Raw genomic sequence first — 112339 nt, 5'->3', positions numbered from 1 at the left:
CCGAATGCGGCAGCGCCAGGCCCAGCGCTTCGGCCACCACCTGGGAGGTGCCTGCGGTGCCGAGGAACTGGCAGCCGCCGCCCGGCGAAGCGCAGGCACGGCAGCCCAGCTCGGCGGCCTCCTGCAAGGAGAGTTCATGGTTGGCGTAACGCGCCCCGATGGTCTGCACCTTCCCGGCATCTTCGCCGAAGGTGGGCGGCAGCGTGGCCCCGCCCGGCACCAGAATGGTCGGCAGGTTGTGCATAGACGCCAGCGCAATCATGGTGGCGGGCAGGCCTTTGTCGCAGGTGGCGACGCCAATCACCGCCCGCCGCGTGGGCAGGGAGCGGATCAGCCGACGAAACACAATCGCCGCATCGTTTCGGTACGGCAGGGAGTCAAACATGCCGTGCGTGCCCTGGGAGCGCCCGTCGCAGGGGTCGCTGACAAAGGCGGCAAAGGGGATCCCGCCGTTGCGGGTGATCTCTTTTGCCGCGGCCTGCATCTGCAGGCCAATCTCCCAGTGCCCGGTGTGGTAGCCCAGCGCCACCGGGCGGCCATCCCCCGCGCGGATCCCGCCCTGGGTGCCGATAATCAGCACCTCTTTGCCGGTGAGCTTATTGGCATCCCAGCCCATTCCGGCGTTCTGGGTCATGCCAAACAGGTTGCCGCTCGGGGATTCCATCAGCATCTGCGGGGTCAGGGGCAATGCCCCCTGCGGCCCGGCCGCGTGGGTGATCACCGAATAGAAGGCGTCATCCTGCGGGGTAAAAATCTTCTCTATCGACATCGTGACCTTCCGGTTCAGCAGAGCTTGAGCTGTTGCAGCAGCGCTTTCAGCTGCGCCTTGCGCGATTCATCCAGCGGCCCGGCAGGCGGCAGCACGTGGGTGGAGACCGGGCCCACGCAGAGCGCAATCGCCTCTTTAATCACGTTCACGAACGGGGCATCCAGCTGATACATCTGCGGGATTTGCAGCATCGTCTGATGATAGTGCGCGGCCTGCGCCAGATCGCCGTCGCGGAAGGCCTGCAGCAGGTTGACCGAAACCTGCGGGGCAAAGTTGCCGCTGGCCGAAATCGCCCCATCGCCGCCCAGCAGCAGGGTATTGAACAGGTGATCGTCATAGCCGCACAGCACCACAAAGTCCGGGTGCGCCGCCTTAACGGTGAGGATCATGCTGCGCACATGGGCCACGGAGTCGATGGTGTCTTTGATCCCGACGATATTGCGGCGGGCGTCCACCAGGGTTTTGACCAGCTGCGGGGTCAGATCCTGCCCGGTCAGGGCCGGGAAGTTATAGAGGATCACCGGCAGGGTGACGCTGTCGGCCACCTGCTCGAAGTAGCGGATCAGGTTCGCTTCAGAGACTTTCCAGTAGTAGGGGTTGATCACCACAATGCCATCTGCGCCAATCTGCTGCGCGTGCTGGCTCAGCGCGATGGTCTCCCGGGCGTTGGTGCCGCCAGTGCCGATCAGCACCGGCACCCGGCGATCCACATGGGCGACGGCAAACTCGGCGATCGCCTTGCGTTCGTCGGTGCTGAGCTGGGAAAACTCCCCACCGCTGCCGAGGAAAAACAGGCCATTAACGCCGGCGTCGATCATGCTGTCGATTAACGCGGCGGTACCGGCTTTATCCAGTGTGCCCTCGGCGGTGAAAATAGTGGAGACGGGGGGAATAATCCCCGAGAACTGTACAGTCTGCTGCATGCGATCTCCTTGCTGACTCATTTTGTTCTACATTATAGAACAGCGTTCGTTTATTTAACGATCATACTATGACGCAGAAAAAGCGCAGGACAATGGGAGGAGGAGAAGGAGTGCGGGAAATTTAAGCTGGATCACATTCTATAAGAGTGCGGCTTGATGCCCTCACCCTAACCCTCTCCCACAGGGAGAGGGAACTTTGACTCCCTCTCCCCTGGGGAGAGGGCTGGGGTGAGGGGAAATTACCCCACCAACATCTTAACAACCACCTTGCGCACCTGCGCCGGGTTGCCCACCGCGCACAGCGGTTTGTGGACTTCGCCCGGGTAGAAGACCACGAAGTCGCCTTCGTTCAGCACCACAGTCTTCTCCTGCTCGCCTTCCGGCAGAAACGCGATGTCTTTATCCGCCAGCCAGTCGGTGTCCGGCGTGCCGTTTGGCAGGGTGCTGAAGGTCATCCCTTCCTGGCCTTTCAGCACGATCTGGATATCCAGATAGCGGGCGTGATACTCCGCGCGACGCTCGGCGAACGGCTGGGTCATGTCTTCGGAGACCAGATAGAACAGGTTGTTGCCGTCAATATCGTGCTTGCCGGTTGGGGTCGCGTCAGTCACGTTTGCTTTGACGTGTTCGATCGCCTGACGCAGCGGTAGCGGCAGCCAGGACTGGAGGTTGTGAATGTTGCCAACGATCATGGTGAAATCCTCAATATAAAACATCGTTTCATTTTCAACTTTTATACGAGAATTTCAGCTGCCATACCACCCCTTTTTGTCCGGGATTTGCTCTTGCGCATAACCATGCATGCCTAATCGTTTACCTTGCGTAAAGTGTGCATTATTCGCTTGATCCGCGATTCAGGCTGCGTATAATGCCCCACAATTTGCCAGGAGGAAGCATGCTCAAACATGTTCGACAGAGTGCCGTAGCGCGTCTTAAAACAGACGCTGGCCTGCCGTTTTTCTTCCATTTGCAATCCCTATTCCAGAAGCCCCTCATTTGAGGGGCTTTTTTTTGCCCGGCGTCAGGAGATAAAAATGAATCCGCTTTATCAAAAACACATCATTTCCATCAACGACCTCAGCCGTGAAGAGCTGGAGCTGGTTCTGGCAACCGCGGCAAAACTGAAAGCCAATCCACAGCCGGAGCTGCTGAAGCACAAAGTGATCGCCAGCTGCTTCTTTGAGGCCTCCACCCGGACCCGCCTGTCGTTTGAGACCTCCATCCACCGCCTGGGCGCCAGCGTGGTGGGCTTCTCCGACAGCAGCAACACCTCGCTGGGCAAAAAAGGCGAGACCCTGGCGGACACCATCTCGGTGATCAGCACCTACGTTGACGCCATCGTGATGCGCCACCCGCAGGAGGGCGCCGCGCGTCTGGCGACCGAGTTCTCGGGCGGTATTCCGGTGCTGAACGCCGGAGACGGGGCTAATCAGCACCCGACCCAGACCCTGCTGGATCTGTTCACCATTCAGGAGACCCAGGGCCGTCTGGAGAACCTGAACATCGCCATGGTCGGCGACCTGAAATATGGCCGCACCGTCCACTCCCTGACCCAGGCGCTGGCGAAGTTTAACGGCAACCGCTTCTACTTCGTCGCCCCGGAGGCGCTGGCGATGCCGCAGTACATCCTCGATATGCTCGATGAGAAAGGCATTCAGTGGAGCCTGCACACCAGCATCGAAGAGATGATGGCCGAAGTGGATATTCTCTATATGACCCGCGTGCAGAAAGAGCGTCTGGATCCGTCGGAGTACGCCAACGTGAAGGCGCAGTTCGTCCTGCGCGCCAGCGACCTCGAGGGCGCGCGCAGCAACATGAAGGTGCTGCACCCGCTGCCGCGTATCGATGAGATCACCACCGACGTGGATAAAACGCCGCACGCCTGGTACTTCCAGCAGGCCGGGAACGGCATCTTCGCCCGCCAGGCGTTACTGGCACTGGTTCTGAATCGCGACTTAGCTCTGTAAGGGGAAATGACCATGACACACGATAACAAACTCCAGGTCGAAGCCATCAAGCGTGGCACCGTAATTGACCACATCCCTGCGCAGGTGGGCTTTAAGCTGCTGACCCTGTTCAAACTGACCGAAACCGACCAGCGCATCACCATCGGCCTGAACCTGCCGTCGGGCGAGATGGGCCGCAAGGACCTGATCAAGATCGAGAACACCTTCCTGACCGACGAGCAGGTTAACCAGCTGTCGCTCTACGCGCCGGAAGCAACGGTGAACCGCATCGACGACTACGAAGTGGTGGGCAAATCCCGCCCCAGCCTGCCGGAACGCATCGAGAGCGTGCTGGTCTGCCCGAACAGCAACTGCATCAGCCATGCTGAGCCGGTTAACTCCAGTTTTGCAGTGAAAAAACGCGCCAATGACATCGCACTCAAGTGTAAATACTGCGAAAAAGAGTTTTCGCATAATGTGGTGCTGGCCAACTAATCCGGGTGGTAAAGCATGCCTGCCTCTTTATAATGGCAGGCATACTCACAACGCTGTAATTCAGGAGAAATCATGACCAAAGTACTCGCGACGGAAAATGCACCTGCAGCTATCGGCCCCTACGTTCAGGGCGTTGATCTGGGCAGCATGATCATCACTTCCGGCCAGATCCCGGTGAACCCAAAAACCGGTGAAGTGCCGGAAGATGTCTCTGCGCAGGCGCGTCAGTCGCTGGAAAACGTCAAAGCGATCGTGGAATCCGCTGGCCTGAAAGTGGGCGATATCGTCAAAACCACGGTATTCGTAAAAGATCTCAACGACTTCGCTACCGTTAACGCCACCTACGAAGCCTTCTTCACCGAGCACAACGCCAGCTTCCCGGCGCGCTCCTGCGTGGAAGTGGCACGTCTGCCAAAAGACGTGAAAATCGAAATTGAAGCGATTGCCGTGCGTCGCTAATCGTTAATTGTGATCTGCAAAAGGCGGCCCTGGCTGCCTTTTTTATTTGCGCAATACACAGCCACAAATAACCTTCAAGCCTTTTCCCTACTCTTTTTCATCACCGCCTTAAATGACTAATTTTTTATTCCGTATGACACTGAGTTTGCCCAGGAGTTATTAATCCCCTTTAATGGAATAAAAAAATGAAATTATCAAAAATTGCATTAGCGCTAGCCACACTCACGGTTGCGTCATCCGCTTTAGCACACGGTTATGTAGAATCCCCCGCCAGCCGCGCTTATATGTGCAAGCTGGGTAAAAATATTGATTGCGGCTCCGTACAATGGGAACCCCAGAGCGTAGAACGCACCTCTGGCTTCCCGACGGGTGCCCTGCCGCCGGATGGTCAGCTGGCCAGCGCCGGTATTTCTCAATATTCTCAGCTCGATCGCCAGAGCCTGAATGCCTGGACTAAAACGCCGATTACTGCCGGTAAAAATACCTTCACCTGGTATCACACCGCGCCGCATAAGACCGTTAACTGGCGTTGGTATATGACGAAACAGGACTGGAATCCAAATAAACCGCTGACCCGCGATCAATTTGAATCCACGCCATTCTGTACCGTAAATGGTAATGGGCTGGCACCAGCTCAACGTCAGGGAATGACCTGTAATGTGCCACAACGTACCGGCTACCAGGTTATTTACGCGGTATGGGAAATTGCGGATACCACAAACAGCTTCTACCAGGCGATCGACGTCGATTTTGGCAACGCCAGCTCCGATAATTCAGGTGCTACCGACGACACGCCAGCCGTGGTGTCCGAGTGGACCCAAACCCTGAACGGCCAGATCGCGGGTAACAACGTCAACGCAGGCGACAAAGTGATCGCTCGCTTCTTCGACGCCAACGGCGAAGTGACCTCCATGCGTACCGAGCTGACCGTGGCCTCTGCTTCCCAGGGCCAGGCAAGCCAGTGGGCATTTGACCTGGCGCAGGCCATCAACGCTGCACAAAGCGATGTGCGTGTCGGTATGAAAGATGAAAGCGGCGTGGTCAACCCGGTTCACGGAGCCAACAACGTCTACGTGAAAGACGGCAGCACCCTGAAATCTGTCGCTGTCTCTTATGAAGAGCAGCAGACTCAGGCCAGCGAAGCTATCGCGGTGACCAACGTTCGGTTCTCTAAGATCAAGAACGGCGCGGCAACCGTGACCTTCCACGTCAATACCCAAGGTAACGTGAGCGTCGAGGCACATGCGATGAACCACGCGGGCGCAGAGAAAGGTTACCTGAAGCAGGAGATGAACAACGCTAACCAGGATGTCACCATGAACCTGGCGGACGTCACTGCCGGTCACCACATGCTGAAATACTACGCCACCAACCAAGATGGCACCCTGTTCGCGCAGGATGTGATCGATATGATGCTGGAAAACGAAGCGTCGTCCAGCACCGGTACAACCGGCAAATACGATTACACCTTCCCGCAGAACATTGCCTCTTATAAAGCCGGTACCGTGGTTCTGCAGCCGAAGAATGGTAAAACGTACCAGTGTAAGAAAGCGCCGTACAACGGCTACTGCATCCAGTATGCAGCAGGGGCTAACCAGTTCGAACCGGGTGTAGGTTCCCACTGGACCATGGCGTGGACCCTGAAGAACTAAGTTGTTAGATTGGCCGGTGAACAGGTCTGTGCGGCCTGTTTGCCGGGGGCGCTTCGCTTGCCCGGCCTACGGGCTGGCTTTTGTAGGCCCGGTAAGGCGAAGCCGCCACCGGGCATTTCCCACAAACTACTGATTGCGCGTCGCGCGCAGCAGCGTCTCCAGCGGATAGACCGCCGCAATTACCACTTCATCCTGAATCTGCGCCGCCTTATCCAGCTCCGTCTGAATCGACGCAATCTCGGTATCATCCAGCGTCCCCTGACGCGCCACCAGATCCGTTAAGCGCAACCCAATCGCCGCCAGTTTATCCACCGTCTGAATTACCGGTTTCAGCGCCTTCAGCTGATAGCTGTTTTCGGCCAGCGCCAGCGCGTCCGGGGTATTGGTCTGCCAGCGGGTAAACAGATGGCGCAGCGACTCCGCGCTTTCGCTGTCTTCGGCATCGCTCACCAGCCGCTCAACCCAGCGGTTCATCTGCCGCACGGTGTTGCTCTCCGGCGTCAGCGCGTCGGCCAGGCGGTTCAGCGGCTCAAACAGATCGTAATTCCCGGCCTGGAATTTGAGATGATTACGGGTGTAATACTGGGCTGGCTCCAGGGCCTGGGCGAGGATGTTGAGCGCCATGGTGTCGGTGGTGTTCCCCAGCCGGGTGAATTGCACCTGCTGGCGGGCATGTTGCTGCAAGCCCACCGATACCGTCGACCAGCTGTCCATCGCCTGCAGGCGGGTGTACATGTTGTCGACGTCGTTCACCGACTGCGCCGACCACAGCCGCTCCGCCACCGCAAATGCCCGAGGCCAGAGCTTGATATCCAGCACCGGGGCCGCGACGTTTTCCGCCCACAGCGCCGCCTCGCCGCCCAGCAGATTGGCCTGCTGGCTGGCGTCCGGCACCGCCGGGGCGATCCCTTCCGGCACCGCGTCCAGCCGCTGGCCTGTCACCGGATAACGGCTGTTGCCCAGCAGGAAATAGCCCTCAATCTTGTCATCATTCACCGTCACCACCGGGCGGGTTTCTCCCATCCAGGTATCCACGGTGAAGCTCACCTGATTGTCGCTGCGCCAGTCGATGTCCTGCACCGCACGCCGCGATTTGCCGGCGAAATCGATAAACCCGCGCCAGCCCGCCTCGCCTTTCACCAGCGTAAAGCTTCCCTCAAGCGGCTTGCCCTTCAGGCGCGGCAGGGTGAATGACCAGCTCTGGGCGCTGTCGCGGTCGGTGATGACATCCACATTGTTCAGCCCCTGGGGCAGGATCTCATTGCGGTAGTGATAGGCGGTGTACTGCGGCTGATCGAGATAAAAACCGGTGGAGAGGATCCCTTTGTAGCCCTGCTTCGCCACTTCGCCCAGCGCGTCCTGCCCCTGCCAGGACTGGATCAGGATGCTTTTCGGCAGATCCGGGTGGAAGATCTCATCCCAGCCCACCATCTGGCGCTGGTTTTTCTCGAGGATCGTCTCCAGCTTGCGGTTGAAATACGCCTGCAACGCGTGGCTGTCGGCCAGCTTGTTATCGCGCATAAACTGCTGGATGGCGGGGTTGTTTTTCCACTGGGTGTCATCCACCTCATCGCCGCCGATATGCAGATAGGGATCCGGGAAGATCGCGGCCAGCTCGGCGATCATCGCCCCGGCAAAGGCGTAGGTGGCCTCTTTGGTCGGATCCATCACTGGCTTCAGCACGCCCCAGTGGCGCTCCATCTCGTAGGGCCCGGGCGCGCTCATCAGCTCCGGGTAGGCCACCGCAATGGCCGAGGCGTGGCCCGGCATGTCAATTTCCGGCACCACGCGAATCCCACGCGCGGTGGCGTAGCGCACCACGTCACGCATCTGATCCTGGGTGTAGAACAGGCCGTCGCTGGCGAGTTCGGTCAGTTTCGGGTAGCGCTTCGAGGCAAAACGCCAGCCCTGATCGTCGGTTAAGTGCCAGTGCAGGACGTTGAGCTTCGCCGCCGCCATGCCGTCGATCTGGCGTTTGATGTCCTCGAGCGGAATAAAGTGGCGGGCCGAGTCGAGCAGCAGGCCGCGCCACGGGAAGCGCGGGGCATCCTCAATGGTGACCCACGGCAGGGAGGTGTTCTCCGGCCCGTTCTGGATCAGCTGCAGCAAAGTCTCTATCGCCCGCAGGGCGCCGAAGCGGGTGTTGGCGGTGATGTTCACCCCGCTGGCATCGACGGTGAGTCTGTAGCTCTCATCGCTGTCCGGTTTAGGCTGCGGGGCGACTTTCCGGGCGATGGCGATGGTTACCGTGGGTTTTTCCGGTTTGTCGGCCTGCGGCTCGAGGGTCCAGCCGGTTTGCAGCGCCACCCGCTGGCGCAGACGCGTTACCGCATCGCCGAGGTCGTCCCCGGAGACGCTGACGGAGAAGTTATTGTTGATGACCAGCGCGCCCTGGGTAGCAGGACGTTCGACCTTCGCGGGCCAGGGCATCAGAGGGAGATCGCCCACCGGGGCGGCAAACGCAGAAAAACCGAGCATAAGCCCGGCGGTCAGGAGGCTGTACCGTAACATGAATGTTCCTTATTTGACGGGCCGAAAAAAGGCAAAACATTCTGTTAACATGTGCGCAAATTAGCGTCAAGCGCGGCGGATGATGGAGATCACAGGTTGTTGAATTTGAGAGAAAACGCAACCCCTCACCCCGGCCCTCTCCCCAAAGGGGCGAGGGAGAAAAGACGGCTCCGTGCAATTCCCTCTCCCCTATGGGGAGAGGGTTAGGGTGAGGGGCAGGTTTTACTGCCACCCGTACCGGCGGCTATAGAACCCTTTCACCAGCTGGGTCAGCACCATGTACCCGGCGAGGATCGCCACCAGCCACGGGAAGTAGCCGAGCGGCAGCGCCTGTAATTGCAGATACCCCGCCAGCGGTGAGAACGGCAGCGCAATGCCGAGCACCATCACCAGCCCCGTCATCACAATCAGCGGCCAGGCGGCGCGGCTCTGGAGGAACGGAATGCGGCGGGTGCGGATCATATGCACAATCAGCGTTTGCGACAGCAGCCCGACCACGAACCAGCCGGACTGGAACAGGGTCTGCTGTTCCGGGGTGTTGGCATGGAACACAAACCACATCAGGCAGAAGGTCAGAATGTCGAAGATCGAGCTGATCGGGCCGAAAAAGAGCATGAACCGGCCGAGTTCTGACGGATCCCAGCGCTGCGGCTTCTGGATCTGATCCTCGTCGACGTTATCGAAGGGGATCGCCACCTGGGAGACGTCGTACATCAGGTTCTGGATCAGCAGATGCAGCGGCAGCATCGGCAGGAACGGCAGGAACGCGCTTGCCACCAGCACGCTGAAGACGTTGCCGAAGTTCGAGCTGGCGGTCATTTTGATGTACTTGAGCATGTTGGCGAAGGTGCGGCGGCCTTCGATCACCCCCTCCTCCAGCACCATCAGGCTCTTCTCCAGCAGAATGATATCCGCGGCTTCCCGGGCGATATCCACCGCGCCGTCGACCGAAATCCCGATATCCGCTGCACGCAGCGCGGGGGCATCGTTAATGCCGTCACCCATAAAGCCCACCACGTGCCCCTCGCGCTTCAGCAGGGTGACAATGCGCTCCTTGTGCATCGGGGTCAGACGCGCGAACAGCGTGGTGCGCGTTGCCAGCAGTGCCAGCGCGTCGTCGGAGAGGGTTTCGATCTCGCTGCCCGTCACCACCTCCCCCGCGTCCAGCCCTACCTCGCGGCACACTTTTGCTGCCACCAGCTCGCTGTCGCCGGTGAGGATTTTCACCGTGATGCCGCTGTTTTTCAGGGCTTTGAGCGCAGGTGCAGTGGTCTCTTTCGGTGGATCGAGGAAGGCGATGTAGCCTTCGAGGATCAGATCCGATTCGTCGATGCGCTGGTAATCCCCCACGCGGGCCGGCAGAAACTTGCTGGCCACCGCCACCACCCGCAGCCCCTGGCGGTTGAGGTTATCGGTGACGCGGCGGATGCGCCGCAGCATGCTGTCGTCCAGCGGGACAACCTCGCCGTTATGCCGCACCAGGGTAGAGACATTCAGGATCTCCTGCAGCGCCCCTTTGCAGATCAGCTGATGCACGCCCGGCTCTTCACTCACCACCACCGACATGCGGCGGCGCTCGAAATCAAAGGGGATCTCATCCACTTTCTGCCAGCGGGTCGAGAGGGTGCGGGCGGCGGCTTCATCCACCCCTTCCAGCACCGCGACGTCGAGCAGGTTCTTCAGCCCGGTCTGGTAGTGGCTGTTCAGCCAGGCGGTATTCAGCACCCGCTCGCAGATCTTGCCCGACACGTCGGTGTGATGCTCCAGCACGATCTTGTCCTGGGTCAGGGTGCCGGTTTTGTCGGTGCAGAGGATGTCCATCGCGCCAAAGTTCTGGATGGCGTCGAGGTGTTTGACGATCACCTTTTGCTTCGAGAGTTTTACCGCCCCGCGCGCCAGGGTCGAGGTGACGATCATCGGCAGCATCTCCGGGGTAAGCCCCACCGCCACCGAGAGCGCGAACAGCGCCGCTTCCCACCAGTCGCCTTTGGTGTAGCCGTTAATCAGCAGCACGATGGGAGTCATCGCCAGCATAAAGCGGATCAGCAGCATGCTGACCCGGCCAATTCCCTGCTGGAAGGCGTTGGGTTCGCTCTCCTGCTCGCTGACGCGCCCGGCCAGTTGCCCAAACCAGGTGTTGCCCCCGGTGGCGATCACCATCGCCTGCGCCGTACCGCTGACCACCGTGGTGCCCATAAAGCACAGGGTGTCGCACTCCAGCGGGTTGCTCTGCTGCGGATCGCGGCTGTGGGCGACCTTCTCCACCGGCAGGGATTCGCCGGTCAGCGAGGCCTGGGCCACGAACAGGTCCCGGGCCTGAAGAATACGTAAGTCCGCCGGGATCATATCCCCGGCCGCCAGCTTGACCAGATCCCCTGGCACCAGCTGGTCAATGGGTATCTCCCGCCAGCCGCTTTCTCCTTTGTCGTTGAGGGTGCGTAAGACGGTGGCGGTGTTGCTGACCATCGCCTTCAGGGCATCCGCCGCCCGGGTGGAGCGCGCCTCCTGAATAAAGTTTAGCAGCGTGGAGATGCCCACCATCAGGGCGATCACCCCGGCGGCAAACAGGTCTTCGGTGGCATAGGAGATAGCGCCCAGCACCGTCAGCAGCAGGTTGAAGGGGTTGCGGTAGCAGGCCCAGAGATGCACCCACCAGCGGGCCGGTTTTTGCGCCGGGATCTGATTCTCACCGTGCGTGGCGCGGGCGGCGTCGACCTCAGCAGCCGTCAGCCCTTCCGGGTGGCTGGCAAAGGTCCGCCACAGGGCAGGCTCTTCCATTGCGGCCACCCGCAGACAGTGGGCGGCAAGGGCGCCGGGAATGACGGTATCGGTTTTGCCCGTTGCCATCGGATCGCGCTGCACCAGGCGGCGCGGCAGGTGGCGGCTCAGCCGGGCCAGCAGCTGTTGTGTGAAATTTTTGAACATAACAAGTCCCCCGCACCCGTGAAAACGGGCGCAGTCTTGCCTTCAGACGTGACAAAGCCACGCCTGAGCGGCGGTATCAGTTATGCAGGGACGTCAGGAAAACGTCACTGCCTTACGCATCCGGTAAGGCAGCGAGTGCAGGCTTACCGGAAAGAAAGGGTTCTCCCTCGCGGGAGAGGGGTGGGATCGGGATCCATGTCGCCTCCGGTAAGTAAAAAAAGGTAAGTCGGCGCGCAGTATAGTGTTTTAGCCATACCGTTCGTGACAATTCGGGCGGTATGATACCGCCCGGGCATTAAACCAAACGTAAACCAGACTTTGCCCATTGCGGAACCGGACACCCGATTTAGGCTTATTGATTATTTCATCAATGCGTTACAGGACTGAAAGCATGCAGAATCGCCTCACCATTAAAGATATTGCGCGTCTGAGCGGCGTGGGTAAATCCACCGTATCCCGGGTGCTGAACAACGAAAGTGGTGTCAGCGAGCGCACGCGCGAACGCGTTGAGGCGGTGATGAATCAGCACGGTTTCTCCCCGTCCCGTTCGGCGCGCGCCATGCGCGGGCAGAGCGACAAAGTGGTGGCGATCGTTGTCACCCGTCTGGATTCGCTGTCGGAAAACCTGGCCGTACAGACCATGCTGCCGGTCTTTTACGAGCAGGGTTACGATCCGATCATGATGGAGAGTAAGTTCTCGCCACAGATGGTCGAGGAGCACCTCGGGATGCTGAAACGCCGCAACATCGACGGCGTGGTGCTGTTTGGCTTTACCGGCCTCAGCGAGCAGATGCTCACCCCCTGGCAATCGTCGCTGGTCCTGTTGGCTCGCGATGCCCGCGGCTTTGCCTCGGTGTGCTATGACGATGAGGGGGCGATCCACGTGCTGATGCAGCGCCTGTACGACGAGGGTCACCGCCATATCAGCTATCTTGGCGTGCCGCACAGCGACGTTACCACCGGCCAGCGCCGCCATAATGCCTACCTGGAATTCTGCAAACAGTACGCGCTGCCTGCGGTAGCCGCGTTACCCGGCCTCGGGATGAAACAGGGCTATGAAAAGGTGGCCGACGTGCTGACCCCGCAGACCACTGCGCTGCTCTGCGCCACGGATACCCTGGCCCTGGGCGCTAGTAAGTACTTACAAGAGCAGCGCATCGACAGTCTGCAGCTGGCGAGCGTGGGTAACACGCCGCTGATGAAGTTCCTCCACCCGGAGATCATCACCGTCGATCCGGGCTACGCCGACTCCGGCCGCCAGGCCGCTATGCAGCTGATTGAGCAGATAAACGGCCGCAGCGAGCCGCGCCAGATCGTCATTCCCGCCACCCTCTCCTGAGCGTCAAAAGACGCTTTATTGTGATCCTCGCCCGGTTTCGGGAACGTTCCCATTTTCGTTAATTCTGGTTAAGAGTAGGCTTGCCGCCAGTTATCTTCTTCCCCCTGAACCCGGATCATGAGGTTTCATGATGAGCAAAGTAAAACAAACGGATATCGACCAGCTGATCGTGCTGGTTGGCGGACGTGACAATATCGCCACGGTCAGCCACTGCATTACCCGCCTGCGTTTTGTGTTAAACGACCCGGCCAAAGCCAACCCCAAAGGCATCGAAGAGCTGTCGATGGTCAAAGGCTGCTTCACCAACGCCGGGCAGTTCCAGGTGGTGATCGGCACCGAGGTAGGCGACTACTACAAGGCGCTGCTGGCCACCACCGGCCACTCGTCGGCCGATAAAGAGCAGGCCAAGAAAGCGGCACGTCAGAACATGAAGTGGCATGAACAGCTCATTTCACATTTCGCGGAGATTTTCTTCCCGCTGCTGCCGGCGCTGATCAGCGGAGGCCTGATCCTCGGCTTCCGTAACGTGATTGGCGATGTGCCGATGAGCGACGGCAAAACCCTCGCTCAGATGTACCCGGCCCTGCAAAGCATCTATGACTTCCTGTGGCTGATTGGCGAGGCTATCTTCTTCTATCTGCCGGTGGGGATCTGCTGGTCGGCGGTGCGCAAAATGGGCGGCACGCCGATTCTGGGTATCGTGCTGGGCGTAACCCTGGTCTCTCCGCAGTTAATGAACGCTTACTTACTTGGACAGCAGGTGCCTGAGGTGTGGAACTTCGGCCTGTTTACCATCGCCAAAGTGGGCTACCAGGCGCAGGTGATCCCGGCCCTGCTGGCCGGACTGGCGCTGGGGATGATTGAGACCCGCCTGAAGCGCATCGTGCCGGATTACCTCTATCTGGTGGTGGTGCCGGTGTGCTCCCTGATCATCGCGGTGTTCCTCGCCCACGCCTTTATCGGTCCGTTTGGCCGCATGATTGGCGACGGCGTGGCCTATGCGGTGCGTCACCTGATGACCGGCAGCTTCGCCCCGATTGGCGCCGCGCTGTTTGGCTTCCTGTACGCCCCGCTGGTGATCACCGGCGTGCATCAGACGACCCTGGCGATTGATATGCAGATGATCCAGAGCCTCGGCGGCACCCCGGTGTGGCCGATCATTGCCCTGTCGAACATTGCGCAGGCCTCGGCGGTAACGGGCATCATCATCGTCAGCCGTAAGCATAACGAACGTGAAATCTCGGTTCCGGCGGCGATCTCCGCCTTCCTCGGGGTCACCGAACCGGCGATGTACGGCATCAACCTGAAATACCGCTTCCCGATGCTGTGCGCGATGATCGGTTCCGGGCTGGCGGGCCTGCTGTGCGGCCTGAACGGCGTGATGGCCAACGGCATCGGCGTCGGCGGCCTGCCGGGCATCCTCTCCATCCAGCCAACCTACTGGCAGGTGTTCGCCATGGCAATGGCCGTCGCCATTATCGTCCCGATGGCGCTGACCACCGTGATGTATCAGCGCAAGTTCCGTCAGGGCACGTTACAGGCTGTTTAATCTCTCTCGGGGCGCAGTTGCGCCCCTTCGCATTTGCAGGAGCGCAAGATGAATACCCTTCCTCACTGGTGGCAAACCGGCGTCATCTATCAGATCTACCCGAAGAGCTTCCAGGACACCTCCGGGCGCGGCACCGGGGATTTACGCGGCGTGACCTCGCGTCTCGACTACCTTAAAACCCTCGGCATCGACGCCATCTGGGTAACGCCGTTCTATATCTCCCCGCAGGTGGATAACGGTTACGACGTGGCGAACTACACCGCCATCGATCCGGCCTACGGCACGCTGGATGATTTCGACGAGCTGGTGGCACAGGCCCATCAACGCGGGATCCGCATCGTGCTGGATATGGTGTTCAACCATACCTCTACCCAGCACGCCTGGTTCCGCGAGTCGCTCAATAAAGAGAGCCCGTACCGCGAGTTCTATATCTGGCGCGACGGCACCCCAGAGCAGCTGCCCAACAACTGGCGCTCCAAGTTTGGCGGCAACGCCTGGCGCTGGCATGCTGAAAGCGAGCAGTACTATCTGCACCTCTACGCCCCGGAACAGGCGGATCTCAACTGGGAAAACCCCGAGGTGCGCGCCGAAGTCAAAAAAGTGTGCGAGTTCTGGGCCGACCGCGGCGTGGACGGTTTACGTCTCGACGTGATTAACGTGATCTCCAAACGTCAGGATTTCCCGAATGACGAGATCGGCGATGGCCGCCGCTTCTACACCGACGGGCCGCGCGTTCATGAATATCTGCAGGAGATGAGCCGGGACGTCTTTATCCCGCGCAACCTGATGACGGTGGGCGAGATGTCCTCCACCTCGTTAGAAAACTGCCAGCAGTATGCCGCCCTCGACGGGCGGGAATTGTCGATGACCTTTAACTTCCACCACCTGAAGGTGGATTATCCCAACGGCGAGAAGTGGACGCTGGCAAAGCCGGATTTCGTGGCGCTGAAAGCCCTGTTCAGCCACTGGCAGCAGGGCATGCACAATAAAGCCTGGAACGCGCTGTTCTGGTGTAACCACGACCAGCCGCGCATCGTCTCGCGCTTTGGCGATGAGGGCGAGTACCGCGTCCCGGCGGCGAAAATGCTGGCGATGGTGCTGCACGGCATGCAGGGCACGCCTTACATCTATCAGGGCGAAGAGATTGGCATGACCAACCCGCACTTCAGCCGCATCACCGACTATCGCGACGTGGAGAGCCTGAATATGTTCGCCGAACTGCGGGCCGCAGGCCGCTCTGCCGACGAGCTGCTGGCGATCCTCGCGAGTAAATCCCGCGACAACAGCCGCACGCCGATGCAGTGGGATGCCTCCGCCAGTGGCGGCTTTACCACCGGCGAGCCGTGGATCGCCCTGGGCGATAACGCGGAAGCGATCAACGTCGAGGCGGCGCTGGCCGATCCTGAGTCGGTGTTTTACACCTACCAGGCGCTAATCGGGCTGCGTAAAACCCTGCCGGTACTCACCTGGGGGGATTATCAGGATCTGCTCCCGGATCACCCATCGCTGTGGTGCTACCGCCGTCAGTGGCAGGGCCAGACGCTGATGGTGGTCGCCAGCCTGAGCCGCGAGTGCCAGCCGTGGCATCCGCAGGCCCTCGAGGGCGACTGGCAAAGGGTGATGAGTAACTATGCCGAAGCCTCGCCGCAGCCTGGCGCCATGACCCTGCGTCCGTTTGAGGCGGTATGGTGGCTGCAGGGCTGATGTCATCCGCCGGGCACCGCAGGGTTGCCCGGCGCACGCTTTTTTTGATGGAAAATCAACCAGATTAGCGCTTGAAGAATTTACAAACCGCGGATCGCCCGTCATCTGTACACTTCGTTTTTTACCTTGTCCTGAATCAAATAAATCGCAAACTTGTTTGATGCAAATCACTATATATAGAACTTAGAATGCTCGCCGACCCAAGATGTTGTATTCGTCGTCTATTATTGCCACAAGACGATGCCAACCACACTGCTCAAAATTGTGGATAAAAAGGGTCGATATCAGGAGAAATCGCGCACGAGTCGACAGTTACGGACCGGGCCCCTTTCCCTGCCTCTGTGGATAACCTGTTCTTAAAATGGAGTGATCATGACACCGCATGTGATGAAACGAGATGGCTGCAACGTGCCTTTCAAATCAGAGCGCATCCAGGAAGCCATTCTGCGTGCAGCTAAAGCAGCGGGAGTCGATGACGCAGATTACTGCGCCACCGTCGCAGAAGTTGTCAGTAATCAGATGCAAAACCGCAGCAAGGTCGATATCAACGAAATCCAGACCGCGGTGGAAAACCAGCTGATGTCGGGCCCCTATAAGCAGCTGGCCCGCGCCTACATTGAGTACCGTCACGACCGGGATATCGAACGTGAAAAACGTGGCCGCCTGAACCAGGAGATCCGCGGTCTGGTCGAACAGACCAACTCTGCGCTGCTTAACGAAAACGCCAATAAAGACAGCAAAGTGATCCCCACCCAGCGCGACCTGCTGGCCGGTATCGTCGCCAAGCACTATGCCCGCCAGCACCTGCTGCCGCGCGACGTGGTGCAGGCCCACGAGCGCGGGGATATTCACTACCACGATCTCGACTATTCACCGTTCTTCCCGATGTTCAACTGCATGCTGATCGACCTGAAGGGCATGCTGACCCACGGCTTCAAGATGGGTAACGCCGAGATTGAGCCGCCAAAATCGATCTCTACCGCCACGGCGGTCACGGCGCAGATCATCGCCCAGGTCGCCAGCCATATCTACGGCGGCACCACCATCAACCGGATCGACGAGGTGCTGGCCCCGTTTGTTACCGCCAGCTATAACAAGCACCGCCAGACGGCGGAAGAGTGGCAGATCCCGGATGCGGAGGGTTACGCCCGCTCCCGCACCGAGAAAGAGTGCTACGACGCCTTCCAGTCGCTGGAGTATGAGGTGAACACCCTGCATACCGCCAACGGTCAGACGCCGTTCGTCACCTTCGGCTTTGGTTTGGGCACCTGCTGGGAATCACGTCTGATCCAGCAGTCGATTCTGCGCAACCGCATTTCCGGTCTCGGCAAAAACCGCAAAACGGCGGTGTTCCCGAAACTGGTGTTCGCCATCCGCGACGGCCTGAACCACAAGTTTGGCGATCCCAACTACGACATCAAACAGCTGGCGCTGGAGTGCGCGAGCAAGCGCATGTACCCGGACATTCTGAACTATGACCAGGTGGTGAAAGTCACCGGTTCGTTCAAAACCCCGATGGGCTGCCGCAGCTTCCTCGGCGTGTACGAAGATGAAAACGGCGAGCAGATCCACGATGGGCGTAACAACCTCGGCGTGATCAGCCTGAACCTGCCGCGCATCGCCCTGGAAGCCAAAGGTAACGAAGCCGCCTTCTGGAAACTACTGGACGAGCGCCTGCTGCTGGCGCGTAAGGCCCTGATGACCCGTATCGCCCGTCTGGAAGGGGTCAAAGCGCGTGTCGCCCCGATCCTCTATATGGAAGGGGCCTGCGGCGTGCGCCTGAAGGCGGACGATGACGTGTCGGAGATCTTCAAAAACGGCCGCGCGTCCATTTCGCTGGGCTATATCGGCATTCACGAAACCATTAACGCCCTGTTCGGGGACCAGCACGTCTACGACAGCGAGGCCCTGCGTGCGAAAGGCATCGCTATCGTCCAGCGCCTGCGCGACGCGGTAGACCAGTGGAAAGACGAAACCGGCTACGGATTTAGCCTCTACAGCACCCCGAGCGAAAACCTGTGCGACCGCTTCTGCCGCCTGGATACCGCCGAGTTTGGCGTGGTGGAGGGAGTGACCGACAAGGGCTACTACACCAACAGCTTCCACCTCGACGTGGAGAAGAAGGTCAACCCGTACGACAAGATCGACTTTGAGGCGGCCTACCCACCGGTGGCGAGCGGCGGCTTTATCTGTTACGGCGAATACCCGAACATTCAGCACAACCTGAAGGCGCTGGAAGACGTGTGGGATTACAGCTATCAGCACGTGCCGTATTACGGCACCAACACGCCTATCGACGAGTGCTACGAGTGCGGCTTTACCGGTGAGTTCGAATGCACCAGCAAAGGCTTCACCTGCCCGAAATGCGGTAATCACGACGCCGCCCGCGTCTCCGTGACCCGCCGCGTGTGCGGTTACCTCGGCAGCCCGGACGCCCGTCCGTTCAACGCCGGCAAGCAGGAAGAGGTGAAGCGCCGGGTTAAGCATCTGGGGAATGGGCAGATCGGTTAATTTCGCCGAGCGATTCTTCCCCTCACCCTAACCCTCTCCCCATAGGGGAGAGGGAACCGATCGAGCAGATTATCGACATCCAGGTGCAGGTTTGCTTTTCCCCCTCTCCCTTTTAGGGAGAGGGCCGGGGTGAGGGTCTTAGCGCGCACGACTTTCTGGACGACTTCTATGCGATACCATCAATACTACCCCGTCGACATCGTTAACGGTCCCGGCACTCGCTGCACCCTGTTTGTCTCCGGCTGCATCCATGAATGCCCCGGCTGCTACAACAAAAGCACCTGGCGGCTAAACTCCGGGATGCCGTTTACCGCAGAAATGGAACAGCGGATCATCGACGATCTCAACGACACGCGCATCAAACGCCAGGGGATCTCCCTTTCCGGCGGCGATCCGCTGCATCCACAGAACGTGCCGGAGATTCTGAAGCTGGTGCAGCGCATTCGCGCGGAGTGCGCAGGCAAAGATATCTGGGTGTGGACCGGCTACAAGCTGGATGAATTAAGCGACGCCCAGATGCAGGTGGTGGACCTGATCAACGTGCTGATCGACGGCAAGTTTGTGCAGGATCTGAAAGATCCGATGCTTATCTGGCGCGGCAGCAGTAATCAGGTGGTGCATCATTTGCGTTGAGTCTTAAAGCCGCTGATTGGCGTCGCGGTAGACGGCTGATTTTTCCCGTTTTCCCACTGCGACCACAAAAACGGTGATGACCTCATCCCTGACCTGATACACCAGCCGATAACCGGACGCGTTGAGTTTTATTTTGTAGCAGTCCGGTAAGTCATGGAGCCTGGCAGACTCTATACGCGGGTTGGACAGTACGATCGCCAGTCTCTTTTTAAACTGTCTCTTAACGGTCTCACCCAGCTTCTGCCACTCCTTTAGCGCACGTGGATCAAATTCAAGCTCATAAGTCATCCAGACTAACCTTGATCCCTTTTTGCGGATCCGCCAGCCGTTCCCTGACCGTCCTGATCAGTTCATCTTCGCTGTCGCTCACTGTTACGGTTTTGACCGGCATACGGCCATTTTCGGCGACATACTGGAACAGAAGCCGGACGGCTTCCGTTGGGGTGATGTTCAGTTTTTCCAGCACGGCATAAGCCTCGTTTTTGAGTTTGTCATCCAGACGGACGTTAAGCGTGGCCATTATGCCTCCGGTAAACATGAAATTGTAATGCAGTTTAGCATTACATTCGCATTACATCGAATTCTGGATAACGCCTCTCAAAATCGGCTCAAACACGCCATCGCCACGTTTTTAAACTCGTTAAAGTCGTGGCAGCCGCACAGCCGGGTCATCGCCCGTTCGCGCAGGAAGGTGACGAAGATATCGTAGATCGCCATCGCCTCCTCATACTCGCTTTTACTGATCGCCAGCAGGAAGATGACGTGCGCGGTGTCGTCGCCCCACTGAATCCCCTGCGGGGCCAGCACGGTGTAGACCACGGTTTTTTGCGCCAGCAAACCGAGGGAGTGCGGCAGGGCGATGCCGTCGCCGAGCAGGGTGCTGACGATGGCCTCACGCTCGACCACCGAGTCGAGAAATTCTGCGTCAACAAACCCCTCCTCCTGCAGCTGGCCGCACAGCTCGCGGAACAGCGTCTGCTGGTCGATGGGCCGATCGATAACCCGGAAATGGCTGGCGTCGAAGAACTTATCCAGCATCCACGGGCGGGTTCTGTCCACCAGCACCAGCTTGCCGATCTGCTCTAACTGATAGTCGGTCGGGAACGGGGCGATCAGCACCACCGGCTTGGCTTTTTCCGCGATCCGCGCGGTAGAGATGACAAAATCTTCGCTGATGCTCTCGCACTGCTCATACTCCCGTAGCGTCAGGGTGCGCGTCACCTCAATTTGCGGGTATTTGCGCTGCAGTACCGCCTCGATCATCCGCACCATCGCGTTGCCCGCGTCGCAGACCAGCATCACCCGCGGCTGGCGCTGATAGCCAATGTTGTAGTGGCGCTCCAGCCCGACGCCGATGTGCAGCACCAGGAAACCGATCTCGTTTTCGCTGATCACATACGGCGTGTATTTCCCCCAGCTGGAGACCGCGGCAAGGGTCATGTCCCAGGCCATCGGGTAGTGCTGCTTGATGTTATCCAGCAGCGGATTGGGGATCATGATCTGGTAGCGCACGCGGGTGATCATGGTCTTTATGTGGGTCAGCAGATCCGCATGCAGCTGGGTGTCGTCGAGCAGGTTGTAGTTATAGTGGGTGTTGATGTAGCGCAGGATGTAGTTCACCAGCGCCTCTTCATCATCGGCGTTGATGGCGCTGGGGGAGATCTCCTGCACCTGGCGCGCGGCGATATGCACGCCCAGCCAGGTCTCTTCCGCGGGCGAAAGGGTTTTATCCGCCAGCCGGGCGATGGCGCTGGCGATATCCCGCGCGGCATCGCGCACGTTCTCCGCCACCTCTTCGGCGTTAAATTCCGGCAGCGGATAGCCTTCGCTGATGCGTCGCACCGTCACCGCACCGTAGAGGCGCAAAAACAGCTCGCCCTCGTCGGTCAGGCGAATGTGGTGACGGGTGAAGGTCTCATGCAGCACCGCGGCGAGCTGTTCCGGCACGCCGGCATTCAGCGCCACCTCCGTGACCAGCGGGTTGAGATTGTCCTGCTGCGCCAGCTGCCACAGCAGATCGGTCAGGCAGGCGCGGATCGCCATCTCACTGCCAAACAGCTTCATGCCGTGGCGCGGGCGGGTCTCCAGCGTCAGGCGGTAGCGGTGAAACCACTCCCGCACCTCGGCCATATCGCTTTGCAGCGTGGCGCGGCTGACAAACCACTCGTCGGCCAGATCTTCCAGCTTGAGGGAGAAGGCCGAGGTGAGAAAGCGCACCACCAGGTAGTGCACCCGCTCCGGGCCGGTACGCGGGATCCGCAGCGTGCGCGGGTGGGAATCCTGCAGCTGCTGGTAGCGGGCCCGATCGTCGATTTTAAGCTGATAGCCGTTCCCGCGGCTGAGGATAAACTGCGCCCCGTTTCCCGCCAGCAGCGCATTGAGCGCGGTAATATCAGCCCGGACGGTACGCGTGGAGACCGACAACCGTTGCGCCAGTTCGTCCTGAGGCAGCGTTTCGTTCTGCAACATCTCAAACAGTTGCGCTAAACGTTGGTTGGGAAATCTCACGGGGTTGTCCTCTTACAGCTTAGGGTGAAATGACCATCTGGGATGGGCTGCCGACCGGGGTATAGTCGGGCTCAAAGCTCAGCTTGCCGTCCTGCGCCACGCGGAAACGAGTGATGTTGTCGCTGCGCTGGTTCATGACGTACAGCCAGCGTCCCTGTTTATCCAGCGTCAGGGTGCGCGGGTAATCACCGCGCGTCCAGATATCGTCCTGATGCGTCAGCGTGCCCTCCGCCGTTACGGTAAAGTGCCCGATGCTGTTATGCAAACGGTTAGCGACATACAGCTGCTTTCCATCGGCACTGAGTGCCAGCCCGGCGGCAAAACTGGTGCCTTTGTAACCTGCTGGCAGCGCAGAGACGGTCTTGCCCTCTTTCAGCGTGCCGTTGGCCTGCACGGCATAATGGGTCAGCGTAGACGCCTCTTCGTTAATCAGCCACAGGGCATCCCCTTTTGGCGTGAAGACGAAGTGGCGCGGCCCGGCACCTTTCGAGGAGGCGCTGATAAACGGCGGATCGTTCGGGGTCAGTTTTCCGCTCCGATCGTCAAAACGGTACTGATAGATCCGATCCAGCCCCAGATCGGTGGAAAAGACGTATTTCCCGCTCGGATCGGCGGCGATCATGTGCGCATGGGGGCCGTTATGATCGCTGATGGCGAAACTGCCTTCTGCCGCCGCTTCGGGTTTTGCCGCGCCCGGTTCGCCCTGATCCTGCTGTTTATCCGTCGCCTCGCCCAGACTGCCGTCTGCCTTGATCGGCAGAACCGCAATCGATCCGCTGACGTAGTTCGCCACCAGCAGGTGCTGGCCGTTCGGCGTCAGGGAAAGATAGACCGGTCCCGCCCCGCCGGACGCCACCTGATTGAGCTCGCTCAGCTCGCCGTTATCGCCGACCCGCAGCGCCTGCACCACGCCCTGCTCCACTTCGCTTGCCAGATACAGCGTTTTGCCGTCGTGCGAGACGGTTAACTGCGCGGCGTTCGGGAGTTTACTCACCAGCGTTTTGTTGCCGAGCGCGCCGGATTGCGGGTCAACGGAAAAGCGGTACAGCCCTTCGCCGTTGGGGTTGTAGGTGCCCACCCAGGCGTATTGGGTCTGGGCGACAGCGGCGGTGGCGAGCATTGAGAGTGAAGCGACAAGCAGGTTACGGGTGTGCATGGTGGCTCCTTTGGATATGTGCGGTATTTCCCCTCACCCCGGCCCTCTCCCAAAGGGAGAGGGGGTAAAGGTTCCCTCTCCCTTTGGGAGAGGGTTAGGGTGAGGGGCAGGTTTTACTTCACCAGCTTCTTCGTCATTTCCAGCAGGGTACGCACGTCTTCCGGACGCGTATTGCCGCTGGCTTTGTCGATGATCGAGCTGTAGATGTGCGGGATGATCTTGCTCACGCCCGCGTCCAGGGCGATCTGCAGGATCTCTTCATAGTTCTCCAGATCGATGCCCCCGGTCGGCTCCAGCCAGAAGTCGTGACGGGCGCAGGCTTCTGCCACCGCTTTGTATTCGTCACGGCACTTGAGGCCGCCCATCGGGAAGTATTTGATCGAGCTGCCGCCGAAATCCTTCAGCAGAGCAATCGCGGTTTCAACCGGGACGATACCGTCCGGGGCCGCGCTGCTCAGCGGGCCGGTGGAGATTTTTACCATGCCGACGGTGCCGGTCGGGGAGACCAGACCGTTAACCACGGATTCACTCTGCCCCAGCAGCGCGCGGCTGGTGGCGACGCCGGTGAAGACCTGGTTGACGTGCTGCGGCTGCACCTGGCGCGAGATCTCACTCACCATCGCCGACTGGTTCGGGTCGCCTGCGCCCAGGCCGACGGAGAGGGCGTTGTCGATAAGCTGAGCATACTCGCGCATATCGGCCACGGCGCTGTCCACGTCCGGGTAGTTTTTGGAGAGCACGCCCACCAGCACATGGCCTTCCGCCGCTTCATAGATGGCGCTGGCGTTGGCTTTGGATCCGGCCAGCACGTTCAGGCAGACGCGGTCGCGGTAAAAATTGGGGGTCAGTTTCATGCCTTTTTCTCCTGGCCTAATACTTCGCTGATGCGGCGATAGACGATATTCAGTTGGTCAGCGCTGACGCTGCGCACGTCGGCTTCGATGATCCCTTCGTTGGCCTTGTAGCCGCGGAAGTAGATGGCGTATTCGCCCTGCTTGAGCGCATGCACCAGGTCGCCGGTGCCGACGCCGGTGGTAGCTTCGTCAAACTTGATCTCGGTGCGGGCGATGTCGCGGCCCGCGCTGTCCCAGACCACACGGGCGGTCACGCCGTTGAGCGTATTCAGCGCATCGATAAACGGGGTCATTTTCGCCACCATCTCATCGCCGCTCTCTTTGGTCGCCGTCAGGTAGTGTTCGATGGCGCAGGTCAGGCCAAGAATGCCCTCTTTACCCACCTTCATCGCCCGGCCAATGCCCGCCGTCTGGCGTTTTACCCACTCAACGTACTGGGTTCTGCCGATCACCAGGCCGCTGGTTGGCCCTTCGATAGCCTTCGCGCCGCTGTAGATCACCAGGTCCGCGCCGGAACGGTAGTAAGCGTGCAGATCTTCTTCCGCCGCCGCGTCGACGATCAGCGGCAGATCGTACTTACGCGCCACAACCGCCGCCTGCTCCACGCTGAGCATGCTCTTCTGCACACAGTGGTGGGATTTGATGTAGAGGATCGCCGCGGTGCGCGGGGTGATCGCCGCCGCCAGCTGATCGGCGGAACATTCGTTGGCGTAGCCCGCTTCCACCAGCCTGCCACCGCCCAGCGCCACCATGGTACCGACCGGGGCACCAAAGTTAACGTTGTGGCCTTTCGGCAGGACGATCTCGTTGTTCTCAATCGGGGTGACGTGCAGGTTCTCCAGCAGCCAGTCGCTGTCTTTCACCAGCACCGCCGCCACCGACTGGGCGATGCCCGCCGAGGCGCAGGAGACCACGGTCGCCCCTTCTACCTCCAGCAGCTTCGCGATGTACTCCCCGGTTTTGTTGACCAGATCCTTCATCTCGAAGTACTGGTTCATGCCGTCCATCGCCGCCTGCACCACTTCCGGGCGCGGGGTGGAGACGCCGAGCGCGGTCATGCGCCCGGAGGTGTTAATCACCTGTTTTAAATTGTATTTCTCAAAAATTGAAGGCATGTTCCGTGCTCCCTTGTTCGGTCATGTAGCCCTTGCCCGCGCGGATCGCGGCAAGCGGCACCAGAATGTGTTCAGCCTGCAGGCTGTCGTTTTCGGCATCCGTCAGCACGGTTGGCTGGCGTTTAATAGTGAACAGCGTCAGGTCGGCATCGAGACCCGGCTGAATGCGGCCTTTACGGGTCAGGCGCAGGCCGTCGGCGGCGTTGGCGGTCACGCACTCAATCACCTGCGGCAGCGACATGCCGATAGCGAGGAATTTCGACATCACGCTGGCCAGCGAACCCACCGGGCCGTTAATGCGGTTGCGGCAGTAGATATCCGAGCTGATGGTGTGCGGCAGAATGCCCATCGCGATGGCGCGTTTCGCCACCTCAAAGCTGAAGCTTGCCGTACCGTGGCCCACGTCGAGACGCACGCCGCGTTTCAGGGCGGAGGTGACAGAGGCACGCAGTTCGCCGGAAGGGGTCAGGATGCGGTTCGGTTTGCCGTTGTAGCAGTGGGTGATGATGTCGCCGGAACTCAGCAACTCGGCAATCTCATCGAGGTTCGGCGGGTTGTTGCCGATATGCACCATCAGCGGCAGGTCGCCGTTCTCTTTCTGGATGCTTTTGGCGCGCTCCAGCGGCGTAATGCCGTTCTCACCGACCACGCTGCTGCTCATGCGCGCTTTCAGGCCAACAATAAAATCGGGGTGGCGTTTCACCGCCTGCTTCACCGCGTCGGCATCAATGTTGGCCATATTGGCCAGCTCGTTCTGGGCAATCAGCCCCACGCGGGAGATGTTCAGCAGGGCAAACACCTCGGTGGCGGCCTTGCGGGTGATGCTGTAGAAGTCGTCCACGTCATCCGCTCCGGTGCTGCCCGCATCCACCACGGAGGTGACGCCGGTGGCAATGCCCACGCTGTCCGGCTCGTCGTGGTAAATCGGGGAGTTCGGGTAGCAGTGGACGTGGGAGTCAATCCAGCCTGCGCTGACGTAAGTGTCACCGTTCAGCTCAAGGGTACGGTGTGCGGGATCGGTGATGTCGCCCACCGCGGCGATCTTCCCGTCCTGAATGGCGATATCGGTCAGGGTATCGTCGGTGAGGCGCGCACGGCGCAGGAGTAAATCAAACATGGGGTTCTCCTGATAAGGCGGGCGCCTGAGCGCCCGCGGGTATTAAAGGGCGACCGGGAACAGCCAGCCCAACAGCATCGCGCCGAGGATCGCACCGCCGGTAATCGGCTTCTGCCAGATGTAGAACAGCAGTGCGCCTAAGAGTGAACCGATGCCGATGGGGATCGACGCGGTCATCGCGCTAAGGATAATCAACGGCCCGAGGAAGCGGCCGGAGGCGTTACCGGCCCCCATCATCACGTCTGCCCCGTAGGTGGAGTTGCTCTGGTTGATGGTGAACTTACGCGCCAGGATGATGATGTAGCCAATCGCCAGACCAATAATCAGGCCGGTTGCCAGCGAGGCGATAAAGTTGGTCACCGGGAACATGATGCCCGCCCCCAGCAGCAGCGCCGGAACGCCTAAGCCCACGCCGGTCTGGATCGCGCCGCCGATATCGAGGATCCCCACCAGGGAGCCTTCGATAATACGGGCGAACAGGAAGCTGGCACCGAACGCCGCCACCGCGCCGTAGGCACCGGTATCGATGCCCGCTTTCAGCATTGCCACGAAGGCCACTTCGTTAAAGGCACCGATGCCGTAGAGGTAGTACATGTGCGTCCCGGCGAACACGCCGGAGGAGAGCAGGCCAACGAAGATCGGGAACGACCAGTCGGCATACCAAAAACCTTTATTCTGTTCCATTTAGAGGCTCCTGTTACTTGCCGCTGAGCGAGTTGTGGATCATGTCGAGCCAGTTCGGCACGGTCAGATGGAAGGATTCAATCATCTTCATGTCGAAGCCGCGGAAGAAGCCGCTCAGCACGAACAGCAATACGATGGCGACCATCATCACTTTGGTGACGTGGTTCCAGCCGCTCTCTTCGACGCCTTTACCGATCAGAATACCCAGCACCAGGCCCGGTACGGCGTTACCCATAATCAGCTGCGCCGCGCCGCCAAAGACGGTGGCCCAGAAGCCCGATTTTTTACCCGCGTCGATGGCCGCCAGCCAGAAGATCACCGGCATCACGGTGTTCACCAGCAGGTTAGCGGCAGGCACCAGTACCTTAACGGCGGTGACCTGAAGCGCAGCAGGAACGGACGAGGCGGTGAGGTTCAGGAAGGTGACAACGATTATGCCGATCACGCCGCAGGTAATCGCCATTTTGCGGGGATCGTGCAGCGTCTCGCCGACGTTGCGGTTTTTGATCATCAGCGCCGCGGCACCCCAGTTCGGGATGATGCGGTGGTCAACGTCCTGGGTGAAGGAACCCGCCGCTACCGACGAGGCCCAGGCGTTGAAGAAGAAGCCTAACCCAAAGGAGAAGTGGGATGCCGGATCGCCCTCACAGGAGTTCAGCTCCCCCAACGTACGAAACGCGCCCATACCCTGTGTAGTAGGCGCATGAAACATGCGTGCAGCCCCGGCGCCCACGCCGACGCCAACCAGGCCGCCGATGATGAGCGATTTTATTAAAATTATCAGGAACATTAGTCTGCCCTATTAGTAAGAATCAGCGTTGCGCGACAAAGTCCACCCGGTCCAGATTGATGGCGGTCACGTTGACGGTCACGTCCAGCTCCACGCTGTAGGTGCGTCTTTCCCGGCGCAAAAAGAAGAACAGAAAGGCTTCTTTACGCACCGCTTCTTGCGCCTGAACAACCTGCACATCCTGTGGCTCAATACGCAGTAAGATATGCGGTGAGGCTTTCATCACCGCGGCCTGAACCTGGTTCAGCGCGTCGGCAAAGGCGCGCGCTTTGGCGTCACCCTTGCCTTTTACTCTCACCGTGGTGGTGAATTGCTCTTTCATGCTTATGCGCCGTGCTTCTTCTGCCACGCCTGCACCAGACGCTCGCCCAGCTCTTCTTTATCCATAAAGCCAAAGCCCAGCACGTTGCAGCCTTCGTTGATGGCGGTGACGCCCTCTTCCACCGAACGCATGCCGTACTTCGCTTTGTAGCCATATTTGGTCTGAGCGGTGATAGCACCTGCGCCGCCGCTGCCGCAGAAGGAGATGCCGAAGGTGGCGTTTTCCGCCTTCATCACGTCACCCAGCTTCATGTCTGCCGCCACGCCCGGTACCACCACGGCGCGGCCACCCGCTTTTTCAACACCTGCTGCAACCTTCTGACCTTTACCCAGGCGATCGCCGATAACGACTGTAATTTGTTCCATGATGTGCTCCTTAAAGGTTGTCTTTTGCGACTTCAAAGTGAACGGAGAGCAGCCAGGCTTCTTCGTCAGGAAGGTTGCCAAACTGCGCCACGACTTCGCGGGCAAGCCGCATTGATTCAGGTGAAATTTCGTCGAACAGGTCGGCCTCGACCTCCGGCAGCGGCTCGCCGGTCACCGACCGGTGCGCCATGGCGCGAACGTGGGAGGTCAGCATCTGCTCCTGAACGGCATTGGGGATAATGTGGTGATGACTAAGCAGAGTGAACGTCTGCTTGAGCATGGTGTCGGCCAGCTGTTCAGTTTGCGCCGCCTGGTCTCCAGTGTCGTTTATTACCGTTCCGTTAATCACTCGTCTTACCCCGTTATTGGCTCTGGGATAAAACTACTGCCGGGGGTTACAGGTTTGTAGCGAGTTGTTTTCCACTTCGAAGTGGAAAGGAGAGCGGCACCAGTGATCTGTGCCACATAATTGGCCTGAATGATGATATTTCGCTGGATTTACGTGATGAATATCACGCTCCTGCGCGGGTAAAACGGCGTTATGGAAGTGAAAAAGTTTACGAGCCGACGCGTAGAAATGTGAGCTGGATAAGGTTTTCTTATGCCGATTGGGTAGAGTGGCCGTGGGTGCTTGAGACTGACCGTCTCATGCATGGGACGGGAAGTGGAAAGCCCCGCCTGACTAAAAATCAGGGCGGGGGCCCGAAACGACACGTCACACCGTGGAGTTCGCTACCTCGCCCGCTTTAAAAGCAAGGAGGCATCCATGAAACGCAGAGATCCCAGTATCGGGGTTTTGATGATTATTTCTTTGACAATAATCATCTTAACGCTGGTGACGCGGAAGACACTGTGCGAGATCCGTTTTCGAAACGGTTCGCTTGAAGTGATTGCGCAAATGGACTGTCGCTCCGGATCGTAGGGAGCAAACATGCGGAGGCGTTTAGTGCGCCTCCGCAACACGGGGAGAGGACGTGCGGCTCAGGCACCCATTAACGGTATTTTTTGTGATAGGTATTACGGGTAGTGACAAACTCGTCGGCCGCCGCCTGGGCCTCTTTCACTTTGCCTTCGTTGGCCAGCTTCAGCGCGCCGTCAATCTGGCCCACCAGCGTCTCCAGACCGTGACGATAATCTTTCATCTCGGCGCTCTCTTCCGCTTTGCCTTCCAGCTTCGGCGGGGTCTCTTTTTGGGCATCTACCGCAGCAGTACGCATTTTGGTCAGAGCGCCTTTCATTTCCGCCGCATTGTCCGTTTTCTGCACCACCTTCAGGTTTTCGCTGAGGGTGTCCATATTGTCTTCCAGGTCGGCAAACACCGATGAACTCAATACCAGCGTTGAGGCTGCGAGGATGGCTAACAGGTTTTTACGCATTGCTCACTTCCTTTTTTATTATCAAAAAAAAGCGCACCGGAGTGCGCTTGAGTATCATTGACCAGCGATCTTCATCTCTGGTAAGAGTACCGATCCGCACTGGATATTACTGCGCGTTTCAATATCGTTACCTACGGTCACGATATTGCGCCACATATCCTTTAAGTTGCCGGCGATGGTAATTTCGCTCACCGGATACTGAATTTCACCGTTTTCCACCCAGAAGCCCGCCGCACCGCGAGAGTAATCCCCGGTGATACCGCTGACGCCCTGGCCCATCAACTCAGTCACCACCAGCCCGGTGCCCATCTCTTTCAGCATCTGCTCAAAGCTCAGGCCACGGCCTGGGATACGCCAGTTGTGGATCCCGCCCGCATGGCCGGTGCTTTGCAGCCCCAGCTTGCGCGCCGAGTAGCTGGTCAGCAGCCACTGGGTCAGGATGCCGTCTTTGATGATATCCCGACGCTCCGTGCGCACGCCTTCGCTGTCGAACGGCGTGGAGGCCAGCCCTTTCAGCAGGTGCGGATGCTCTTCAATGGTCAGCCATTCCGGCAGGATTTGCGTGCCCAGCGCGTCGAGCAGGAAGGTCGACTTACGGTATACCGCGCCACCGGCGATGGCACCTACCAGATGCCCGAACAGCCCGGTCGCCACTTCATTGGCAAAGATCACCGGTGCTTTCATGGTAGACAGTTTTCGTGGAGCGAGGCGGGACAATGTGCGTTTTGCGCACTCCGCCCCAACCCACTCCGGCGACTGTAGATCGCCCATCGCGCGGCCAATGGTGTAGGCGTAATCGCGCTCCATGTCACCGTTCTCTTCAGCGATAACGCAGCTGGAGAGGGAGTGACGGGTGGAGCTGTAGCCCTGCAGCATGCCGTGGCTGTTGCCGAAGACTTTGATGCCGTAGTGGCTGTTAAAGCTGCCGCCTTCGGTGTTGGTGATGCGCTTATCGGCATTAAGGGAGGCCTGTTCTGCCCGGGCCGCGAACTCAATGGCTTCGTCTGGGGTTACTTCTGCCGGGTGGAACAGATCCAGATCCGGGGCTTCAAAAGCCAGTAATTCCCGGTCTGCGACGCCCGCATAAGGGTCCGCAGAGGTGTAGCTGGCGATATCCAGCGCCGCCTGTACGGTACGCGCAATAGCGTCCGGGCTGAGGTCGGTGGAGGAGGCGCTGCCTTTCCGGTTCTGGTGATAAACAGTAATCCCTAACGCGCCATCGCTATTGAATTCAACGGTTTCCACTTCGCCATAGCGGGTGCTGACGCTCAGGCCAGTGGTTTTGCTGACGGCGACTTCTGCCCCGTCGGATTTCGCTGACGCCAGCTCCAGAGCCATGGAGACGGCCTCTTCCAGTGCTTTACGCTGCGCTGCAACTTGTGAGATCACTTTCATCGTAAATGCCATAATGTAAGGTGTAGTTAGCTGAAGTCTATCAGAGAACCGTTTCTCAGTACGCGCCTAAACTGGTAAGATTAGCCTCTTTTTTTAAGGAGCCTGACATGACTAAGCAGCCCGAAGACTGGCTCGACGACGTTCCCGGTGATGACATCGAAGACGAAGATGATGAGATCATCTGGGTCAGTAAAAGTGAAATTAAACGCGACGCCGAAGAGTTAAAACAGCTTGGTGCGGAAATGGTAGAGCTGGGTAAAAACGCGCTGGATAAAATCCCGCTCGATCCCGATCTGCGTGCCGCCATCGAACTGGCACAACGCATCAAGAAAGAGGGCCGCCGTCGCCAGCTTCAGTTGATTGGTAAAATGCTGCGCCAGCGCGACGTAGAGCCGATTCGCCAGGCGCTGGATAAGCTGAAAAACCGCCACAACCAGCAGGTTGCGCTGTTCCATAAGCTGGAGCAGATCCGCGATCGCCTGATTGATAACGGCGATGACGCCCTGGCAGAAGTGCTGAACCTGTGGCCGGACGCCGACCGCCAGCAGCTGCGCACGCTTGTCCGTAACGCGAAGAAAGAGAAAGAAGGGAATAAGCCGCCGAAGTCTGCGCGTCTGATCTTCCAGTATCTGCGCGAACTGGCGGAAGCCGAAGGTTAATCCTCGTGCATGCTGTTTGCCGGATGGCGGCGTAAACGCCTTATCCGGCCTACAGGATGGTGCGAATTGTAGGCCCGGTAAGCGTTAGCGCCACCGGGCTTTATTATTACTCTGCCGCTTCTGCTTTCTTCGCCAGACCATCCAGCAGCTTCTGATGGATCCCACCAAACCCGCCGTTGCTCATCACCAGAATGTGATCGCCCGGCTGCGCGGTTTTCACCACCATCTCCGCCAACACGTCAACGTCCGCACTCCAGTGCGCAGGCTGAATGCAGGCCTCTGCGACTTCCGCTACCTGCCACGGAATATGCTGCGGCTGCAGGAGGAAGACCTCATCCGCCCGGCCTAACGACGGGGCGAGGTCATCTTTGCAGATCCCCATCTTCATGGTGTTGGAGCGCGGCTCCAGCACGGCCAGAATACGCGCCGTGCCGCCGACTTTGCCGCGCAGGGCTGCCAGCGTCGCGAGGATCGCCGTCGGGTGATGGGCAAAATCGTCATACACCGTCACGCCGTTCGCTTCGCCGCGCAGTTCCAGGCGGCGACGGGCGTTGATGAACGATCCCAGCGCATTGGCCGCATCGGCAGGCATGACGCCCACATGACGGGCCGCGGCAATCGCCATCAGGCCGTTATGCATGTTGTGTTCACCCACCAGCGCCCAGTGAACTTCACCTACCTTTTCACCGTCCAGCAGCACTTCCCACTGGGAGGCATCGTTGGTGAGCTTTTTCGCCTGCCAGTGGCCCTGCTCGCCCACCAGCTCCTGCTCGCTCCAGCATCCCATCGCCATGGTCTGCTTCAGGTTAACGTCATTTTCCGGCAGGATGATACGCCCCTGGCCCGGCACGATGCGTACCAGGTGGTGGAACTGCTTCTGAATCGCTTTCAGGTCGTCAAAAATGTCCGCGTGATCGAACTCAAGGTTGTTGAGGATCAGCGTGCGCGGGCAGTAATGAACGAATTTAGAGCGCTTGTCAAAGAAGGCGCAGTCGTATTCGTCCGCCTCAATGACAAAGAACGGGCTGTCGCCCAGGCGAGCAGAAACCTCGAAATTCCCCGGTACGCCACCGATCACAAAGCCCGGCTGGTAGCCGCAGGCTTCGAGGATCCAGGTTGCCATCCCGGCGGTGGTGGTTTTGCCGTGCGTCCCCGCTACAGCAACAACCCAGCGATCGCGCAGGACAAAGTCATGCAGCCACTGCGGGCCCGACATGTAAGGAATGTTTCTTTCCAGTACGGCCTCTACACACGGATTACCGCGGGTCATGGCGTTGCCGATGATCACCAGATCCGGCTGCGGCTCCAGCTGGCTGGCGTCGTAACCCTGAATCAGATCGATGCCCTGGTTTTCCAGCAGCGTGCTCATTGGCGGATACACATTGGCGTCCGAACCTGTCACCTCATGGCCAAGGGCGCGCGCCAGCATAGCCAGGCCGCCCATGAAAGTGCCACAAATCCCCAATATATGAATGCGCATACGTCACTATCCCTCTTCAATGTGGCGCACATTTTACGCATATGTCTGCACCAGAGAAATGCATTTCAGGAAAATCTGTACTTAGCTGGCGCGATTCACCTCTGCGCGAAGATTTGAAAGTTTGTTAAGATTGTTGGGCATCAACAACTTTACTCAACATCCAATGCAGGGAAGGTGTTATGAAAACGTTAGGTGAATTTATTGTCGAAAAGCAGCACGAGTTCTCGCATGCTACCGGTGAACTCACTGCTTTGCTGTCGGCAATAAAGCTGGGCGCCAAGATCATCCATCGCGATATCAACAAGGCCGGTCTGGTCGATATCCTGGGTGCCAGCGGTGCTGAAAACGTGCAGGGCGAAGTTCAACAGAAACTCGATCTGTTCGCGAACGAAAAACTGAAAGCGGCACTGCGCGCACGCGACATTGTTGCGGGGATCGCCTCGGAAGAAGAAGACGAAATCGTGGTCTTTGAAGGATGTGAACACGCAAAATATGTCGTTCTGATGGATCCCCTGGATGGCTCTTCCAACATCGACGTTAACGTCTCTGTCGGCACGATTTTCTCCATTTACCGCCGCGTCACCCCTGTCGGCACGCCGGTAACCGAAGAAGATTTCCTGCAGCCGGGCAACAAGCAGGTTGCGGCGGGCTATGTGGTTTACGGCTCCTCCACCATGCTGGTCTACACCACCGGCTGCGGCGTGCACGCCTTTACCTACGACCCGTCTCTGGGGGTGTTCTGCCTGTGCCAGGAGCGCATGCGCTACCCGCAGAAAGGCAGCACCTACTCCATCAACGAAGGGAACTACATTAAATTCCCGGCGGGCGTGAAGAAATACATCAAATTCTGCCAGGAAGAGGATAAAGAGACCCAGCGTCCGTACACCTCGCGCTATATCGGCTCCCTAGTGGCGGATTTCCACCGTAACCTGCTGAAAGGTGGGATCTATCTCTACCCAAGCACCGCCAGCCACCCGGAAGGCAAACTGCGCCTGCTGTACGAGTGCAACCCGATGGCCTTCCTCGCCGAGCAGGCGGGCGGTAAAGCCAGCGACGGCAAAGAGCGGATTATGGATATCATTCCTGAGAGTCTGCACCAGCGCCGCTCGTTCTTCGTCGGCAACGATCATATGGTGGAAGACGTTGAACGCTTAATCCGTGAATACCCGGATGCCTGATGGGTAAGTTTGATCAAAAGGGGCCATTCGGCCTGAGGGATCCCCACAAATAATATTCGCACGGACGGATCCCCTCTCCTCTTTGGGGAGAGGGTTAGGGTGAGGGGGAACATGCGGCTCTGGTGGTGGTTCCGTTCACCTCATGTCCCTTGCTTCTCTGACACACCAGAACCGGTGAACGTGCCAGGGGGGCTCGCCGCCTCCCCCCTGGCTACCCCGGCTCCCGGCAAAGAAAATCGCCGCTTCGCGGTACCCTCAGCTTATTCCTCCAGGCTTTCGGGTCGGGCACCAGCCTGCATCCCTGCAGGCTATGCCCTCTCGGCGCGTCCCTGCGCCTCGCCCCGGCCTTCCGGAAACGCTTCGGCGATTTTCAGCCGGACCAGGGAGCCGCTGTAAGTCATTTATCGTTATGTGATTATTTCATTGCTTTAAAGGCAATAAAATTACTGGGGATTCATCAGGCCATTCGGCCCCTTTTATTTTTCCAACCATTTATACCTTTGTCGGTATAACACTATATAAAAATGCTGCTGTAACCCACTGAATCAATCCGTCATCATTACGGCGTTCAAATAGTGTTCAATGGAAATCAGCCGATATGAAAAACCTCTCTCGCTCATCCACGGGAATCGACCTCAATCTCATCCCGGTATTTATTGAAGTCGTCCGGTGCGGGAGCATGGCCAAAGCCTCTTTACGTCTGGATATGTCCAGACCAGCCGTGAGCCTGGCGCTGAAACGCTTTGGGATGCTTTTTGATGAGCCGCTGTTTACCCGCAAGGGCCTGTTTCTTGAGCCCACGCCTTATGCGTTGCACCTGACCGCCGAGATGGAAAAGCTGCTGGGGTTGATCCACGACCATATCGCCAGCGCGCCGTCTCCGGGAGAGAGCTTCCCGACGCCGGTGGCGGCGTCGGAATGCGATGACGCTAGGCCTGTTGCATCGACAGTTTAAACGACGACATCGCCTCGATCAGCTCGCGTGATTGCTCCTCCAGCGAGCGCGTCGCGGCGGAAGACTGCTGGACCAGGGCCGCGTTTTGCTGCGCGGTTTCGTCCATCTGATTGACCGCAATATTCACCTGCTCAATACCCCGGCTCTGCTCGTGCGACGCGTTAGCTATCTCACGCATCAGGCGGGTCATGCGCATCACCTCGGTGGCGATCTCATCCATGGTTTCACCCGCCTGCTGGGCCAGGTCGCTGCCTTCGCTGACGTGTGACTGCGAATCGCTGATCAGAGTGCGGATCTCTTTCGCCGCATCCGCGCTGCGGCTGGCGAGGATACGGACTTCACCGGCGACCACCGCAAAACCACGGCCCTGTTCGCCCGCGCGCGCGGCCTCGACCGAGGCGTTCAGCGCCAGGATATTGGTCTGGAAGGCAATGCCGTCGATGACGCTGAGAATATCGGCGATGCGGTCGGCGCTGCCGGAGATGTCGCGCATCTTCTCGATCACGTAGCACACCATTTCGCTGCCGCGATCGGCGGTATCCGACATGGTCTTCGCCACCTGATGCGCCTGCTCGGCGTTGTGGGCGTTCTGTTTCACCGTGGCGGTAAGCTCTTCCATGCTGGCCGCGGTCTGCTCCAGAGAGGTGGCGGTTGATTCCGTGCGCTGGGCCAGGTGCATGTTGCCCGCGGTCAGCTCCCGGCTGCCGGTGTCGATCTGCGAGCTGGCATCGCGCACGCGCAGCACCGAGCCCATCAGCGACTGGCGCATCTCTTCGATAGCGGCATTCAGGCGGTTAAACTCCTGGCTGGCCGGTGCGGTCAGGGCGTGGGTTAAATCCCCGGCGGCCACGTGTTCAAGCTGGGCGATGGAAGCTGAAAGCGGCTTCAACAGCATGTGGCGCAGCGCCAGCCAGGCCAGGACAATGATGCCCGCGGTCAGCAGCGCGGCGACAATAATCAGCAGCATTACCCGCTCTTTACTGGCCTGCACCGCCGCCACCTCGGCTTTGCCACGGCTTTCGCTCCAGGTCTGGAAAGCCTGCATATCGTTATCAAACTGACGCGCCACCGGCACCAGGTGGTTCTCCAGCAGATCGTAATAGGCATCGGCGCTCTGATCTTTCAGCGCGTTCTGCATCGGCACGATCCCCTGGGCGTTATAGGCCGCAAGGCTCGCCGCGACTTTCTTCAGCAGCGCTTCGCCTTCAGGATCGTTCACCCCGCCATCGATCACGTTTTTCAACGTGGCTTGTGCCTGAGTGATTTCGTCATTGATGTTTTTCACCGATTTCGCGGCATCATCCAGCAGGCCGACCTCCATCATGCGCACGGCCTGGCCCGCTTCGTTGCGCGCGCGCAGGATCAGGGTGTAGCCCGAATTGAGCTGCACCAGCTGTTCACCCTGAAGATGATTAATGCGCTGCAGTGAAGAGGAACTTTGCGTGAGAGCATAAATGCCAATACCGCTGACGAGCAGCAGCAGGAGGGTCATGACGGCCAGTAACGAAAGCAAGCCGGTACGAATCGATAGCGTTTTAAGCATGATGTAATTTCCGGTAGCGAGATAAATCTGGACAGAATTAAGGGTTATCGGCCGCTACCGGAAAAGATTTAGACGTTGCGTAAATTCAGTGAGTTATCACCTGCTGGTCGTGGTGCTCACCCGGGTGACAGGCGAGCTCTGGCGGTTCTCCCACAGCACCGTCAGACCGCGCTGCAGGGCGATAAAGATGAACAGCAGGATGCCAATCGCAATCTTGGTCCACCACGAACTGAGGGTGCCGTCGAAGTTGATATAGGTCTGGATCAGCCCCTGGATCGCCACCCCGAACAGGGTGCCCAACACCGTGCCGACCCCTCCGCTCAGCAGCGTGCCGCCAATCACCACCGAGGCAATCGCGTCCAGCTCCACGCCCACCCCCGCCAGGGCGTAGCCGGCCTGGGTATAGATGGAGAAGACGATCCCCGCCAGCGTCGCCAGCCCGGTTGAGAGCATGTAGATCCGAATGGTAGTGCTGCGGGTGGAGATCCCCATCAGGTTGGCGGAGGTTGCGCTGCCGCCGATGGCATAGACCTCGTTGCCGAAGCGGGTGCGGTGAGCAAGGAAAATACCGATCACCACCACCCCCAGCATCACCAGCCCGAGAATGCTCAGACGGCCGCCACCGGGAATTTTCCACGCCAGGCTGGAGAGGGTGTCATACACCGGATGGTTGATCGGGATCGACTCCTCCGACACCAGATAGCTGACGCCGCGCAGGAAAAACATCCCGGCGAGGGTGATGATAAACGCCGGGATCTTCAGGGCGTCGATCAGCAGCCCCATAAAGGCCCCGAAGGCGCAGCCCATCACCAGCACCAGCGGGAAGGCCAGCAGCGGGGAGATCCCCCAGTAGCCGATCGCTTTCGCCAGGAAAACGCCGGTAAAGGCGATGACCGACCCGACGGAGAGGTCAATCCCGCCGGAGAGGATCACAAAGGTCATGCCGACGGCGATGATCCCGAGGAAGGCGTTATCGGTCAGGATGTTGCAGATCACCCGCGTCGAGGCAAAGCCGGGGAATTGCGTCAGGCAGTAGAGATAGCCCAGCACGAAGACGCCCAGGGTGATCATCAGCGGTAAATTACGTTTTATCATGGCCACGCATCCCCTTAATAAGACTGATAAAGCGCGGCGACTGGACGATCAGCACGCAGAGCACCACTACCGCTTTCACCACCTGGTTGAGCTCCGGCGGGAAGCCGGAGAGCAGGATCCCGGTGTTCATCCCCTGGATAATCAGCGCGCCAATCACCGACAGCAGCAGGTTGAAGCGCCCGCCCATCAGCGAACCGCCGCCAATCACCACCGCGAGGATCGCATCCAGCTCCAGCCACAGGCCAGCGTTGTTGGCATCCGCCCCGCGAATGTCCGCCGCGACGATAATTCCGGCAATGGCGGCGCACACCCCGCTTAAGACGTAGGTCAGCATCACCATCAGGCGGGTGCTGACTCCGGCGTTTTTCGCGGCGCGAATGTTGATCCCCACCGCTTCAATAAACATTCCGAGCGCGGTTTTGCGGGTGAACAGCCAGAAGGCAATCAGCGTCACCACCACGATGATCACCGGCGTCGGGAAGAACAGCAGCGAACCGCTGCCGATCCACGCCAGATTGGGGGCGTTAAAGGTGACGATCTGCCCGGAGGTGATCAGCTGCGCCACCCCGCGTCCGGCCACCATTAAAATCAGGGTGGCAACGAAGGGCTGTATTTTGAGGATCGCCACCAGGATGCCGTTCCACAACCCCGCCAGCACGCCGGTGCCCAGCGTCACCAGCAGCACCACCGGCAGGCTGTGTCCGGCCACGGTCATCGAGGCCGCGGTGGCACCCGCGATGGCCATCACCGCCCCTACCGACAGGTCGATGCCGCCGGTAGCGATCACCAGGGTCATGCCAATCGCCAGCAGCGCCACCGGCGCGGCGCGGTTCAGGATATCAATCGGACTGCCGAACAGGCGGCCATCCTGGAGGATAACCTGATAAAAATGCGGCGAAACGAGGCTATCCACCAGCAGCACCAGCACCAGGGCAATGATTTGCGGCGTACCGGTGGGCCAGCTGAAGCGGCGCTTCGGCTCGCCGGTCTGAGAGAGTGAACGTGACATCACGATGTACTCCTTATGCCGCAATGGCGTTCATGATTGCCGGAACGGACAGCGCGTCCAGCGGGATCTCGGCCACCTGTTGTCGGTCGCGCATGATGATCACGCGATCCGCATAGCCCACCAGCTCCTCAAGCTCCGACGAGATGACCAGCAGCGCCAGCCCGTCGGCGCAGAGGGTTTCGATCAGACGGATGATCTCCGCATGCGCCCCCACGTCGATTCCGCGCGTCGGTTCGTCGAGGATCAGGAACTGCGGTTTGGTCAGCAGCCAGCGCGACAGCAGGACCTTCTGCTGGTTACCCCCGGAGAGAAACTCGATCGGCTGTTCCGCGCTTGGGGTGCGGATGCCCAGCTGGCGAATAAAGCGCTCGGCGATGGCGTTCTGCTCTTTACGCGGGATCGGACGCAGCCAGCCGCGCTGGGCCTGCAGGGCCAGAATGATGTTTTCGCGCACCGAGGCCGCGGCAATAATCCCGTCGGTTTTCCTGTCTTCCGGGCAGAAGCCAATCCCGAGACTGGAGGCCTGATGCGGGGAGCGCAGGGCCTGGGGTTTGCCTTTGATCATTGCGCTGCCGGTGTCGGCAGGCTTGATGCCGAAGATCACCTCGGCGGTTTCGGTGCGGCCGGAGCCTAACAGCCCCGCCAGGCCGACGATTTCGCCGGGACGCACGTCGAGGTTAAAGGGGGCAATGGTGCCCTTTCTGCCGTAATCCTTGAATGCCGCAATGGGTTTATCGCTGAGCAGCGTCCGGCCTGCACGCTGCAGGGCGTTGGTCTCCAGCTCGCGGCCAAGCATCATTTTGACCAGCTCGATTTGCGGCAGCTCGCGGGTTTCGCGGCAGCCGACAAAGCCGCCGTTACGCAGGACGGTAATGCGGTCGCTGACGGCGTAGACCTGATCGAGGAAGTGGGTGACGAAAATCAGGCTCACCCCCTGATCGCGCAGCTGGCGCATCAGGGTGAAGAGCATCTCCACCTCCTGAGTATCCAGGCTGGCGGTGGGTTCATCGAGGATCAGCACTTTGGCGGAGAGGTCGATGGCGCGGCAGATGGCGACGATCTGCTGCATCGCCACCGAAAAACGGTTCAGCGGTTCGCGCACGTCGAGGGAAAAGCCGTAGGATTCCATCAGCCGGGTGGCGCGAGCCTCCATCTCTTTGCGGCGCAAAAAGCCAAAACGGCGCGGCTCGCGACCAATAAACAGGTTATCGGCCACCGACATGTTCGGCAGCAGGTTCACTTCCTGATAGACCGTCCCGATCCCCAGCTGCTGGGCATGGGCGGTATTTTTTGGCGAAATGGCCTGGCCTTCCAGCCAGATGGTGCCGCGATCGGCGTGATAGACGCCGGTCAGGGCTTTAATCAGCGTCGATTTCCCGGCACCGTTCTCACCCAGCAATGCCATGATCTCGCCACGGCGCAGGCTGAAATCTACGCTATCCAGCGCTTTTACGCCGGGAAAGTACTTACTCAATCCTTCTGTGCGGAGGATTTCCTGGTGTTGGTCTGTGGTCATGGTTCCCCCTCACCCTAACCCTCTCCCCGGAGGGGAGAGGGGATTGATCGTGCCAATTGTTAAGACCCAGCTCCGCCCTGCCTTTCTCCCTCTCCCCTGTGGGGAGAGGGCTGGGGTGAGGGGCGAGAGCTTAGTAGCCCATATTTTTCTTCTTCTCTAACTCTTCTTTCGCGGTATCAGGCAGGTAGAGGGTGGATTTGGTGATGGTGACTTTTTCCGGCATGGTGCCGTCTTTCTTGAATTTTTCCAGCGCGTCGAAGGCCGGGCCCGCCATGTTTGGCGTCAGCTCAACGCTGGCGTTGGCCTCTTTGTCGATCATCGCCTTATAGATATCCGGCACGCCGTCGATGGAGCCGGTCAGGATATCGGTTCCGGGTTTCAGACCCGCTTCTTTGATGGCCTGGATGGCACCGATCACCATGTCATCGTTATGGGCGTAAACCATGCAGATGTTTTTGCCGTTGTTCTCGGCTTTGATGAAGCTCTCCATGACCTCTTTCCCTTTACTGCGGGTGAAGTCGCCGGACTGAGAGCGGATAATCTTGATGTTTGAGGCTTTGGAGATGGCATCAGCAAAGCCTTTCTTACGGTCGATGGCCACGCTGGCACCAACGGTGCCCTGCAGCTCAACCACGTTACAAGGTTTGCCATTGACCTGTTTCACCAGCCATTCACCAATTAATTGCCCTTCCAGCACGTTGTTGGCGGTGACGGTAGTCATATAGAGAGATTTGTCTTTTACATCGATGGAACGATCGAGCAGGAAGACCGGAATTTCAGCATCTTTAGCTTCTTTCAGTACCGGCTCCCAGCCTGTAGCAACGACCGGTGCAATGAAGATGGCGTCAACGCCCTGCGCGATGAAGGAGCGCACCGCTTTGATCTGGTTTTCCTGTTTTTGCTGACCATCAGCGATTTTAAGCGTAATACCGCGCTTTTCGGCCTCGCTTTTCGCGACGTTGGTTTCAGCCGCTCGCCAGCCTGATTCCGAGCCGACTTGTGCGAATCCTACGGTTAATGGTGCGGCCATTGCCATAGACGACATGGCTGCTGTAACTGCTGTGACAAGAAGTAAGCGCTTCCACATAAGAACGTCCTCGTAGGGTAGTTTATTGTTGGGTAAAAGGTGTTCTGCGAAAAAACTATAGACAATGCGAGATGTAACGGAGTGTGTTACATCACACTTCGGAGAAGTGAATAAAACGTTAATCACAAGTTTGTAATCGCTTTCATTGAGCCATTAAAAATGCGGCTGAGTTTATGGATTATCTTGTCATGAGAAAGGGCTGATAGTGGCATCCGGGAGGGGAGAATGGCGAAAACAGGCGGAGACATTCCGTGCCAGTTGGCTATAATACTCGCCACTTGATTACCAATCATTTTAAAGGACACAGACATGAGCTTACTCAACGTCCCAGCGGGTAAAGAACTGCCGGAAGACATCTACGTAGTTATCGAAATCCCGGCAAACGCTGATCCTATCAAATACGAAGTGGACAAAGAGAGCGGCGCGCTGTTCGTAGACCGTTTCATGTCTACTGCGATGTTCTATCCGTGCAACTACGGTTACATCAACCACACCCTGTCTCTGGACGGTGACCCGGTAGACGTGCTGGTCCCAACGCCATATCCGCTTGAGCCAGGCTCCGTGATCCGCTGCCGTCCGGTTGGCGTGCTGAAAATGACCGACGAATCCGGTGAAGATGCGAAGCTGGTTGCGGTACCGCACACCAAACTGAGCAAAGAGTACGATCACATTAAAGATGTGAACGACCTGCCAGAGCTGCTGAAAGCGCAGATCACCCACTTCTTCGAGCACTACAAAGATCTCGAGAAAGGCAAATGGGTTAAAGTTGACGGCTGGGACAATGCTGAAGCCGCGAAAGCTGAAATCATTGCCTCCTTCGAACGCGCTAAGAAGTAATTCTTTCTGCGTTGAGAGCCCCGATTCGTCGGGGCTTTTTTATGCCCGTCAATTGTCACAAAAATGTCACATAGCCATTTTCCCTACGCGTATTAACCAGATAGCCCCTTTTCCCTGCCTTATCCCCCTTTTGCTCCCTTAAAGTCTGTCTGCCGCCGGTCGATACCTTCGTCACGTGATCACGATCGCTTTATTCCACCAGGGAAATACCGGCTACAAATGAAACTCAACACCCTTACGATTGGCCAGCGGCTGGGCTTGCTGGCCGCCCTGCTCCTGCTTGCCACCCTGTTTACCGGCCTGCGCGGGCTGGCCATTAACAATGACAGCCTGACGCAGCAGCAACAGATTATGGCGATGGAGCAGTCCATCACCGACAGCATCGACACCGCGCGTAGCGCCCAGGTGCAGTTCAAGATCCAGGTGCAGGAGTGGAAAAACACGCTGCTGCGCGGCGCCCAGGGACAGGAGGCCTTCGACAAATACAAGACCGCCTTTAGCCGCGAGAGTCAGGCCACCCAGGCGCTGCTCACCCGCCTGAGCGAGCTGCTGCCCAAAATCGGGATGGATAACCGCGAGGTGTTGGCAACCCGTGAGATCCACGCCGGGTTAGAGCAGCAGTACCTGAAGGCGCTGACGGAGTATCAGCCCGGGGATATGACCAGCGCCCAGCGCGTGGATAAGCAGGTCACCGGCATCGATCGCGAGCCCACCCGAATGATCGACGAGGTCGTGGCGAATACCCTGCAGCACGCAAAAGTGCTCCACCAGCAGATCGCTGACCAGAATCAGGCTCGCTATCAGCAGACCCGCTGGATGCTGGTGCTGACGATGGCGTTAACCCTTGGCGCAGGCATGCTGGTGACCTGGTGGTTAATCCGCAGCATCACCCGGCCGCTGGCCCAGGCGGTCAGCATTGCCCGTACAGTGGCTGCCGGGGATTTGCAGTCCCGCTTTACGGTTGTCGGTCGCGATGAGACGGCCGAGCTGATGCTTGCCCTGCAGGAGATGAACATCAACCTGACCCGCATCGTCTCCGGGGTGCGCAGCGGCACCGAGACCATCGCCACCGCCTCGGCACAGATTGCCAGCGGCAGCCATGAACTCTCGTCGCGTAACGAAGCCCAGGCCAGCGCTCTGGAGCAAACCGCCGCCTCGATGGAAGAGCTAACCTCGGTGGTGAAAAGCAACGCCGGGCATTCGCGTACCGCCAGCGATCTGGCCCGCAATGCCCGCCAGGTGGCGCGTCAGGGGGAAGAAGCCGTGGATCGCGCCATGCAGACCATGAGTGAAATCCATAATTTCTCCAGCGAGATCAACACCATTATCAGCATGATCGACAGCATCGCCTTCCAGACTAATATCCTGGCGCTGAACGCCGCGGTCGAAGCCGCCCGGGCGGGAACCGAAGGCCGCGGATTCGCGGTGGTGGCTGCCGAAGTGCGCGCCCTGGCCCAGCGCTCTGCCTCGGCCGCCAAAGAGATCCGCGTGCTGATCGATCGCTCCGTGAGCCGCATCGATGAGGGAAATGGTCAGGTCAAAGAGGCCGGTGTCGCCATGGCCGGTATTCTGCACAGCGTCAGCAAGGTGAGTGAGCTGATTGAGGCGATCTCGCTAGCCAGCCACGAGCAGAGCACCGGCATCGATCAGGTGAACGTGGCCGTCACCCATATGGACGCCGCCACGCAGCAGAACGCCACGCTCTCGCAGGAGTCGTCTGCGGCGGCACAGGCGATGCATCGCCAGGCCGAACAGCTGCTGGAAACGGTGCAGATCTTTAAGCTGCGCCAGGAAGGGGCATAACAAAAAACAACGCCACCCGAAGGTGGCGTTGGTGATGCGGTTAATCAACAATGGCCTGAAGGCGCATAAGCGCATCCTGCACGACTTCATTCGTGGCGACAGCAACCTTTCTGGCCTGTCGGGCCTGAAGGTCCATCATGCGGATCTGATTAACCAGAATGACGCCCTGCACCTCTCCCTCTTCACAGCTAACGGGCACACAGAACCCGGCGTAGCGGGCAAAATTTCCGCCCTGGGTGATGGGCGCGACGAGTACCGTGCCCGTCTGGTTAAATGCGCTGACGGAAAGCACCAGCGCCGGACGACTTTCGCCCTGCTGCTCATGACCCGCTGAAGGGGAAAAACTGACCCGGACAATATCGCCCCGCTCAAAACCCCGGCTTTTTACCATACTTCATTTCCCATCGGGCCTGATTTGCCCCACAGCTCTTCTTCACTGATTTCTGGCGCAGACATATCGCACTGCGCCAGCAACGCTTCAAGAGAATAACTTTTACTGACCGGCGTCAGCACCAGCTGGTTGTCGACCACTTGAGCTTCCATACTTTGGCCCACCTGCATATTGAGTTCCTCCATGACAACGCCGGGAATAACTACACCCGCACTGTTGCCCCATTTTTTGATCGTAATGCGCATACCTACCCCCCCATGGTTATACAAAGTATAACTCACGAAGGAGTGATTAACGTTTTACGCCAGTGCATTTTTGCAAGCCAGAACAAAATTTATCTGTAGGGCGATTCGGGAAAGCGTGGCAAAGAAAAGTGAAATGCGGTCAGCGCTTGCAAGGCAAAACGCGAGCAGTTACGCAAAAAACAACGCCACCCGAAGGTGGCGTTGTTCATCTCAGTACTGGTCTCTGTCTAACCAGTTACCGCTTTCAATCAGCGTCAGACCCTCGACCGAACGTTGGTACACGTACATCCATGCACTGCCGTAAGGCGTCTGGATCAACTGGCGAGCGTATTCCCCACCTTTGGTGCGCAAGGCATCAAGTTCGGCCAGCGTGGCATTATCAATACGATACACTTCGCCCTGTACTGCTCCGTTCCCCGGAACCGCGCCTGGATAGTGGCCCAGGCTGTACAGCTGGTAGTTCTCGATACTGTAATCCCCCAGCAACTGGGCGTTGGTCATCCAGTGGCTGTTGCCTTGTCTGGTTCTTAAACTGCCGTAAACAAATATTCGCATTGCTAAAACTCAAACTGATAGAGCAAATCGAGAGCCTGGTCTACGCCAGACACCGCTTCCAGATATAGCTTAGGCATCAGGCGATAGCGTAACGTGAGTGTCGCCAGCGAGTCAAAGATCCCCACGCCATATTTCACCTGCAGACCCGGCAGTACATAGCCGCTGACCACCACCTGAGAAGAGTCACCGACCCCCTGGGTGTCCAGCGCCAGATTGCTTACGCCAAACGTCTCCCCGATTTTACCCACAACCTGACCACTTTGTGCAACCCCCAGACCGACTAACATTGAGGTCATCGCCGCACTGTCGCTCTGATTGCTGTCCAGACCTTGCCCGCGCAGCAGGTATGAGAGCGCTTCCTGCTGGGACATTGCCGGGTCGGAGAAAATTTCCGCTTTCGGTTCGTCAGCGGTGCCGGTTACGCGCACCCCGGCGATCACGTCATTCTCGGTGGCTTCCGGGTTACGGATCGCTTCGATATTCAGCAGCGGCTGATCCGGTGGACCGGAGAACAGCAGCTCGCCTTTACGCACAATCAGATCCTGGCCATAGGCATGGAAGCGCCCTTCCGGAATGGTGATCTGCCCGTTCAGGCCCAGCCCCTGTTTATCCTGCGCCACCTTCAGATCGCCGGTCAGCCTCGCCTTCAGGCCAAAGGCATCCAGCCGCACGTTGTTGCCCACATGCACGATCAGGTTGCTGTTGATCGGGATAGAGGCCCGCTTCGTCTCCTCCGGCTGCAGATTTTTGTCGAGCATCACCTCATCGCTGGAGACGCCCACGGCGCTCTCCGGCAGGTCATGGACGACAATCCGCGCCCAGGGCACATCAACCCGGCCGTCGAGAGTGAACAGCTGCGGCGTGGCCTCAAAGACCACGTCCGGCGAGACGTCCAGACGCACCATCGGCGGCACCGTAATGCGCACCTTGCTGCCTTTGGCCGCGACCCGCGCGCGCCAGTTATCGATCTGGCTCCAGTCGGCATCACCGCTGAGGTTGATCTGTCCCTGCTGGGTACGCACGGTCCCGGCCAGGGTCGAACTCATGCCGTTGAAGTTCATCGTCAGCTGGCTCGGCTGCATATCGAACGGCATAAAGTTGCCGTCGATATCCACCCCGTTGAGCTGCATCTGCCCAAACAGCTGCGGGCTTTGCGCGTTGCCGGCCAGCCGCAGGTTGGCGTTCAGCATCCCTGCCGCCTTCTCGCCGCGGGAGAAAATGGCGTTCGCCATCGCCAGGTTGAGATTGCGGATATTGACGTTGCCGCCCAGATTGCGCTGCCCCTGCGGATCGGTAACCTGAATCTGGCCGTCAAACTGGCCGTTGTTCGCGAGGCGGATCAGCCACCCCAGCTCGGCGCGGTTGTTGTGCAGATCGGCGGTAAGATTCAGGGTAGTGAACGCCAGCGGCAGCGGTGCGTCGTTCACCACCTGCGTCACCTTCACGTTACGCCCGGCGAGCGTGACGTTGCCCTCCGGCAGCCCCGGCTTGGTGGCATCCCAGGCGACATCCGCCTTGCCGCTAAACACGCCGCTGGCCTGGGTAGAGTCCGGCATAAACGGCTTGAGCATCGCCAGATCGAAACGGTTGAGGTTCACCACCGCTCGCCCTTCGGCACCCGCGTCAATGGTCTGCGGCACGCACAGCTCGGCGTTCGGGTTCGTCCAGCAGTGCGGCCCGATGCTGATCTTCTGCTCCGCGTTGCGGTAATCCAGCGCAATGGAGCGGGTTAACGACCACGGCCCCACCGGGGTGGCGAAGCGGGTATTATCCAGAGTGCCCTTCCAGCGCATCTCTTTGCGGTCAAAACTGCCCGCCAGGTGCAGCTGGCCGGAGACCGGCTCGCCCTGGACGCGCAGCTGGAGGTCGTGCTGCTTCTCGCTGCCTTTGGCCTCCAGCGTCACCTGATTAAGGTTAACGCCCGGCTGGGAAATACGATCGACGCGCAGGTTCAGGTGCCCGGCGATCTGATCGGTGGATTTGACGTCGCCGTCGACCCGCACGCGGGCAATCGTCAGTTCCTGCCAGCGCAGCCCGTTGGCGGTGATATCGGCCAGCAGCTGCGGGGCATCAACCGTACCGCGCACTTTCACCAGTCCTTTCGCCGTTCCACCCAGCCCCGGCAGGGCATTATCAAGATTTGGCGCATCGATAGTGGCGTCCAGATCGAGATCTTTTACCCCCAGCTCGCCCTTGATGTCGGCGGTATTGCGGCCCAGCGCCACGTGCAGGCCCGGGATAACCCACTGCAGGTAGCTGTTACCCTTAAGCGAGCCTTTTACATCCACTTTGTTCTGCTTCACGTTGCCGGTGATTTTCAGCTCCGGCACCTCCATCTGCCAGCTGCCGCCGTACAGACTGCCGCGGGTTTTAATCAGCCCGTCGAGCTTCGATGGCCAGTCCGGCACCTCTTTGGCGGTGTTGATCCCGGTGAGCTTCAGCTCTCCGCGCCAGCTGATCGCCTTCTGCCAGTCGAGCAACGCCGTCAGCTCGGTTTTACCCTCCAGCGCCGCGACCGTCAGCTTATCAAGGTTGATCTGCTGCTCGTTGCCCTTCGCGTCCAGCGTAATGCCCGCAGGAGGTAGCCCCTCCCCTTTCACCGCGGTGCGGAACGACAGGGTGTAGTCGGTCATTTTGCCGGTGAGCTTCAGCTTCACGTCATCGGCCTGGTACTGCTTCTCGCCGGTAAACGGCCAGTAGAGCTGTTCGCTGACCACCTCCAGGTTGAGCGGCAGGCCCGCCTCGGCAAGCCGGGTCTGGCCGCGCAGCACCAGATCCACCGGGCCGGAGAGGTTCACGCCAAACTCCAGCTGCTCGCGCAGGTCGCCACCGATCTTCAGCTTCACCTTCTCGCCCTTGATCGGGTCGATGTTCAGGCTGCTGTTGAGGGTGATATCCACCGGCCAGTTATCCCGCAGCAGGGCGTTGCCGGTGGCGTTGACGCTGCCCTGGTTGGTGTCGATATCCAGCGCGTCGAGCTTCATATTGCCGTCGATGCTGCTCACCTTCAGCAGCATGTTGAAGACCGTCAGATCGGTATCGCCGGTCAGGCGCAGCTGCTCGCCCTTAAACTCTTCGATATTGAGGTTCAGCGGCAGATGAACGTCGGTCATCTCCGGCAGGACCGGTTTAGAGAAGAGATCTTTCAGCGTTTCGCCCAGCGGTTTCTCTTCCGGCTGCGGGTTCTGAATTTTTGGCTCGACGATCTCTTCCTGCGCCACGTCCGCCACTTTCGGCAGGGCGATCAGCAGCCCCTGCAGGGCGGTCGGGGTCAGGGTCAGGTTTTTTTCCTGCCAGCGCAGGCCGGAGGTGAAGTCCATCACCGACACGGTGGTGTCGTCGATTTTGACGTTGACGTTATTCAGCGCCACCCGGTAGAGCGCAATCGGGTACGGCGTGGAGAGATCCAGCGGCCCGCTCTCCTCTTCAGCGGGCGGTGCCGCTTCCGGCATTTTTTTTGAATCTATCGTCACGAAGACATCTTTTAACGACAGATCGTTGATGCACAGGCTGCTGTCGCGCAGACAGCTGAGCTTCACCGCCAGGTGCAGATCCCCGGCGTTAACCGCCACGCCCGGCTGATCATAGCGGACGTTTTTCAGATGCAGGTCGCGCCAGCCGCCGGTGACCTGGCCAATCTCCAGCCCCGGCACCCAGCGGTTAGCCGCCTTAAACAGCAGATGCAACCCGCTGGTGGTGCCCACCAGAAAGGCCACCGCAGACAGCAGCAGCAGAATAAACAGCACAACACCGAGGCTGATTTTCTTCCATAAACTCATAATTCAGGCCCCAGACCGATGTAAAACTGTAAACCGTGTTCATCTTTATCACCCACCGGCACGGCGAAATCGAGCTTGATCGGCCCGACCGGCGACTCCCAGCGCACCCCGACACCGGCGCCGGTTTTAAAGTCGCTGCGGCGGATATCGCTCACCGCTTCTCCGCTGTCGATAAAGGTCGCGCCCCACCATTTTCCGGTGACGTTGTACTGATACTCCAGCGAGCCGGTGGCCAGCTTCGAGGCCCCGATCAGCTTGCCGTCGTCATCTTTCGGCGCGATGGATTTGTATTTATAGCCGCGAATGCTGCGATCGCCCCCGGCGAAGAAGCGCAGGTCCGGCGGCACTTTTTCGAAGTCGCCGGTTTCAATCCAGCCGAGGTTGCCGCGCATCACGAAGCGATGGCGGTCATAGAGGGTGCGGATCCAGGCGTTCTGCGCCTGTAGCACCACAAAATCAACATCCGAGCCCCAGGCGGTATTGGAGTAGTCCACCGAATAGCGCTGAGAGTCGCCCCAGGTCGGCATCAGCCCGCCGCGGGAGCGGGTCCGGCTGATCATCACCCCCGGATAGAGCAGCATGGTGGTGTTGGTCACGTTGGCCTGGGTAAAGTGGTCGAGGCTCCAGCGCAGGTTAATGGCACGCTGCCAGCCGCTGGAGAGGTCCCAGTAGCGCGACACGGCGAGGGTCGTGGAGTCGGCTTCGGTATCGTTCAGATCGGTGCGCTTAAAGCCGCCCTGCACCAGGTAATACTGCTCAAGCGGGTTTTTCAGCAGCGGCATTTTATAGCTGAAATCGAGCTGCTGCTCGGGCGCGGAGATACTGGCGCTGGTGGTCAGGCTGTGGCCGTAGGAGTTCATCCACGGCTTTTTCCACGTGGCTTTGACCCGCGGGCCGACGTCGGTGGAGTAGCCCACCCCGGTCTCAATGGTGTTCTCGGTGCGGGGCGACACTACGCCGTGCAACGGCAGCACTTTGGTCTTGCGCGCTTTATCAAACTCCGGGGCCACCACCACCGAATTAAACCAGCCGGTGGCAGAGAGGCGGCGGTTAAGCTCGGCCAGATCTTTCGACTGGTAATAGTCGCCCTCTTTAAAGGGGATCAGATTCTGCAGGTACTCGTCGCGGATTTGCGACCCTTCGAAGGTGACGTCGCCAAAGCGGTAGCGCTCCCCGCTGTCGTAATCGATATCCCAGAACGCCTGATGCCGATCGAGGGAGATGCCGAGCTGGCTTTTGTTGAACTGGCTGTCGAAATAGCCTTTGCGCAGCGCCACTTTGGTCAGATCTTTTTTGAAGCCGTCATAGTCGCTGTGATTCAGTACGGTGCCGTTCTTCGGCCGCGTATTCAGCAGTTCGAGATAGTCATGGTCGGTACGCGCGCCGCCACGCAGCACCACGTCTGTGCCGCCGATCAGCACCGGCTCGCCCGGCTTGACGCGGGCAATCAACACCTGCCGCCCTTTGGCCGGAGGTGGACGCAACTCAAAGTCGATGGTGGGCTCGTAATAGCCGAGCGCTTTTAAACCGCCGCGGATGGCGTCATCCACGCGGGCGCGGAAGCGACGGTCTGGCGTCACTTCATCGCTTTGGATCGTGGAGAGCTGTGCGCGTACGTTTTTTTGCAGGGCGCCAGATAACCCTTCGACCTGCAAACGAACATTCGCCGCATCGGCGACTCCGCTTGTCAGCAACACACTGACAAAACATAACTGGCGGATTTTTGGCACGTTTTCTCCTGAATATCCTTGTTTCCACCCCTGGAAGCAGTTGAAGTGCCGCTCCGCAGCAGATCACGGCATAAAGCCCAAAACCCAATTCATGGGTTGAAAAATGGTTAAACAACCTAATATTTCTTATGTTTAAATCTAGACTCATTCACCGCATTTATTGTGTTCAATTAAACGCGTCGTGACAACCTTAACCCAAACATCACCTACCCGGAGGTCACACCGTGAGTTTATTCGATAAAAAACACCTTGTTGCTCAGGCGGACGCATTACCGGGACGTAACACGCCTATGCCGGTCGCCACGCTGCATGCCGTGAACGGTCACTCGATGACCAACGTTCCCGACGGGATGGAGGTCGCCCTGTTCGCAATGGGCTGCTTCTGGGGCGTGGAGCGTCTGTTCTGGCCGCTGCCGGGCGTCTATAGTACCGCAGCGGGCTACACCGGCGGCTATACTCCTAACCCTACCTACCGCGAAGTCTGCTCCGGCCAGACCGGTCATGCTGAGGCAGTACGGGTAGTGTATGACCCGAACGTCATCAGCTACGAACAGCTGTTGCAGGTGTTCTGGGAAAATCACGACCCGGCGCAGGGCATGCGTCAGGGCAATGACCACGGCACCCAATACCGTTCAGCGATCTATCCGCTCACCCCGGAACAGGACGCCGCGGCCCGCGATAGCCTGGCGCGCTTCCAGCAGGCGATGCACGAGGCGCACGACGACCGTCAGGTGACCACCGAGATCGCCAACGCCCTGCCGTTCTACTATGCGGAAGATGACCACCAGCAGTACCTGCATAAAAACCCGTACGGCTACTGCGGTATCGGCGGCATCGGCGTCTGCCTGCCGCCTCAGCTGGCATAACAGTAAACCGGTTCTGCCTTTTTGCGGGCAGAACCGGCTCAAAAAGTGATCTCTGGCGGCTTTACAGACATTTACGCTATACTAGCCGCTGAAATAACCGGCCTACCGCTTCGGACCGGTGATCATAAACGCTACAACCCTGTATGACCAACTTCCCTCCGAGGATCTGGCGAGAAGCCGGATAAGATATGTTAAACAGTATTTTAGTAATACTTTGTCTGATAGCCGTCAGTGCATTTTTCTCAATTTCAGAAATTTCTCTGGCCGCGTCCCGTAAAATCAAACTCAAACTTCTCGCCGATGATGGCGATATCAACGCTCAACGTGTGCTGAAAATGCAGGAAAACCCGGGGATGTTCTTCACCGTGGTGCAAATTGGCCTCAATGCGGTGGCCATTCTGGGCGGTATTGTCGGTGACGCCGCGTTTTCTCCCGTCTTTCATAGCGTTTTCTCACGGTACTTCTCCCCTGAACTCTCCGAACAGCTGAGCTTTATCCTCTCCTTCTCGCTGGTGACCGGCCTGTTCATTCTGTTTGCTGATTTGACCCCGAAACGCATCGGTATGATTGCGCCCGAAGCCGTGGCTTTGCGCATCATCAACCCGATGCGCTTCTGCCTGTTCGTGTTCCGCCCGCTGGTGTGGTTCTTCAACGGTCTGGCGAACACCATCTTCCGCCTGTTCAAGCTGCCAATGGTGCGTAAAGACGACATCACCTCTGATGATGTTTACGCCGTGTTTGAAGCCGGGGCGCTGGCGGGGGTGCTGCGTAAGCAGGAGCATGAGCTGATTGAGAACGTGTTTGAGCTGGAGTCGCGTACCGTGCCGTCGTCAATGACCGGCCGCGAGAACGTGATCTGGTTCGATCTGCATGAAGACGAGCAGAGCCTGAAGAACAAGGTGGCGGAACATCCGCACTCCAAGTTCCTGGTCTGTAATGAAGATATCGACCACATCATCGGCTATGTGGACTCCAAAGACCTGCTGAACCGCGTGCTGGCGAACCAGAGCCTGGCCCTGAACAGCGGCGTGCAGATCCGCAATACGCTGATTGTGCCGGACACCCTGACGCTCTCCGAAGCGCTCGAAAGTTTCAAAACCGCCGGGGAAGACTTCGCGGTGATCATGAACGAATACGCGCTGGTGGTGGGGATCATCACCCTCAACGACGTAATGACCACCCTGATGGGCGATCTGGTGGGCCAGGGTCTGGAAGAGCAGATTGTGGCGCGCGATGAGAACTCATGGCTGGTGGACGGCGGTACGCCGATTGACGACGTGATGCGCGTGCTGGATATCGACGAGTTCCCGCAGTCCGGCAACTACGAGACCATCGGCGGTTTCATGATGTTTATGCTGCGTAAGATCCCGAAACGTACCGACTCGGTGAAGTTCTCGGGCTACAAGTTCGAAGTGGTGGATATCGACAACTACCGCATCGACCAGCTGCTGGTGACGCGCATCGACAACAAACCGACCGTGCTGGTGCCGAAACTGCCGGATGCCGAAGAGAACGTCTCGGCCTAAGCCACAAACATCAACGGCTCCCTCGGGAGCCGTTTTTTTTACTGCATAGCACGTTGGTTAAGCCATCTCAGTTTGCAGACGCATAACCTGACGGTTGACTTCGGACATCACAGAAAAGTGCTGTTTATCCTTCACTTTTGGGACAAGGATTTTGCCCTTATCAAACTCAAAAGCGCCAACATCCTTGATATACAACCGTCCACGGAACAGGATTTTTACGTATTTCGCCACCTGAAGCGGATTGTAGCGTTGGAAAATTTTCATTCTATTATCTCCTGCGAATCATACGCTCTTGCGGCACCACAATCGGGCCGACCCTCTGGAGCGCAAATTTATTGCCCAATGACTATAGTCCAGAAAAACTGCGATACCCAGTCTGCATAAGTTTATTTACCTTTTGATGACAAATAATCAGAATATTCTTTGCAACCGTAACTTTCGGGCAGTATAAGCCTTCGTTTTTGTGCAGATATGTGCGTTCCCCCTCACTCTGGCACCGGGATTGCGGGTAAAGCGCCGCGATCGCACTTATGATTAAAACGTATGACCAAGTGGTCGGATCACCTGCCAAAAAAATAAGGAAACACCCATGACCCTACGTAACATCCTGGCAACTGCCTGCCTGTTGCTGCCACTGATGGCTTCTGCACATAATTTCGAGAAGGGACAACGTGTGCCGCCGGTGGGCATTGCCGACCGGGGAGAATTGATCCTCGACAATAATGAGTTTAGCTACAAAAAATGGAATAGCGCGCAGCTCCCTGGCAAAGTGCGAGTGGTGCTACATATTGCCGGCCGCTCGTCGGCAAAAGAGAAAAACGCAACCTTAATTGAAGCGATCAAGTCGGCACATTTACCAAAAGAGAGCTACCAGACCACCACTATCGTCAACACTGACGATGCGATCCCGGGCTCCGGCATGTTTGTGCGCAGCAGCCTGGAGAGCAATAAAAAGCTCTATCCGTGGTCGCAGATCGTCGTCGACAGTAACGGCACGGCACGCGGCGCGTGGCAGCTGGAAGAAGAGAGTTCAGCGGCAGCCGTGCTGGATAAAGAGGGCCGCGTTCAGTGGGCGAAAGACGGGGCCCTGACCCAGGAAGAGGTGCAGCAGGTGATTGCCCTGCTGCATAAGCTCGTCGGTCAGTAGAGCGAGACCCGGAAGCCGGGATTAAGGAAGGATTCACGCGGGGTATAGTCGAGCGGCTTGCCCTGCCAGTCGTGAACATGCGCGCCCGCGGCGGCGGCAACGGCGTGACCTGCCGCCGTATCCCAGACGTTGGTGGGCCCGAAACGGGGATAGAGCTGCGCCTGCCCTTCTGCGACCAGGCAGAACTTCAGCGAGGAGCCGATCGAGGTCGTCTGATGCTCACCCAGCTGATGCAGATACTCCTGCAGTTCGTTATCCGCATGCGAGCGGCTGATCACCACCAGCGGTGGCCGGGCGTCACGCACCTGAATCTGCTTACGCACGCCGCACTCTTCTTTCCACGCTTTGCCGTCGGCGGCGCTGTACATCACTTTCATCACCGGGGCATAGACCACGCCCAGCACCGCTTTGCCTTTCTCAATCAGGGCAATGTTCACGGTGAATTCACCATTACGCTTGATGAACTCCTTGGTGCCGTCCAGCGGATCGACCAGCCAGTACCGCTGCCAGTGCTGGCGCTGCTCCCAGGGCTGAGGATCTTCTTCTGACAGCACCGGGATATCGGGCGTTAAGGCCTGTAGACCCTGCAGGATCACCCCGTGCGCCGCGAGATCGGCGGCGGTCACCGGTGAGTCATCGATTTTCTGGATCACGTCCATCGGGATCTTGCCATCATAGACCTGCATGATGGCATCGCCCGCATCCCGTGCGAGCTGACAAATTTTATCTAACATTCTCCACCTCTTTGTTAACACAGTGGGTTTAACTCTTTGTTTTATTTATATCGCATTGTGAATAAATCCGCTATCTGTGAAGCAATTCCGGTTTCAGGGCGCTTTTTTCTGGCAGGATTCACAATTCTGTAAGCAAAAAAATATAGATACATATTCTTTTGTGGCCTGGATCGAAAAAAGGACCCCTCTGATGATTAAGTTTAGCGCAACGCTCCTGGCGACGCTGATTGCAGCGAGCGTACAGGCAGCGACGGTCGATCTCCGCATTCTCGAAACCACCGACCTGCACAGCAATATGATGGACTTCGACTACTACAAAGATGCGCCGACGGAAAAGTTTGGTCTGGTGCGCACCGCCAGTTTGATTAACGCCGCCCGTAGCGAAGTAAAAAATAGCGTGCTGGTCGATAACGGGGACTTAATTCAGGGTAGTCCGCTTGGCGATTACATGGCGGCGAAAGGTCTGAAAAAGGGCGATATCCACCCGGTTTACAAGGCGCTGAACACCCTGGATTACGCGGTGGGCAACCTCGGCAACCATGAGTTTAACTACGGGCTGGATTATCTGCATATGGCGCTCGCCGGGGCCAAATTCCCGTACGTTAACGCCAACATCATCGACGTTAAGACCAACAAGCCGCTATTTACCCCTTATCTGATCAAAGAGACCACCGTGACCGATCAGGACGGGAAACCGCAGACCCTGAAGATTGGTTATATCGGCTTTGTGCCGCCGCAGATCATGACCTGGGATAAGGCCAACCTGAGCGGCAAAGTCACGGTCAACGACATTACCGAAACCGCCCGTAAGTATGTGCCGGAAATGCGCGAGAAAGGTGCCGATCTGGTGGTCGTGGTGGCGCACTCCGGTCTCTCTGCCGATCCGTACCAGGCGATGGCGGAAAACTCGGTCTACTACCTCAGCGAAGTGAAAGGCGTCGATGCCATTCTCTTCGGCCACGCTCACGCGGTATTCCCGGGCAAAGATTTCGCCAGCATTAAAGGGGCGGATATTGCTAAAGGGACGCTGAACGGCGTGCCGGCGGTGATGCCGGGCATGTGGGGCGATCACCTCGGGGTGGTGGATCTGGTGCTGAATAATGACGACGGCAAATGGCAGGTCACCCAGTCGAAGGCCGAAGCGCGGCCAATTTACGACCTGGCGGCCAAAAAAGCGCTGGTGGGCGAGGATAAAAAGATCGTCGAGGTGTTGAAACACGACCACGACGCCACCCGCGTGTTTGTCAGCAAACCGATCGGCAAATCGTCTGACAACATGTACAGCTACCTGTCGCTGGTACAGGACGATCCTACCGTGCAGGTAGTGAACATGGCGCAGAAAGCCTACGTGGAGCGCTATATTCAGGGCGACCCGGACCTGGCGAAACTGCCGGTACTCTCCGCCGCCGCGCCGTTTAAAGTGGGCGGACGCAAGAACGATCCGGCCAGCTACGTCGAAGTGGAGAAAGGCCAGCTGACCTTCCGTAACGCCGCCGACCTCTATCTCTATCCAAATACCCTGGTGGTGGTCAAAGCCACCGGCCAGGAGGTGAAGGAGTGGCTGGAGTGCTCGGCCGGGCAGTTCAATCAGATCGATCCGACCAGCACCCAACCGCAGGCGCTGATTAACTGGGACGGGTTCCGCACCTATAACTTCGACGTGATCGACGGCGTGGAGTATCAGATTGATGTCTCACAGCCGGCGAAATATGACGGCGAGTGCCAGGTGGTGAATGCCCAGGCGGAGCGCATCAAGAACCTGACCTTCAACGGCAAACCGATCGATCCAAAAGCGACCTTCCTGGTGGCAACCAATAACTACCGCGCCTACGGCGGTAAGTTTGCCGGGACCGGCGACAGCCATATCGCCTTCGCCTCGCCGGACGAGAACCGCTCGGTGCTGGCGGCGTGGATTGGCGAGCAGTCGAAAAAAGCGGGCGAAATCCATCCGGCGGCGGACAACAACTGGCGTCTGGCGCCGATCCACAGCAACGTGAAGCTGGATATTCGCTTTGAGACGTCACCCTCTGAAAAAGCGGCGGCGTTTATCAAAGAGAAGGCGCAATACCCGATGCAACAGGTAGCCACCGATGAGATCGGTTTTGCGATTTATCAGGTGGATTTAGGCAAATAGCAGCAAGTTTCGTAGGCCGGGTAAGGCGCAGCCGCCACCCGGCAATCAGACCGCGCAATGCCCGGCGGCGCTTCGCTTGCCGGGCCTACAAAACCGTCAGCCAGGCAATCACGCAGCACGCTCATCCCGGTTACTCATCACCTGTGGCAAATTCAGCTCGATCCAGTCGGCCAGCGCCGCCACCTTCTCGCTCACCTCTTCCCCCAGCGGCGTCAGGCTATACTCTACGTGCGGCGGCACCACCGGATACGACACGCGATTGATAAAACCGTCCTGCTCCAGCGCCTGCAGCGACTGGGCCAGCATCTTCTCGCTCACCCCGCCCATCTTGCGCCTGAGATCGCTAAAGCGATGCGTCCCCTGACGCAGCGCCACCAGGATCAGCACGCCCCAGCGGCTGGTCACATGCTTGAGCACATCCCGGGAAGGGCACTGCTCGGCAAAGAGATTGCCGTCGCGCATTTGCTCGCTGAGGGTTGGATGAGTCATTTGATACTTACCTTTTTGTACGTACTTACTAAAAGTTAGCTTGAGTGATAGTGTGCCACAACATTCACACGAGACGAAGGATATTCATCATGATCGCAATTACCGGCGCTACCGGCCAGCTTGGCCAACTCGTTATTGAACAGCTGCTGAAAACCGTTCCGGCCAGTCAGCTGGTCGCTATTGTGCGTAACCCGTCCAAAGCCGACGCGCTGAGCCAGCAGGGCGTGACCGTTCGCCAGGCCGATTATACCGATCAGGCTGCCTTCACCGCCGCGCTCGCAGGCGTGGATAAGCTGCTGCTGATCTCCTCCAGCGAAGTGGGCCAGCGCGCCCCGCAGCATCAGAACGTGATTAACGCGGCGAAGGCGGCGGGCGTGAAATTTATCGCCTACACCAGTCTGCTGCATGCCGACACCTCGCCGCTGGGGCTGCACGTAGAGCACGTCGCCACCGAAAAAGCGCTGGCTGAATCCGGCATTCCTTATGCCCTGCTGCGCAACGGCTGGTATACCGAAAACTACCTCGCCAGCGCCCCGCCGGCTCTGGAGCACGGTGTGTTTATCGGTTCTGCGGGCGAGGGCAAAATCGCCTCCGCGACCCGCGCCGACTATGCCGCCGCCGCGGCCCGCGTCATCAGCGAAGAGGGTCATGCCGGGAAAGTCTATGAACTGGCGGGCGATGAGGGGTATACGTTAAGCGAGCTGGCCGCCGAACTGAGTCGCCAGAGCGGGAAAACCGTGGCCTACCAGAACCTGAGCGAAGCCGATTTTGCCGCCGCGCTGAAGGGCGTGGGCTTACCGGCAGGCCTGGCCGATATGCTGGCCGACTCCGACATCGGTGCCTCGAAAGGCGGTCTGTTTGACGACAGCCGCACCCTGAGCGCGCTGCTGGGTCGCCCGACGACCTCCCTGGCCGAGAGCGTGAAAGGCATCCTGTAATTGTTAAAAGCTGGTTAATTATTGTGGCATCCCCGCGGGTCATCTCTGATAATGAAATCTGACCCGCGAGGAGGCTCACCGTGCAAGGCGTACCCGAACAGTTCTTCGATGAGAGAGACAGCGCGCGCTTTCGCCATCTGGCGCAGCTGCCGGGCGTAGAGCTGTATCACGCCCATATCTCACGCTACGCCTTTGAGCCGCATACTCACGAAGCCTTCGGGATCGGCGCCATTGAAGCCGGTGCCGAACGCTTTCGCTATCGCGGGACGCAGTACGTCGCTCCCGTCCATTCCGTTGTCACCATGAATCCCGATGAGCTGCATACCGGCGAGGCCGACACCGCCGACGGCTGGCGCTACCGGATGATCTACCTCGAGCCGGATCTGCTGGAAGAGGTGACGGGCATCCGCCACTGGTGGTTCAGCGATGTTACCCGCCACGATCCCCGCCGTTCGCAGCAGATCTGCCAGCTGATCTACGGCCTGTGGCACACCGACGATCCGCTGGCGCAAAAAGGCCTGCTGCTGGATCTGATTGATACCTTCCAGCCGCTGGCGCGCCATGCCCCGGTTCTGCGCGAAGGGGCACACCGCTTCGAGCGCGTCCGCGACTATCTGCATGACAACTATATGCACTCCCTGACCCTCGATGAGCTGGCGCAGGTGGTGTCGCTCAGCCCGTACCATTTCCAGCGCCAGTTCAAAGCCCATTTTCACGTCACGCCCCATCAGATGCTGATGGCGATCCGCCTGTGGCGCGCCAAAGCCTTTCTCACCCAGGGGCTGCCTGCGGCAGAGGTGGCCGCCGCGACCGGCCTGACCGATCAGTCGCACCTGACCCGGGCGTTTACGCGTCGGTACGGCATCACCCCTGTGCGCTACCAGAAGCAGGTCGCGAAGCGCTAATGCGCAATCTCATACAATACGCCCCCCTTTTGCCTTTCTACACTGTCAGCAGGTTCAGCGAAAATGGATGGAAAAATGGTTAGCGGCGTGTTGTACGCCCTGCTTGCAGGGTTGATGTGGGGGCTGATTTTTGTCGGCCCATTGATCGTGCCGGAGTACCCGGCGGCGTTGCAGTCAATGGGGCGCTATCTGGCGCTGGGGCTGATCGCCCTGCCGATCGCCTGGCTTGGCCGCGCGCGGTTACGCCAGTTGAAACGCCAGGACTGGCTGACCGCGCTGGCGCTGACCATGATGGGTAACCTCATCTATTACGTTTGCCTGGCGAGCGCCATTCAGCGTACCGGGGCGCCCGTCTCGACGATGATCATCGGCACGCTGCCGGTGGTGATCCCGGTGTTCGCCAATCTGCTCTACAGCCAGCGCGACGGCAAGCTGGCGTGGTCGAAGATGGTGCCCGGGCTGGTGGCGATCGCGCTGGGGCTGGCCTGCGTCAACATTGCCGAGCTGCGGCACGGCGTGGCCGGGGGCAGCGGCTGGCGCTATGTCTCAGGCATTCTTCTGGCGTCGGTGTCGGTGATCTGCTGGGCGTGGTATGCCCTGCGTAATGCCCGCTGGCTGCGGGAAAACCCGGACAAACATCCGATGATGTGGGCCACCGCCCAGGCACTGGTGACGCTGCCGGTGTCGCTGATGGGCTATCTCGCCGCCTGCGCCTGGCTGAACGTGCAGCAGCCGGACTTCGCCCTGCCGCTGGGGCCGCGTCCCTGGGTGTTCCTCGGCCTGATGGTGGTAATTGCCATCTGCTGCTCGTGGGTCGGTGCCCTGTGCTGGAACGTCGCCAGCCAGAAATTGCCGACGGTGATCCTGGGCCCGTTGATCGTTTTCGAAACCCTGGCCGGGCTGCTGTATACCTTTCTGATGCGCCAGAGCCTGCCGCCGCTGTTAACCGGCACGGGGATTGTATTGCTGGTGGTGGGAGTGGTGATCGCGGTGAGCGCGAAGCCGGAAAAACCGCTGGTTGTTCCGGCTTCGGAGCTGTAGGTATTGCCCGGCGGCGAGGTAAAAGCAAAACGGCAACCCAGGGTTGCCGTTTTTAATGTGTGCTCCCTCTCCCGGTGGGAGAGGGTTGGGGTGAGGGCAACAGGCCGCACATTTCCCCGGCCGGGTAAGGCGAAGCCGCCACCCGGCAGGTTTCGTAGGCCGGGTAAGCGTTAGCGCCACCCGGCAGGTTTTAGAAGGTTTCCCAGTTAGCGTCCGTCGTCGCCAGCACCGGTTTCGCTTTTGCGGTATAGGTTTTCACTGGCGCGGCTTTGGCTGCCTGGCCGTGAACGATCTTAAACACCGCCACCGCCTCGTTCAGGCGCGCCGCCTGCTCTTCCAGCGCCGCCGCCGCTGCCGCAGACTCCTCAACCAGCGAGGCGTTCTGCTGGGTTACGCGGTCCATCTCGGCCACCGCCTGACCCACCTGGTCAATACCGCGGCTCTGCTCATCCGAGGCGGAAGCGATTTCGCCCATGATGTCGGTGACGCGGGTAACGGCGCTGACGATTTCCGCCATCGTCGCCCCGGCTTCATTGACCAGGGCGGAACCCGCACTGACGCGCGCGCCAGAGTCGTCAATCAGGCCTTTGATCTCTTTCGCCGCCTGGGCGCTGCGCTGGGCCAGCGTACGCACTTCCCCCGCCACCACCGCAAATCCACGGCCCTGCTCGCCGGCACGCGCGGCTTCAACCGCCGCGTTCAGCGCCAGAATGTTGGTCTGGAAAGCAATGCCATCAATCACGTTGGTGATCTGCGCAATCTTGCTGGAGCTGGTGGCGATCTCATCCATGGTACGCACCACGCCTTCGACCACGTTGCCGCCTTTCTTCGCAGTAGAGGAGGCATCCAGCGCCAGGCGTGACGCCTGACGGGCGTTATCAGCGTTCTGCTTCACGGTCGCGGTTAACTGCTCCATGCTGGCTGCGGTCTCTTCCAGGGAGGCCGCCTGCTGCTCGGTACGGGAAGAGAGGTCGTTACTGCCTGCAGAGATTTCACCAGCGCCGGTGAAAATGGTATCCGCCCCATCGCGGACCACGCCTACGGTATTGGCCAGCGCCTTTTGCATCTCATGAACGTTATGCGACAGCAGCGCCATTTCATTTTGCCCCTGGGCATTAATCGGCTGCGTCAGATCGCCGGCGGCAATAGCGCGAATATGCGCGATCACCTCATGCAGCGGCTTCAGCAGCACGTTGCGCATGGCGATCCAGCTGGCGACAATCACCGCCACTACAATCACCATGATGGCAGAGAGGATCCACAGAATACGCTGGTAGTCGTTCTCGTTATCGGTGATGCCCGCGCTGGCCAGCTTCGCCTGCGCTTCACGCCATTCGCGGTACACAGCCTGCATCGCCACCTGCTTCTTCTCGGCATTTTGCTTGAACATATCGTCCAGCTTGCCCTCGGCCAGCAGCGCGTTCATGTTCGTCAGCGTGGTGTGGTAAGCGCGATACTGTTCTTCCAGCCGATTGGCCAGCTTCTCATCCAGGCCCGGGGTTTCCGGCAGGGCATAATATTTGTCGTAATGCCCCTGGGCTTCAGCCAGCAGGACTTTCCCGGCGGTGACCAGCTCACCCAACTGCGTGCCGTTGATCTCAGTCGCCGTGCTGCTTTGCAGACGCAGCATGCCGCGGTTAAGGGTCACGCGCGCCTGGTTCAGGCTGATCCACGCGTCGGTAAACTCTGCCACGTTCTGGCTGGACAGCTGGGAGACGGTGAAATTGTCCTTATCATTGTTCAGGGCATTGATAAATACCGTCGCGGCGATGATTTGCATCAGGCCGAGCACCAGCAGTACCGAGACTAACAGGGTGATTACTTTAATCCGTTTAAACATTCTTAACCTTATGTGCAGGACATTGTCTGTGGAGGACATATCGGCAATGCAGGCGTGTTATTTAACGTTTCGTGGTCTAACCACCCTGTTTTTCGGAAATAATCAAATCCATTCAGCAAGTTAAAACATAAGAAAGTTTTGTGAATCCCCCTCCTTTTTGCCCTCTGCTCCTAAAGGGTTATATCCTCACCTTAAAGATGCATTTAAAATACATCTTATCAAATAACGATGAGGTAATGACCATGGCCTTCCGCGACCAACCCTTAGGCGAGCTGGCGCTCTCCATCCCACGCGCTTCTGCGCTGTTTCGTAAATACGATATGGATTACTGCTGTGGCGGTAAGCAAACCCTGGCGCGTGCGGCATCGCGTAAGGAACTGGACCTGGACCTCATCGAAGCAGAACTGGCGAAACTGGCTGAGCAGCCGCTGGAAAAAGACTGGCGCAGCGTGGCGCTGGACGAAATCATCAATCACATTATCGTCCGCTACCATGACCGCCACCGTGAACAGCTGCCGGAACTGATCCTGCAGGCGACCAAAGTTGAACGCGTCCATGCGGAGAAAGCCTCAGTCCCGCGCGGCCTGGCGAAAAACCTGACCATGCTGCACGAAGAGCTGTCCAGCCATATGATGAAAGAGGAGCAGATCCTGTTCCCGATGATCAAACAGGGTATGGGTAGCCAGGCGATGGGGCCGATCAGCGTGATGGAAAGTGAGCATGATGATGCGGGTGAGCTGGTCGAGGTCATCAAGCACATCACCCATAACGTGACCCCGCCTGCGGATGCCTGCACCACCTGGCGCGCGATGTATAACGGGATTAACGAGATGATCGACGACCTGATGGAGCACATCAGCCTCGAGAATAACGTGCTGTTCCCTCGGGCGCTGGCCGGGGAATAAAAAAGCCCGGCGGCCTGATGCCCTCACCCCGCCCCTCTCCCACAGGGAGAGGGAGAACACATAAAAAACGGCAACCGAAGTTGCCGTTTTGCTTTTACCTTACGCCTGCCATTCTTTTCTTACCGATAAACAGCCAGCCCAACCCCAGCGCGATAAACCACAGCGGCGTGACGATCAGCGCCTGACGGGTATCCTCTTCCAGAGTCAGCAGTACCAGCACAAATACGAAGAACGCCATGCAGACCCAGCACATCAGCTTGCCCAGCGGCATCTTGTAGATGGATTTTTCATGCAGGTGCGGACGCTGTTTGCGGTACACCAGGTACGAGCACAGGATGATGGTCCAGACGAACATGAACAGGATCGCCGAGACCGTGGTGATCATGGTGAACGCGCCAATCACGCTTGGGTTCACGTAGAGCATCACCACGCCGCCCAGCAGGCAGATACAGGAGAAGGTCAGCCCTTTTGCCGGTACCGCACGCTTTGACAGCTTGGCGAACGCGCTCGGCGCCACGCCTTCCTGCGCCAGGCCGAACAGCATACGGCTGGTGGAGAACACGCCGCTGTTGGCCGACGAGGCCGCAGAGGTCAGCACCACGAAGTTAATCAGACTCGCGGCAGCCGGCAGGCCCACCAGCACAAACAGCTCGACGAACGGGCTCTTGGTTGGGACAACGGAGCTCCACGGCGTGACCGACATAATGACGATCAGGGCGAAGACGTAGAACATGATGATACGCACGGGGATCGAGTTAATCGCCCGCGGCAGAGACTTCTCAGGATCTTTGGTTTCAGCGGCAGTGGTACCCACCAGCTCAATCCCCACGAAGGCGAAGACCGCAATCTGGAAGCCGGCAAAGAACCCGCTCAGCCCTTTCGGGAACCAGCCGCCGTCATTCCACAGATGGGAGAACGAGGCTTCAACGCCGCTCGGGGAGGTAAAGTGAGTCATCACCATCACCAGGCCAACCACAATCAGGCCGACAATGGCGACGATTTTGATCATTGCGAACCAGAACTCCATCTCACCGAACATTTTTACGGTGGCGAGGTTAAGGCTCAGCAGCAGGACAATCACCGCCAGCGAGGCAACCCAGTCCGACAGTCCGGGGAACCAGAACTGCGCGTAGGCCGTAATGGCGACGACGTCGGCCATCCCGGTGACCACCCAGCAGAACCAGTAGGTCCAGCCGGTAAAGTAACCCGCCCACGGCCCGAGAAGGTCGGAGGCAAAGTCGCTAAAGGATTTGTATTCGAGATTCGAGAGCAGCAACTCTCCCATCGCACGCATAACGAAAAAGAGCATAAAGCCGATGATCATATAGACAAAAATAATCGACGGCCCGGCAAGACTGATGGTTTTGCCTGACCCCATAAACAGCCCGGTGCCGATAGCACCGCCAATGGCGATAAGCTGAATATGACGGTTTGTGAGATTACGCCGTAGCGACTGTTCAGACGGTGCCTCTTCGTCGGCAACGACTTTTACCTGATCTACCATGTGATGTTTTCCTGTTGTGACTACCTGTGTTGTTTAGGCTCTTCTGGCCCTTTATTACGTCGAAAAGCGACGGCCCCGATTAAGGACTCATCGATATTAGGTAAGAATCGGCGGGATGAATACTATGATTTAAATATTATGTTAATAATATGTTGAAAGTGAGTGTCATATCACTTAAGCAACGCAAAACAGCTCACAAAAATACACTTACTGTGACCATTTGCAAGATAATCTGTTGATTGTCGCGTAACTATAGGTTTTTTAACTGAATTCCCCTCCCCGGGCGGGGAGAGGAAAGAGAGCGGAATTACAGAATTTCCAGCAGCTCGACTTCGAAGACCAGGGTGCTGAATGGCGGAATGGACGCGCCAGCGCCACGCTCGCCGTAGGCCAGGTTCTGAGGAATAGTCAGTTCCCATTTAGAGCCAACCGGCATCAGGGTCAGGGCTTCGATCCAGCCAGGGATCACGCCGTTTACCGGGAATTCAGCCGGTTCACCGCGGGCAACGGAGCTGTCGAACACGGTGCCGTCAATCAGTTTACCGGTGTAGTGCACGCGAACATGGTCGGTGCGAGCCGGGATGGCGCCGTCGCCCTGATTGATCACGCGGAACTGCAGGCCGGTTTCGGTGCTGTTCACGCCTTCACGCTCACGGTTCTCTTCAAGGAACTTCTCGCCTGCAGCGGCCATCTCTTCAAAACGCGCGCGACGCACGGAGTCAGCACGTTCGTGGATTTCACGCAGCGCACGATGAACCACATCAACCGGAACAGCCGGGTGCTTACCTTCCAGCGCATCGGCGATACCCGCCACCAGCGCTTCCGGTAACAGACCCTGCAGACCTGATTCGCTCAGCTGCTGTCCTACCTGCAAACCAATACCGTAGCTTGCCTGCGCTTCGATTGTGTCAAAAGTCGGGGTGGTCATGGGATTTCCTTCCATCACATTTAAAGTAGCGGGCAGCATAACAGCCACCTTCCATCCGGTAAAACTTTGTCTTATTGAAAGATGACAAATTGCGATGAAACAGAAACAATAGAGACTATCTGGATTTTTCCCGAATGTGTGTCACGGAAGCCGGCTTTGCAATGTTCATCAGGCAGTTAGCAAACTATACTTCTCGGGACAGGAAAAAAGACGCGGAGCAGGAGGAGAGCCATGCCCGGGCCATTTGAACTAAAACCTACCCTGACGAAAATCTGGCATGCGCCAGACAACTTTCGCCTCATGGACCCGCTGCCGCCCCTGCACCGCAGAGGCATTATCATCGGTGCGCTGATGGTGATTGTTGGTATTCTGCTGCCAGGCGCTGATGACAGCACGACTGCGCCTGTCCGACGGGATGCCGACCTGGACTTCCGCTCACAGACGCAGCCCCAGCCAGACGCACAACCGATGCAGACGCAGCTGGTTGCGCCGTCAAACGATCCGGGCCAGGTCGCCCCGGTTGAGCCGGAGCCGATTCAGGAAGAGCAACCGCAGGAGCAGGCCGCCGCGCCCGTGCAGTCGCAGCCGGTGCCTGGCATTGAACAGCAGTGGCGTTCCTACCGTGTAGAGCCGGGTAAAACGATGGCGCAGCTGTTCCGCGATCATAACCTGCCGCCGACCGATGTCTATGCGATGGCGCAGGTTGAAGGCGCAGGCAAGCCGCTGAGCAATTTGCAAAACGGTCAGATGGTGCAGATCCGCCAGAACGCGAGCGGCGTGGTGACAGGGCTGACCATTGACAGCGGCAACGGCCAGCAGGTGCTGTTTACCCGCCAGGCTGACGGCAGTTTTATCCGCGCCAGATAGCAGTTCGCCCGGTAGCGTGATGCTTACCGGGCCGGTTTTCCACTCACTTTGTTCACCCACCAGATCCCCGAGCAGACCAGCACCAGCGCCACGGCATATTTGATCTCGAGGATATTCTCGCCGAGGAAAATGGCCGAGAGCACGGTGCCGGCCACCGGCACCAGGAAGTTGAACGGCGCAATCATGCTGACGCGGTTGTATTTCAGCAGCAGGCTCCACAGCGCGAACGCCACCGAGGAGAGCAGGGTCAGATAACCGAGGATGGCCGCCGCTTTGACGCTGGGTACAGTCAGCGTACCGCCGGTGATATAGCCTCCCACCACCAGCATCACCCCCCCTATTGCCAGCTGCCAACCGGTCATGACCAGCGGGTCGACCGTCTGGGAAATGCGTTTGCCGTACAGCGTGGCGGCAGAGAGGATAAACGCGGCCAGTACCACAAACCCGTCGCCATTCCAGACAAAGTGGAAGTCCTGCAGGCCGCTGTTGAAGTTCACGATCATCACCCCGGCAAAACCGAGGATACAGCCGAGAGCTTTGTTGTAGCTGATCCTGTCGTTCTGATAGATGAAGTGCGCCAGCATGACGCTGAAGAAGGTGGCGGTCGCGTTCATGATCGACCCTTTGGCGCCCGTGGTGTAAGCGAGGCCGATATAAAAGAAGGTGTACTGGATAGCCGTTTGCGTCAGGCCCAACACCGTCAGCTGACCAAACTGCCGCGGGCTGAGTCGGCCAATCGGCTTGCGCTGGGCAAGGGCCAACAGCAGCAACAGCAGGCCGGCGAACACAAAGCGATACCCCGCAAAGACCACCTTTGAGGAGATGTCGTTGGTGGCGATCTGAAAAAGTTCGTAGCCGCTTTTAATCGCGGGATAGGAGCTTCCCCATAGCAGACAGCACAGCGTCGCGCTGGCGAAAACGATGTTTTTACGAGCAAAAATCGGCGTGGGCAGAACGGCGTCCATAGCAAATCTCGAAGATAAAATGGCGTTTCATTTTATTATCAGAGATTGCGGCGGGAATAGCTACCATACAAGGTAAAAAGGTGGGACAGGTCGCGTTAAAAAGCAAAACGCCGGCACAAGGCCGGCGCTTCGACGTGGTGACGAGTAATTACTTACTCAGCAACAACGTTAACAACCAGTTTAGCGAAGACTTCGCTGTGAACCTGGAAGTCCACTTCGTGCTCACCGGTGGTACGCAGAACGCCGTTCGGCAGACGAACTTCGCTCTTAGCCACTTTAACGCCTGCTGCAGAAACTGCATCAGCGATATCGCGGGTACCGATGGAACCGAACAGTTTACCTTCGTCGCCAGATTTAGACGCGATGGTAACGGTGCCCAGTGCGTTGATTTCTTCAGCGCGAGCGTTAGCAGCCGCCAGAACGTCAGCCAGTTTGGCTTCCAGTTCAGCACGACGTGCTTCGAAAAACTCTACGTTTTTCTTGGTAGCAGGAACAGCTTTACCCTGTGGAACCAGGAAGTTACGAGCGTAGCCCGCTTTAACGTTTACCTGATCACCCAGGCTGCCCAGGTTTGCTACTTTATCAAGCAGAATAACTTGCATTACCTTATCCTCTTAAAGTCGTATTAATGGACCGTGCCCGATTACTGATGACGATCAGTGTACGGCAGCAGGGACAGGTAGCGAGCGCGTTTGATAGCGCGAGCCAGCTGACGCTGGTATTTTGCACGAGTACCGGTGATACGGCTTGGGACAATCTTACCGCTTTCGGTGATGTAGTTTTTCAGCGTTGCGATATCTTTATAGTCGATCTCTTGAACGCCTTCCGCGGTGAAACGGCAGAACTTGCGACGACGGAAATAACGTGCCATATGGCTAGTCTCCAGAATCTATCAAATCAATCTGCTCGGCATGCAGAACCATTTTGCTCAGGCCGTTCTTTGCCTTGTGGCAAGAGATGAACCCCTGAACGGTTACTGCACTACCGACCGTTATACTGTGAGTAATGGCCTGGTTTTCGTGTCCGCTAATAATAACGGGCATTTGGCACCACGCCTGCCGGTGAAACCCGGCTTCCTCCTGCACTGAACGATGCTCAAGCACGAACTGGCAGTGAGGAATTCCTGATGGGCTGACCTTACGAAGGGGGGTCCTGCACACGGTACCGGACAACACCAGACGGTTGGTCATCAGAAATTACTCTTCAGAATCCCCAGCATCAGAATCATCTGCGGTTTCGTTTGCGAAATCATCGCGACGCTCACGGCGCTCGTCTTTCGCTTTAACCATCGGAGATGCTTCGGTCACTGCGTTTTTGGTACGCATAACCATGCTGCGGATAACGGCATCGTTGAAGCGGAAGTTAGTTTCCAGCTCATCGATCGCTTCCTGCGGCGCTTCAACGTTCAGCAGAACGTAGTGAGCTTTGTGCAGTTTGTTGATCGGATAAGCCAGCTGACGGCGGCCCCAGTCTTCCAGACGGTGGATCGTGCCTTCTGCTGCAGTGATTGCACCAGTGTAGCGCTCGATCATACCCGGAACCTGTTCGCTCTGGTCAGGATGGACCATAAAAACGATTTCGTAATGACGCATCGAATTGCTCCTTACGGATTATTCAGCCTCCTGTCTGGGTCAGCCGAGGCCCGGGGAGGCAAGGAACGTGTTAAAGGTCGGCTGAAAAATTGACGCGTCATAATACTTGCGCACCCCTGGAAACTCAAGCTGATTGCACAAATAATTCGCACAAAGCGCAAAGTTCGCCTAAGTGGGTGATTTACCATGGCTCACGGGCGATTGCGGCGTTTTTTTGAACAACAGCATCAGAAATGGTCGCCATTGCCCGCCAGATAAGGGGTTACACTTTAATCAGACCCCTTCTGAGGACAAAACCCGAAGTGATTATCGTCGCACCGTAGTTTGTCGTGGAGCGCATATCATGAAAAAGATAAACCTTGCCATTCTGGCTGCGCTTTTGCTTAGTGCAAACGCGACAGCAGCCATTCAGGTTGACGGCCGACAGGCCAGAAATATGGACGATGTGCAAAGTCTGGGCGTCATTTATATCAACCACAACTTCGCTACCGAGAGCGAAGCAACAGAAGCCATTACTGCAGAAGCCGAGGCGCGGGATGCCCGCTACTATCACGTCATGCTCACCCGTGAACCGGGCAGCAACGGCAATATGCACGTCAGCGCAGATATCTATCGGTAATGCTTTGACGCTAGCACCAGGAAAGCCAACAACGAAAATATTGTCATAGTGTAATTAGCCCCCATGCCCGGGGGCTTTTTTTTATTTTTGCCCGTAATAGGCATTAGGGCCATGCTTGCGCATAAAGTGCTTGTTCATCAGATAGCCGTCTATCGGTTGCAGGTGCGGGTTAATGCCGCGGGCAATCCACGCCATTCTCGCTACCTCTTCCATCACTACGGCGTTATGCACCGCATCGTGAGCATCTTTCCCCCAGGCGAAGGGGCCATGCTGATAGACCACTACGCCCGGCGTGTGCAGCGGCTCGGCCTCACCCAGGGTTTCAACGATCACCTTGCCGGTATTGAGTTCGTACTCTTCCTGCACCTCCTCTTCGGTGAGTGCCCGCGTACAGGGGATATCGCCAAAAAAGTAGTCTGCATGGGTGGTGCCCAGCGCCGGGATGGCCAGCCCCGCCTGCGCCCAGGCCGTCGCATGGGTGGAGTGGGTATGCACTACGCCGCCCAGCGAGGGGTAACGCCGATACAGCGCCAGATGGGTCGCGGTATCGGAAGAAGGTCGCCACTGGCCCTCGACGACCTTGCCGTCGAGATCCACCACCACCATGTCTTCCACGCGCATGGTCTCATAGGCCACACCGCTGGGTTTGATCGCCACCAGCCCGCGGCTCCGGTCAATCGCGCTGACGTTTCCCCAGGTAAAGGTGACCAGGCCGTAACGCGGCAAATCCATGTTTGCCTCAAACACCTGCTGCTTAAGCTGCTGCATTTTCGCCTCCCGTCAGTCCGGCACGCGCCATCTGCTCCAGCACCCAGTCGCGGGCTTTTGCCACCTCCTGCAGCGGATCTTCTGCGGTTTCACTCCACATCTCAATCAAGTAAGGCCCGCAGTACCCACTGTGATTGAGGGTGGCGAAACAGGCTTCGAAATCCACCACGCCCGTGCCAAATGGCACGTTTTTGAATACGCCGGGCCGGGTGTCTTTGACGTGGACCGCCACGATATGGCCGATCCCCGCCTGCAGCTCCATCGGCACATCGTTATCCCACGCGGACAGATTGCCGATATCAGGATAGAGCTGGAACCACGGATTATTGAGGTAGTGGGCATAACCCAGCGCCTTGCTGATGGAGTTCATCAGCGGGTAGTCCATGATCTCCATCGCCAGCGTCACCTGGGCGCGGCTCGCCATCTCTACGCTCTCTTTCAGCCCCTCGCGAAAACGGCGCCGGGTTTCGTTGTTAGCCTGCTGGTAGTAGACGTCATAGCCCGCCAGCTGGATGACGCGGATCCCCACGTCCTGAGCAAAGCGAATCGCTTTGCGCATGATCGCCAGCCCCTGCGCGCGCACGGCATCATCTTCACTGCCGAGCGGAAAGCGCCGATGGGCGCTAAGGCACATTGAGGGGACGCGCACGCCGGTTTCGGCCACGGCATTGACCAGCGCCAGACGCTCCTCGCGGCTCCAGTCGAGTCGGGAGAGGCGCATATCCGTCTCATCTACCGACATTTCGACGAAATCGAAACCCAGAGACTGGGCCAGTTTCAGCCGCTCGAGCCAGCACTCCCCGGCGGGGAGTGCCTTTTCATAGATGCCAAGCGGCACCTGCTTGCTTAACATAGCCGCTCCTTATCCCCACAGCTGGGCGATGGAACGTTTAAACTGGCGCGCCGCTTCCACCGGCGAAGCGGCATCGCGGATGCTGCGTCCGGCAATAAAGACATGAATCGGGATACCTTTGAACAGCGGCAGATCCTCCAGCGCCAGGCCGCCGGTAACGGTGACCTTAAAGCCCATCTCCGCCAGGCGCTTAACCGCGGTGATATCGGCCTCGCCCCAGGCGACGCCCGCCGCCTGCGCATCGCGGCTGCGGTGATAGACCACCTGCTGAATGCCCGCATCACGCCACTCTTCCGCCTGCTTCCAGGTCCAGAAACCGGTGAGTTCAATCTGCACGTCGCCGTTGAACTCTTTCGCCACATCCAGCGCCCCTTTGGCGGTGTTGATATCCGCGCAGCAGATCACCGTGACCCAGTCGGCGTTGGCTTCGAAGCACATCCGTGACAGGATTTTGCCCGCATCGGCGATCTTGGCGTCTGCCAGCACAATTTTGTGCGGATAGAGCGCTTTCAGATCGCGCACGGCGCGCACGCCCTCTCCCACGCAAAGAATGGTGCCCACCTCGATGATGTCCACCTCTTCGGCGATCAGACGTGTGGTTTCGTAAGCGTGGGCCAGAGTTTGGTTATCCAGCGCGACCTGCAACATTGGTAATGACATTTCAGTTCCCTCTCAGACTGCCGCCGCAGTGGCGTTATCGATTAAATCCAGCACGTCCTGCGCGGTACGGCAGGCACGTAAACGGTCAAAATTGGCTTCATCTTCAAACAGGTTGACGATCTGCATGATGCCCACCTCCTGGTGGGTGTTGGCATCAACGGCCGCCATGGTGATCAGGATATCGACCGGATCGTTATCTTCGTGGTTAAACACCAGAGGCGTTTTCAGGGTGACCAGGGCGAAACCGGTTTTTTTGACCCCCTCCTCCGGGCGGCCATGCGGCATCGCCAGCCCCGGCGCAATCACAAAGTACGGACCAAACTGCGCCACGCCATCAAGAATGGCCTGGTAATAGCGCGGCTCAACCACATCGGCCTTCACCAGCAAATCGACGCTTAGCTTTACCGCGTCCTGCCAGGTACTGGCTTCGGCCTGTAGAAGGATGGAATTGTTTTCGGCCAGCGAATCACGGAGTTTCATCGGGCCCCCTTACTTCACGTCTTGCGGGAAGTGTTCTTTGATCACCTCCAGCAGTTTTGGGCCAAAATCCGCAGGCGACAGCATGTTGCGCACGCCCACCACATATTTATTGCCTGTCACGCTAATTTCACCGGCGATATGGGTAGAGGCAATGATGATGTCCGCGCCGTTCAGTTCACTTTTGTATTCACCCACCGCGCAGCTGTTCACCGTGTGGTCAATGTTTGACTGGGTTAAAAACTGGTCCACTTTCATCTTCATGATCATGGAACTCCCTTGCCCATTGCCACACACAGCCAGGATACGTACGGTCATAGTCGAAACTCCTTAATGAGCAGAAACTTCTGCTGTTTGTTTTTCTGCATCTTCTTCCGCCCGCAGCGAACGGCCAGCGAAGAACATATAAGCCAGGGCAATGAAAATGATGACGGCCATAAAGACAATGCCGAGGGAGGCGAAGCCCTGCATCATTGGCGGCGCCAGAATTGACCAGTCCGCCATGCCCATCCAGGCGCTCATGCCGGTGAGCTTGACCGCCCACACGCAACCGAAGATTTCAATCATCCCCATCACCAGGCAGATTTTCAGCGCCGCGCGCCAGCCGCCAAAGTGGTTGGCAAAGACACCAATGGTGGCATTGGAGAAGAACATCGGGATAAAGCCAGGAATGATAAGGATGGACGAGCCGCAGCCCACCAGGATGCCCACCGCAATCAGCTGGCCGATGGTGCCCCACATAAAGCCCCAGACCACGGCGTTCGGCGCAAAGCTATAGATAGCCGCACAGTCGATCGCCAGCACCGCACCGGGGATCAGACGCTGGGAGATGCCGTTGAAGGCTTCAGACAGCTCGGCCACGAACATGCGTACGCCCTGGGTAATAATGAAAATTGCCACCGCGAAGGAGAAACCGGTCTGCAGGATGTAGATCGTCCAGTGGGTTTTACCCGCCATTGCCTGAATGACGTCGGTACCGAACGAGAGCAGGATCGCACCGAAGAAGATGGTCATCACAATCGCCGTCGAGACGATGTTGTCGTGGAAGATATTCAGCCAGCCCGGCAGCTTGAGATCTTCCACGCTCTCCTCTTTCTTACCGAGATAAGGCGCGACTTTATAGGCGAGCCAGGAGGCGAACTGCTGCTGGTGGCCGATGGAGAAGCCGCAGCCGTCGGTCACTTCCTGGGTCGGTTTGTACATCATGTTGGAAGTGATACCCCAGTAGAGCGACACCAGCACGGCGGTACAGATGATGGTGGTCCACATGGGGTAGCCGTAGATAAAGAAGAAGACGGCAATCAGCCCGGCCTGCTGGAACATGATGTGGCCGGTCAGCATGATGGTGCGAATGCCCGTAATCCGGCGCAGCAGCACATAAATAATGTTCAGCGCCAGCGCCAACAGCACGGCATATCCCACCCAGCTGTAGGCGTCGCCCATCCGTTCTATGGTGGCCATCATTGACGCATAGGTGTCTGATATTGCGCCGTTAATGCCGTAAACTTCGGACATTTTGGCCACGACCGGCTTAAACGTGCTGGTCAGGATGCCTGAACCAGCCTGCAACAGCATGAAACCGATGATGGTCTTAATCGTGCCTTTGATAATCACGCTCACGCTTTTGCGCAGCAGGATGTAACCCAGGCACGTCACAATCCCCAGCAACAGCGGGGCGTTAGTCATTACCTGATTGAAGAACACGGTAAAGACGTTGTAGAGGATCTCCATAACTCTCTCCAGAAATGAGAACACGAGGGGCAATCCCTGTGTGGTTGGTGCCATCACTCTATTAATCACAAATAATCACCACAAGATTGCATTTGATTATTTGTGACGCATCACGCAATTTATTTCCCTGGTGTTAGTAATGATTTTCACTACCGCATAGTGAAAACAAATTAATACATACAATTCATATAGTTAATTCTTAATACGCAGTAGTCTAACAAGAAAAATGCGGATAATCCGTGAGATCGAGCAGATAAAATTCCGCATTTTTGCCATTGCAAAGCGCTCCAAATGGTGACAGCATTAATCACAACAAATCATTATATGATTACATTTGATTAAAACCAGGAGTCAAAACGATGAGTAAAGTAAACACCATCACCCGTGAGTCATGGATTCTGAGCACCTTTCCGGAATGGGGTAGCTGGCTGAATGAAGAGATCGAGCAGGAAAAGGTTGCTCCTGGTACCTTTGCTATGTGGTGGCTGGGCTGCACCGGCATCTGGCTGAAATCAGAGGGTGGCGCGAATATCTGCGTCGATTTCTGGTGCGGCACGGGCAAACAGAGCCACGGCAACCCGCTGATGAAAAAAGGCCATCAGATGCAGCGCATGGCGGGTGTGGAAAAACTGCAGCCGAACCTGCGCACCACGCCGTTTGTCCTCGACCCGTTCGCCATTCGGCAGATCGACGCGGTACTGGCGACCCACGATCACAACGATCACATCGATGTGAATGTCGCCGCCGCCGTAATGCAAAACTGCGCGCCGGATGTGCCCTTTATTGGTCCGCAAACCTGCGTGGATATCTGGATCGGCTGGGGTGTGCCAAAAGAGCGTTGCATCGTGGTGAAGCCGGGTGACGTGGTGAAAATCAAAGACATTGAAATCCATGCGCTGGATGCGTTTGACCGCACCGCCCTGATTACCCTGCCGGCAGACCAGAAAGCGGCAGGGGTGTTGCCGGACGGCATGGATGAGCGCGCGGTGAACTACCTGTTCAAAACCCCGGGCGGTACGCTGTACCATAGCGGTGACTCGCACTACTCCAACTACTATGCCAAACACGGCAACGAGCACCATATCGACGTGGCGCTGGGCTCTTATGGCGAAAACCCGCGCGGCATCACCGATAAGATGACCAGCGCCGATATGCTGCGCATGGCGGAAGCATTGAACACCAAAGTAGTGATCCCTTTCCACCACGACATCTGGTCAAACTTCCAGGCCGATCCGCAGGAGATCCGCGTGCTCTGGGAGATGAAAAAAGATCGTCTGAAATATGGCTTTAAGCCGTTTATCTGGCAGGTAGGCGGCAAATTTACCTGGCCGCTGGATAAAGACAACTTTGAGTATCACTACCCGCGCGGCTTTGACGACTGCTTCACCATTGAGCCGGATCTGCCGTTCAAATCATTCCTGTAATTACCTCTTCATCGCCAGGCGCAGCGCCTGGCGATTCCATCTTTATTTAGTAATTTCAGGCTATTTCAAATATCATCTTTTAACATCAATTTATTTCGGAATAGCTCATGACTGAAGCACAGCGTCATCAAATTTTACTGGAACTCCTGGCACAAACGGGGTTTGTCACCGTGGAACAGGTGATTGCCCGGCTGGGCGTCTCCCCTGCTACCGCGCGCCGGGATATCAATAAACTTGATGAGAGCGGGAAGCTGAAAAAAGTCCGTAACGGTGCCGAAGCCATCAGCCAACAGCGCCCGCGCTGGTCTCCAATGAATATTCACCAGGCGCAGAATCACGACGAGAAAGTGCGTATTGCCCGGGCCGCCTCTCAGCTGGTGAACCCTGGCGAAAGCGTGGTGATCAACTGTGGTTCGACCGCCTTCCTGCTGGGCCGTGAAATGTGCGGCAAGCCGGTGCAGATCATTACCAACTACCTGCCGCTGGCCAACTATCTCATCGATCAGGAGCACGAAAGCGTGGTGATCATGGGCGGGCAGTACAACAAGAGCCAGTCCATTACCTTAAGTCCACAGGACAGCGAGAACACGCTGTATGCCGGACACTGGATGTTTACCAGCGGGAAAGGACTGACCGCCGAGGGGCTGTATAAAACCGATATGCTGACGGCGATGGCGGAGCAGAACATGCTGAACGTGGTCGGCAAGCTGGTGGTACTGGTCGACAGCAGCAAGGTTGGCGAGCGCGCGGGCATGTTATTCAGCCGCGCCGAGCAGATTGATCTGGTGATCACCGGTAAAAGTGCTGACCCACAGATCCTCCAGAAACTGGAAGATCAGGGGGTGAAGATCCTGCGCGTTTAAAGATGCTGGCGGAAGAACGCCACCGTGGCATCAAGGGCGGTCGGCGTGATGCGATGTTTGACGCCCGCCTCCCACAGACAGGTCAGATTTTTATCCAGCCCTTCATGCAGCAAGGCCTGCTGCAGACGGAAGGTCTCCGCGGCTGGCACCACATCATCCTCCTCCCCATGCCACAGCAGCAGCGGACGATCGGCCAGACGAGGTAGCGCGGTTGTCACTTCCCAGTCGGCAAGCGGAGAGACCATCGCGGCGAAGTCCGCAGGTGGCTGCGGGGGAAAGAGCGTGCGGGCCAGCGAGGTAAAGTAGCCAGAGCCCATCAGGCTTGCCACGCATTTCACCTCCGGATGGCGCGCCATGATGCCCAACGCGGTCATCCCGCCCATCGAAGCCCCGGCAACCGCAAGGCGTTCATCCGCCACCAGCCCGGCCTGATACAACCCATCCCGCAGCGCGGCAAACTCCGTGAGATTGCCATGCAGGATCGGCCAGAACTGGCCCAGACGGGCCTGCTCATCCCCCGTAAAGCGTGCGCCGTGATCCGGTGCGTCCGGCATGACCACCCGAAAACCGGCCTGCGCCAGGGCTACCGCAAAATAGCTGTAAACCAGCTTTGATGAGGTAAATCCATGATAAAAAATAACAACGGGCAACGGTTGAGACAGTTTTCCTGCCGGAACGGCGTGTACACTCTCATGGTCGCCAAATTGTCGTATTTCAAGTTCAATCATCATTGGGCCTCATGCTAAAGGGTGATTTAAAATGTTGAGAACTGGATTACGCTTTCGCACAATTTTCATTCGAAATTTACGCCACAGCTAACAATTTGGGAACATTCCCCCAATCCTAAATCAACAGAGTTCTACACTATGGCTATCAGGAAACGAGATATGGTTATGCGAAGGTTTGCCGCTTTATTGCTGATGCTGGTGTTAGGCGGATGTAGCGTCCTGGAAGGCACACCACAGCCTGCACCGCCGGTTGCCGATCACCCACAAGAAATTCGTCGTAATCAGACGGAAGGATTACAGCGAATGGGTACCGTCACCGCACTTGAGCGAGGCTCTCCCGCCGATGTGGAAGATGCCATTAAAGCCAAAGCCGTCGCCGCGAAAGCAGATTATTACGTCATTGTCCTTATTGATGAAACTATCGTGACGGGACAATGGTATTCGCAGGCCATTTTATACCGTAAATAACGAGCGGTATTTAAACGACATTTACACTGCTTTGCGTCCATAGACGTTTTCCTGTCCACAATAAACTCCGTGCATATGGCAATGGAAATGAGTTTATTTGCGAAGGATTGCCCGGCGGATACCGGGGACACGTAAAATGGAGCTGACGATGAAACGATCTCTTGCTTTGACCTCACTGTTACTCTCAGCCGGTCTGGTGAGTACTGCCGCGCAGTCAGCCGAATTTGCCAGCGCTGATTGTGTAACGGGTTTGAATGAAATTGGGCTGATCTCCGTGAGTGATATCTCCGGGAGTCCGCAGGATGTAGAGCGCATGATCGCGCTCAAAGCAGATGAACAGGGAGCGTCGTGGTATCGCATCATTACTATGCAGGAAGACAATCATGCCGATCGCTGGCGGGTACAAGCCATTCTCTACGCCTGAAAAGCGCCAATAAAAAGCCACTAAAAAAGAGTGGCTTTTTAATATTTACAATTTTATTATCCTTGTCGTTACTACCCCGAGACATTCTTGTAACATTTTGTTACAGAAACCCCATAAATGTTATTCCCGCTCTGCCGTTGAAAAGCGTGACCTTTTTAACAATGAGCAATTTATGATCAACTTTTTTCGCCGTGCAGGTCTGGGCACAAAGCTATCGCTGCTTACCGGCTTGAGTGTTGCCACACTCTTTCTGCTTTTCACTTTTCTCCTGAGCTATAACACCAGTCAAAAACTCGAATCGCTGGCTAAAGAAGACCTGCATAACCAGTCCACCGGCGTGGTGGATATGGTGCAGATGTTTAATACCAGCCTCACCGAAGAGGTGGAGAGCTACACCCGCCTGTTCACCACCTTTTTGCCGCAGCCGTTGAGCCTTGACGTCAGCCAGACCCGCACCATCAACGGTCAGAACGTCCCGCTGCTGAAAGGCGGCGATACGGAACTCCATGAGAACAACACCACGCCCGATGATTTCCTGAATCGCACCGGTGCCATCTCAACGCTGTTTGTCCGCAGCGGCGACGACTTTGTTCGCGTGGCAACCTCGCTGCGTAAAGAGAATGGCGATCGGGCCATCGGCACGGTGCTGGATCATGCCAGCCCGGCCTGGGGAATGGTCAGCAAAGGTGAGGTTTATCGCGGCCTCGCCCTGCTGTTCGGCAAACGCTATATCACCCAGTATCAGCCGGTAAAAGATGCGGGCGGACAGGTGATCGCCATCATTTTCGTCGGGGTCGACATTACCCACTCGTGGAACGTCATGCGTGAGAAAATCCTCAGCCGCCGTCTGGGCGAGAGCGGCCACTTCTTTGTGCTGGACCGCAGCAATGGCAAAAACCACGGCCAGTACCTGTTCCATAGCGCAGATGAGGGACAGCTGCCGACGTGGGAGAACGCCGTTCAGCAGCAGCTGCTGGGGGATAAATCCGGCACCCTGGAGCGTCAGAGCGCCGAGGGTCGGACGCTGATTATGGCCTGGACGCCGCTCCCTGGCTGGAACTGGACCATCGTGGGCGAGGTGGATAAATCCGTCCTGCTGGCCGATGTCACCCGCCTGCGCGATCGCTTCCTGCTGGCCGGTGTTGTTCTGTCCGCGCTCTTCGCCATGCTGTTCGTGTTCATTATCCGCCGCTGGCTTTCACGCCCGCTGCGCGATGTGATCGGTCTGGCAGAACAGTATGCCGCAGGCGATCTGCGCGCCACCCTGCCAGCCACTCGTCAGGATGAGGTGGGTCAGCTGATCAATGCCATCAACGGCATTGGCGGCGGGCTGCAAAAAATCGTGCTGCAGGTGCGCGAAGCCGCGGGGGATATCCATCTGGGCACCAACGCCCTGGCGGCGGATACCGGCGAGATCTCAGAGCAGATCAACAAGCAGGCCAGCAGCGTGGAAGAGACCTCCGCCAGCATGGAGCAGCTGGCAGCCAGCGTGCAGCAGAATGCGGCCAATATGGAGCAGACCCAGCAGCTGGTGGGCGAAACCTCACGAGCGGTGCATCAGGGCGGGGAGACCGTCAGCAATGCTGTCGCCACCATGGATGATATTCGTGAAGCATCGAAACGTATCGAAGCTATCACCCGGGTGATTGAGGGTATCGCTTTCCAGACCAATATCCTGGCGCTCAACGCCGCCGTAGAAGCCGCCCGGGCAGGCGAGCACGGCAAAGGCTTCGCCGTGGTAGCCCAGGAAGTTCGCGCCCTGGCAGCGCGCAGCGCCAACGCGGTGAAGGAGATTGAACAGCTGATTGGCGATACGCTCAGCAAGGTAAGCGAGGGCCACGCCCTGTCGGAGCAGACCCGGCATGCGATGGAGAGTATCATTGTGCACATCGACAATATCAATCAGCTGGTCACGGAGATTAACCATGCCTCCCGCGAGCAGTCGGCAGGCATTGGTCAGGTGAACCTGGCGATGACGCATATCGGCGAAGCGTCGCATATCAACGCCGACCGCGTCTCGCGCAGTGAACAGACGGCGCAGGTCCTGCGCGGGAAGGGTTCCCACCTGACCGATCTGGTCAGCCTGTTCCGCCTGTAAGGATCAGGCCACGCCGCCCGTGGCGCGCAGCAGCAGGTCGTCCTGGACCTGTTCGCTGAGCAGGGATCCCCCGCGGGCATCGAGCATTTCCCGGCACCAGGCCTGCGCCACCGGCGGTGACGCATGGCGCAACATCTGCGCCCCCGCGCCCAGCAGGCAGATCTGCCGGGCGATCTCCCTGCCCTGCGCCTCCTGGGGTTTACGCAGCTTCTGCTGTAACTGACGCCAGCTGCGATCGAAGTGCCGATCCTGCCCCTTCACCCCGGCAAAATCATCGGCCAGCAGATCCATCACCGCAGGCTGCTTTGCCAGCACCCGCAGCACGTCCAGCCCCATGATATTGCCCGATCCCTCCCAGATACTGTTGACCGGCATCTCCCGGTACAGACGCGGCAGCTCGCTCTCTTCGCAGTAGCCAATCCCGCCGAGGACCTCCATCGCTTCGGCAACGAACGGGATCCCCGCTTTACAGATGGTCAGTTTTGCGGCCGGGGTAAACAGCCGCGCCCACAGGGCTTCGTGCTCGCTCTCCCGGCGATCCCAGGCCCGCGCCAGGCGGAACAGGAGCGCCGTTTGCCCCTCCAGCTGTAGCGCCATGCGGCTTAGCACATCGCGCATCAGCGGCTGATCGATCAGGTTTTTGCCAAAGGTCTGCCGCTGGTGGGCATGATACAACGCCACCGAGAACGCCCGTCGCATCAGGCCGTGGCTGCCGAGCGCGCAGTCAAATCGGGTGAGGCCGCTCATCTTCAGGATCTGGCGCACCCCTTCCCCCTCTTCGCCCAGCAGCCAGCCGCTGGCGTCGAGAAACTCGGCTTCGCTGCTGGCGTTGGAGCGGTTGCCCAGCTTGTCTTTCAGTCGCTCCAGATGCACGGCATTGCGCAGGCCGTCAGGCAGAAAACGCGGAACGAAGAAGCACGACAGGCCGCCTTTCGCCTGCGCCAGCACCAGGTGCGCATCGCTTTGCGGCACCGAGAAAAACCACTTATGGCCCACCAGCCGGTAGCTGCCGTCGCTGCAGCGCTCTGCCCGGGTGGTGTTGCTGAGGACATCCGACCCGCCCTGCTTCTCCGTCATTCCCATACCAATCAGCAGTCCCCGTTTTTGATTGCCCGGCGCCAGATGGGAGTCATAGCGGTCGCTAAGGAGCGGCGTCAGCCAGTCGTGAAAGGCGCGCGGTAACGCCTGTTGCAAAAGCGGCGTGGCGGCGTGGGTCATGGTGATGGGGCAGAGCGTGCCGGCTTCCACCTGCGCATGCAGGATAAATCGCGCCGCCCGGGCAACGAAGGCCCCTTTTCGCGCCTCCTCTTCCCACGCCAGGTTATGCACCCGGTTGGCGCAGAGTCCCTGCATCAGCAGGTGCCACGCGGGATGAAAGCGCACGTCATCCAGCCGGGTGCCGCTGGCGTCAAAGCGCAGCAGCTCGGGTGGATTGACGTTGGCAAGGCGGCCCAGCTCCAGCGATTCTGCGGTACCCAGCTGCTGGCCGATGCTGGCGAGCAGCTCGGCGTCCCAGTCAGCGCCTTCACGGCTGACCGCTTCACACAGGGCACGATCGGAAAGAAAAAGGTTGCTGTTGGTGAGTGGCGCAGGCTGATTAAAAACAGTGTGCGTCTGCCAGTGCATAATGTATCCCTCCTTCTATGGCAATAAGGTAATTATGGACAGAGCGGGCAGCCGCTGCATGCCAGCGGGCGCAAAATTTCACCCTCCGCAAGCGTGAATCTGGTCACACAATGAACGAATAATAAATTTCTTATCTGCATTTATAGTGAATAATTTATTCTTACCCTCATGGAGAGAATAACAATGCAATCCACCCAGCGGGCGCCGGATGCCCATAAGCGCGCATTAGTCGCGGGCTCAATTGGTAACTTTATCGAATGGTATGAATTTGCGGTGTACGGTTTTCTGGCCACCGTGATTGCGAAAAACTTTTTCCAGCTCAGCGGCGAAGCCGGGCTGACCAGCCTGATCCTCACCTATGCCTCGTTTGCCATCGCCTTTTTCTTTCGTCCGTTGGGCGCCATCGTCTTCGGGCGGATCGGCGATCGTATCGGGCGTAAGCCCACGCTGATCGTCGTGCTGGTGATGATGACCCTGGCCACCGCCGCGATTGGTCTCGTGCCGGTGTATGCCAGCATCGGTATTGCCGCCCCGCTGATGATCACCGGCCTGCGCATCCTGCAGGGGCTGTTCGCTGGCGGCGAGTATGGCGGCGCGGTGTCGCTGATGACCGAGTTCGCCCCGCGCGGCAAACGCGGGCTGTACGGTGCCTGGCAGTCCTTTACCGTTGCGCTGGGGCTGCTGGCGGGCGCGGGGATTGTAGCGCTGCTCTCAGCGCTCCTGACGCCAGAAGCGCTGCATGACTGGGGCTGGCGCATCCCGTTCTTTATCGCCCTGCCGCTGGGGGCGGTGGCCCTGTGGCTGCGGGTGAGCATGGAAGAGACGCCGAGCTTCGTGCAGCAGCAAACCCAACCGGTGGTGGCGAAAGCCCGGACCGGCGACACGCTGAAAGCCATCGTGATGGGGATTGGCCGGGTGATGGTGTGGTCTGCCGCAGGCTATACCTATCTGGTGATCATGCCTGCCTACCTGCAATCGGCCCTGCATACCGGCTTTAACCAGGCGCTGCTGATTGCGGTGATCTCCAATATCGGCTTTGCGCTGACCATTATCCCGTCGGGGATCCTCAGCGACCGCATCGGACGGCGCACGGTGATGGTGATTGCCGCCGCCCTGCTGCTGATCCTCGCCCTGCCGCTGCTGAAAATCCTGCAGGCGGAGTCCAGCACCCTGGCGGTGAAAGCGATTGTGGTGCTGATTGCCGGTGGGCTGGTGGGGATGCTGGCAGGGCCAGGGCCGGCCATGCTGTCAGAGATGTTCCCGACGCGGGTGCGCTATACCGGACTGGGGCTGGCCTATTCGCTGTCGAACGCCATCTTTTCGGGCTGCGCGGGTTTGATCATTACCGGGCTGATAAAAGAGACCGGGAATCTGGATATTCCGGCGTATTACGTGATGGCAACGGCGGTGGTGAGTATTGTGGCGCTAATGACGCTAAGAAAGGACGACCATTTGCGGTCGCTGGAGGAGTGAGGTATATGCCGGGTGGCGCTGCGCTTACCCGGCCAGGACGATCACCGTCTGGTGCCCTCACCCCAACCCTCTCCCACGGGGAGAGGGAGAAAACACGAAAGGCCTTCTTTGAAGGCCTTGCTGTTTATTTCCCGCGCTGGCGGACCGCTTCAAACAGGCAGATGCCGGTTGCCACGGAGACGTTCAGGGACGAGACGCTGCCCGCCATCGGAATGCTGATCAGCTCGTCGCAGTGCTCGCGGGTCAGACGGCGCATCCCTTCCCCTTCGGCACCCATCACCAGCGCCAGACGGCCGGTCATTTTGCTCTGGAACAGCGTATGGTCCGCTTCACCGGCGGTGCCGACGATCCAGATGTTCTCTTCCTGCAGCTGACGCATGGTGCGCGCCAGGTTGGTAACGCGGACCAGCGGGACGTTTTCCGCCGCGCCGCAGGCCACTTTTTTGGCCGTGGCGTTGAGCTGTGCAGAGCGATCTCTCGGCACAATCACCGCGTGAACGCCCGCCGCATCGGCGCTACGCAGGCAGGCACCGAGGTTGTGTGGATCGGTCACGCCGTCGAGGATCAGGAAGAACGGGTTATCCAGGGAGGCGATGAGATCCGGCAGATCGTTTTCCTGATACTGGCGGCCCGGCTTCACGCGGGCGATGATCCCCTGGTGTACCGCACCTTCGCTTTTCTCATCCAGATACTGACGGTTCGCCAGCTGGATCACCACACCCTGCGCTTCCAGGGCATGGATCAGCGGCATCAGGCGTTTGTCTTCACGCCCTTTCAGAATAAACACTTCCTGAAAACGCTCCGGTGCGCGCTCCAGCAGGGCCTGCACCGCGTGGATGCCGTAAATCATTTCACTCATTAAAGGTACTCATGTGAGGCGGTGTGCGCCGGGTTAAATGGGGCCGTGAATGTCGTCACTTGCGCCTATTATAACCGACCCGCCGGTCAAATCGACTCCTGTCGGTATTAGCCGTTCACCGCCGCGCGCGCAACGCCCGTCGCCACCGGGTGCGCAGGCAAAATCGCGTTCAGTAAAAAGCGCGTATAGTCATGGCCCGGAGCCGAGAAGATGCGTTCGGTGTCACCCTGTTCCACGATCCTGCCGCGATACATCACCCCCACGCGATCGGCAATATGCCGGACGACGTTCAGGTCATGGGAGATGAACAGATAGGCCAGCCCGTACTCGCGCTGGAGCCGCATCAGCAGGTTCAGGATCTGCGACTGAATGGAGACGTCCAGCGCCGACACCGGCTCATCGCAGACGATTAACTTAGGCCTGAGGATCAGCGCCCGGGCGATCCCGATGCGCTGCCGCTGGCCGCCGGAAAACTCATGCGGATAGCGCGTGGCATCCTGCGGTCGCAAACCTACCTGCTCCAGCATCTCCCCCACCTGCGCTTTGCGATTGCCAATGCCGTGGATAATCAGCGGCTCTTCCAGGCTGTAGCCGATGGTGCGCTTCGGGTCGAGGGACGAGAGCGGATCCTGAAAAATCATCTGCATATCCCGGCGCACGCTGCGCCATCCGGCGGCGTTTAACCCGGCCAGCGAGCGTCCTTCAAACTGAATATCACCCCCGCTGGCAGGCGTTAGCCCCAGCACCAGCCGTCCGGTGGTGCTTTTCCCGCTGCCGGACTCCCCCACCAGCGCCCAGGTTTCGCCGGCATTGAGGGTAAAACTTACCCCGTCCACCGCAGGCACGGACTGGCCGCGCCGCTGAAAGGTTTTCGAGAGCTGGTTCACGCTCAGTAAGGGGGTCGTCATCTTATGACTCCTGTCTCTTCAGCTCGCCAGCAGCGAACCTGGTGGCTTTCACCGCCGAGGATGCGTAGTCCGGGGGCCTCTGCCCGGCAGCGCGGCTGCGCCAGCGGACAGCGGTCGGCATAGGTACAGCCCGAGGGCAGCGCGTGGAGGGAAGGCACCTGCCCGCCGATCTCTGCCAGGGCCGTTTTGGGCGTATGGTCTGCCGACGGGCGAGCCGCCAGCAGCGCACGGGTATAAGGGTGGCGGGGACGCTCAAACAGCGTCCAGACATCCGTCTCTTCCACCACCTGACCGGCGTACAGCACCACCACGCGCTGGCACAGCCTGGCTACCACGCTCAGGTCATGGGTGATGATCACAATCCCCATTCCGGTTTCATGCTTAATCTCATCGAGCAGATCGAGGATTTGCGCCTGAATGGTCGCATCCAGCGCGGTAGTAGGTTCATCAGCGATCAGCAGCGACGGCGAGGTGGCAATCGCCATCGCAATCATTACCCGCTGGCGCATGCCGCCGGAGAGTTCATGCGGCCAGGATGCGGCACAGCGCAGCGGATCGGGAATCCCCACCTGGGCGAGCAGAGCGAGGATTTTCGCCTGACGCTGCTCGCGGCTGAGCATCGTATGCAGCCGCAGGCTCTCACCAATCTGATAGCCAATCGTCATCACCGGGTTCAGGCTGGCCAGCGGGTCCTGAAAAATCATCGCCATATCACGGCCGCTCATCTGCCGACGCGCTTTTGCCGACAGCCTTTGCAGCGCGTTGCCCGCCAGTACCACGTCGCCCTCCACCCGGCTGGTACGCGGCGACAGCAGCCCCATCACCGCCTGGGCCGTCACGCTCTTGCCGCAGCCGGATTCACCGATAATGCCGAGGGTTTCGTGGGCATGTACATGGAAGGAGACGCCGCGCACCGGGGAGATGATCCCCTGACGGGTGGCGAAGCTGACCTCAAGATCCTTAACCTGCAGTAACGCCTCAGCCATGACGTCCCCCTTGTTTTAACAGACGTAACATCCGGCGCGGCAGCGGTTTCAGCCCGGGATCGGCACTGTCGCGCAGGTCATCGCCGATGATATTCAACCCCAGAATCAGCAGCACAATGGCCATGCCGGGGAAGAAGGTCATCCACCAGGCGGTAAAGATCACCGCTTTGCCTTCCAGCAGTAAATTGCCGAGGCTCGGCATCGGGGCCGGAACGCCAGAGCCGAGGAAGCTGAGCGCGGCCTCCGTCAGAATGGCCACCGAAAAGACCCAACTGACCTGGACGATAAACGGCGAAATAACGTTGGGCAGCAGATGCAGCCAGATGATGCGCGAGGCGCTGGCCCCCTGCGCCCGCAGCGCTTCGATAAAGTTTTTCTCTTTGATAACCATCGCCGCCCCGCGGATCACCCGGGCGATCGACGGGACATAGACCAGCGACAGGGCCAGCACCACGTTGGCAATGTTCGGCCCCAGCACGCCGACAATGGCAATCGCCAGCAGCAGGGACGGGAACGCAAACAGACCGTCGCAGACGCGCATCAATATCCGGTCGACCGGGCGGTACCAGGCGCACAGCAGGCCGATCGCTATTCCGGTGATGCCCGCAATCACCGCCACCGCCGCCCCCACCGATAACGACACCCTGACCGCCAGGGCGACACGCACAAACAGATCCCGGCCAAAGTTATCCGTACCGAACCAGTGCGCGGCGGAAGGGGCTTTCAGCCTGCTGAGCGGATCGATGCTGTAGGGATCGTAAGGGCTTAACGCGCTGGCAAAAAACGACAGCAGGACGATGGTCAGCAGTACCGCAGGCCAGATGAGCAGGGAGGGGTTTCGATGCAGGATCATTTCTCACCCCCGTCGACGGAAAGTCGCGGATCGGCCAGATAGCTCAGCAGATCCACCGCCAGGTTGATCAGCACATAGCAGACGGTGATCAACAGCACCACGCCCTGGATCACCGTCACGTCGCGCCGCTCGATCGAGTCCACGATCAGCGATCCGACGCCGGGAATACCAAACACGCTCTCAATCACGATAGTGCCGGTGACCAGCGAGGCAAAAGATTCGCCGCAGATGGTCAGAATGGGGATCAGGCTGTTTTTCAGGGTGTGGCGCAGCAGCACCAGCCGCTCGGGTACCCCTTTGGCGCGGGCGGTGCTAATAAAGGGCTCCTGCATCACGTCCAGCATGACCGCGCGGGTCATACGGGCGATCAACGCGGCAATACGTAACCCCAGCGCAAACGCCGGCAGGGTTAAATACCAGACGTTGAGCCAGAAATCCTCGTTGGTAGAGCGATACCCCACCACCGGGAACCAGCGCAGCTGCACTGCAAAAAAGAAGATCAAAAACAGGCCGAGCAGAAAGCCCGGCACCGACATCCCGAGCGTCGCCAGCATACGAATGGCGCGATCCAGCAGGCTACCGTGTTGCCAGGCGCTCAGCACCCCGCCCGCTAACCCCAGCACCAGCGCGATCGCCTGGGCATATAAGGCCAGCGCCAGCGTGGGGGTGAGATGCTGTAAAAACAGGGCCATGACGCTGGTATCGAGAAACAGCGAATGGCCTAAATTGCCGCTAAGCACCTCGCCAAACCAGCTGATAAACTGCGTCAGCATGGGCCTGTCCAGCCCCATCTGCTGGCGCAGCGCCGCGATATCCTGCGGGCTGGCATCATTACCCAGGATCACCAGCGCCGGATCGCCCGGCGCCAGATGAATCAGACAAAACACCACCACCGACACCACCAGCAGCACCGGTAGCAGTGCCAGCAGGCGGTGAAAGAGATATCTTTTCATCGCCTTCTCCCGTCAGGGTTTGGTTACGCTAACGTTCCACAGGATCGGGCCAATCAGATCCTGGTAGCCCTGCACGTTGTTTTTGATCGCCACCGCATCCGGCGTGGTGCGTCCCAGTACGATCACCGGCAGATATTGCCAGCTCAGCACGTTCAGCTTATCCACCAGCGGTTTGGCCTCTTTCAGCGACGGTGCCTGCTTGATCTGATCCAGCACGCTGTCGATCTCCGGGCTGTTGCTCAGGCCCGGGAATTTCGCCCGTGAATCCAGGAACGGATACTGATGCAGGACCTGACGCATGGAGAACTCCAGCGCGCAGAGATCGAAGTTTTTCGGATCCTGACGGCGCTGCAACACGGTTGGCCAGTCATACACGTCCAGGCGGGATTTGACGCCGATCTGCTTCAGTACCTGCTGGGCGACAATCGCCAGGTTATACAGCTCGGCGTACTCTTTGGTGGCGATGATCACCACCTCTTCGCCGTTGTAGCCCGACGCCTTCACCAGCTCGCGCGCCTCATCCAGCTTGTGCTGGTTCCAATAAGGTTTACCCGCCTCGCTGTACCAGTCCACCTGATCCGGGAAGCCCAGGGAGGGATCTTCTTTGAAGAAGCGCGGATCGCTGTAGCCTGCCAGCAGGGTCTGATGCACGTCGAGCGCCAGGTTAAACGCCTGACGCAGCTTCACGTTGGCAAACGGCCCCTGGTTTTTATTAAACAGATAGGTGATCAGCGATCCGCCGCCCTGAGGCTGGAACAGCGACAGATCCGGGGCGCTGCTCAGGGTGTCGATATTGTCCTTTGGCAGCTGGAAAACCAGATCGTACTCCCCGGTCATCGCCCCCGCCAGGCGGGTCGATTCGTCGGTGATGTAGCGGAACCAGATATCCTTCACGTCCGCTTTTTTCTGCCCCGACAGCCCGCTGGCAGGCTCTGTGCGGGACTGATACTGGTCGTAGCGGGTCAGATGCAGATAGTCGCCCGGCTTAAATTCGGCCAGCTTGTAAGGACCGGTGCCGACCAGCTCCGTCACCGGCTTACTGCCGCTGTTCGCCGCGTCAATAATGCGTTTTGGCATGATGGCGGCGATGTTCTTCACGTCGGCCAGCACGTTGAGGGTGATGAGCGACGGAGCCGCCAGCGTGAAGCTCACCGTTTTGTCATCCACTTTGTTGAACTGCACCCCGGCGAGGTTAGCTTTCCCCTGGGTGGAGACCGCAAGCCAGCGGTTCATGGAGGCCACCACGTCATCGGCGGTCAGCAGCTGGCCGTCGTGAAAGTGGATCCCGTCGCGCAGCACCAGAGTGTAGATTTTGCGATCGTCGCTGAGGGTGTAACTCTGCACCAGCTCCGGCACGGGCTCAAATTTGTCATTGATGGTGAACAGCGTTTCGAAGATATGCCTGTCCACATCCGAGGTAGCATTGTTGGTCGTCAGATAGGGATCCAGCGTGCCCGGCCGGTTACCGTAGGCGATATTCAGCGTCGCGTTGCGATCCACGCTCTGGGCGTGGGCGCTTCCCAGGGGTAAAACCGCCGCCAGCATCAGCGCGGCGGCAGAAAACAGCATTTTCATTATTATGTTGCTCCGGTAAAAGTTAAGCGGCCTGGGTGGTGGCACGCCCGGCGAATTCGTCTTTCGCTGCCTGCAGCAGGGCGGCATCGGTCAGCAGGCGTAACCCCGTGCGGGCCAGTACCTGTGCCCCCGTTACCAGCGCGTCGTAGCCCTGGGTAGAGTTAGCCGCTTCACGAAATGCGACGGTGTGACCAATCAGATCGTCCGGGCCAATCTTGATGTACGGATGCGCCGTCGGCACGGCGTGGCTGATGTCCCCGGCATCCGTCGAACCCAGCCCCTCTTTCTCTTTCAGCTCTACGCTCTCGCCTGCCGCGGTAAACTCCTCCAGCAGGACGTCGTTCAGGGTGTGATTGATATTGAAATCACGCGGGCCAACCTGATGTTCAATTTTCACAGTGGTGCCGGTAGCCAGCGCGACGCCTTCCGCAATGGCGCGGATCCGCGGCTCCAGCGCGAGCACCTCTTCCCGGGTGTGGGCGCGGATGTAGTAATGGGCGGAGGCGTATTCCGGGATCACGTTCGGGGCCTGGCCGCCGTTTGTGATGATGCCATGCACGCGGATACCGTCCGGCAGCTGCTGGCGCAGCACGCTGATGCCGTTGTAAAGCAGCACCAGAGCATCCAGCGCATTGACGCCTTTATGCGGTGAGCTGCCTGCGTGAGAAGGCTTGCCGTAGAAGTGGAAATAGAGATGATTGTTGGCCAGCGACGGGCCGGAGAGCCGCGTTTTGCCCGCCGGATGCACCATCAGGGCCGCATCGACATCCTTCAGGAAACCGTGCTCCACGAAGCGGGCTTTCACATTGCCGTTCGGCCCCCCTTTGCCCCGGAGTCCACCCTCTTCTGCCGGGGTGCCAAGCACCACCACTTTGCCACCGGTACTGGCCAGCGTTTCACCAACCGCAATCGCCGCGGCAATGCTGGTAACGCCGATGATGTTATGTCCGCAGGCATGGCCGATATCGATCAGCGCATCGTATTCGGCGAGATAAGCAATGGTCGGGCCGGGCTTGCCGCTCTCTTTCACCGCATAAAAAGCGGTTTCATGGCCGGCAACGTTCAGGGTGACGGTAAAGCCGTGCTTTTCCAGCAGCTGCGTCAGAAGTTTGCTGGCGTAATATTCGTTATTGCCGGTTTCCGGATGGGCATGAATATCTTTGGCGATCGCCACATACTCGTCCCGGTGCTGCTGAATACTTGTTTCAAGACGGTCTCGTAATTCGCTGTTGCTCATTGCTTCCACCTCAGTGATGACAGTTGATTCATTCCCGACACCGGGAATCGCGTTTAACCTAAATGCCGCTTTGCCTCCTGGCGCACCCGGTGGAGGACGTGATGCTTGATCTCGCCGTAGCGCGGGTGTCCGGCAAGGGTCTCGATGTCGCGTTCACGCCCGAACGGCAGGACGATCTCTTCGACAATTTTTCCCGGTTTTGCCGACATGATCAGGATCCGATCGGCGAGGAACAGCGCCTCTTCCACGTCATGGGTGACAAACAGCAGCGTGGTGCCGGTGGACAGCCAGGCCTCACGCAGCAGCTCCTGCATCATCAGACGGGTTTGCGCATCCAGCGCGCCAAAAGGCTCGTCCAGCAGCAGTACCTCCGGCTCCGGCAACCAGGCCCGGGCCAGCGCCACGCGCTGCTTCATGCCGCCGGACAGCTGCCAGGGGGCGTGATGCTCAAACCCCTTCAGCCCCACGCGCTCCAGCCAGCCCTGCGCCTGAGCATTGGTTTCATCCTTGCGATGTTTGCCAAGGCGCGGGCCAAAGGTGACGTTCTCCAGCACCGACAGCCACGGAAACAGGTTCGGCTGCTGGAAGATCATCCCGCGGTCCGGGCCCGGCTCGCGCACCGGTTTCCCACCCGCCACCACCCGCCCGCGATCCGGCTTATTAAAGCCGGCCACCAGGTTCAGAATGGTGGATTTACCGCAGCCGGACGGCCCCAGCAGCACCACAAACTCCCCCTTGCTCAGGGAAAGGTTAATATCTTCCAGCACCCTGAAGGGCTGCGGTTTCGCCGCAAAAGAGAGCGAAACATTTTCCAGCGTGATAGCACTCATTATTCTTTCCCCGCCCAGGGCACAATCAGCCGCTGCAGCCCCAGCAGTAAGAGATCCAGAACGTAACCAATGCCGCCCAGCAGCAAAATGCCGAGCATGACGATATCGGTGCGCAGATAGGCGCTGGCGTTGATCACCATCCAGCCAAGGCCAGAGCTGGCCGCCACCATCTCCGCCGCAATCAACGACGTCCAGCCGATACCAATCGACAGCCTGACGGTGGTGAAGAGATCCGGCAGCGCATCCGGCAGCACGACACGCAGGAAGATCTGCTTACGCGAGGCGCCCAGGGTTTGCGCCACGCGGATCCGCGAGCGGCCAATGCGATCCACCGCGGCGGCGGCACCCACCACCACGCTCAGGAAGGTGGCGATAAAGATCAGGAAGAATTTCGAGGCTTCGCCAATACCCAGCCAGACGACGGCCAGAGGGATGAGCGCGATTTTAGGCAACGGGCGCAGGAACTGGACGAACGGGTTGAGTACGGCGGCAAGGCCGTCCGACAGCCCCATCAGCAGCCCAAGGGGAATACCAATGGCGATTGCCACGGCAAAGGCGCTAAGCGCACGCGCCAGGCTGACCGCGATATGCTCCCAGAGCGGCACCTGACGATAGCCATCGGCCAGCAGCTCTTCCGTGGTCAGGCCGATATCGGTGAGCGAGGGCAGCAGCAGGGGATCCACCCACTGCTGCGTGGCCGCCACCTGCCAGACAATAAAGAAAACCGCCACCGACAGGATGCTGATGGCGATATGGTGACTCAATCTCATTGCGCTGCTACCGCCGCATCGCGAATGTAGCGTGACTCAATCGCCGTATCCCAGTTGGCCGGAATATCACGTTTACGGATCTCACCGATGCCCGCCAGGAAGCTGGAGGTTTTGGTCAGCGCTTTGCCAATGCCGCTGTCGGTGGTTTGGGTACCGTTACCCAGCCAGTCTGCGGTGCCCTGCTGCGCCAGGGTCGGGTACTCCAGCCCACCAAGGGTATTCGCGGCGGTGGTCACCGGAGCCCCCACTTCTTTGGCGACAATCGCCGCGGCACGTTCCGGGTCTTTCTTAAACTCGTCGACTTTTTGCTGATGCACGCGCAGGAAAGCGGTCACCGCCTGCGGATACTGCTCGGCAAAAGCCTTGCGCACCACGTAGTTGTTGTAGATCAGATAGCCATCTTTCTGCAGATCTTTGGTGGCAAACACCTGATGCCCGCCGGAGGACTCCAGCTCCTGAGCAAACGGTGCCCAGACGTAGCCCGCATCAATATCACCCCGTTTCCAGGCAGCGACCATCTCTGCCGGACGCAGCGGCAGCAGGGTAATTTTGCTGCGGTCGAGTTTATTGACGCTGATCGCCGCTTCCAGGGCATACTGCGCGGTCGAGTTCGGCGGGTAGGCCACGCGTTTCCCTTCGATATCCTTGATGCTGGCAATGCCGTCTTTGCCGATCAGGCGCTCATAGCTGGCGATGACGCCAGAGACGCCGATAATTTCTACCGGCAGCTTTCTGACAATCCCCGCCGTAGCCGGACTTGAACCAAAGTTGGCAATATCAATGGCGTTACTGGCGAAATAATTTAACGCGTCGGCACCCGAGGCAAATTGCACCCATTTCACTTTGCTGTTTAACGCTTTATCCAGCGAGCCGTCGGCTTTTGCCAGCATTAATACCTGGGAACCGCCGCTGAATGCCACGCGAACTTCAGCAGGCGCGTCGGCATAACTGAAATTTGCCCACAAACCACCCGCTGCAATTAATAAGCAGAGACTTTTCTTCATTTTATTTTCCTGTGAAATAATACGGTTTTTAATAGGGGTAATTAATTAACTTGCCATAACTGCGAACATCGCTCCGCCAGCGCCTGTGCCGGATCGAAGGTTAAATGCAGGAAAGGCGCGTCAACGGCCTGGAGCGCAACCGGCACTTCGGTGCAGGCGAGAATCAACGTTTGCGCCCCACGTGCGAATAGAGCCAGAGCTTGCTGGGTCAAGAGTTCGCCCCCTTCCTTAAGCGCCCCGCGTTTTACCGCGTAGCAGCCCGGCACAAACCACTGCGCTAACTCACCAGGCGTCGGCTCAATCACTTCGATGCCCTGAGCGGCCAGCTTTTGCTGATACCAGCCGGCGTCCAGCGTGCCTTTGGTGGCGATAATTCCCACCCGCTGCGGCGTCTCCTCCGCCTTCTCCAGCGCGGCGAGGGTGGCGTCTACAATATGCAAAATGGGGGCGTCACTGACCTCGCTGAGCGCGTCATACCAGTGGTGCGCGGTGTTGCAGGGAATGGCGATATGGCTCGCCCCCGCCTGGTTCAGCACCCGAATGCCGTGAATCAGCTGCGGCAGCGGCGAAGGGCCGGTGCCCGCCAGCGCTTTTTGCCGGTCCGCAATTTGCGGCACGTTCCAGACCACAGAGGGCAGCTGCTGCTGATCGCTCTGTGCGGGGGTGGCCTCAAGCAGCCGACGCTGAAAGTCGAGCGTCGCCAGCGGCCCCATCCCCCCCAGCACGCCGAGCAAAAACGACTCAGACATGCTCAAGCACCTGGCGATAACCAAACAGCCCTGCCGCGCCGCCGGTGTGGATAAAGACCACGTTCTCATCCTGACGGAAATGGCCTTTACGAATCAGATCGATAAGCCCCGCCATCCCTTTTGCGGAATAGACGGGATCGAGCAGAATGCCCTCGTGACGCGCCAGCAGCGTCAGCGCTTCCAGGGTGCCTTCGGTCGGTAAACCGTAGCCATCCCCCACGTAATCGCTGTTCGCGACGACTGCATGCCGCGACAGCTCGCCCGGCACGCCCAGTAATTCGAGGGTGCGGGAGGCCAGGTTCCAGACGTTCTCTTCCTGTTTTGCTTTGGGTGCCCGCACGCTGATGCCCAGCACGGGCACATGGCTGTTGGTGGCCGTGAAGCCCGCTACCAATCCCGCCTGGGTGCCGGTGCTGCCGGTGGCGTGCACCACATGGTCGATGCGCAGACGACGCTCGGAGGACTGATAAAGCAGCTCTTCGGCACAGGCCACGTAACCCAGCGCCCCAATGGGGTTAGAGCCGCCGCCAGGAATGACATAGGGGTTATGCCCTTTCTCGCGCAGGGTAGCTGCGTACTCTTCCATCGCCTGCTGCATGTCGGTACCGGCAGGCAGATGGGCAACGATTTCGCCGCCCAGGACATGATCGAGCAGCACGTTACCCGAGCGCTGGTAATCTTCGCCAAAATCCGTCACCCGCTTTTCAAGCAGGGCCTTGGCCTGCAAGCCCAGGCGTGCCGCACCGGCGATGGTCTGGCGCACATGGTTAGACTGCGTGGCCCCCTGGGTAATAATGACGTCAGCTTTTTTCGCCACGGCATCGGCCAGCAGAAACTCAAGTTTGCGCGTTTTATTTCCGCCCGTTGCCAGGCCAGTAGCATCGTCTCGCTTAATCCATATTTTCGGTCCACCTAATAAGCGGGATATATTTTCCAGCGGTTCGAGTGGAGTAGGAAAATGACCGAGAGAGACGCGGGGGAAACGAGCCAGATGCATATACGCTCCTTGCAAAGCAGGAAATGAATTCACCAGAAATAAGTGAAATTCACTATACACATCGCAATGAGATGGCTAATCAAAATTAATAAATAACGATTTCTGAAATATAACTAAGCAGGAAATAAAGGGCGAGCGGGGAAATATCTATTCTGTTGTGGAATGACTTACGGCTAAAAAGAATAACCCCTTCCGGCTGGAAGGGGTTACAGGGAGGTATTACTCAGCGATTTTTTTCTTCGCTGCGCGCTTCGCTTTGGTCGCGGCAGCAATTTTCTGGGTTTTATCCGACGGCTTTTTCGCTGCTCGCGCTTCTTTCTTCGCGGCCTTCGGCTTCTGCTTTTTCTCGCCACGGAACGCGCTGTCCGGCTCGAAATTTACCTTCTTCCCGGCCTGACGGCGTTTGCCGCTGGTTTTTCCGGCTGCCCCTTTTTTCGCTTTCTCGCGCTCGGTTTTACCCAGGTTACGCGGCGCACGTTCGCTGGAGATCAGGCTGAAATCAATCTTACGCTCGTCCATATTGACGGCTTCAACCTTCACTTCCACGCGATCGCCCAGACGATAGGTTTGACCGCCCGATTCGCCAATCAGGCGCTGACCCACCTGGTCAAACCGGTAGTAGTCATTATCCAGGCTGGAAACATGAACCAGACCATCAATGAACAGTTCATCAAGGCGCACAAAGAAGCCAAAGCCGGTGACGCTGGCAATCACGCCCTTAAACACGTTCCCAACCTGATCCAGCATGAAGTCACACTTCAGCCAGTCAGCCACGTCACGGGTCGCTTCATCCGCCCGGCGTTCCGCCATGGAACAGTGCTGGCCCAGCTGCAGCATCTCTTCCATAGAGTAGTGATAACCGCCGGTTTCGGTGGTGTTGCCTTTGTGTCCCTGCTCCTGTGCCAGCAGATACTTAATGGCGCGGTGCAGGGAGAGGTCAGGGTAACGACGGATCGGCGAGGTAAAGTGGGCATAAGACTGCAACGCCAGGCCGAAGTGGCCGCGGTTTTCCGGATCGTAAATCGCCTGCTTCATCGAACGCAGCAGCATGGTTTGCAGCATTTCTGCGTCAGGACGATCGCTGATGGACTCCAGCAGCTCGGCGTAATCGCGCGGCTCCGGCTTGTTGCCGCCCGGCAGCTCAAGGCCCAGCTCAGCCAGCACGGTACGGAACGAGGTGATGGCTTCGGTGGTCGGCTTGTCGTGAATACGGAACAGCGCAGGCTCTTTGGCTTTCTCAACGAAGCGTGCCGCGGAGATGTTGGCCAGGATCATGCACTCTTCAATCAGCTTGTGCGCATCGTTACGCTGGGTCTGTTCGATCCGCTCGATGCGGCGCTCGGCGTTGAAGATGAACTTCGCCTCTTCACTCTCAAATGAGATACCGCCGCGCTCTTCACGCGCCTGGTCCAGCACTTTATAGAGGTTATGCAGCTCTTCGATGTGCTTCACCAGCGGCGCATACTGCTCACGCAGATCCTGATCACCCTGCAGCATATGCCACACTTTGGTGTAGGTCAGGCGAGCATGTGAACTCATCACCGCTTCATAGAATTTGTAGCCGGTTAAACGCCCTTTGGTGGAGATGGTCATTTCACACACCATGCACAGACGGTCAACCTGCGGGTTAAGCGAGCACAGGCCGTTGGAGAGCACTTCCGGCAGCATCGGTACAACCTGAGACGGGAAGTAGACCGAGGTGCCGCGGTTACGCGCTTCACCATCCAGCGGGGTGCCCGTGCGGACGTAATAGCTCACATCCGCAATTGCCACCCACAGGCGCCAGCCGCCGCCGCGTTTTTTCTCGCAGTAGACGGCGTCATCAAAGTCGCGGGCATCTTCGCCATCGATGGTGACCAGCGGCAGGTTACGCAGATCGACACGACCCGCTTTTGCCGACTCTGGCACCTGCTCTTTCAGGCCTTCAACCTGCTCTTCAACCGCTTTTGGCCAGACGTACGGGATTTCGTGGGTGCGCAGCGCCATGTCCACGGCCATGCCGGTGCCCATGTTATCGCCCAGCACCTCAACAATCTTACCGATCGCTTTAGTACGACGGGTTGGACGCTGGGTCAGTTCAACGACCACCACAAAGCCCATCCGCGCGCCCATCACCTCTTCCGGCGGAATAAGGATATCAAAGCTCAGACGGCTGTCGTCCGGCACCACAAAACCGACACCGGCGTCGGTGAAGTAGCGGCCCACGATCTGGCTGGTTTTCGGCACCAGCACGCGCACCACGCGCGCCTCGCGACGACCTTTACGATCGGCACCCAAAGGCTGGGCCAGGATCTGATCGCCGTGAATGCACATCTTCATCTGTTCAGAGGAGAGATACAGGTCGTCCTTACGGCCTTCGACGCGCAGGAAGCCGAAACCATCACGGTGGCCAATAACGATGCCTTTCAGCAGATCGAGACGTTCTGGCAGGGCGTAGCACTGACGGCGGGTAAAGACCAGTTGTCCGTCGCGCTCCATGGCACGCAGACGACGGCGAAGGGCTTCAATTTGCTCTTCGCCTTCAATGTTTAATTCAACGGCAAGTTCTTCACGGTTTGCGGGTTTTTCGCGTTTGGTTAAGTGTTCAATGATGAACTCGCGGCTTGGGATAGGATTAGCGTATTTTTCAGCTTCGCGTTCCTGGAAAGGATCTTGTGACATAGCGGTTCCTCCGTTGTCATCTCCGGTGGAAATTTTCTTCATTCCACCAGCAATAATTTATACAGCGGTTGATTCTCTTCAACCAAATCGGCCAGCGTGTAGTTATCCAGCTCCATGAGAAAACTTTGCACGGCCTTAGAAAGCGCCTGTTTCAGACGACAGGCAGGGGTAATGTGGCAGAACGCACTGCTGCAGTTCACCAGAGTCAACGGCTCCAGTTCACGTACCACATCGCCAACACGAATACTCTGTGCCGGTTTACCGAGGCGAATCCCACCATTTTTCCCGCGGACGGCAGCAACGTATCCGGCACGGCTAAGTTGATTGATTATTTTGACCATATGATTACGGGACACACCGTACACCTCTGTCACCTCAGAGATACTGGTCATCTGTCCATCGGGTAACGACGCCATGTAGATCAGCGCGCGTAATCCGTAATCGGTGAAGCTTGTTAACTGCACATCAACCTCAGGAAAAGGGTAAATCGCGGTATATCCGCAGAGATATTCATTAATGATGATAAACCAGCCAGATAGTCAACGGCGAATTTATTTAAACTGAAAGGGGTAAAAGCGGGAATCAGAGGGCGATCGCCGGATGGCGCTACGCTTATCCGGCCTACGGGTTACCCCGCAGGCCAGCATTAACAAGGATTATGCGTCGAACGGGTCGCGCAGGATCATTGTTTCACTACGGTCCGGGCCGGTTGAGATAATATCAATCGGCACACCGGTCAGCTCTTCGATACGCTGGATGTAATCCAGTGCCGCCTGTGGCAGGCCGCTACGCTCTTTCACGCCGAAGGTGGTTTCAGACCAGCCAGGCATGGTTTCGTAGATCGGCTCGATGCCCTGCCAGTCGTCAGCAGCCAGCGGAGTGGTGGTCACTTCGCGGCCATCCGGCATACGGTAGGCAACACAGATTTTCACTTCTTTCAGGCCGTCCAGGACGTCCAGTTTGGTCAGGCAGAAGCCAGACAGGGAGTTGATCTGCACCGCACGGCGCACAGCAACCGCATCCAGCCAGCCGGTACGACGACGACGACCGGTAGTCGCGCCAAACTCGTTACCCTGCTTGCAGAGGAACTCACCGGTTTCATCAAACAGCTCGGTCGGGAACGGACCGGCACCCACGCGAGTGGAGTAAGCTTTGATGATACCCAGAACGTAATCCACATAACGTGGGCCCAGGCCAGAGCCGGTAGCCACGCCACCTGCGGTGGTGTTAGAGGAGGTTACGTACGGATAGGTACCGTGGTCGATATCCAGCAGCGTACCCTGCGCACCTTCGAACATGACGAAATCGCCACGCTTACGCGCCTGGTCCAGCAGGTCGGACACATCAACAACCATACCGGTCAGGATGTCGGCAACCGCCATCACATCGTCCAGCACTTTCTGGTAGTCAACCGCGTCAACTTTGTAGAAATTCACCAGCTGGAAGTTGTGATATTCCATCACTTCTTTCAGTTTTTCAGCAAAGGTAGCTTTGTCGAACAGGTCGCCAACGCGCAGACCGCGACGGGCAACTTTATCTTCGTAAGCCGGGCCGATACCACGACCGGTAGTCCCGATCGCTTTCGCGCCACGCGCTTTTTCACGTGCCAGGTCCAGCGCAACGTGATAGTCGAGGATCAGCGGACAGGCTTCGGAGAGCAGCAGACGTTCGCGAACCGGGATGCCACGGTCTTCCAGGCCTTTCATCTCTTTCATCAGCGCAGCAGGAGACAGCACAACACCGTTACCGATGATGCTGGTCACATTGTCACGAAGAATGCCTGATGGAATAAGATGGAGGACGGTTTTTTCACCGTTAATTACGAGAGTATGGCCCGCGTTGTGACCACCCTGATAACGTACAACAAATTTAGCACGTTCAGTCAGAAGATCGACGATCTTCCCTTTACCTTCGTCACCCCATTGGGTGCCCAGTACGACGACGTTGTTACCCATTTTCAAAATCACCGATTGCTTAAAAATGGATTCTACCATCGGTTTTGATGATGTTCAGCTTTTTTTGTATACAAATTTCGTCGAAATGGCGGGATTCATCGCCATTTAAACGATTACCTCAATATCTTGTGTGATGAGACAATTTTTATCACAAGCGGTGCGGTACCGATGCCAAAGGCCTATGTTGAAACGATCGCAACTTTTACTTCATCAAAATAAGTTAGCGCTTTTTGTTATGCATTAATGTGATTCGGAATGATGAAGTAAAATTCATAACTCACTGGTATTGCTGTATATTTCAAAGGTTGTCAGGATTCTGTTGCACCCAAGAAGGGGTGTATAACTGAATCATCAGGATGATTAATATGAAAGAACTTACAGCCTTTGAACTTGAATGTGTAAGCGGTGCGGGTTGGCTGCAGGACGGGCTGGCGTCCCTGGGCAGCAAACTGGGAGCGGCGGCATGGGCAGCAATGAGTAGCGAACAACTGAATGTCGATTTACCACTGCTTGGGAGCATTAATCTCGCAACGCTGGCCCCGGAACTGGGCGAAAACTTAGGTAAATCGATGGGCTCGTCCATCGGCGGCAAGATCGAATCCGCCCTGGCAAACCTGCCAGTTATCGGTGGCCTGGTGAATAAATGGTTAGGCAACTGATTTACGCCCGGACGTAATAAAAAAATGGCGCCTCTGAAAGGCGCCATTTCACTTTTAACGTGATGGAATCAGCGACTGGTTGTCGGTGACTTCATATAACGGAAGAAATCGCTATCCGGGCTCAGAACCATCACATCCTGATTGCTCTGGAAGCTGCTTTCGTATGCACGCAGGCTACGAATAAAGGCGTAGAAGTCCGGATCCTGACTGAACGCATCAGCGAACAGCTTCGCAGCTTCGGCATCACCTTCACCACGCTGGATACGCCCCTGACGCTCAGCTTCTGCCAGCGTTTTCGTCACTTCATAGTCTGCGGTTGCACGCAGCTTTTCAGCCTCTTCCTGACCCTGTGAACGATGACGACGGGCTACCGCTTCACGCTCAGCGCGCATACGGTTGTAAATCGCTTCGGACACTTCGGTCGGCAGGTTGATCTGCTTGATACGCACATCAACCACTTCGATACCTAACGCAGCCATACTGTTCGGGTTGATCACCGGGACTTTACCGTTGGTTTCAGCCTGAACACGCTCAGCCGCTTTGGCGATCGCATCGTCAGCCGCTGGGGTAGTCACTTCATCTTCGGTGCCTGCAGACCCGGAGTTCAGCGCATCGCGCACTTCCAGGGTCAGACGACCACGGGAATCGGTAACGATGTCTTTCACATCCAGACGACCAATCTCAGAACGCAGACGGTCAGAGAACTTACGTTTCAGCAGCACTTCGGCCTGGGAGACGTCACCGCCGCCGGTCGCCAGGTAGTAACGGCTGAAATCGCTGATGCGCCACTTGATATATGAGTCGACGATCAGGTCTTTCTTCTCTTTGGTCACAAAGCGATCGGCCTGGTTATCCATGGTCTGAATACGGGCATCCAGGGTTTTAACCGATTCGATCATCGGGATCTTAAAGTGCAGACCCGGCTCGTAAACCAGCGGTTTGTTTTCGCTGTCACGCAGGACTTTGCCAAAACGCAGGGTAATTCCGCGCTCGCCCTCTTTAACCACAAAAATAGAGGTATAAAGCACGACCAGCACGATGATGATGATCGCAATAACTGACTTACGCATCGTTATTCCCCCTGACGCTGGTAGTCGTTACGCTGCGCGTTGGCGCGGCGTTGGTCCATGATGTCACCATCGTTTGTAGAAGAGGTGCTATTTGCGCTGGCATTGCCTGTTGACGCCGGTGGCAGACGCAGCAGGTTGTTCGCCCCGCTGGTGTCGCTCTTCGCGCCAGCGGCGTTACCGCCTTTCAGCATCTGATCCAGTGGCAGCACCATCAGGTTGCCATTTTTGCTGTCATTCACCAGTACCTTACGGGTATGGCTCAGCACTTTCTCCATGGTCTCGATATAGAGACGCTCGCGGGTAATTTCCGGCGCGGCTTTATATTCAGGCAGCAGCTTCGCGAAACGCGCCACTTCACCCTGAGCTTCGAGGATGGTCTGAGTCTTATAGGCGCGCGCTTCTTCAAGAATACGCTGTGCCTGACCGTTTGCACGCGGCTGTACTTCGTTGATGTACGCTTCCGCTTCACGGATGTACTGCTGTTCGTTTTCACGGGCCGCAATCGCATCGTCAAACGCCGCTTTCACCTCTTCCGGCGGACGTGCAGCCTGGAAGTTGACGTCCAGCAGGGTAATACCCATGTTGTACGGACGAATGGTCTCTTCCAGCTCGCGCTGGGTATCGCTACGAATAACGGTACGACCTTCGGTCAGAATACGGTCCATGGTGTATTTACCGATCACGCCACGCAGGGCGCTGTCGGTAGCCTGACGCAGGCTGTCGTCAGCACTGGTCACGCTAAACAGATAGTGCTGTGGATCAGTCACGCGATACTGCACGTTCATCTCAACGCGCACCACGTTTTCGTCAGACGTCAGCATCACGCCGGATGCCGCCAGTTCACGTACCGACTCAACGTTCACTGCAGTGACGTCATCGATAAAGGTTGGCTTCCAGTTCAGGCCCGGCTCAACCAGATGGCTGAATTTACCAAAACGGGTGACAACACCGCGCTCGGCTTCTTTGATAGTGTAGAACCCGCTGGCAGCCCAGATAATCACGGCAGCTGCCGCAACAATGCCCACTACACGACCGCCCATATGAGGACGCGGCCCCTGGCCAGTCGTGCCGCCGCCAGTGCCTTTACCACCGCCAAGTCCGCCCAGCTTTTTACTCAGCTTGCGGAAGATATCATCCAGATCGGGTGGCCCCTGCTCGCGACCACCTTTGTTGCCATTTCCCCCGGAGTTGCCGCCTTGATTATTGCTGCTCCCCCACGGGTCGCGGTCTTGTCCGTTATTACCGGGCTGATTCCACGCCATGTATGTGCTCCATATTTGTTATGCGGTGATATACCTTCAAGCGCCTGGCATGCCGAAACATCCATAGCGATTTGGGTATCCCAAAGGGCAAAAACCTTCAGGCATCTCCTTTCCGGTCAGACGACGTAGTCGACCAGCGCAGGTTCTTGTTTACAGAGGCGACGCCAGTCAACGATCGGCATACGCACTTGCAACCCCACGCTGCCGTCATCCTCCATCCACTCTTTTTCTATCGCCTGAAGCTGATAAAAACGGCTGCGCAGTCTACCTTCCTCGGGTGGCAGACGCAGCGTGTGCTGAGCCACTTCACCGGAAAGACGTTCTGTTAAGGCCTGGAAAAGCAGTGGTACACCGACCCCGGTCTGGGCAGAAAGCCAGACCCGAATCGGTATGTTCTCTTCATTCCTGTCGATACGCGGCTCGAAACCGTCCAGCATATCGATTTTGTTCATCACCAGCAGCGTTGGGATCTCGTGCGCGTCAATTTCTTCCAGCACGATATTCACTGCATCAATGTTTTCCTGCAGACGTACATCCGCGGCGTCAATCACGTGCAGCAGCAACGTCGCCTGGCGGGTCTCCTGCAGGGTGGCTTTGAACGCGGCCACCAGATCGTGCGGCAGATGACGGATAAACCCAACGGTATCCGCCAGCACGGTTTCACCGACGTCCGTCACATCAATGCGGCGCAGCGTCGGATCCAGGGTCGCAAACAGCTGGTCTGCGGCATACACCTGGGCCTCAGTAATCTGGTTAAACAGGGTGGATTTACCGGCGTTGGTATAACCGACAAGCGACACCGTCGGAATGTCTGCTTTCTGTCGAGAGCGGCGCCCCTGCTCACGTTGCTTCTCAACTTTTTCCAGCCGAGAGAGGATCTGGGTTATACGCCCACGCAGCAAGCGACGGTCGGTTTCGAGCTGGGTTTCACCCGGGCCGCGCAAACCAATCCCGCCTTTCTGTCTTTCAAGGTGTGTCCAGCCGCGCACCAGGCGCGTTGCCAGATGGCGCAACTGCGCCAGCTCAACCTGCAGTTTCCCTTCATGGGTACGCGCACGTTGAGCAAAAATGTCTAAAATCAAACCCGTCCGATCGATAACACGGCATTCGCACAGACGTTCCAGGTTGCGTTCCTGGGCCGGTGTCAGGGCGTGATCAAAAAGCACGACCGATGCGCCAGTCGCTTTTACGGCATCCGCAATCTCTACTGCTTTACCTTCACCAACAAAATACTTTGGGTGCGGCGCTTTACGGCTACCGGTAATCACCTGCATTGCTTCGACACCGGCGGAAGAGACCAGAGCTTCAAACTCCTGGAGATCTTCCATATCTTTGTCTTGCGAAAAATAGATGTGTACCAGCACCGCCTGCTCACCGGCATCATAACGGTCAAACAAGCGTAAACCTCTCAAAAATGATCAGCGGGGAACGCAGAAAATCTGGCTCCCCGATATGGAAATAACAGCCAGTAACCTTATTCGGTTTCTTCACTGTCCTGCGCAGGCGCAGAAGAACCCTGCGCGTTGCTGCCATGATGGTAGTTACTGGAGCCGCCGCCAGCGTTATTGCTGTGATGAGATACCGGGCGAGACGGAACAACAGTAGAAATCGCGTGCTTGTAGACCATCTGGCTGACCGTGTTTTTCAACAGGATCACGAACTGATCGAAGGACTCAATTTGACCTTGCAGCTTAATACCATTCACCAAATAAATAGAAACTGGAACACGTTCACGACGCAGTGCGTTCAAGAACGGATCTTGTAAAGATTGCCCCTTAGCCATTCTATCTTTTCCTTATATGCTTGTTTTGTACTTAGAACCTTGCGATTCTGAAAAATTGCGCACGATACGGCTTAATTGTACACATTCAGTCTGCGATATCACCAATAACCTGTAATACATCATGTAACGCCTGTTGCGGTTTTTCACTGTCTAACCAGTGAATCCCCTCCCAACCGCGCAACCAGGTTATCTGGCGTTTCGCCAACTGTCTCGTGGCGCAAATACCTCGATAAACCATTTCATCATGTGAAATCTCACCTTCAATGTATGACCACATCTGGCGATAACCCACACAACGAATGGAAGGCATATCCGTATGCAAATCTCCACGGGCAAATAGCGCCCGCACTTCTGCTTCAAAATCTGAAGCTAACATCTGATGAAAACGCTGCTCAATTCGCTGATGGAGCAGTTCACGGCTCGCCGGGGCGATGGCGAACTGATGCACCTGATACGGCAGAGCCTCTCCTGACGTTTGCGTCAGTTCCGTTAAAGTTTTACCCGAAATGAAAAAAACTTCCAGTGCCCGGGAAAGCCTTTGCGGATCATTTGGATGAATACGTGCTGCGGCAACCGGATCGATTTCCGCCAGTTGCTCATGCAGCGCACCCCATCCCTGCTCTGCCGCCTGTTGCTCAATCTTTGCTCTTACCGCCGGGTCTGCCGATGGCAATGGCGATAACCCTTCCAGTAAGGCCTTGAAATAGAGCATTGTTCCACCCACTAACAGGGGAATACGCCCTGCTGCGGTGATCTCTGCCATCTGTGCCAGCGCATCGCGACGAAAATCTGCCGCTGAGTAAGCCTGCGCCGGGTCGAGAATATCCAGTAATCGGTGCGGTGCCGCGCGTAATTCATCTGCGTCAGGCTTTGCCGTACCAATATCCATCCCCTGATAAATAAGGGCGGAATCAACGCTAATCAACTCTACTGGCAAAACTTTACGTAACTCAATGGCTAACGCAGTTTTACCGGAGGCCGTTGGCCCCATCAAAAATATCGCCTTAGGCAGGCTGGTATTACTCAAGTCACTCATTTTTCAGGGCGTTCTTAGCCGTTTGTAGATCTACAGGTTGCAACAAACCACCCGGCGGTGCTTTCACCAGCTGCGGACAGAGGCGTTCGACCTTCGCCAGCACCGTGATTGCCTGCGCCATACTCCACGACGAATGTTCGCTGGCCAGCTGGCGGGCGATCCACTGCGCGGTGTTGGCGGCATCAAACGTCGTTTGTTGCGCCAGGTAGCCTATCAGTTCAGGAATCAAGTTTTGTAAATTTTGTTGGCGTAAGGGTAAAGGCACCGCCCGAAGCGTGACATGGTGCGCTTCGGTCACCACTTCGATGCCCATTTCAGCCAGCGACTTTTGATAGCGCTGGATGACCTGCGTCTCTTGCGCCGAGATTTTTATCCTCACCGGGATCAGCAGCGGCTGGGCGCAGGCCTGATGCGGGCCGGGCGCAAGCTGCGCCTGTTTTAACCAGCGTTCGGCCACCGGCAGGGATAGCAGCGCCAGATGACCGTCACGCTCCAGCAGGGCCGCATCCGGCGATACGATAGTCAATACCCGGCCAAAGCTCTGGCTATGCCCCTCCAGCGTAGAGGTCGCAGGCGCAACCTCTTCTGTTTTCTGCGCCGGGGCCGGGGTATCCAGCAGCGTGCGATAGACCGCACCCGCCTGCTTCTGGTAGCCAGGCTGGGCATGGGGATAGCTGACGCCCGATGCCCGTGGGGCTGAGCCGCCGGATGCATAGCGCGGTGCGGCCGGTTCACGGGCGACAGCCGGTTCAGCAAACTGGTTTCTGCCCGCCGCAACGCGGTTTTCCGGGATGGGACGTGGCGCAGGCTCTACCTCACTCAGCGGCAGGGTCGGCTCGGCCTGCTGCTGTAATACGCTCAGCACGCCCTGGTAGATGAAATCATGCACCAGCCGCGACTGATGAAAACGCACTTCATGCTTCGCCGGATGGACATTCACATCCACCTGATGCGGGTCGATCTCCAGATAGAGCACAAAAGCGGGCTGCTCGCCGGCACCGAGTTTATCCTCGCACGCCTGGCGGATCGCATGGTTGATCAAACGGTCGCGCATCATGCGCCCGTTCACATAGCAATACTGGATCTCGGCAAAAGCTGCACTGCTCGTTTTGGGATCCGCCACCCAGCCGCGCAGGGTCAGATCGCCATGCTGCCACTCAATGGCCAGCGCCTGTTCAAGAAACGGCGTGCCGCAGATGGCGCCCAACCGGCGCTCTTTCTGCCCACCCTGCGCCACGGCGCGGTACTGGCGCATCATCTTGCCGTTATGGCTCAGGTTAATGGTGACATCGAAACGCGCCAGCGCGATGCGGCGAATAATCTCGTCGATATGGCCGAATTCGGTTTTTTCGGTGCGCATAAACTTGCGCCGCGCAGGGGTATTGTAGAAGAGGTCCAGCACTTCCAGCGTAGTGCCCACCGGGTGTGCAGCAGGTTTCACCGTCACGTCCATATCCCGGCCTTCGGCGTAAGCCTGCCAGGCTTCCGGCTGCTCTGCGGTGCGGGAGGTGAGCGTTAAGCGGGAGACGGAGCTGATACTGGCCAGCGCTTCGCCGCGAAAACCGAGGCTGATAATGGCTTCAAGATCGTCGAGGGAGGCAATTTTGCTGGTTGCGTGACGAGCCAGCGCCAGCGCCAGCTCCTCTTTTTTGATCCCGCAGCCGTTATCGCGGATGCGAATAAGTTTCGCACCGCCGCGTTCAATATCAATGTCGATGCGGGTCGCACCCGCATCGAGACTGTTTTCCACCAGCTCTTTCACGACCGACGCAGGGCGCTCTACCACCTCACCGGCGGCGATTTGGTTCGCAAGCTGCGGCGGCAGAACCTGAATCGGCATGAAATCTCCTTAGTTGGTCGAGGTCGACTCGCCCGGTAATACCGCGCTGGCAGTTTGCCCCGCGCCACCCTGCGGTGCAGACTGGAGCGGATGCGTATCAAAGTACTTACGCAGGCCTTTGTAAATCGCTTCGGCAATCTGCTGCTGATAGCTGTCGCTGCCCAGCAGGCGCTCTTCGCCGTTATTACTGATAAAGCCCGTTTCCACCAGAATGGACGGGATATCCGGCGAACGCAGCACGCCCAGGCTGGCATGTTCCGGGCGGCGTTTGTGCAGGGAACCGACACTTTGTAGCTGATTCAGGACGTTAGTCGCCACATCATACCCGACACGCTGGGAATGACCGAACTGTAAATCCAGTACCGCCTGGCTCAGATAGGGATCCGCCTGGCTGTTCGCCAGGACGTCACCTGCCCCACCCAGCAGCTCAGACTGCTTCTCGTGCTGTTCCAGCCAGCCCGCCATTTCGCTGTTAGCGCGACGGTTGGAGAGCACCCAGACCGATGCGCCGGTAGCATCGCGATTCGGTGCCGCATCCGCGTGGACAGAGACGAGGAAGTTGGCGTTCTGCTGGCGCGCGACGTCCGAGCGGCCCATGACGGAAAGGAAATAGTCGCCGTCGCGGGTCAGGACGCCTTTAAACATCGGATCGTCGTTCAGCAGGGTCCGCAGCTTACGGGCAATGGCGATGGTCACGTTCTTCTCACGCGTACCGCCCGGTCCGATGGCACCAGGATCCTCGCCACCGTGTCCGGCATCAATCGCAATAATGACTTTATCGCCGTTGACCTGGCGCGCCTGCGCCGCCGGACGAGTCACCGTGTTGCTGCTGGTGACGCTGGTAATCCGATCGTTGCTGGATTTAAACGGATTGCGGGCCGGCTCTGATGGGCGTGGCACCACGACCGGCGCTTCTACGCGCTTCGCCACTACCGGCGGTGGTGGAGGCGGCGGCGGTGCATCGGCGTTAATGGTAAAGATCACCATATAGTTCGCGCCGTTCTGCTGCTTCACCGCCCGGGTCTTGCCGTTCTGCGTTAAATCGACCACCAGACGCAGGGACCGATCGTCTTTCGGCGTACCGGAACGAATGCTGTGGACCAGGTTGTTGCCGCTGAACTGGAGCGGCAGCCCCTTGATGACGCCGGTCTGTTTAATATCCAGCGCGACGCTGCGTTTATCGTCCTGCGAAAACGCATACTCAGGATCGCCCATAAAGCTGAAGGTGATCCTGGCCTGATTGTCGCCGTTGGATACCTGAATATCGGACAAAGTTGCCGCCCCGGCCTGCGCACAAAACAGCACCGTTGCAGCCATCAACCAACTCTTAACGCGATTAATCATCCCGTTATCTCTTCTTTTAACCGGCTAACCGGGCCAGTATGGCGTTTCCTGATTCGGAGACAGCAGTGACGCGGGCTTCACGCCCTTGCGCCTGATACTCCAGGTGAATTTCAACATCCGGGTCAGGCAAGACGCCCGTTCCCTGCTGCGGCCACTCTACGAGGCAGATGGCATCGTTGGCGAAATAGTCACGGATCCCCATAAATTCCAGCTCTTCAGGATCGGCAAGGCGGTAAAGATCGAAGTGGTACACCATCAGGTTGTCCAGGGTATAGGGCTCAACCAAGGTATAGGTCGGGCTTTTCACGTTTCCCTGATGCCCCAGCGCCTGTAAGAAGCCCCGGCTAAAGGTGGTCTTACCCGCGCCAAGGTCGCCATACAGATAAATGACGGTTGCGCCCTCGCAGGCCTGCGCCACGCGCTGGCCAAGATCTAAAGTTGCCTGTTCGTCGGGTAAAGGGATCACTCGATTAATCATTTTCTACGTCAATTATTTCCGGGTTAACAACACGCCGCAGCGTGTCAAAAAGATCGGTTGCCAGCATGCCGCGCGTGCCGTACTGGTCAGCCAGCCGATCGGCGGCTGCGCCATGGGCCACGCAGCCTGCGCAGGCGGCATCATAAAGCGCCAGCTTCTGTCCGAGCAACGCCCCGATAATACCGGAAAGCACATCACCCATGCCGCCACTCGCCATGCCGGCATTCCCGGCATCAATGATGCCTGACAGCCCGCTTTCACTGGCAACGACGGTACCAGCGCCTTTCAGCACTACCACGCCACCGTAACGTTTTACCAGACGCTGGGCAGAATGTAAGCGATCGCTTTCAATTTCTGCAACGCTGCAGTTAAGCAGGCGCGCGGCCTCGCCGGGGTGCGGCGTCAGGATGCGATTGTGACGTTTATCCGGGTTGATTGCCAGAAGGTTCAGCGCGTCAGCGTCCCACAACATGGCGTGACGAAAATTCTCGACCTTCCGTAGCGCCTCTTTCCCCCATGGCTCCTGGCCCAGTCCGGGGCCAATCACCACTACATCAGCCCATTCAAGGCTGTCGTCCAGCGCCTGGGCTGTAAGTTCATGCACCATCAATTCAGGCCGGGCGGTGACGATCGGAGCAATACTTTCGCGGCGGGTCAGGACGCGTACCAGCCCGGCGCCCGTCCGCAGCGCCGCTTCGCCGGTCATGCGGATAGCGCCCGCGGTGCCGTGGTCGCCACCGATAATCACCAGTCGGCCGTGATCGCCCTTATGGGAGGTGGGCCGACGCGGAGGGAGCCAGTGTGCCAGCTGCGAGGCATCAAAGCGGCTGATGGCGGTCTCCTGCCCGGCGAGCCAGCCCTCCAGCCCGAGGGCGTTATGGTGCAACTCGCCAACCACATCCCGGGCTTTCCCGGTCAGCAGGCCGGGTTTGAGGGCGATAAAGGTTACCGTATGGTCGGCGTGGATGACTTCACCGGGCGTGGTGCCCGTCTGCGCATTCAGCCCTGAGGGGATATCCAGCGCAACAACGGGGGCCGAATGATGGTTGGCGTGGGCGATTAACTTTGCGACCTCGTCGCGTGGCGCGCTGCGTAAACCGGTGCCCAGCAGGCCGTCGATAATCAGATCGACACCTTCAGGCCAGGCCGACTGCGCGGCGTGGATCACCCCCGCCGCCTCCAGCCAGGTTTCCCGCGCTTTCGTCGCCTCTTCGGGGAGCGGTTTTTCGCTCTCAAGGGCCAGTAGCGTCACGGTTATCCCGGCGGCAAGTGCCAGTCGGGCAACCACATAGCCATCGCCGCCGTTATTGCCATGGCCGCACAGGACCAGCCAGTGTCTGGCCTGCGGATACGCCGTGCGGGCCACGGCAAAAGCCGCCTCACCCGCGCGCTGCATTAGCTCATAAAGCGTCATGCCAATGCTGTCTGCCGCCTCTTTCTCGACGCGACGTACCGCCTCCGCGGGCCAGACAGAGTGTGGTATACTTGCGGGGTTTTTCTTCACAGTATGGTCCGTCATGTCACAGCCCCTCGATCTCAATCAGTTAGCGCAAAACATTAAACAGTGGGGCGCTGAGCTTGGTTTTCAACACGTGGGTATCACCGATACCGATCTCTCTGCCAGTGAGCCAAAGCTCCAGGCATGGCTGGATAATCAATACCACGGCGAGATGGAGTGGATGGCGCGTCACGGCATGATGCGCGCCCGCCCGCATGAACTGTTGCCAGGGACCCTGCGCGTGATCAGCGTGCGTATGAACTACCTTCCCGCCCGGGCCGCCTTTGCCAGTACGCTGAAAGACCCCACGCTGGGATATGTCAGCCGTTATGCCCTGGGGCGTGATTATCATAAGCTGTTGCGTAACCGGCTCAAAAAGCTTGGGGAAATGATCCAGCAGCAATGCGCCACGCTGAATTTTAGACCCTTTGTCGATTCTGCGCCTGTACTTGAGCGCCCGCTGGCTGAAAAAGCCGGGCTTGGCTGGACAGGTAAGCACTCACTTATCCTCAGCCGCGACGCCGGCTCTTTCTTCTTTCTCGGTGAACTGCTGATCGATCTCCCCCTGCCGGTGGATAAACCGGTCGAGGACGGCTGTGGGCGCTGTGTGGCCTGCATGACCATCTGCCCTACCGGGGCCATCGTGGAGCCTTACACCGTCGATGCCCGCCGCTGCATCTCCTATCTGACCATCGAACTTGAAGGGGCGATCCCGGAAGAGTTTCGGCCGTTAATCGGCAATCGCATTTATGGCTGCGATGATTGTCAGCTGATCTGCCCGTGGAACCGTTATTCACAGTTAACGGAAGAGGACGACTTCAGCCCGCGTAAAGCCCTGCACGCCCCGCCGCTCATTGAGCTGTTTGCCTGGAGCGAAGCCTGGTTTTTGAAAGTAACGGAAGGTTCGGCGATTCGCCGCATCGGGCATCTGCGCTGGCTGCGAAATATCGCGGTCGCGCTGGGAAATGCCCCCTGGGACGAGGCCAATCTTCAGGCGCTGGAAAGTCGCAGAGGTGAGCACCCACTTCTTGATGAACACATAGAGTGGGCGGTTGCGCAGCAAATCGCCAAACGAAATGCCTGCGTGGTAGAGGTGCAATTACCGCAGAAAATCAGGCTGGTACGGGTGGTCGAAAAAGGGCTGCCACGCGATGCATGATGTTTCCACAGGCTGTGAATAAAATTCAAAAGTCAGAAGTACTCTGGGCCCGGCTACAGGTCAAGTGATCGACTTAACATTTTGAAATGAAATTTTCTTTATTATTTTCAACAGATTATAAAGTTACTATTCATCAGGCGAAGTATTTGGCTTTTCGCTGAAAAAAGACAAAGCTGTGGATAAGTCTGTTAAGAAGAGTTTGTCAGAAATGAAACAAATCATCCCCGGCGGGGCTTTCCGCGGTGGATATCTGGAGGAGGAGAAAAAATTTGGAGCGGGAAACGAGACTCGAACTCGCGACCCCGACCTTGGCAAGGTCG

106 protein-coding genes and 1 pseudogene are annotated in these 112339 nt (G+C 58.1%); 34 read left to right on the top strand and 73 right to left on the bottom strand.

Translation table 11 applies throughout. The annotated features are described in order from the left end of the window. The 3 genes and pseudogenes from yagF to V7Q49_RS20825 form a co-directional block, all read right to left on the bottom strand. Window positions 1–769 (bottom strand): annotated as a pseudogene (yagF, locus tag V7Q49_RS20835) (xylonate dehydratase YagF); the annotation flags it as partial. Between the two features lie 14 nt (window positions 770–783). Beyond that, on the bottom strand, window positions 784–1692 hold the full coding sequence (locus V7Q49_RS20830; protein WP_333854819.1) for a dihydrodipicolinate synthase family protein: 909 nt from the start codon (window positions 1690–1692) through the stop codon (window positions 784–786). 239 nt (window positions 1693–1931) lie between these two features. After that, entirely contained in the window at window positions 1932–2384 is a 453-nt protein-coding gene (locus V7Q49_RS20825; protein ID WP_333854818.1) for a YhcH/YjgK/YiaL family protein, read from the bottom strand. Window positions 2385–2560: 176 nt separating this feature from the next. Here V7Q49_RS20825 and V7Q49_RS20820 point away from each other — a divergent pair, with 176 nt between their 5' ends. The 5 genes from V7Q49_RS20820 to gbpA all read left to right on the top strand — a co-directional run bounded on the left by V7Q49_RS20820 (window position 2561) and on the right by gbpA (window position 6244). Further along, window positions 2561–2692 carry a pyrBI operon leader peptide gene (locus V7Q49_RS20820; protein ID WP_442913086.1) on the top strand — a complete coding sequence of 44 codons (132 nt, stop codon included), beginning with the start codon at window positions 2561–2563 and terminating at the stop codon, window positions 2690–2692. A gap of 34 nt (window positions 2693–2726) precedes the next feature. Then, complete coding sequence (gene pyrB, locus V7Q49_RS20815; RefSeq protein ID WP_333854816.1) at window positions 2727–3659, top strand: aspartate carbamoyltransferase; 933 nt, start codon at window positions 2727–2729, stop codon at window positions 3657–3659. Window positions 3660–3671: 12 nt separating this feature from the next. Next, a complete protein-coding gene (gene pyrI, locus V7Q49_RS20810; RefSeq protein ID WP_103823058.1) occupies window positions 3672–4133 on the top strand; it encodes an aspartate carbamoyltransferase regulatory subunit in 462 nt (153 codons plus the stop codon). 72 nt (window positions 4134–4205) lie between these two features. Further along, entirely contained in the window at window positions 4206–4592 is a 387-nt protein-coding gene (gene ridA, locus V7Q49_RS20805) for a 2-iminobutanoate/2-iminopropanoate deaminase (protein ID WP_039030594.1), read from the top strand. Window positions 4593–4777: 185 nt separating this feature from the next. Further along, a complete protein-coding gene (gbpA, locus tag V7Q49_RS20800) occupies window positions 4778–6244 on the top strand; it encodes an N-acetylglucosamine-binding protein GbpA (protein ID WP_333854815.1) in 1467 nt (488 codons plus the stop codon). A 126-nt stretch (window positions 6245–6370) separates the two neighbouring features. Here gbpA and V7Q49_RS20795 read toward each other — a convergent pair whose 3' ends face one another. Then, entirely contained in the window at window positions 6371–8755 is a 2385-nt protein-coding gene (locus V7Q49_RS20795; RefSeq protein ID WP_333854814.1) for a beta-N-acetylhexosaminidase, read from the bottom strand. A gap of 222 nt (window positions 8756–8977) precedes the next feature. Beyond that, on the bottom strand, window positions 8978–11680 hold the full coding sequence (gene mgtA / locus V7Q49_RS20790) for a magnesium-translocating P-type ATPase (protein WP_333854813.1): 2703 nt from the start codon (window positions 11678–11680) through the stop codon (window positions 8978–8980). Between the two features lie 391 nt (window positions 11681–12071). On the opposite strand from mgtA, the gene treR reads away from it, so the two are divergent. The 5 genes from treR (at window position 12072) to nrdG (ending at window position 19416) form a co-directional block, all read left to right on the top strand. Beyond that, window positions 12072–13019 carry a trehalose operon repressor TreR gene (treR, locus tag V7Q49_RS20785; RefSeq protein WP_333854812.1) on the top strand — a complete coding sequence of 316 codons (948 nt, stop codon included), beginning with the start codon at window positions 12072–12074 and terminating at the stop codon, window positions 13017–13019. 130 nt (window positions 13020–13149) lie between these two features. Further along, window positions 13150–14568: a PTS trehalose transporter subunit IIBC gene (treB, locus tag V7Q49_RS20780; RefSeq protein WP_333854823.1), complete on the top strand. Its 1419-nt coding sequence runs from the start codon at window positions 13150–13152 to the stop codon at window positions 14566–14568. Between the two features lie 48 nt (window positions 14569–14616). Then, on the top strand, window positions 14617–16272 hold the full coding sequence (gene treC, locus V7Q49_RS20775; RefSeq protein WP_333854811.1) for an alpha,alpha-phosphotrehalase: 1656 nt from the start codon (window positions 14617–14619) through the stop codon (window positions 16270–16272). Window positions 16273–16644: 372 nt separating this feature from the next. Then, window positions 16645–18783 (top strand): anaerobic ribonucleoside-triphosphate reductase, encoded by a 2139-nt coding sequence (gene nrdD / locus V7Q49_RS20770; RefSeq protein WP_333854810.1) that lies wholly within the window; start codon window positions 16645–16647, stop codon window positions 18781–18783. Between the two features lie 168 nt (window positions 18784–18951). After that, window positions 18952–19416, top strand: coding sequence for an anaerobic ribonucleoside-triphosphate reductase-activating protein (nrdG, locus tag V7Q49_RS20765; protein WP_333854809.1), 465 nt, complete (start codon window positions 18952–18954; stop codon window positions 19414–19416). A 3-nt stretch (window positions 19417–19419) separates the two neighbouring features. Here the strand turns inward: nrdG and V7Q49_RS20760 are convergent, their stop codons facing one another. The 12 genes from V7Q49_RS20760 to V7Q49_RS20705 form a co-directional block, all read right to left on the bottom strand. Continuing rightward, window positions 19420–19704: a type II toxin-antitoxin system RelE family toxin gene (locus tag V7Q49_RS20760; RefSeq protein ID WP_333854808.1), complete on the bottom strand. Its 285-nt coding sequence runs from the start codon at window positions 19702–19704 to the stop codon at window positions 19420–19422. Next, window positions 19694–19936 carry a type II toxin-antitoxin system RelB/DinJ family antitoxin gene (locus tag V7Q49_RS20755; protein WP_333854807.1) on the bottom strand — a complete coding sequence of 81 codons (243 nt, stop codon included), beginning with the start codon at window positions 19934–19936 and terminating at the stop codon, window positions 19694–19696. Before V7Q49_RS20755 ends, V7Q49_RS20760 begins: the two co-directional genes overlap by 11 nt. A gap of 77 nt (window positions 19937–20013) precedes the next feature. After that, window positions 20014–21924: a BglG family transcription antiterminator gene (locus V7Q49_RS20750; protein WP_333854806.1), complete on the bottom strand. Its 1911-nt coding sequence runs from the start codon at window positions 21922–21924 to the stop codon at window positions 20014–20016. Window positions 21925–21943: 19 nt separating this feature from the next. Beyond that, window positions 21944–23080, bottom strand: a complete 1137-nt coding sequence (locus V7Q49_RS20745) for a lactonase family protein (RefSeq protein ID WP_333854805.1) — start codon at window positions 23078–23080, stop codon at window positions 21944–21946. 113 nt (window positions 23081–23193) lie between these two features. Then, entirely contained in the window at window positions 23194–23934 is a 741-nt protein-coding gene (gene dagF, locus V7Q49_RS20740; protein ID WP_333854804.1) for a 2-dehydro-3-deoxy-phosphogluconate aldolase, read from the bottom strand. Further along, entirely contained in the window at window positions 23931–25049 is a 1119-nt protein-coding gene (locus V7Q49_RS20735) for a DgaE family pyridoxal phosphate-dependent ammonia lyase (RefSeq protein WP_333854803.1), read from the bottom strand. The genes dagF and V7Q49_RS20735 overlap by 4 nt, the downstream gene beginning before the upstream one ends. After that, window positions 25033–26166, bottom strand: a complete 1134-nt coding sequence (locus tag V7Q49_RS20730; RefSeq protein WP_333854802.1) for an amidohydrolase/deacetylase family metallohydrolase — start codon at window positions 26164–26166, stop codon at window positions 25033–25035. The genes V7Q49_RS20735 and V7Q49_RS20730 overlap by 17 nt, the downstream gene beginning before the upstream one ends. Before the next feature lie 42 nt (window positions 26167–26208). Further along, the gene (locus V7Q49_RS20725; RefSeq protein WP_142488005.1) at window positions 26209–26850 is read right to left on the bottom strand and encodes a DUF4310 family protein; all 642 of its coding nucleotides are present in this window, start codon (window positions 26848–26850) and stop codon (window positions 26209–26211) included. A 13-nt stretch (window positions 26851–26863) separates the two neighbouring features. Continuing rightward, window positions 26864–27640 (bottom strand): DUF4311 domain-containing protein, encoded by a 777-nt coding sequence (locus tag V7Q49_RS20720; RefSeq protein WP_333854801.1) that lies wholly within the window; start codon window positions 27638–27640, stop codon window positions 26864–26866. Window positions 27641–27662: 22 nt separating this feature from the next. Further along, window positions 27663–27962, bottom strand: coding sequence for a DUF4312 family protein (locus V7Q49_RS20715; RefSeq protein WP_333854800.1), 300 nt, complete (start codon window positions 27960–27962; stop codon window positions 27663–27665). A 2-nt stretch (window positions 27963–27964) separates the two neighbouring features. Continuing rightward, complete coding sequence (locus tag V7Q49_RS20710; RefSeq protein ID WP_002437459.1) at window positions 27965–28327, bottom strand: SFCGS family glycine-rich protein; 363 nt, start codon at window positions 28325–28327, stop codon at window positions 27965–27967. A 10-nt stretch (window positions 28328–28337) separates the two neighbouring features. After that, window positions 28338–28676, bottom strand: a complete 339-nt coding sequence (locus tag V7Q49_RS20705; RefSeq protein ID WP_106994092.1) for a glycine dehydrogenase — start codon at window positions 28674–28676, stop codon at window positions 28338–28340. Between the two features lie 417 nt (window positions 28677–29093). On the opposite strand from V7Q49_RS20705, the gene V7Q49_RS20700 reads away from it, so the two are divergent. Continuing rightward, window positions 29094–29249 (top strand): Hok/Gef family protein, encoded by a 156-nt coding sequence (locus V7Q49_RS20700; RefSeq protein ID WP_142488002.1) that lies wholly within the window; start codon window positions 29094–29096, stop codon window positions 29247–29249. A 70-nt stretch (window positions 29250–29319) separates the two neighbouring features. Here the strand turns inward: V7Q49_RS20700 and cybC are convergent, their stop codons facing one another. Beyond that, window positions 29320–29703, bottom strand: a complete 384-nt coding sequence (gene cybC, locus V7Q49_RS20695; RefSeq protein ID WP_333854799.1) for a cytochrome b562 — start codon at window positions 29701–29703, stop codon at window positions 29320–29322. Between the two features lie 54 nt (window positions 29704–29757). After that, a complete protein-coding gene (pmbA, locus tag V7Q49_RS20690) occupies window positions 29758–31110 on the bottom strand; it encodes a metalloprotease PmbA (RefSeq protein WP_333854798.1) in 1353 nt (450 codons plus the stop codon). Between the two features lie 95 nt (window positions 31111–31205). Here pmbA and yjgA point away from each other — a divergent pair, with 95 nt between their 5' ends. Continuing rightward, entirely contained in the window at window positions 31206–31757 is a 552-nt protein-coding gene (yjgA, locus tag V7Q49_RS20685; RefSeq protein ID WP_333854797.1) for a ribosome biogenesis factor YjgA, read from the top strand. Between the two features lie 106 nt (window positions 31758–31863). On the opposite strand, the gene mpl is transcribed toward yjgA, so the two are convergent. Next, on the bottom strand, window positions 31864–33237 hold the full coding sequence (gene mpl, locus V7Q49_RS20680; protein WP_333854796.1) for a UDP-N-acetylmuramate:L-alanyl-gamma-D-glutamyl-meso-diaminopimelate ligase: 1374 nt from the start codon (window positions 33235–33237) through the stop codon (window positions 31864–31866). 179 nt (window positions 33238–33416) lie between these two features. On the opposite strand from mpl, the gene fbp reads away from it, so the two are divergent. Both fbp and V7Q49_RS20670 read left to right on the top strand, forming a co-directional pair. Beyond that, window positions 33417–34415, top strand: a complete 999-nt coding sequence (gene fbp / locus V7Q49_RS20675) for a class 1 fructose-bisphosphatase (protein WP_333854795.1) — start codon at window positions 33417–33419, stop codon at window positions 34413–34415. A gap of 598 nt (window positions 34416–35013) precedes the next feature. Further along, entirely contained in the window at window positions 35014–35370 is a 357-nt protein-coding gene (locus V7Q49_RS20670; RefSeq protein WP_333854794.1) for a helix-turn-helix domain-containing protein, read from the top strand. On the opposite strand, the gene V7Q49_RS20665 is transcribed toward V7Q49_RS20670, so the two are convergent. The 5 genes from V7Q49_RS20665 to ytfQ all read right to left on the bottom strand — a co-directional run bounded on the left by V7Q49_RS20665 (window position 35345) and on the right by ytfQ (window position 41620). Next, window positions 35345–36913 (bottom strand): methyl-accepting chemotaxis protein, encoded by a 1569-nt coding sequence (locus V7Q49_RS20665; RefSeq protein WP_333854793.1) that lies wholly within the window; start codon window positions 36911–36913, stop codon window positions 35345–35347. The two genes, V7Q49_RS20670 and V7Q49_RS20665, sit on opposite strands and share 26 nt — an antisense overlap. Before the next feature lie 96 nt (window positions 36914–37009). Next, the gene (gene yjfF, locus V7Q49_RS20660; protein WP_333854792.1) at window positions 37010–38008 is read right to left on the bottom strand and encodes a galactofuranose ABC transporter, permease protein YjfF; all 999 of its coding nucleotides are present in this window, start codon (window positions 38006–38008) and stop codon (window positions 37010–37012) included. Next, window positions 37995–39020 carry a galactofuranose ABC transporter, ATP-binding protein YtfT gene (gene ytfT / locus V7Q49_RS20655; RefSeq protein ID WP_333854791.1) on the bottom strand — a complete coding sequence of 342 codons (1026 nt, stop codon included), beginning with the start codon at window positions 39018–39020 and terminating at the stop codon, window positions 37995–37997. Before ytfT ends, yjfF begins: the two co-directional genes overlap by 14 nt. A gap of 10 nt (window positions 39021–39030) precedes the next feature. Beyond that, the gene (gene ytfR / locus V7Q49_RS20650; RefSeq protein WP_333854790.1) at window positions 39031–40533 is read right to left on the bottom strand and encodes a galactofuranose ABC transporter, ATP-binding protein YtfR; all 1503 of its coding nucleotides are present in this window, start codon (window positions 40531–40533) and stop codon (window positions 39031–39033) included. A gap of 130 nt (window positions 40534–40663) precedes the next feature. Continuing rightward, a complete protein-coding gene (ytfQ, locus tag V7Q49_RS20645; RefSeq protein WP_333854789.1) occupies window positions 40664–41620 on the bottom strand; it encodes a galactofuranose ABC transporter, galactofuranose-binding protein YtfQ in 957 nt (318 codons plus the stop codon). 309 nt (window positions 41621–41929) lie between these two features. Here ytfQ and ppa point away from each other — a divergent pair, with 309 nt between their 5' ends. Together ppa and V7Q49_RS20635 are read left to right on the top strand one after the other, a co-directional pair. Further along, window positions 41930–42457, top strand: a complete 528-nt coding sequence (gene ppa / locus V7Q49_RS20640; protein WP_181622003.1) for an inorganic diphosphatase — start codon at window positions 41930–41932, stop codon at window positions 42455–42457. 219 nt (window positions 42458–42676) lie between these two features. Further along, entirely contained in the window at window positions 42677–44260 is a 1584-nt protein-coding gene (locus V7Q49_RS20635) for a methyl-accepting chemotaxis protein (protein ID WP_333854788.1), read from the top strand. 40 nt (window positions 44261–44300) lie between these two features. Here the strand turns inward: V7Q49_RS20635 and V7Q49_RS20630 are convergent, their stop codons facing one another. From V7Q49_RS20630 to tamA, 5 genes are all read right to left on the bottom strand, one after another. After that, entirely contained in the window at window positions 44301–44651 is a 351-nt protein-coding gene (locus V7Q49_RS20630; protein ID WP_333854787.1) for a type II toxin-antitoxin system ChpB family toxin, read from the bottom strand. Beyond that, entirely contained in the window at window positions 44645–44896 is a 252-nt protein-coding gene (locus tag V7Q49_RS20625; protein WP_333854786.1) for an AbrB/MazE/SpoVT family DNA-binding domain-containing protein, read from the bottom strand. Before V7Q49_RS20625 ends, V7Q49_RS20630 begins: the two co-directional genes overlap by 7 nt. 210 nt (window positions 44897–45106) lie before the next feature. Next, on the bottom strand, window positions 45107–45451 hold the full coding sequence (locus V7Q49_RS20620) for a gamma-glutamylcyclotransferase family protein (RefSeq protein ID WP_333854785.1): 345 nt from the start codon (window positions 45449–45451) through the stop codon (window positions 45107–45109). 2 nt (window positions 45452–45453) lie between these two features. Beyond that, window positions 45454–49230, bottom strand: coding sequence for an autotransporter assembly complex protein TamB (tamB, locus tag V7Q49_RS20615; protein ID WP_333854784.1), 3777 nt, complete (start codon window positions 49228–49230; stop codon window positions 45454–45456). After that, complete coding sequence (gene tamA / locus V7Q49_RS20610) at window positions 49227–50960, bottom strand: autotransporter assembly complex protein TamA (protein WP_333854783.1); 1734 nt, start codon at window positions 50958–50960, stop codon at window positions 49227–49229. Before tamA ends, tamB begins: the two co-directional genes overlap by 4 nt. A 224-nt stretch (window positions 50961–51184) precedes the next feature. Here tamA and msrA point away from each other — a divergent pair, with 224 nt between their 5' ends. Both msrA and V7Q49_RS20600 read left to right on the top strand, forming a co-directional pair. After that, window positions 51185–51826: a peptide-methionine (S)-S-oxide reductase MsrA gene (msrA, locus tag V7Q49_RS20605; RefSeq protein ID WP_333854782.1), complete on the top strand. Its 642-nt coding sequence runs from the start codon at window positions 51185–51187 to the stop codon at window positions 51824–51826. A gap of 188 nt (window positions 51827–52014) precedes the next feature. Continuing rightward, window positions 52015–53352: a hemolysin family protein gene (locus V7Q49_RS20600; protein WP_333854781.1), complete on the top strand. Its 1338-nt coding sequence runs from the start codon at window positions 52015–52017 to the stop codon at window positions 53350–53352. A 57-nt stretch (window positions 53353–53409) separates the two neighbouring features. On the opposite strand, the gene V7Q49_RS20595 is transcribed toward V7Q49_RS20600, so the two are convergent. Then, window positions 53410–53616: a DUF1107 domain-containing protein gene (locus V7Q49_RS20595; protein WP_032616223.1), complete on the bottom strand. Its 207-nt coding sequence runs from the start codon at window positions 53614–53616 to the stop codon at window positions 53410–53412. A gap of 325 nt (window positions 53617–53941) precedes the next feature. Here V7Q49_RS20595 and V7Q49_RS20590 point away from each other — a divergent pair, with 325 nt between their 5' ends. Next, on the top strand, window positions 53942–54499 hold the full coding sequence (locus tag V7Q49_RS20590) for a YtfJ family protein (protein ID WP_333854780.1): 558 nt from the start codon (window positions 53942–53944) through the stop codon (window positions 54497–54499). On the opposite strand, the gene cysQ is transcribed toward V7Q49_RS20590, so the two are convergent. After that, the gene (cysQ, locus tag V7Q49_RS20585; protein ID WP_333854779.1) at window positions 54493–55233 is read right to left on the bottom strand and encodes a 3'(2'),5'-bisphosphate nucleotidase CysQ; all 741 of its coding nucleotides are present in this window, start codon (window positions 55231–55233) and stop codon (window positions 54493–54495) included. The two genes, V7Q49_RS20590 and cysQ, sit on opposite strands and share 7 nt — an antisense overlap. A gap of 190 nt (window positions 55234–55423) precedes the next feature. On the opposite strand from cysQ, the gene cpdB reads away from it, so the two are divergent. Further along, entirely contained in the window at window positions 55424–57367 is a 1944-nt protein-coding gene (cpdB, locus tag V7Q49_RS20580; protein ID WP_333854778.1) for a 2',3'-cyclic-nucleotide 2'-phosphodiesterase, read from the top strand. A gap of 108 nt (window positions 57368–57475) precedes the next feature. Here cpdB and V7Q49_RS20575 read toward each other — a convergent pair whose 3' ends face one another. After that, the gene (locus V7Q49_RS20575) at window positions 57476–57856 is read right to left on the bottom strand and encodes a winged helix-turn-helix transcriptional regulator (RefSeq protein ID WP_333854777.1); all 381 of its coding nucleotides are present in this window, start codon (window positions 57854–57856) and stop codon (window positions 57476–57478) included. A gap of 89 nt (window positions 57857–57945) precedes the next feature. Between V7Q49_RS20575 and V7Q49_RS20570 the strand changes: the two genes are divergently transcribed. From V7Q49_RS20570 to V7Q49_RS20560, 3 genes are all read left to right on the top strand, one after another. Next, entirely contained in the window at window positions 57946–58794 is an 849-nt protein-coding gene (locus V7Q49_RS20570; RefSeq protein WP_333854776.1) for an SDR family oxidoreductase, read from the top strand. An 80-nt stretch (window positions 58795–58874) separates the two neighbouring features. Beyond that, entirely contained in the window at window positions 58875–59699 is an 825-nt protein-coding gene (locus V7Q49_RS20565) for an AraC family transcriptional regulator (RefSeq protein ID WP_333854775.1), read from the top strand. A 75-nt stretch (window positions 59700–59774) separates the two neighbouring features. Further along, complete coding sequence (locus V7Q49_RS20560) at window positions 59775–60740, top strand: DMT family transporter (RefSeq protein WP_333854822.1); 966 nt, start codon at window positions 59775–59777, stop codon at window positions 60738–60740. A gap of 190 nt (window positions 60741–60930) precedes the next feature. Here the strand turns inward: V7Q49_RS20560 and V7Q49_RS20555 are convergent, their stop codons facing one another. Further along, window positions 60931–62580 (bottom strand): methyl-accepting chemotaxis protein, encoded by a 1650-nt coding sequence (locus tag V7Q49_RS20555; protein ID WP_333854774.1) that lies wholly within the window; start codon window positions 62578–62580, stop codon window positions 60931–60933. Window positions 62581–62822: 242 nt separating this feature from the next. Here V7Q49_RS20555 and ytfE point away from each other — a divergent pair, with 242 nt between their 5' ends. Continuing rightward, on the top strand, window positions 62823–63485 hold the full coding sequence (gene ytfE, locus V7Q49_RS20550) for an iron-sulfur cluster repair protein YtfE (protein ID WP_333854821.1): 663 nt from the start codon (window positions 62823–62825) through the stop codon (window positions 63483–63485). A gap of 94 nt (window positions 63486–63579) precedes the next feature. On the opposite strand, the gene cycA is transcribed toward ytfE, so the two are convergent. Together cycA and fklB are read right to left on the bottom strand one after the other, a co-directional pair. Next, on the bottom strand, window positions 63580–64989 hold the full coding sequence (gene cycA / locus V7Q49_RS20545; RefSeq protein ID WP_142487979.1) for a D-serine/D-alanine/glycine transporter: 1410 nt from the start codon (window positions 64987–64989) through the stop codon (window positions 63580–63582). Between the two features lie 307 nt (window positions 64990–65296). Beyond that, the gene (gene fklB / locus V7Q49_RS20540; protein WP_032616205.1) at window positions 65297–65917 is read right to left on the bottom strand and encodes an FKBP-type peptidyl-prolyl cis-trans isomerase; all 621 of its coding nucleotides are present in this window, start codon (window positions 65915–65917) and stop codon (window positions 65297–65299) included. Between the two features lie 231 nt (window positions 65918–66148). On the opposite strand from fklB, the gene V7Q49_RS20535 reads away from it, so the two are divergent. Further along, window positions 66149–66784, top strand: a complete 636-nt coding sequence (locus V7Q49_RS20535; protein ID WP_333854773.1) for an OapA family protein — start codon at window positions 66149–66151, stop codon at window positions 66782–66784. Between the two features lie 23 nt (window positions 66785–66807). Here the strand turns inward: V7Q49_RS20535 and V7Q49_RS20530 are convergent, their stop codons facing one another. The 5 genes from V7Q49_RS20530 to rpsF form a co-directional block, all read right to left on the bottom strand. Further along, window positions 66808–67749, bottom strand: a complete 942-nt coding sequence (locus V7Q49_RS20530) for a DMT family transporter (RefSeq protein WP_333854772.1) — start codon at window positions 67747–67749, stop codon at window positions 66808–66810. Between the two features lie 152 nt (window positions 67750–67901). Then, window positions 67902–68351 carry a 50S ribosomal protein L9 gene (gene rplI, locus V7Q49_RS20525; RefSeq protein WP_333854771.1) on the bottom strand — a complete coding sequence of 150 codons (450 nt, stop codon included), beginning with the start codon at window positions 68349–68351 and terminating at the stop codon, window positions 67902–67904. Between the two features lie 41 nt (window positions 68352–68392). Continuing rightward, window positions 68393–68620 carry a 30S ribosomal protein S18 gene (gene rpsR / locus V7Q49_RS20520; RefSeq protein ID WP_000135199.1) on the bottom strand — a complete coding sequence of 76 codons (228 nt, stop codon included), beginning with the start codon at window positions 68618–68620 and terminating at the stop codon, window positions 68393–68395. A 4-nt stretch (window positions 68621–68624) separates the two neighbouring features. After that, on the bottom strand, window positions 68625–68939 hold the full coding sequence (gene priB / locus V7Q49_RS20515) for a primosomal replication protein N (RefSeq protein WP_006178996.1): 315 nt from the start codon (window positions 68937–68939) through the stop codon (window positions 68625–68627). A gap of 6 nt (window positions 68940–68945) precedes the next feature. Continuing rightward, window positions 68946–69341, bottom strand: a complete 396-nt coding sequence (gene rpsF / locus V7Q49_RS20510) for a 30S ribosomal protein S6 (protein ID WP_011915632.1) — start codon at window positions 69339–69341, stop codon at window positions 68946–68948. 343 nt (window positions 69342–69684) lie between these two features. Here rpsF and yjfY point away from each other — a divergent pair, with 343 nt between their 5' ends. Next, entirely contained in the window at window positions 69685–69960 is a 276-nt protein-coding gene (gene yjfY, locus V7Q49_RS20505) for a DUF1471 family protein YjfY (protein WP_142487974.1), read from the top strand. 81 nt (window positions 69961–70041) lie between these two features. Here yjfY and V7Q49_RS20500 read toward each other — a convergent pair whose 3' ends face one another. The 6 genes from V7Q49_RS20500 to ulaA are packed head-to-tail and all read right to left on the bottom strand — an operon-like array spanning window position 70042 to window position 74449. Beyond that, complete coding sequence (locus V7Q49_RS20500; RefSeq protein ID WP_333854770.1) at window positions 70042–70728, bottom strand: L-ribulose-5-phosphate 4-epimerase; 687 nt, start codon at window positions 70726–70728, stop codon at window positions 70042–70044. Then, window positions 70715–71581 (bottom strand): L-ribulose-5-phosphate 3-epimerase, encoded by an 867-nt coding sequence (locus tag V7Q49_RS20495; protein WP_333854769.1) that lies wholly within the window; start codon window positions 71579–71581, stop codon window positions 70715–70717. The genes V7Q49_RS20500 and V7Q49_RS20495 overlap by 14 nt, the downstream gene beginning before the upstream one ends. A 9-nt stretch (window positions 71582–71590) precedes the next feature. Continuing rightward, on the bottom strand, window positions 71591–72241 hold the full coding sequence (gene ulaD, locus V7Q49_RS20490) for a 3-keto-L-gulonate-6-phosphate decarboxylase UlaD (RefSeq protein ID WP_333854768.1): 651 nt from the start codon (window positions 72239–72241) through the stop codon (window positions 71591–71593). 12 nt (window positions 72242–72253) lie between these two features. Beyond that, window positions 72254–72721: a PTS ascorbate transporter subunit IIA gene (gene ulaC, locus V7Q49_RS20485; RefSeq protein WP_333854767.1), complete on the bottom strand. Its 468-nt coding sequence runs from the start codon at window positions 72719–72721 to the stop codon at window positions 72254–72256. Between the two features lie 9 nt (window positions 72722–72730). Next, the gene (gene ulaB / locus V7Q49_RS20480) at window positions 72731–73036 is read right to left on the bottom strand and encodes a PTS ascorbate transporter subunit IIB (protein WP_108476136.1); all 306 of its coding nucleotides are present in this window, start codon (window positions 73034–73036) and stop codon (window positions 72731–72733) included. 12 nt (window positions 73037–73048) lie between these two features. Further along, complete coding sequence (gene ulaA / locus V7Q49_RS20475) at window positions 73049–74449, bottom strand: PTS ascorbate transporter subunit IIC (RefSeq protein WP_333854766.1); 1401 nt, start codon at window positions 74447–74449, stop codon at window positions 73049–73051. A 359-nt stretch (window positions 74450–74808) separates the two neighbouring features. On the opposite strand from ulaA, the gene ulaG reads away from it, so the two are divergent. Then, window positions 74809–75873 carry an L-ascorbate 6-phosphate lactonase gene (ulaG, locus tag V7Q49_RS20470; protein WP_333854765.1) on the top strand — a complete coding sequence of 355 codons (1065 nt, stop codon included), beginning with the start codon at window positions 74809–74811 and terminating at the stop codon, window positions 75871–75873. Between the two features lie 107 nt (window positions 75874–75980). Further along, on the top strand, window positions 75981–76736 hold the full coding sequence (ulaR, locus tag V7Q49_RS20465) for an HTH-type transcriptional regulator UlaR (RefSeq protein ID WP_333854764.1): 756 nt from the start codon (window positions 75981–75983) through the stop codon (window positions 76734–76736). On the opposite strand, the gene yjfP is transcribed toward ulaR, so the two are convergent. Then, window positions 76733–77464, bottom strand: coding sequence for an esterase (gene yjfP, locus V7Q49_RS20460; protein ID WP_333854820.1), 732 nt, complete (start codon window positions 77462–77464; stop codon window positions 76733–76735). The two genes, ulaR and yjfP, sit on opposite strands and share 4 nt — an antisense overlap. A gap of 138 nt (window positions 77465–77602) precedes the next feature. Here yjfP and bsmA point away from each other — a divergent pair, with 138 nt between their 5' ends. The 3 genes from bsmA to V7Q49_RS20445 all read left to right on the top strand — a co-directional run bounded on the left by bsmA (window position 77603) and on the right by V7Q49_RS20445 (window position 80454). Beyond that, window positions 77603–77932 carry a biofilm peroxide resistance protein BsmA gene (bsmA, locus tag V7Q49_RS20455; RefSeq protein WP_333854763.1) on the top strand — a complete coding sequence of 110 codons (330 nt, stop codon included), beginning with the start codon at window positions 77603–77605 and terminating at the stop codon, window positions 77930–77932. 136 nt (window positions 77933–78068) lie between these two features. Further along, window positions 78069–78356: a DUF1471 family protease activator YjfN gene (gene yjfN, locus V7Q49_RS20450; protein ID WP_442913085.1), complete on the top strand. Its 288-nt coding sequence runs from the start codon at window positions 78069–78071 to the stop codon at window positions 78354–78356. A gap of 172 nt (window positions 78357–78528) precedes the next feature. Then, entirely contained in the window at window positions 78529–80454 is a 1926-nt protein-coding gene (locus V7Q49_RS20445; RefSeq protein ID WP_333854761.1) for a methyl-accepting chemotaxis protein, read from the top strand. 3 nt (window positions 80455–80457) lie between these two features. Here the strand turns inward: V7Q49_RS20445 and V7Q49_RS20440 are convergent, their stop codons facing one another. Further along, complete coding sequence (locus V7Q49_RS20440; RefSeq protein WP_333854760.1) at window positions 80458–82080, bottom strand: isovaleryl-CoA dehydrogenase; 1623 nt, start codon at window positions 82078–82080, stop codon at window positions 80458–80460. A 183-nt stretch (window positions 82081–82263) separates the two neighbouring features. Here V7Q49_RS20440 and V7Q49_RS20435 point away from each other — a divergent pair, with 183 nt between their 5' ends. Then, on the top strand, window positions 82264–83553 hold the full coding sequence (locus tag V7Q49_RS20435; protein WP_333854759.1) for an MFS transporter: 1290 nt from the start codon (window positions 82264–82266) through the stop codon (window positions 83551–83553). 124 nt (window positions 83554–83677) lie between these two features. On the opposite strand, the gene rlmB is transcribed toward V7Q49_RS20435, so the two are convergent. The 15 genes from rlmB to V7Q49_RS20360 all read right to left on the bottom strand — a co-directional run bounded on the left by rlmB (window position 83678) and on the right by V7Q49_RS20360 (window position 99890). Beyond that, complete coding sequence (gene rlmB, locus V7Q49_RS20430; protein WP_333854758.1) at window positions 83678–84412, bottom strand: 23S rRNA (guanosine(2251)-2'-O)-methyltransferase RlmB; 735 nt, start codon at window positions 84410–84412, stop codon at window positions 83678–83680. Window positions 84413–84519: 107 nt separating this feature from the next. Beyond that, window positions 84520–85320, bottom strand: coding sequence for an ABC transporter ATP-binding protein (locus V7Q49_RS20425; RefSeq protein ID WP_333854757.1), 801 nt, complete (start codon window positions 85318–85320; stop codon window positions 84520–84522). Then, window positions 85317–86306, bottom strand: coding sequence for an ABC transporter ATP-binding protein (locus V7Q49_RS20420; RefSeq protein ID WP_333854756.1), 990 nt, complete (start codon window positions 86304–86306; stop codon window positions 85317–85319). The genes V7Q49_RS20425 and V7Q49_RS20420 overlap by 4 nt, the downstream gene beginning before the upstream one ends. After that, window positions 86299–87159, bottom strand: a complete 861-nt coding sequence (locus tag V7Q49_RS20415; RefSeq protein WP_333854755.1) for an ABC transporter permease — start codon at window positions 87157–87159, stop codon at window positions 86299–86301. Before V7Q49_RS20415 ends, V7Q49_RS20420 begins: the two co-directional genes overlap by 8 nt. Further along, window positions 87156–88112 carry an ABC transporter permease gene (locus V7Q49_RS20410; RefSeq protein ID WP_333854754.1) on the bottom strand — a complete coding sequence of 319 codons (957 nt, stop codon included), beginning with the start codon at window positions 88110–88112 and terminating at the stop codon, window positions 87156–87158. Before V7Q49_RS20410 ends, V7Q49_RS20415 begins: the two co-directional genes overlap by 4 nt. A gap of 12 nt (window positions 88113–88124) precedes the next feature. Next, on the bottom strand, window positions 88125–89687 hold the full coding sequence (locus V7Q49_RS20405; protein ID WP_333854753.1) for an ABC transporter substrate-binding protein: 1563 nt from the start codon (window positions 89685–89687) through the stop codon (window positions 88125–88127). 22 nt (window positions 89688–89709) lie between these two features. Further along, window positions 89710–90924 carry a M20 family metallopeptidase gene (locus V7Q49_RS20400; RefSeq protein WP_333854752.1) on the bottom strand — a complete coding sequence of 405 codons (1215 nt, stop codon included), beginning with the start codon at window positions 90922–90924 and terminating at the stop codon, window positions 89710–89712. Between the two features lie 53 nt (window positions 90925–90977). Then, a complete protein-coding gene (locus V7Q49_RS20395) occupies window positions 90978–91754 on the bottom strand; it encodes an ABC transporter ATP-binding protein (protein ID WP_333854751.1) in 777 nt (258 codons plus the stop codon). Beyond that, window positions 91754–92524, bottom strand: coding sequence for an ABC transporter permease (locus tag V7Q49_RS20390; RefSeq protein ID WP_333854750.1), 771 nt, complete (start codon window positions 92522–92524; stop codon window positions 91754–91756). The genes V7Q49_RS20395 and V7Q49_RS20390 overlap by 1 nt, the downstream gene beginning before the upstream one ends. Continuing rightward, window positions 92521–93528, bottom strand: a complete 1008-nt coding sequence (locus V7Q49_RS20385; protein WP_333854749.1) for a taurine ABC transporter substrate-binding protein — start codon at window positions 93526–93528, stop codon at window positions 92521–92523. Before V7Q49_RS20385 ends, V7Q49_RS20390 begins: the two co-directional genes overlap by 4 nt. 41 nt (window positions 93529–93569) lie before the next feature. Continuing rightward, window positions 93570–94277 (bottom strand): aspartate/glutamate racemase family protein, encoded by a 708-nt coding sequence (locus tag V7Q49_RS20380; protein WP_333854748.1) that lies wholly within the window; start codon window positions 94275–94277, stop codon window positions 93570–93572. Continuing rightward, window positions 94270–95274, bottom strand: coding sequence for a D-cysteine desulfhydrase (locus V7Q49_RS20375; protein ID WP_333854747.1), 1005 nt, complete (start codon window positions 95272–95274; stop codon window positions 94270–94272). Before V7Q49_RS20375 ends, V7Q49_RS20380 begins: the two co-directional genes overlap by 8 nt. Before the next feature lie 219 nt (window positions 95275–95493). Continuing rightward, window positions 95494–97935, bottom strand: coding sequence for a ribonuclease R (gene rnr / locus V7Q49_RS20370; RefSeq protein WP_333854746.1), 2442 nt, complete (start codon window positions 97933–97935; stop codon window positions 95494–95496). 38 nt (window positions 97936–97973) lie between these two features. Beyond that, window positions 97974–98399, bottom strand: a complete 426-nt coding sequence (gene nsrR / locus V7Q49_RS20365) for a nitric oxide-sensing transcriptional repressor NsrR (protein ID WP_333854745.1) — start codon at window positions 98397–98399, stop codon at window positions 97974–97976. Window positions 98400–98591: 192 nt separating this feature from the next. Further along, window positions 98592–99890, bottom strand: a complete 1299-nt coding sequence (locus tag V7Q49_RS20360; RefSeq protein ID WP_166181386.1) for an adenylosuccinate synthase — start codon at window positions 99888–99890, stop codon at window positions 98592–98594. Window positions 99891–100255: 365 nt separating this feature from the next. On the opposite strand from V7Q49_RS20360, the gene V7Q49_RS20355 reads away from it, so the two are divergent. Further along, entirely contained in the window at window positions 100256–100549 is a 294-nt protein-coding gene (locus tag V7Q49_RS20355; RefSeq protein ID WP_333854744.1) for a hypothetical protein, read from the top strand. A 68-nt stretch (window positions 100550–100617) separates the two neighbouring features. Here V7Q49_RS20355 and hflC read toward each other — a convergent pair whose 3' ends face one another. From hflC to nnr, 9 genes are all read right to left on the bottom strand, one after another. Next, window positions 100618–101619, bottom strand: a complete 1002-nt coding sequence (gene hflC / locus V7Q49_RS20350) for a protease modulator HflC (protein WP_106994046.1) — start codon at window positions 101617–101619, stop codon at window positions 100618–100620. 2 nt (window positions 101620–101621) lie between these two features. Beyond that, window positions 101622–102881, bottom strand: a complete 1260-nt coding sequence (gene hflK, locus V7Q49_RS20345) for an FtsH protease activity modulator HflK (protein ID WP_333854743.1) — start codon at window positions 102879–102881, stop codon at window positions 101622–101624. Between the two features lie 116 nt (window positions 102882–102997). Further along, on the bottom strand, window positions 102998–104278 hold the full coding sequence (gene hflX, locus V7Q49_RS20340; protein WP_333854742.1) for a ribosome rescue GTPase HflX: 1281 nt from the start codon (window positions 104276–104278) through the stop codon (window positions 102998–103000). 77 nt (window positions 104279–104355) lie between these two features. Then, window positions 104356–104664, bottom strand: a complete 309-nt coding sequence (gene hfq, locus V7Q49_RS20335; protein ID WP_032616179.1) for an RNA chaperone Hfq — start codon at window positions 104662–104664, stop codon at window positions 104356–104358. Between the two features lie 85 nt (window positions 104665–104749). After that, the gene (miaA, locus tag V7Q49_RS20330) at window positions 104750–105700 is read right to left on the bottom strand and encodes a tRNA (adenosine(37)-N6)-dimethylallyltransferase MiaA (protein ID WP_333854741.1); all 951 of its coding nucleotides are present in this window, start codon (window positions 105698–105700) and stop codon (window positions 104750–104752) included. After that, window positions 105693–107540 carry a DNA mismatch repair endonuclease MutL gene (mutL, locus tag V7Q49_RS20325; RefSeq protein WP_333854740.1) on the bottom strand — a complete coding sequence of 616 codons (1848 nt, stop codon included), beginning with the start codon at window positions 107538–107540 and terminating at the stop codon, window positions 105693–105695. Before mutL ends, miaA begins: the two co-directional genes overlap by 8 nt. Window positions 107541–107549: 9 nt before the next feature. Further along, on the bottom strand, window positions 107550–108884 hold the full coding sequence (gene amiB / locus V7Q49_RS20320; protein ID WP_333854739.1) for an N-acetylmuramoyl-L-alanine amidase AmiB: 1335 nt from the start codon (window positions 108882–108884) through the stop codon (window positions 107550–107552). 16 nt (window positions 108885–108900) lie between these two features. Then, window positions 108901–109362: a tRNA (adenosine(37)-N6)-threonylcarbamoyltransferase complex ATPase subunit type 1 TsaE gene (tsaE, locus tag V7Q49_RS20315; RefSeq protein ID WP_333854738.1), complete on the bottom strand. Its 462-nt coding sequence runs from the start codon at window positions 109360–109362 to the stop codon at window positions 108901–108903. Then, window positions 109355–110881: a bifunctional ADP-dependent NAD(P)H-hydrate dehydratase/NAD(P)H-hydrate epimerase gene (gene nnr, locus V7Q49_RS20310; protein ID WP_333854737.1), complete on the bottom strand. Its 1527-nt coding sequence runs from the start codon at window positions 110879–110881 to the stop codon at window positions 109355–109357. Before nnr ends, tsaE begins: the two co-directional genes overlap by 8 nt. Between nnr and queG the strand changes: the two genes are divergently transcribed. Then, a complete protein-coding gene (gene queG / locus V7Q49_RS20305) occupies window positions 110880–112019 on the top strand; it encodes a tRNA epoxyqueuosine(34) reductase QueG (RefSeq protein ID WP_333854736.1) in 1140 nt (379 codons plus the stop codon). The genes nnr and queG overlap by 2 nt on opposite strands. Window positions 112020–112339: the final 320 nt, after the last annotated feature.

Source organism: Leclercia sp. (assembly GCF_036780805.1).
Lineage (GTDB): Bacteria > Pseudomonadota > Gammaproteobacteria > Enterobacterales > Enterobacteriaceae > Enterobacter.
Note: the sequence above shows the minus strand (reverse complement) of the source record. Positions and strands in the feature narration are given on the sequence as shown.

Bases quoted from the DNA above. Each gene is read 5' to 3' on its own strand.
- V7Q49_RS20630 (WP_333854787.1), bottom strand. From the start codon at position 44,651: ATGGTAAAAAGCCGGGGTTTTGAGCGGGGCGATATTGTCCGGGTCAGT.
- V7Q49_RS20575 (WP_333854777.1), bottom strand. From the start codon at position 57,856: ATGACTCATCCAACCCTCAGCGAGCAAATGCGCGACGGCAATCTCTTT.
- mutL (WP_333854740.1), bottom strand. From the start codon at position 107,540: ATGCCGATTCAGGTTCTGCCGCCGCAGCTTGCGAACCAAATCGCCGCC.
- dagF (WP_333854804.1), bottom strand. From the start codon at position 23,934: ATGAAACTGACCCCCAATTTTTACCGCGACCGCGTCTGCCTGAACGTG.
- mpl (WP_333854796.1), bottom strand. From the start codon at position 33,237: ATGCGCATTCATATATTGGGGATTTGTGGCACTTTCATGGGCGGCCTG.
- treR (WP_333854812.1), top strand. From the start codon at position 12,072: ATGCAGAATCGCCTCACCATTAAAGATATTGCGCGTCTGAGCGGCGTG.
- cysQ (WP_333854779.1), bottom strand. From the start codon at position 55,233: ATGTTAGATAAAATTTGTCAGCTCGCACGGGATGCGGGCGATGCCATC.
- V7Q49_RS20820 (WP_442913086.1), top strand. From the start codon at position 2,561: ATGCCCCACAATTTGCCAGGAGGAAGCATGCTCAAACATGTTCGACAG.
- nrdD (WP_333854810.1), top strand. From the start codon at position 16,645: ATGACACCGCATGTGATGAAACGAGATGGCTGCAACGTGCCTTTCAAA.
- hfq (WP_032616179.1), bottom strand. From the start codon at position 104,664: ATGGCTAAGGGGCAATCTTTACAAGATCCGTTCTTGAACGCACTGCGT.
- V7Q49_RS20670 (WP_333854794.1), top strand. From the start codon at position 35,014: ATGAAAAACCTCTCTCGCTCATCCACGGGAATCGACCTCAATCTCATC.
- V7Q49_RS20425 (WP_333854757.1), bottom strand. From the start codon at position 85,320: ATGACGACCCCCTTACTGAGCGTGAACCAGCTCTCGAAAACCTTTCAG.
- V7Q49_RS20720 (WP_333854801.1), bottom strand. From the start codon at position 27,640: ATGTTCCTGATAATTTTAATAAAATCGCTCATCATCGGCGGCCTGGTT.
- ytfR (WP_333854790.1), bottom strand. From the start codon at position 40,533: ATGACCACAGACCAACACCAGGAAATCCTCCGCACAGAAGGATTGAGT.
- V7Q49_RS20375 (WP_333854747.1), bottom strand. From the start codon at position 95,274: ATGCATCTGGCTCGTTTCCCCCGCGTCTCTCTCGGTCATTTTCCTACT.
- V7Q49_RS20385 (WP_333854749.1), bottom strand. From the start codon at position 93,528: ATGAAGAAAAGTCTCTGCTTATTAATTGCAGCGGGTGGTTTGTGGGCA.
- ulaC (WP_333854767.1), bottom strand. From the start codon at position 72,721: ATGAAACTCCGTGATTCGCTGGCCGAAAACAATTCCATCCTTCTACAG.
- V7Q49_RS20760 (WP_333854808.1), bottom strand. From the start codon at position 19,704: ATGACTTATGAGCTTGAATTTGATCCACGTGCGCTAAAGGAGTGGCAG.
- V7Q49_RS20555 (WP_333854774.1), bottom strand. From the start codon at position 62,580: ATGTTTAAACGGATTAAAGTAATCACCCTGTTAGTCTCGGTACTGCTG.
- V7Q49_RS20590 (WP_333854780.1), top strand. From the start codon at position 53,942: ATGACCCTACGTAACATCCTGGCAACTGCCTGCCTGTTGCTGCCACTG.
- gbpA (WP_333854815.1), top strand. From the start codon at position 4,778: ATGAAATTATCAAAAATTGCATTAGCGCTAGCCACACTCACGGTTGCG.
- V7Q49_RS20825 (WP_333854818.1), bottom strand. From the start codon at position 2,384: ATGATCGTTGGCAACATTCACAACCTCCAGTCCTGGCTGCCGCTACCG.
- V7Q49_RS20535 (WP_333854773.1), top strand. From the start codon at position 66,149: ATGCCCGGGCCATTTGAACTAAAACCTACCCTGACGAAAATCTGGCAT.
- V7Q49_RS20700 (WP_142488002.1), top strand. From the start codon at position 29,094: ATGAAACGCAGAGATCCCAGTATCGGGGTTTTGATGATTATTTCTTTG.
- ulaR (WP_333854764.1), top strand. From the start codon at position 75,981: ATGACTGAAGCACAGCGTCATCAAATTTTACTGGAACTCCTGGCACAA.
- V7Q49_RS20745 (WP_333854805.1), bottom strand. From the start codon at position 23,080: ATGCACACCCGTAACCTGCTTGTCGCTTCACTCTCAATGCTCGCCACC.
- V7Q49_RS20625 (WP_333854786.1), bottom strand. From the start codon at position 44,896: ATGCGCATTACGATCAAAAAATGGGGCAACAGTGCGGGTGTAGTTATT.
- rplI (WP_333854771.1), bottom strand. From the start codon at position 68,351: ATGCAAGTTATTCTGCTTGATAAAGTAGCAAACCTGGGCAGCCTGGGT.
- rpsF (WP_011915632.1), bottom strand. From the start codon at position 69,341: ATGCGTCATTACGAAATCGTTTTTATGGTCCATCCTGACCAGAGCGAA.
- miaA (WP_333854741.1), bottom strand. From the start codon at position 105,700: ATGAGTGACTTGAGTAATACCAGCCTGCCTAAGGCGATATTTTTGATG.
- V7Q49_RS20530 (WP_333854772.1), bottom strand. From the start codon at position 67,749: ATGGACGCCGTTCTGCCCACGCCGATTTTTGCTCGTAAAAACATCGTT.
- V7Q49_RS20390 (WP_333854750.1), bottom strand. From the start codon at position 92,524: ATGAGATTGAGTCACCATATCGCCATCAGCATCCTGTCGGTGGCGGTT.
- V7Q49_RS20400 (WP_333854752.1), bottom strand. From the start codon at position 90,924: ATGAGCAACAGCGAATTACGAGACCGTCTTGAAACAAGTATTCAGCAG.
- V7Q49_RS20410 (WP_333854754.1), bottom strand. From the start codon at position 88,112: ATGAAAAGATATCTCTTTCACCGCCTGCTGGCACTGCTACCGGTGCTG.
- yjfF (WP_333854792.1), bottom strand. From the start codon at position 38,008: ATGATAAAACGTAATTTACCGCTGATGATCACCCTGGGCGTCTTCGTG.
- amiB (WP_333854739.1), bottom strand. From the start codon at position 108,884: ATGATTAATCGCGTTAAGAGTTGGTTGATGGCTGCAACGGTGCTGTTT.
- V7Q49_RS20435 (WP_333854759.1), top strand. From the start codon at position 82,264: ATGCAATCCACCCAGCGGGCGCCGGATGCCCATAAGCGCGCATTAGTC.
- V7Q49_RS20635 (WP_333854788.1), top strand. From the start codon at position 42,677: ATGAAACTCAACACCCTTACGATTGGCCAGCGGCTGGGCTTGCTGGCC.
- yjfP (WP_333854820.1), bottom strand. From the start codon at position 77,464: ATGATTGAACTTGAAATACGACAATTTGGCGACCATGAGAGTGTACAC.
- V7Q49_RS20725 (WP_142488005.1), bottom strand. From the start codon at position 26,850: ATGGAACAGAATAAAGGTTTTTGGTATGCCGACTGGTCGTTCCCGATC.
- V7Q49_RS20830 (WP_333854819.1), bottom strand. From the start codon at position 1,692: ATGCAGCAGACTGTACAGTTCTCGGGGATTATTCCCCCCGTCTCCACT.
- hflC (WP_106994046.1), bottom strand. From the start codon at position 101,619: ATGCGTAAGTCAGTTATTGCGATCATCATCATCGTGCTGGTCGTGCTT.
- V7Q49_RS20440 (WP_333854760.1), bottom strand. From the start codon at position 82,080: ATGCACTGGCAGACGCACACTGTTTTTAATCAGCCTGCGCCACTCACC.
- V7Q49_RS20355 (WP_333854744.1), top strand. From the start codon at position 100,256: ATGAAAGAACTTACAGCCTTTGAACTTGAATGTGTAAGCGGTGCGGGT.
- tamB (WP_333854784.1), bottom strand. From the start codon at position 49,230: ATGAGTTTATGGAAGAAAATCAGCCTCGGTGTTGTGCTGTTTATTCTG.
- pmbA (WP_333854798.1), bottom strand. From the start codon at position 31,110: ATGGCATTTACGATGAAAGTGATCTCACAAGTTGCAGCGCAGCGTAAA.
- V7Q49_RS20755 (WP_333854807.1), bottom strand. From the start codon at position 19,936: ATGGCCACGCTTAACGTCCGTCTGGATGACAAACTCAAAAACGAGGCT.
- ridA (WP_039030594.1), top strand. From the start codon at position 4,206: ATGACCAAAGTACTCGCGACGGAAAATGCACCTGCAGCTATCGGCCCC.
- V7Q49_RS20445 (WP_333854761.1), top strand. From the start codon at position 78,529: ATGATCAACTTTTTTCGCCGTGCAGGTCTGGGCACAAAGCTATCGCTG.
- rlmB (WP_333854758.1), bottom strand. From the start codon at position 84,412: ATGAGTGAAATGATTTACGGCATCCACGCGGTGCAGGCCCTGCTGGAG.
- yjgA (WP_333854797.1), top strand. From the start codon at position 31,206: ATGACTAAGCAGCCCGAAGACTGGCTCGACGACGTTCCCGGTGATGAC.
- ppa (WP_181622003.1), top strand. From the start codon at position 41,930: ATGAGCTTACTCAACGTCCCAGCGGGTAAAGAACTGCCGGAAGACATC.
- V7Q49_RS20600 (WP_333854781.1), top strand. From the start codon at position 52,015: ATGTTAAACAGTATTTTAGTAATACTTTGTCTGATAGCCGTCAGTGCA.
- treB (WP_333854823.1), top strand. From the start codon at position 13,150: ATGAGCAAAGTAAAACAAACGGATATCGACCAGCTGATCGTGCTGGTT.
- V7Q49_RS20395 (WP_333854751.1), bottom strand. From the start codon at position 91,754: ATGAGTGCTATCACGCTGGAAAATGTTTCGCTCTCTTTTGCGGCGAAA.
- tsaE (WP_333854738.1), bottom strand. From the start codon at position 109,362: ATGATTAATCGAGTGATCCCTTTACCCGACGAACAGGCAACTTTAGAT.
- V7Q49_RS20380 (WP_333854748.1), bottom strand. From the start codon at position 94,277: ATGTCTGAGTCGTTTTTGCTCGGCGTGCTGGGGGGGATGGGGCCGCTG.
- yjfN (WP_442913085.1), top strand. From the start codon at position 78,069: ATGGAGCTGACGATGAAACGATCTCTTGCTTTGACCTCACTGTTACTC.
- ytfQ (WP_333854789.1), bottom strand. From the start codon at position 41,620: ATGTGGAAGCGCTTACTTCTTGTCACAGCAGTTACAGCAGCCATGTCG.
- hflK (WP_333854743.1), bottom strand. From the start codon at position 102,881: ATGGCGTGGAATCAGCCCGGTAATAACGGACAAGACCGCGACCCGTGG.
- rnr (WP_333854746.1), bottom strand. From the start codon at position 97,935: ATGTCACAAGATCCTTTCCAGGAACGCGAAGCTGAAAAATACGCTAAT.
- V7Q49_RS20665 (WP_333854793.1), bottom strand. From the start codon at position 36,913: ATGCTTAAAACGCTATCGATTCGTACCGGCTTGCTTTCGTTACTGGCC.
- V7Q49_RS20495 (WP_333854769.1), bottom strand. From the start codon at position 71,581: ATGTTAAGCAAGCAGGTGCCGCTTGGCATCTATGAAAAGGCACTCCCC.
- V7Q49_RS20420 (WP_333854756.1), bottom strand. From the start codon at position 86,306: ATGGCTGAGGCGTTACTGCAGGTTAAGGATCTTGAGGTCAGCTTCGCC.
- ulaB (WP_108476136.1), bottom strand. From the start codon at position 73,036: ATGACCGTACGTATCCTGGCTGTGTGTGGCAATGGGCAAGGGAGTTCC.
- V7Q49_RS20595 (WP_032616223.1), bottom strand. From the start codon at position 53,616: ATGAAAATTTTCCAACGCTACAATCCGCTTCAGGTGGCGAAATACGTA.
- cybC (WP_333854799.1), bottom strand. From the start codon at position 29,703: ATGCGTAAAAACCTGTTAGCCATCCTCGCAGCCTCAACGCTGGTATTG.
- treC (WP_333854811.1), top strand. From the start codon at position 14,617: ATGAATACCCTTCCTCACTGGTGGCAAACCGGCGTCATCTATCAGATC.
- yjfY (WP_142487974.1), top strand. From the start codon at position 69,685: ATGAAAAAGATAAACCTTGCCATTCTGGCTGCGCTTTTGCTTAGTGCA.
- ulaG (WP_333854765.1), top strand. From the start codon at position 74,809: ATGAGTAAAGTAAACACCATCACCCGTGAGTCATGGATTCTGAGCACC.
- ytfE (WP_333854821.1), top strand. From the start codon at position 62,823: ATGGCCTTCCGCGACCAACCCTTAGGCGAGCTGGCGCTCTCCATCCCA.
- V7Q49_RS20560 (WP_333854822.1), top strand. From the start codon at position 59,775: ATGGTTAGCGGCGTGTTGTACGCCCTGCTTGCAGGGTTGATGTGGGGG.
- ulaA (WP_333854766.1), bottom strand. From the start codon at position 74,449: ATGGAGATCCTCTACAACGTCTTTACCGTGTTCTTCAATCAGGTAATG.
- V7Q49_RS20735 (WP_333854803.1), bottom strand. From the start codon at position 25,049: ATGCCTTCAATTTTTGAGAAATACAATTTAAAACAGGTGATTAACACC.
- V7Q49_RS20620 (WP_333854785.1), bottom strand. From the start codon at position 45,451: ATGCGAATATTTGTTTACGGCAGTTTAAGAACCAGACAAGGCAACAGC.
- rpsR (WP_000135199.1), bottom strand. From the start codon at position 68,620: ATGGCACGTTATTTCCGTCGTCGCAAGTTCTGCCGTTTCACCGCGGAA.
- V7Q49_RS20715 (WP_333854800.1), bottom strand. From the start codon at position 27,962: ATGAAAGAGCAATTCACCACCACGGTGAGAGTAAAAGGCAAGGGTGAC.
- ulaD (WP_333854768.1), bottom strand. From the start codon at position 72,241: ATGTCATTACCAATGTTGCAGGTCGCGCTGGATAACCAAACTCTGGCC.
- pyrB (WP_333854816.1), top strand. From the start codon at position 2,727: ATGAATCCGCTTTATCAAAAACACATCATTTCCATCAACGACCTCAGC.
- V7Q49_RS20730 (WP_333854802.1), bottom strand. From the start codon at position 26,166: ATGTTTGATTTACTCCTGCGCCGTGCGCGCCTCACCGACGATACCCTG.
- V7Q49_RS20360 (WP_166181386.1), bottom strand. From the start codon at position 99,890: ATGGGTAACAACGTCGTCGTACTGGGCACCCAATGGGGTGACGAAGGT.
- nnr (WP_333854737.1), bottom strand. From the start codon at position 110,881: ATGACGGACCATACTGTGAAGAAAAACCCCGCAAGTATACCACACTCT.
- mgtA (WP_333854813.1), bottom strand. From the start codon at position 11,680: ATGTTCAAAAATTTCACACAACAGCTGCTGGCCCGGCTGAGCCGCCAC.
- V7Q49_RS20795 (WP_333854814.1), bottom strand. From the start codon at position 8,755: ATGTTACGGTACAGCCTCCTGACCGCCGGGCTTATGCTCGGTTTTTCT.
- V7Q49_RS20500 (WP_333854770.1), bottom strand. From the start codon at position 70,728: ATGCAGCAGCTTAAGCAGCAGGTGTTTGAGGCAAACATGGATTTGCCG.
- bsmA (WP_333854763.1), top strand. From the start codon at position 77,603: ATGGCTATCAGGAAACGAGATATGGTTATGCGAAGGTTTGCCGCTTTA.
- V7Q49_RS20570 (WP_333854776.1), top strand. From the start codon at position 57,946: ATGATCGCAATTACCGGCGCTACCGGCCAGCTTGGCCAACTCGTTATT.
- V7Q49_RS20415 (WP_333854755.1), bottom strand. From the start codon at position 87,159: ATGATCCTGCATCGAAACCCCTCCCTGCTCATCTGGCCTGCGGTACTG.
- cycA (WP_142487979.1), bottom strand. From the start codon at position 64,989: ATGGTAGATCAGGTAAAAGTCGTTGCCGACGAAGAGGCACCGTCTGAA.
- V7Q49_RS20710 (WP_002437459.1), bottom strand. From the start codon at position 28,327: ATGGAACAAATTACAGTCGTTATCGGCGATCGCCTGGGTAAAGGTCAG.
- V7Q49_RS20405 (WP_333854753.1), bottom strand. From the start codon at position 89,687: ATGAAAATGCTGTTTTCTGCCGCCGCGCTGATGCTGGCGGCGGTTTTA.
- priB (WP_006178996.1), bottom strand. From the start codon at position 68,939: ATGACCAACCGTCTGGTGTTGTCCGGTACCGTGTGCAGGACCCCCCTT.
- pyrI (WP_103823058.1), top strand. From the start codon at position 3,672: ATGACACACGATAACAAACTCCAGGTCGAAGCCATCAAGCGTGGCACC.
- fbp (WP_333854795.1), top strand. From the start codon at position 33,417: ATGAAAACGTTAGGTGAATTTATTGTCGAAAAGCAGCACGAGTTCTCG.
- fklB (WP_032616205.1), bottom strand. From the start codon at position 65,917: ATGACCACCCCGACTTTTGACACAATCGAAGCGCAGGCAAGCTACGGT.
- cpdB (WP_333854778.1), top strand. From the start codon at position 55,424: ATGATTAAGTTTAGCGCAACGCTCCTGGCGACGCTGATTGCAGCGAGC.
- queG (WP_333854736.1), top strand. From the start codon at position 110,880: ATGTCACAGCCCCTCGATCTCAATCAGTTAGCGCAAAACATTAAACAG.
- nrdG (WP_333854809.1), top strand. From the start codon at position 18,952: ATGCGATACCATCAATACTACCCCGTCGACATCGTTAACGGTCCCGGC.